Genomic DNA, 83,786 nt, shown 5'->3' with positions numbered 1-83,786 from the left:
TTTTTTTTTTTTAATAGGGCTTTCCCCCCTTTTCTTTTTTTTCCAAAACAAGGGGAAAAAAATGCTTTTTTTTTTAAATTTAGTTTAATTTGGTTTTGTTTTAAAAATAACATTAAAATTTCCTTAGCTTTTTTAGTATCTGCATAAAATTCATCAATATCCCCATCTCGTCTATCACAAATTTTTACATTTATCTTTTTACCACTAACTTTTTCAAAGGTATCAACTAATTGAAGAACACTAGTTCCAGTACCAGTTCCCAAGTTTATTGCAACTTCTCCATTATTATCTAAAACATATTTCATAGCTTCAACATGTCCTTTAGCTAAATCAACAACATGTACATAATCTCTAACACCTGTTCCATCAATAGTATTATAATCATTTCCAAAAACACTCAAATACTCACGTTTTCCAATAGCAACATCACATATATAAGGCATTAAATTATTTGGTATTCCTTTAGGGTTTTCTCCTATTAACCCACTTTTATGAGCTCCTATTGGGTTAAAATATCTTAACATTACACATCCAAATTCTTTATCTGCCTTACATACATCACATAATATTTGTTCAATCATAACTTTTGAATAACCATATGGATTTGTTGCTGATTTTTTAAAATGCTCTAAATAAGGAATAGAATTATCTTTACCATAAACAGTTGCTGACGAGGAAAATATAAATTTCTTGCATTCATATTGTTTCATTACATTTAAAAGCTCTAGCGTTCCACCTAAATTATTATAATAATATTCTATTGGCTTTAAAACCGATTCACCAACAGCTTTAAAAGCTGCAAAATGTATAACACAATCAATTTTATTTTCATCAAATATTTTTTTTAGTATCTCTGAATCAAGTAAATCTCCTTGATAGAATTTAATACTTTTTCCTGTAATTTTTGTAATATTATCTAAAACATCAATTTCTGAATTATATAAATTATCTATCCCAATTACCTTATATCCATTTTCTAATAATTCAACACTCGTATGACTTCCAATAAATCCTGTAACACCAGTTACCAATATATTTTTCATACATAATACTCCAAATTTTTAAAAATGTATTATAACTATATTTTTAAATATTTCAACCTATAAATCAATACTTTTTTAAAATTAATATTCAAAAATTAAAAACAAAAAAAGAGTAGCAAAATTACTACTCTTTAAAACACTGGAATATCTACTCCTGAAATTATTTTCACATTATAATAATACGAATATATTTATTTTTCATTTTCCACCAACTATTATTATTCAAAAACAAAAAGCTTTCTAATTCAAAAATTAAAAAGCTTTAAATATGGTACCGCTGATGGGACTCGAACCCATATGGTTTCCCGTACGATTTTGAGTCGTATGCGTCTGCCAGTTCCGCCACAGCGGCATAAATAATTTCTATGCTATTCTATCATATACATAATTTTTTTTCAATTACTTTTTTATAATTACCATCATAATTATTTATACAAAATCATAATTTTAAAATAAAAGAAATAATTAACATAATAAAAAATATTTAGAGGTACACACATGTTTAAAAAGTTAAAATTATTACTAATATTCTTAATACTACCAATTTTTATTATTAGTTGTAGTAGAAATTTTTCAGAAAATATAAAAGCACCACTTAGAATTTCCAAACCATCATTAAATTTTTATACAGAAAACTTAATACGTGCAATTAAAAATTCTAAAAATGTGCAAGTATCAATTTTCTATTCTAAAACTGGAAAAAATAAAATTATTCCAAATGATTACATGGAAAAATTCAATTTATTTATGGATTCTATTAAGCCAAGCTATTTCGTAAATGCAAACACAGCAGATCTTAATTTAAGAGACCCTGAATATAGATTAACAATATTTATAGAAAATAAAAGCTCATTTATAATAAACATCTTTAGCGACAAATTTATAACAATTCATCCTTGGGACGGTTCATATAAACCTGATATAATTGACATATCTTATCTCCATGAAGGTATAAATATTTACAACATTGTTGATTTCATCATTAAAAATAATACTGAAAAATAAAAGAGTTATCGCTAATGGGATTTCAATCCATTAAATGCGATAACTCTTTTTTATTTCAACCATTTTTCTTAAAAATATTTTTTATTCCTCGCTTAACTACATCAAAAAAACTTAATGAACGTACCATCTTACTAGAATCTACATATTTATTTATAGCTCTTAATAAAGCTTTATTATCACGAGATGAAAAAATAAAATTACCATTTTTCTTAGTTACCACCGCAAAACGTGGTATCCATTTTCCTTTAAACATAACAGAAGCTACTACACTATCAACTTCTTCCCATGGAATTTGAATATAATTTTTAATATTAGATTCATTATAAAATTCAAAAGCCTTATCTCCTACCATAATATTTCCATAATTACTGAGTTTTAAATATGATATTGCTTTAATTGTGAAATCTACCTTTGTATTTAGCGATTTAACCATAAGCCTCTCTCCTCAAGATTAATATAAACTGAAAAAGCCCAGTTTAAACTAGGCTTTTTAAAATTTTATATTACATAATTCCACCTAAATGAGCAAGAATACCCACAACAAACAATGCAATAATAATCACAATTGGTGAAACTTTCTTTTTCAATAACCAACAACATAATAATGTTAACAATAACGCAGCAAGTCCTGGAATAAGCTGATCTAAGTTTTGTTGAAGTGTAGTAACTTTTTCAATATTTAAACCAGCAGCTCCCAAATCGCTGTACTGTTCAAGAGCTGATTTAATTCCTTCTGCTCCAGCTTGTATCTTACTCCAATCAATATAAGCTCCCTCTGATTGTACAACCCTAGAAACTACAGGAGTAAACCTAATACTTACCCAACGCTGAACTAACGAACCAATAATAAACATACCAAGAATAGAAGCACCTTGAGTAATTTTTCTAAGTATACCACCTGATAAATCTTTTACAATAGAACTACCAACCTTATAACCAAATTCTTGAGTATACCATAAAAATCCCATACGAATTATATTCCATGCAAAGAAAAACAATAACGGACCAATAATATTACCACTTAAAGCTAAAGAAGCTCCTAAAGCTCCCAAAATTGGACGAAGAGTAAACCAAAACACCGGATCACCAACACCAGCTAATGGACCCATCATACCAATTTTAACCCCTTGAATAGATTGGTCATTAATTTCAGCACTGTTAGCTCTCTCTTCTTCCAGTGCTAATGTAACTCCCATAACTGGAGCAGATACATAAGGATGAGTATTATAAAACTCCATATGTCTTTTTAATGCAGCAATTCTATCTTCTTCATTTGGATACAATTTTTTTATAGCTGGAATAATCGAATAACACCATCCACCATTTTGCATACGCTCATAGTTCCAAGAACCTTGAAGAAATTGATGACGCCAAGCAACTGACATACGATCTTTTTTCGATAATTTAATTTTTTCCGCCATTATTTCATTCCTCCCCTAATACTAATAATCATTTAAAATATCTCCCAGTGGGTCTCCAGAGCCTATACCCCCTACCCCATTATTACCACCATTTCCTTTTAATCCTAAATAAATAATAGCTAAAGAAATACCTATTATACCTAAAGCAATCAATGTTAATTGACCAATAGCTGCTAAAACAAAACCTAAAGCAAAAAACGGCCAAGTTTCTTTAGTAGACATCATATTAATTACCATAGCATAACCAACAGCAGCTACCATTCCTCCACCAATAGCCATACCATTAGCTAACCATGCTGGCATTTGATTTAATGCATTAGTTACAACTGACGCTGGAACTATGCATAGTGCTGCTGCTGGAATTGCTATACGAACTCCTTGTAATAATATAGCTAAAATTTGCCATCTTTCTATAGAACGTATGTTTCCTTTTTCAGCTGCTCTATCCATAAAATGAACCATCGGAATAGTAATAGTACGACAAATCATAGTTAAAAATAAACCTGCAACTGATAAAGGAATTGCGACAGCTATAGATGTAGAAATTGCAGTTTGAACATCTGTGGTACCACCTTTTAAACCAAGTACCATTATAATAGCCGAAGCTACAGAAGCTAACGCAGCATCTGGTGCAACAGCTGCACCAATGTTAGCCCATCCAAGAGCTATCATTTGAAGTGAACCTCCCAAAATAATTCCCTCAGTTAAATGACCAGTAACTAAACCTATTAAAGTACATGCCACTAATGGTTGGTGAAATTGGAATTCATCTAAAATACCTTCCATACCAGCAAATAAAGCAATTATAATAATTAAAATTATTGAAGCAATAGACATTATAATTCCTCCTATTATCTAAATTTTAAACCTTTGCTAATTCATCTTTTGCCTTTTTAAGAAGAGAATCTATATTTTCATTTGAATCACTAGGTACCTTTCTTACATTAAAAGTAATTCCCCTATCTTTCAATTTTTCAATAGTTTCTACATCTTCTTTTCCCATTGCAATAGCTTTATTAACAACAACCTTTCCAATTGAATGTGCCATAGAACCAATATTTAATTCCTTAATTTCAACCCCACCCTCAATTGCTTTAAGAGCGTCTTGAGGTGTCTCAAATAATAACATTGCCTTTGTATTACCAAACCGTGGATCTTTGGCAACCTTAATCATTTTATCTATAGGAACAACATTAGCTTTTACCCCTGGAGGTGCGGCTTGTTCAATCATTTTCTTACGCAAATCATCACGAGCTACAGAATCTGACACAACTATAATACGATTTGGTTTAGTCATTTTTGTCCAAGTTGTTGCAACTTGTCCATGTAACAAACGAGTATCCACACGCGCCAACACATATTTAATACGTCCATCTCCTATAACTGTACCTTCTGGAATACTTCCTTGCGATGAACATTCCTTAACTGTATTTGATTTTTTCTCAGGCTCTAATTTTTCTGGATGAACTTTAACTCCCTCTCTTGAAACTTCAATAATATGAGTTGCAATTTCATGAGCTGACTCCATAGATAGACGTGAAGCATATGTTTCAATTAACATGGGAAGATTTAACCCTGTAACAATTGCCCATTTATCTTCATGTCCATCAATTAAAGCACTAATTTGATTAAATGGTGTTCCACCCCAAAGGTCAACCAAAAATAGTACCTCATCTTTATTTTCAAAAGTATCAATTGCTTTTTCTACTTTCAACCTAAACTCATCAGGCCTTTCACTTGGTTGAAGTGCAATAGATTTTACATTAGACTGTTCACCAAAAATCATTGATACAGATTGTAAAATACCACTAGCAAAATCACCATGACTCGCAAGAATAAGTCCTACCATTTTTATTCCTCCTTTTTCATATTAAAATTGGGTAAGTGCTACATTATTCTAAATTTTCACACTTAACTTAACATTGTATAATTAAACGTTTTCTTTCGAAAACACACCAACTATACACAAAAACTACAATATTTTATACACTATATTTAAATTATAATCATTTGTTTTTATTTTTTCAATATTATTACATTGATTTAATACATTTCTTTAAATTCATCCACTATACAATGAAGGATATCCATATTAAATAAATTTATACCCATACATTAATAAAATATTTTATTATCTTTTAAAAAATAAAAAAGTTATTTACACTTAACATAAATAACTCTTTTTTTATATATCTATTTCATTTTTAATTCATCTAACAACTCAAATGAAAATTTTCTCAAACGCGGATGATATGAAAACTTATTTATTTCACATAAGGACTCTAAAACAAACTCTCTATTATGCATATCATAATGTGGAATTATAACATTATCTTCATTTATTATTTCATTATCATAAAGCAAAATATCTAAATCAATTATTCTAGGCCCCCACCTAATAACCCTCTCTCTTTTTAATTTCTTTTCAATGTCAAGTAATGTATTCATAAGTTCAACTGGATTTAATAGTGTACTTACTTCAATAACTGAATTTAAAAAGTTATCCTGAGGAACTCCTCCATAAGGCTTAGTTTCAATAATTTCAGATTTTTTTGTTATTTTTATGTTATTTTCCTCTAGTAAACTATAAGCGTTATTTAAATTTTCTTCTTTATTTCCTAAATTAGACCCTAAAGCAATATAAACTTTGTGAATTTTCCTGTTTACACAAACACTCATACCTTCAAAACCTATACTAACATGATGCGCTGGTTTAAAAATTTCACAATTAACCTCAATAACATTTGAAAACTCCTTAAATATTTCAAAAACCACATCATTTGTAATACTCTCTAACAAATCACGTTTATTATTTTGAAAATACTCTCTAACAAATAATATTAATTTTGAATAATCAACAGTTTTATTAATATCATTACACACATCTCTAAAAGAATCTTTAATTTTAACATCTATATTAACATAATACTTTTGTCCTAGCTTCTTTTCTTCCTCAAAAGTTCCATTATAACCAAAAACCTCAAGAGACTTTATTTTTATAACATCATTCAATACAATTTCCTCCAAATATAATAGAATTTATAACATCAATAACTTGTTTATTTTCTTTAACGTCATGAACTCTTAAAATATTTATGCCTTTCGCCCCTAAATACGCTGTAACTGAAAGTGTAGATAAATTATCTTCAAGTGGATCTACTCCGTTTAAATTTTTCAAAAACTTTTTTCTAGATGCACCAACTAAAATTGGTAAATTAAATTCTTTAAATTTAGAGATATTTTTTAAAATTAAAATATTATTATATCCATATTTTGAAAAACCAAGTCCAGGGTCTAATATTATTTTATTTGAGTCTATTCCTACATTTATGGCTTCATTATATCTAATTTTAAGTTCATTATAAGTTTCATCTACAACATTTGAAAAACAATTTATAGAATTCATTCTATTATGAGTTATACAAACATAAGAATCATATTTCTTCACAACTTCAAACATTTTTTCATCATAAAGTCCACCATAAACATCATTTATAATATCAGCTCCAGTTTTTAAAGCCTCTTCTGCAACTTCGCTTTTATAAGTATCAACTGAAATTAAAACATTCTTATATTTTTTAATCTCACTTATAATATCTATTATCCTATTTATTTCATCATAAGAAGACACTTTTAACGAATTTGGTTTAGTTGATTCCCCTCCAATATCAATTATATCTGCACCATCTTCAATAATTTTCAAAGCATGTTCAATAGCTTTATTTTTCTCAAAATATTTATTCCCATCAAAAAATGAATCAACTGTTATGTTCAAAATTCCCATAATATAAATTTTATCTCTAAAATTCAAACTACTCACCTAAAATATGTTTTTCAATACATTCAGAAACAGAATCTACAATAAAATTCACATGCTCTTTTAACTTTTCCTCAACATTTGGAAAAGAAAAAGAATTTTTAGTTATGTTAAACATACTTACATCATTAAAAGAATCCCCTATTGTATAAACATTGTCCATACTAATATTCATCATTTCACAAACCTGCTTTACTCCATTTCCTTTTGAACACCCTTTAGGAACAACGTCTACAAATTGAGCATTTCTATAAGCTACAACATCTTGTGAAAATTCTCTATTAATTTCATTACAAATTTCATCTATCTCTTCTATCTTATTATTTGCAAAATGAATAGAAAGAAGTAAACACTCCTTATCTTCAAGTTCATCTATTGTTCTTCTATAAATATCATCCCAACAAAATACAGTTTCTCCATATAAAAGAGAAGTTTGCATACCTTCTTCAACACCAAAAAGAGTATAGTTATCATATTTTTCAAAAATAGTTTTAATAATATGATAAGGAATAAGCTCCCTCTTTAAAACATTTAAATCCTTGTCAAGTATATATGCACCGTTTAATAGTACATAAAAATCTATATCTATTCCATGTTCATTTATAAGAGAAGTTATTCCCTTATAAGGTCTTCCAGTAGATACTCCAAAAATATTATTAGATTTTTTAAGTTTCAAAATACTTTCCTTATCACACTGTTTAATTTCACCATTGTGAATAAGTGTACCATCTAAATCAGATGCTAATAATTTTTTCATAAATTATCTCCTAACAATTCCATAAAAAATAAAGATAGAGAAAAATCCCTATCTTTATAATAAATTAATATACAATAGCTTTCAAGAAATTAATATTTCTTAAGGGTTAACACCTATCTTTTGAGCAAGATTCGAAAACTCATTACTTGTAGTCATATCAGATAAAATTTTCATTGTCGCTTCCATATGAGAAACTCCATTACTTACTAGTTCATTATAAACAGCTGTCCAGAATTGAAGTCCCTGAGGCTCTGGATCTCTTAAAACTAAAACTTGATAAAGTCTAGTTATAAGATCTTGAGGTGAATTAATTAAATTCATAAATTCAGGAACATACGCAAGGTTTCTTATGAAATAACCTAAAGTTATATTCTTACTAATAAGACCATTTTTCCAATAATTATATCCATCCTCATCTATATTTTGAGTCTCACGACTTATTGCCTTATTATAAGCATTAACCAAAAACGAATCTAAAGAACTTCCAATTTTTATAGTCAAGTTAGGTATATTAATTGTTTTACTTTCCCCACTTTTGCTTACATAACTTAAACTAATATTTCTGTAAGCTTTTGTAGGAATCAACCCTGTTACGTTTATAGCGTTACTTTCTGGCACATAAACAGCTGAAACACTTGAAATTTTCTGACCATTTACAAGTATTCCAATAGGAGAATTTGGAGAAACATCATATAAACCTTCATCTAACAACAAAGTTAAAATTCCAGGATTTATAGTATATCTTCCTATTATTCCAGTAACACCATCTATTAAAACATCAGTTGATTCTGATGTACCCTGAGTTTGTATTGAAGTAACATTTCCTTTATAAACTTTTCCATTACTATCTAATAAATACAAACTTACATCATACTTATTACCCTTTGTAAATCCTCCAACTGTTAAAGTATTTGTACTATTTAAAGTAGCTAACTCTGAGGATGATAAAAAAACAACTTTATCGTTAACCTTAAGTATACCAGCAGCAACATCAGTATTTATAGCATTCCAACTAAACTCAACAACATTATCAGTTTTATAAACTCCTTTAAAGTTTGAAAGTTGTCCTTCAGTATCTCCAACCATAACAACATCAACATTTTGTGTAATTATTCTTCCTTGCTGATCATAAGTTTTCAAAATCAAATACACTTTTTGTGAAGTAGTTAAATTTGTATTAAAAGTAATACCATATTTTCCAGATTCAACATCTATAGTACTATAATTTGTAAAATCAGGAGAAGTACTCCAAATAAGTTCATATGATGCAGCTCCTTCGATTGAATCCCAAGTAGAAACTACTTCACCAGTTGAAAGACCAACTGATACAAAATTTGGCAGAGCAAAAATTTCATGAGTATACTCATAAGTATACACATCTCCAGTATTTAAATCTGTAATAGTAACTATGTAGTCTGCATCAATAAATGCTTTGCCTGTATCTGGATATATAGTAAATGATCCTTTATCTTTATTAAGTGTAATTTGAGTACCACTTACTATTACATCATTGTCATCTTTCTGAACAACTTTTACTAAAAATCTATTTCCTTGCTTAAAACCTGTTTGAGATAAATCTACATTTATTCCAACACCATCTTGACTCAAACCTAAATTAATTTTTTGTACTGATTGAAGACTTCCCTTGTCCACAAAAACAACTCCATTATACTCAAGTCCATTTCCATTTATTATCCTTATCTTTATCTCCGATCCTTCAGAAACATTTTGTACAACAACAGAATTATTTTTAATATCTGATGCTGATAAATTTCCATATAATTGTCCATTTACAAAAACCTGACCAGAACTTATACCACTTGTAAAATTATTCCAACTTATTTTTACACCTGTACCCGAAACTTGCTGAGTTAATCCTTTTATTTCTCTTGTCTCTGAAGAATTTCTTATAACTTTTCTAATACTTTCATGAGTCACATTACCAGATGAATCAAAAAACCTAACTCTCAAATAAAAGTCACCAGTTATATTTGGTACAAATTCCGCTCCTTTAGGCTTTACTTGTATATAGCTTGGATTAGAAAAATCAGCACTACTATCTATTACTGCTTCAATTTTAGTAGGTCTATTTGCAACATGTCCATAATCCCAACTTAAATAAACAGTATCACCACTAGTCCAATAATAAAAATACGGAATATCCGGTTTATTGGAATTTATTTTAATAACAGTATCATTTGTATTACTCTCCTGAATTCCCTCCGTTTGACTATCAGATATAACAGTAGTAGCTCCAACTCCTCCACCAGGCATAACAACAGCAGCTACAGCCGTGGTAGCAACTGCTCCTTTTAAAATTTTAAATTTCTTATTGCTAGCCAACTACACCCCTCCTAAACCAACTTAATTTATTAATACATTTTTAAATATGTTTTATTATTGTTTACATTTTACCATATCTTTAAATAGTTATCAAGATTTTAATATTTGTTACAAAATAGTAATTTTAACTAAAAAAATCTAATAAAATATTTTTAAAATTTTACAAATTATAAAAATTTAAATAAAATTTTTACTCACTCAAGACAATAAAAAAAGTCCCCTATTTAAAAGAGGACTTTCTCATTTATAAAATTTTAATTTAATTTTTTATAGAATGTACAATAAGATTTATATGCTTCAAAAATATCTGCTTTAGATGCAACCTCAAATGGAGCGTGCATATTTTGAAGTGGAACACCAATATCAACAACTTCCATTCCATATTTCGCTAAAAAATATGCAATTGTTCCCCCTCCACCTTGGTCAACCTTACCTAATTCTCCTAATTGATAACTTACATTATCTTCATCAAATATATTTCTTAATTTTGCTAAAAACTCAGGGTTAGCATCATTACACCCACTTTTACCCCTAGAACCTGTATATTTAGAAATTGCTACTCCATTACTAAAAAAAGCCGTACTTTGCTTAGGAGTTTCAGAAGGAAAATTAGGATCATAAGCACAAGTAACATCAGCTGATAACATATAGGAATTTTGAAGAGCTCTTTTTAATATTAAATCTGAATAATCTCTACAAGAATTTATAAGTTCAGCAGAAAAATTTTCAAATAATCTTGACTCCATACCAGTAGCTCCAACACTTCCAATTTCTTCTTTATCTGCCAAAATACATACACAAGTTCTTTTTGGAACCTTCTTCAAATTTAACATAGCCATAAAAGAAGTAAAGGCACAAACTCTATCATCTTGACCATATCCTATTATCATACTTCTATCTAATCCATAATCTTTAGCAGGTCCTGCTGGTACAACTTGTAATTCTGCAGAAATTAAATCATCTTCACATATACCATACTTTTCTTCCAAAATATTAATAATATTTTGTTTTACTTTATTTTTAGAATCTTTTTCACTTGGTTTATTTCCAACTAATAAATTTAATTGTTCACCTTCTATAACATCCATAGCTTTTTTAACTGCTTGGTCTTTCCAAAGGTGAGGTAATAAATCTGAAAATCCAACATATGGATCATTTTCATTATCACCTAAATTTATATTAATTTTTTCTCCATCTTTCTTAATAACTACACCTTTTAAACACATTGGTCTAGCTACCCAATGGTACTTTTTTATACCTCCATAATAATGTGTATCAAAAAAACATAATCCATCAGATTCATATACAGGCGTTTGCTTTAAATCAACTCTTGGTGCATCAACATGGGATCCTATTATATTAAATCCTTTTTCTAAATCTTCTTCCCCAATTATAGCTAAAATTAAAGTTTTATCCATTTTAGAATAATAAACTTTATCACCTTTTTTTAATTTTTCACCATTTTTAATAATTTGTTTTAAATCTTTAAAATTATTTTTATTAGCAACATCTATAAAATAAGCTACACATTCTCTTTCAGTCTTACAATCACTTAAAAATTTCTTATATGAAGTACATAAATCCTCAAGCTCTATTAAGTCATTTTTTCCATACTTATTCCAAGCACTTTTAGTAGAAAATTTTTCTCTCATAATAAACCCCTCCTTTCTCTCTATGATATCTCTAAATTATATTTATATCAATAAGCTCCTTTTGAATAAGTAAGTTCATAACTATGAGTATAAATTTCAAATACAATTCCAAATGGATCTTCAACATAACACATTTTATAAGGTTTCTCCCCAGGATAATATTCTCGAATTGGCATTCTTTGCCTTCCACCATGCAACTTTATTTTTTCAATTAAACCTTCAATATCTGGATCTTGAACACAAAAATGAAATAATCCAGTGCTAACATAATTAAACTCTTGTTTTTTCCCAGTATTTCCCTCAAATTCAAATAATTCAATTCCAATTCCATCCGAAGTTACCATATGTGCAATTTTAAAATTTCCATGTCCTTTACCAAATACTCCTTGACACATAACTCCTATGGCCGAACTATTTTCTTCCTTAATTTCACAAGGCTCCATAATAACATACCAACCCATAACATTTTTATAGAAATCAACAGCTTTTTTAACATCAGGTACAGACAAACCTATGTGAGAAAAACTTCTTGGATAACTCATAAATAACCTCTCATAAAATAATTTTTTTAAGAGTCTAACACAAATATTTATATAACAAAATAACGTACTTTTTTGTACCTATATAAAAACTTTAATTAATCAATTTTAATTTTATTTTTTAGAGCATATTTTTTCGTAAAATTACACAAATCATCTATAATATAAATTATCCCTTTATACTCATCTAAAATACTATATTCAATTCTCAATGGAACTTCTTTAAAATCCTTTCTAACTAAAATTCCACTTTCCTCAAGTTCTTTAAGTTGAGTTATAAGCATCTTATTTGTTATATCTGGTATTGATTTTCTAAGAAGAGAAAACCTATTGTCTCCATTTATAATGTGCCATAAAATTCTAAGTTTCCACTTCCCTCCTAGTAAATCCATTGTAAGAAGTAATGCACAAGAATAATCATCTTTTATTTTTCCCATATTTTCAAACCTCAAAAACTTTATAACCAGTCTTTCTTTTTAAAAAGTATCACAAGTATAAACACAATTACAACCATAACTCCACTAACTATGTAAACAGAATAACAAGAATGTTTAAAAGGCATAATCTCAAAACTCATACCAAAAAAACTTGTAAGAAGATCCAAAGGAAGAAAAATAGAAGCAACAAGAGTAAATACTTTCATAAGCTGATTTGTTTTATTTGAAATCTCAGATTCATAAGCTTCTCTTACAAGTGATAACTGCTGATTTAAATTTTCTACAGAAACCATAAGTTTTTGAAACTTATCATTTATTTTTTCAAATAAAATAATATCTTCCTTATCAAGAATTTTATTTTCATTTAATATAAGAGAATCTCCAATATATCTTAGTGGATTCAAATGTTTTTTTACTCTATAAACCTGAGCTCTTAATTTTATTAACTCTCCAAAAGTTTTACGTGAATCATCCTTTAAAATACTAATTTCAATTTTATCTCCCTTTGAACTCAAAGAATTTATAACAGAATAATTGTTAAGAATTATTCTATCTAAAATCATATATAATAAGGTTGAAATTTTTGGATTATTTTTAGCAACAAAACAATTTTTATTTTCCTTCAAATCATTTATAAGATTAATTAAAATATCAGAATTACCCTTATAAATTGTAATTAAATAATTTTTACCAAAAAATATATCAATATCTTTAAATATTAAATTTACCTCATCAAATTCCAAAACACTTAAAATCATAAAAGTATATTCATTGTAAAAATTTATCTGAGAAAATCTATTTAAAAAATTGCATTCTTTAATACATTCATCATCTATATCAAATGGCATAGACATAATTTCATCTTCATCTAAAATAAACCAGTATAAATATTTACTTAAATCATATGTACTTTCTTCTTTAAACAATTTTGATATATTATATATGATCAATTCAAAATCACCAACTTATTAAAAATAAAGTTCAAAAGCACTTTCTAATAAAGTTATATTTATACTATTATTTCTTATATAATCTATATCCATTCGTATTTTCTTATTTTAATTTACTCATTCTCTCTCCTATTATATCAACTGCATCTGGTCTTCCTGTTAATTTATACCTATAATTAGCTGCAGCAGCTTCAACAAGTACAGACACATTCCTTCCAGGACGTATTGGAAGACGTATTAATTTTATTTTCACGCCTAAAACGTCTTTATATAAATCATCAATTCCTAATCTATCATAAGATTCACTATCATCCCAATGCTCAAGTTCAATTATTAAATCAAGTTTTTTACTTTCAAGTACGGAAGATAATCCATATATTGATGTAATATCTATTATTCCAACTCCCCGAACCTCAAGCATTCCAAAAGTTATATGTGGACAATATCCTATTATTTCTCTATCAATTTCTTTAAAATCAACTGCATCATCTGAAATTATTCTATGACCTCTTTTTATAAGTTCAAGAGCTGTTTCACTTTTTCCAATTCCACTATCACCTGTAATTAAAATTCCACATCCATATATATCAACTAAAACTCCATGAACTCTAGTTTCAGGAGCAAGCCTTGTATCTAAATATCTCTTAAGTCTACTTATAACTCTAGTTGTTTCTTGTTCCGTCCTTAAAATCGTTCTATTATACACTTTTGCGTATTTAACTAAAGCTTCTGGTATTTCTAAACCACGAGTTACTATTATACACGGGGTAAATTTTTTTAAATACTCCTTAAATCTTTTATCACAAATATCTTTAGGTAAAGATTTCATATAGGACCATTCAGTCATTCCAATTAGCTGTATTCTTTCATTTGAAAAATGAGAATAATATCCTGCAAATTGAAGTCCTGGACGATTTAATTCTGTACTACTTATTTCAATTGCTGAATTTCCATACACAATTACCTCAAAACCAAATTTATCTATTAACTCATCTACTCTTACAGACATCTATTCAACTCCCTTTTTCTTATAATTCATAAGTTGTTTTTCAAAATTACCTTTAATTATTTTTACATACTGCTTTCTTAAACGTTCTTGTTCAAGCTTCTCCTGTTCAGTTAAACCATTTTCTTTAGATTTGTGATACAAAAAATTTATTCTATCTATCATTTTTTTCATATATAAACTGACCCTTTCAGATTAAATTTAATCATATTCTTTATTAAAGTATATAAAATTAAAATTTTTTCTTCAATGAAATGTTAAATTCAAAGCTATTTAGATAACTTTCTAAATAATTATTGACATCATACGAAATAAAAATATATAATCTATTTAGATAATTTTCTAAATACTGAGGTGAATATTTTGTGAGTTTAAAAGAAACCTTTAAAGCTCTTTCAGATCCAATTAGACGTGATATATTAATGCTTTTAAAAAAAGAAAAACTATCTGCAGGAGAAATTTGTGAAAATTTTAATTTAACCGGAGCTACAATATCATATCACTTATCAATTTTAAAAAAATCTAAATTAATTTTTGAATCAAAACATAAAAATTTTATTTATTATGAAATAAACACTTCTGTTTTTGAAGAAGTAATGTTATGGTTCTCTCAATTTGGAGGTAAAAATGAAAATAAATAAAACACTAGTAATATCGACAATTTTATGTATTATTCCAATGATTTTATCAATCTTCTTGTATAATAAACTTCCTGAAAAAATACCAACACACTTTAACATAAATGGTGAAGTAGATTCTTACGGCAGTAAACTTTTCGTTTATATTTTACTTCCTATAATACTTTGTATGGTAAACATACTTTTAAACATAATTTTAAACAATGACCCTAAAAAACAAAATCATAACGAAACACTTCTTACCATATGTAAATTTATAATTCCTTTAATGTCTTTAATATTTATTCCATCTTCTATTTTAATATCTTTAGGATTTAACATTAATATAGCCATCATAGCACCAATATTTATTTCAATCATATTTATTTTAATTGGTAATTACCTTCCAAAATGTAGACCAAATTACACAATGGGAATAAGACTTCCTTGGACTTTAAATAACGAAAATAATTGGATAAAAACACACAGACTTTCTGGTTTTTTATGGGTTATAAGTGGATTAATTCTTTTATTAACAACTTTAATAAACAAAAATTTATCATTTTATGTTTTAATAATCTCAATTATTTTAACCGTTATAATTCCTTGCATATATTCCTTTATTCTATACAAAAAATATAAAAGAACCTAGAAAAATATTTTTCTAGGTTCTTTTTTATCCGCAGAGACGCTAGCTTATAAACTTAAGACCTGTTCTCCAACAGGTGGGCAATCCGCATAATATATATTTGCCTACTCCGCTTACGAAAACTGGAAGCATGACAGCACTATTAATGTTGGAAATCCCTATTTAAAAATGTAGGTTAAGCATAAAAGCCCCACGTTTACTGCAGACAACTTCTTATCCGTATATAATTTTTTTATACTGTTTCTTTACTCTAAGAAATTCTTCCTCATCTTCTAAAAAATTATACTCAACATTTCCATCAACTAAATCTTCACGCACAACATAAGAATCTTCCGTTGAATCCTTATCGTCTCCAAGAATCAAATATTTTTTATCATCAATAAATATTTCCGCAATAACCTCAAAAGTTACTTTGTTTCCATCTTCATCTTTAAAATCCATATAGTATTTATCATTTTCACTATAATAACTCATTATAAATTTTATTCCTTCTAAAATATTTTCTTAATTACAAATTGCCTCAGCAATAAGTTTCTGTATTTCATTTAAATTTTTATCCCCTGAAAACTCTTTTATAATAGGTTCACTCATTCCACTAATCCAAAACTTAATTTCAGAATCATCATCAAAATGCCCACTAGTTTCAATAGAAAATCTACTTATACTTTTATAAGGAATCGAAAGAAATTCTTTTTTCTTGCCAGTTACTCCCTGCTTGTCTATAAAAATAACTCTTCCTGTAGTAAACAGAATCATATCCCTTACATAAGAAAACGCATATACAATTTCTTCACCTTCAAAAAGAATATCTTTTAATTTATCAGACACACCATCTACATCAACATTTGTTGCGTTTCCTATTAAAGTATTAAATATTCCCATTTTAAAAAGTCCTCTCAAAAAATTTAAAAAGCTTATCCAAGAATATCTTAGACAAGCTCTATTATATCAATTATTTGATTTATCTTCTAGGAGAAAATTACATATATTTTCTCCAATTTTTTGTTTTTGAAGACTTTTTAAAAGAGTTTCTCCATCTAAATCTAAATTTAAACTTTTTAAAAATTCATTAAAATCATTAAAAGTAGGCTTTCTATCATTTAAAATAATATCAAATCTACTATCATTTTTAAATTCATTTATATACTCATTTAAAATATTAAATCTTTTATAATTCATAATAGTAAGAGCTTTTATAATTAAAACAACTTGAGTTGAAGTTAAATTATTATCTATAACAAATTTATTAAAATCAAAGTTCAAATTCATTTCTCTATGAATTTCTTCTGTAATTGCCATTAAAAAATTGACTTTATTATCTAAAACTTCAATACTTGATACCATTTTAATAAGCCTCCATATATTTAAAATCCCAAATATAGTTTGTCTACAAAATCTAATTTTTATGTAAAAAAAATGGAACTAAATAGTTCCATTCTTATATTTGAGACAATATAATCTCATAATTTTTTATATCATTATTTAAAACACTTAATTCTTTACTAATTGCATCAATTAAATAATATTTTGTATCATCTCCACTTTTAGCTTCAAATTCAGACTTACGCATCTCTAGTTTAGTTATACTTTCTTTTGACTTAGAAATATTTTCTTCAACTACTTTCTTCAAAGTAATTTTCTGTTCACTTGTTAACACATCAAGTGTTACATTTTCTACACCTGCTAATTTTATATTATCAATTAAAACTTTATTGTTTTCATCTAAAGAAACTTTTACTCCAAAACCATTTTCATCTTGTAGAACATATCCAAAATAACTTGGAGTTTTACCAAGATCAGAATTTTTTACAACATACTCTGGATTATTTTCAAAATTTAATTTAAAATCTTTCAAACTTTCTACTTTTTCATTGATCTTCTTATCTATTTCCTTAATTCTTTCTTCCATTAATTCAAGACTAATTCTTGTATTTTTAACAGCTTGTTTTTCTAAATTTAGTAAAATAATTTCTTGGCTTAAACCATAAGCCTTAACTGATTCAATTTCTCTTTTTAATTGTTTAATTTGTTTCTCTTGCTCAACCTTAGCAATTTTTGAATTTTCTACAGCCTTAATTTCTTCTAATAAATTTCTAACTTTTAAGTTTTCAAACTCTAAATTCTTTTCAATAATTTCTGATAATTCACCTACAGAAACCTCAACATTTCCATCTACACTATAAGTCCCATCAGAATTAACACTGACTTTAAAAATTTTATTATAAGAATTTGTTGCATAAACTGCTGTTATTAAACTCTCAACTTCTTTAACATCTTGATTTGTACTATTTTCTTCTATTAATTCCATATCACAAAACATTTGCTTATAACTATCTTCACTAAAATTAGCTACACTATAATTTATCCATCCACCTAATTTATCTATCTTATCTTGTAATTCTTTTACCCTTTTATTTATTTCCTCTTCAGCCATCTTAGTTTTCTTTAAAGTTTCTTGCTCTTGTTTTAAATCTGAAATTTTAGTTTGAACATAATAAATATCTTGTCTCAATAATGTTGCTGGTCCATACTCAAGAGTTTCAGGATAATTTTCATATTTCTTAGGATCCTTCTCATAATCATCTAAAATATTTTTAATATCTGTTAAAGCTCTTGTTTTATCACTTTCACTTAAATTTCCTGAATTTATCCTACTAATCTCTTTTGCAACAACTTTAAGAACTGATGGATTCACATTAGATAAATCATATTTCTTACCTAAAATTTCAATACCATCACTTACTTTTAAATTATTTATTTCTTCATCGCTAATAACACATTCATATCCATCATTACTTTTTACATTCATAGCTTTAACTGGAGCTATAACAGCTAATCCCAACAACGTTCCTGCTAAAATTGAAGATAATATTTTCTTTCTGCTCATAAAAACCTCGCATCCAAATTTTAATTATTTTGTAATAAAGACTACATTTATTTCTAAAAAGTTTCAAAATTTAAATTTTAATATTATTTTCCCTTACATAATAAAACAGATATTGTTGAGCAAATCCACTTAAATCCTTAAATAAATTTCTTCCAAAATCACGAATTTTTTTCAAAGAAGTATCAGGGGCAACGTAAAATTTCATCATAGCACGTTTAACCCATACATCAACTGGAAAAGCTGAATATTTCTTCATTGAAAAAAGCATTATACAATCTGAAACTTTTGAACCAATTCCAGGAAATTTTTGTAATTCCTTATGACATTCATCATCTGACAAAGACATTATTTGTTCAATATCATTACATTCATTGAGCATTTTTATAGTATTGAATAAATATTTATCTCTAAATCCTACAGAACAAGCCTTAAATTCTTCTTGAGTAACAGAAGATAAATTCTCTAATGTAGGGAAAAAATAATATTTATCTCCTTTATAAGATGTACATTCTCCAAACTTTTCACTAATATTATTAATAGCTTTTTTTATCATTGGAATTCTATTATTTGATGAAATAATAAAAGAAATAATCATTTCAAAAGGATCTTGATTAAGCATTCTAAGACCATCTCCAAACTCTATAGCCTTTACTAAATACTCATCTTTTTTAAGAGACATTTTTAAAGAGTTATAATCTCTTTCTAAATCAAAATATTCTATCCAAATATTTTCAAAATCCTCTATATTAGAATTATGTATTATTAAATCTTCACCTTGTAGTTCAAGCTCTATAACTCTATTTTTTGCAACAATTATATAAGTACCTATATCTGTTTTCTGCCATCTAAAACATTGACCATTTTCAAAAATATGTGGAAGTACAAAATTTTTTATCTTTTTTACAACAACCTTATTATCAACATAACTATAATTTTTAAAATCCATATAAACTCCTAATCTTTATCATTTATAAAATAAACCAAAGTAAATAAACTATCATTTAAATTAACATTTTCTACCGAAGTTTCTTCAGTTGAACTTAAATCAACAGTGGCAAAATTCCATATTCCTTTAACTCTATCTTTCAAAATATTATACACAGAATTAGTTTGAATTTCCGGAACACATAATATAGCAATATCAACGCTATGAGTTTCTACATAATTATCTAAACTATCAACATCTAAAACTTCAATACCACGAAAAGAAACTCCAATAAGTTTAGGATTAATATCAAATATAGCTTCTATATCAAATCCAATATCTAAAAACTTCGAGTAATTCATTATTGCTTGTCCTATATTACCCGCACCAACAATAATACAAGAATATTTTTTATTTAAACCTAAAATTTCTTTAATTTTTGCATAAAGATCTTTAACTTTATATCCATATCCATGTTGTCCAAAATCACCAAAACAATTAAAATCTTGTCTAACCTGAGAAGCTGTAGAACCTAGCTTAACAGCTAACTCTTTTGATGAAACTCTCTCGACTTCACGTTTCATAAAAGATTCTAAAACCCTTAAATATCTTGGTAACCTTTTTATTACAACTTTAGAGATACTGCTAGACATTAACGTAATCCCCCTTAAGTAATTAAGCTAACTAATTTTTTAACAAACTTTTTAAAAAGCAGTTATTTAATTTTACTCTATTTTAACAAAAAAATAAAATACATAATTAAAAATATACTTACATATTGTAAAATTTACAAACAAATTCTTTATAATTTACGTTTAAATCATTGCCATAAATATACTTAACATCATAAGTTTCACCAATACTTTTAAAAAAATCTATAACATCATTACTTAAAATTTTTGTAGTAAAAATAAATACATCTTTAACTCCTTTACTTTCACATATTCCTATAACTTTACGTGCATCATTAATGGTAAATTTTTCACAACTTTTATTATCACAATACAATAACCTATAAATATTCCCATCCTTTAAATAGATATCATCATTTTTAAAATCAAACTCATATTTATAACTTCTTTCAAAAAATTCTAAAATAAAATCAACAAATTCTCTTTTAGAAAACTCCACAATTTTATCTGAAATACAATTTTTATATTTTAATACATTAAATATTTTAATAGCATTATCTACAATATTCACTATCAATGGTAACAATATTATTATACACATAAATACAACAAATTTTGAAAAACTAGGCATAATTAATAACCTCCTCTTCAAATTTTTCATTTCTCTTACGTGCAAATTTAATTATTTCATAGCCATCAATTAATTCTATTTCATATTTATCAGAATTCTTATTTAAATTTTCTATAAATTCAAGTGCTTCTTTCTCAATAAAAGAATTAGTAAATATTATTCCTTTTCTGATATTATCTTTTATCATAAAATTTAACAAATCTAATACTTCATCATATGTTACATCTTCAAATTCACCTGATTCTAAAATTTCCTTCAATATACAAGATACATAAACTTGATTACCTTCATTTATAAACTTTATATCAACAATTTCTCTTCCTGTAATATCTTGTATGTAAACCTCTTTTGAAAGTTTTTTTTCAATTATGATATATCTACAAAGAGTCAAATAATAGTCCATACCAAATTCTAACAAATCTTTTCTACTTATAATAGAATTTGACATGCTATTTAATTTAAGTTTAATTTCTAAATGCTTTTTAACTGCTAATAAAATCTTATTTAATACAATAAGGAAAATTATTGATAAAAAAATTTTGAATATATACATTAAATTTTCCCCCAACAATATTTTTAGTTTTTAAAATTGTTTCTAAAATTTAAATTTTTATACAAAATAAGGTAGAGATTTAATATCTCTACCTTATTTTATTTATTAAATTTTTTATACTAATTTCTATAGACTCTCCTTCAAAAATATAAGAGCCAACAACTATATCCCTTACTCCAATATTATATACTTTATCTATAGTATCTATATTTATTCCACCATCTACTTGTATAATTTTATTTTTAATATTCTTCTTATAAAGTAATTCATTCAAATCTTCTATTTTACTAACCATAGAATGTATGAATTTTTGACCTCCAAATCCAGGATTTACTGTCATTACTAATATTTTATCAACTATATCCAAAACATTTTCAGTGTCTTTTATAGATGTTCCTGGATTTAATGCAACTCCACAATCTATATTCTTAGATTTTATATATTCAATAGTTCTATGAATATGAGTGCAAGCCTCAACATGAACTGTTAAACAATCAACACCTGAATTTACAAAACTATCTATGAGCCTAATAGGTTCATTCACCATTAAATGACAATCAAAATAAAATTTGCTAATTTTCCTTAAACAACCTATTTGTCCTGGTCCAAATGTTATATTAGGAACAAAATTACCATCCATAACATCAATATGAATTTTTTTTATATTATTTCTCTCAAGCTCTAAAAAATCACTTTCTAAATTTGCAAAATTAGCAGATAAAATAGACGGATTTAATATGTTTTCCATTTTTTCCTCCATTAAATGTTTTAAAATTTATTTATTATTTTCCAATTAAATATTCAAATTGTTTATATTGTATCATTTGTTCTATAATGTAATCTCTAACTTCATCATCTGTATCTTCTAAAATTCTCTCACTATATTTATTTTTCCAGTAATTCAAAGTATCTTCATCAATTGATCTTCTAAATACTACTTTGTGTAGAACCTCTATAAAAGAATCTAGACCTTTATTAACTTCTGAAAATTCATCACTCATAACTATATTTCTTATGAAATCATTAATAACATCAGCTTCTCTTTGTAACTTAAAATACCACTCATTAAACTCCTCTTCTTCAACATCTCTTTTAAGAGCTAATTTGTACGTAGTGCATATATATTCAGAAATAACATCTCCAGCTTCAACAACAAAATCTTCCAATAAATAAAGTTTATTTCCACTTATATATTCTAGATTCAACACAAGACCGGAATATAATTTTCCCACTATAAGACCTGTTATTTCAACAAAACGATCATTAATTATAACATCTATTATAGGAAACTCTAATATATTTCCTCTAAATAAATTATCTGTAGAAACTCTAACACATGTTCTCAATTTAGAATCAACTTTTATATTTTCAACTTTTAAAGTTGGTAATTTTTTTGTATCTATCTTTAATTTTTCTTGCTCCTGGGAATCCTTATATGCTTTATTAGAAAATACATATATATGATCAGACATTATATCTCTCCTAAATATTAATAATTATTTAAATAAAATCACTAAATTGTTCCTTATTTTTTAATAATTCAAACAAATATTTAACTTCTTGTTCTTTTGTCTTATTCATTATTAATATTACATCTCCAGTATTAACAACAATTAAATCTTTAACTCCAAAAGTTATAACTAAATTGTCATTGCCAAAAACTAAACAATTTTCACTATCTTCAGATAAAACGTTTCCTTTAATAAAATTCTTACCATCTTTCTTTAAAGTTCTAATAAGAGAAGTAAAACTTCCTATATCATCCCAATAAAAATCTCCAGAAATAACATATGCTTTTCTAGTCTTTTGCATAATTCCAAAATCTATAGATATTCCTTCTAATTGATTATAAATTTTATTTATAACAATTTCCTCATCTTTTTCACCTATACTTTTATAAATATCAATCATGCCCTTATATATTTTAGGCAAATATTTTTCTAATTCTCTTAAATAAACATCTGCTCTAAAACAAAAAATTCCACTATTCCAAAAATAACTACCATTTAAAATAAAATCCTTAGCAATTTCATAACTTGGTTTTTCAATAAATCTTTCAACTTTATATACACATAAATCTGAAAATTCAATTCCACAATTTATTAATTTTCCAGTTTGTATATATCCATACCCAGTTTGTGGATTTTTAGGTTTAATCCCTATTGTTATAAGACCCCTTTTTTTATTTGAAATATCTATGGCACAATTCAAAATATTATAAAAAAGGTTTGATACCTCTATATAATGATCAGATGGGAAAATCAAAATAATTGCATCTTTATCTTTTTTTAAAAGCTTTATTGCAGCAAGTGCAATGCACACAGCGGTTTCTTTATTTGATGGTTCCACTATTATATTACTTTCAGATATAAATTTTTTTGATTCTACAGCTACTTGACTTTTATATTCTTTATTTGTTATGATATATAAATTTTCATTATCAATAATATTAGAAATTCTACAAAGCGTATTATGCAAAAGAGTTTTATTATTTATTATATCAAGAAATTGTTTAGGTCTATTTACTCTGGATAAAGGATATAACCTTGATCCTTTACCACCTGCTAAAACCAAACCATAAGTCATATAGATCAACCTTAATAAATTATAATCACATTATAATATGATAATTTTATTTACTAATTGATTAAAATACAGAAAATTTTTCAAGTGGACTTATTAAAACAAACGCTTTTCCTATTATTGATTCTTTTGAAACAAACTTGTCCTTCCAAAATCTAGAATCAAAAGAATTATCAATATTATCTCCTATAACGAAATATGCTTCATTTGGCACAACAATTTCTTCATTTAGTTCTATAACATCATATTTATATTCAATATCTAAGTTAAGATTACTATTTTCTACAACATATTCATCATTAACCATTACATTAAAATCCTCATCTAAATGTATAACATCACCTGGAACTCCTACAACTCTTTTAACAAGCACCTTTCCTAGTTCTTCAGAATAAAAAACAATTATATCATCTCTCTTTATATTATAATTATCATCTATTTTTGAAACTATAACTTTATCTCCCTTTTCAATAGTAGGAGCCATTGAATTAGAACTCACAGATACATAAAACATAGAGTTTATAAAATTAAATGCTAAAAAAATAGGTAACACTATAAAAAACAATATCCAAACAAATGTATAAATTAAAGTTTTAGTTTTTAAAATTTTTTTAGTATATTTTCTATTATTTTTCACTCTTGAATTTACGTTAATTTTTGTATATGCCACTACATTACAATCCCTTCTTTCTCTAAGTAATTTTAATTATACATTTTAATTTGTAAAATTCCTATTTAAATTTTATAAACAAAAAAATTAAAGCCACTTAACAAAGTGGCTTTAATTTTTAGCTATTTCTTTCGGCAATCATATTTTTAACTTTCATAAGTCTCGTTAATGCTCCTCTTTCATTTTCGTCAAGTTTCATTCTTATATATTTGATAGTTTCTTTCAAATCTGGAATTGTCCTATATTCTAAAGCATTAACCCTTCTTCTAGTTTTTTCAATTTCATCTGCCATAAGTTGTGTAGATTTTTCAACTTCCGCAAGCTCTAAAAGTTCAGAAAAAACCATTCTAAAATTTGTAATAGCTAAATCTAATTCTGAATTAGTATTAAAAAAACCATAAGAAAACTTATCATTTTCCTCTGAGATTCCACTAAATTTAAACACAGGAACTTTAACACTCATAACATTTTTAATACTAACATCAAGAGCTATTTTATTTGTAGGATAAAATATTGCTTCTTCAAGAAATTCACTACCTAAAACAGCTTTTGCCATAACAAAATCTTTAAAAGATTTAGAAAGCTTTTCTTCAACTTTTTTTCTAAGCTCATTATTATATTTAACAAGTGTTATAAATTGTCTCATAAGTTCATCTTGCTTATCTTTTAAAAGCTTATGTCCTCTAGTAGCAACAACTAATCTTTTCTTTAATTTACTGAGCTCCATTCGTGTTGGGTTAACATTTAATTTTCCCATAATAACTCATCCCCAAGCCTAATCTATTTTAAAATATTTTTCTAAATATTCATCTCTAATTCTCTTAAGCTCAGTTTTAGGAAGAATTCTTAAAAGTTCCCAACCAAGTTCTAAAGTTTCTTCAATACTTCTGTTAGTATTAAATCCTTGATTTAAATATCTTTCTTCAAAAGCTTCAGCAAATTTTGAATATTTTAAATCTGTTTCAGATAACGCAGACTCTCCAAGAATAGATGATAATTCTTTTGCTTGTTTACCTTGAGAATAAGCTGCAAATAACTGATTCATAGTATCCGCATGATCTTCCCTAGTCTTGTTTTTACCAATACCCTTATCTTTAAGTCTAGAAAGTGATGGTAAAACATCTATTGGTGGCAACACACCTTTTTTAAATAATTCTCTAGACAAAATTATTTGACCTTCTGTAATATATCCTGTCAAATCTGGAATTGGATGAGTTTTATCATCTTCAGGCATTGTTAAAATTGGAATTTGAGTAATTGAACCTTCTTTACCTTTTAATCTTCCTGCTCTTTCATACAAAGTAGATAAATCAGTATACAAATATCCTGGATATCCTCGTCTACCAGGAACCTCTTTTCTTGCTGCAGATACTTCTCTTAACGCTTCAGCATAATTAGTCATATCAGTCATTATAACTAATACATGCATTCCTTTGTCATAAGCTAAATATTCAGCACATGTCAGAACCATCCTTGGAGTTGCAATTCTTTCAATCGCAGGATCATTAGCAAGATTCATAAATAAAACTGATTTATCAATTGCTCCAGTTCTAGTAAAATCATCTATAAAAAATTGCGCTTCCTCAAATGTTATTCCCATAGCTCCAAATACTACGGCAAACTTTGAATCAGAGTTTAAAACCTTAGCCTGACGTGCAATTTGAGCTGCAAGCTCAGCATGTGGAAGTCCTGATGCAGAAAATACAGGTAATTTTTGCCCTCTAACAAGAGTATTTAAATGATCAATCGCAGATATACCTGTTTGAATAAACTCTGATGGATAGTCTCTTGCAACCGGATTTATAGCTATACCATTTATATCTCGCTTGAATTCAGGTATTATTTGAGGACCATTATCTTTGGGTCTACCCATACCATCAAAAATTCTTCCAACCATATCTTCAGAAACACCTAATTGGAGAGGTTTTGCTAAAAATTTACATTTAGTAGTTACTGGTGATATTCCACTTGACCCTTCAAATATTTGAACCATTGCTTTTGATCCATTAACTTCTAAAACTTTACCTCTACGATTTTCTCCATTTCCAAGCTCAATATCAACTAACTCATCATATTTAACACCCGATACACCTTCAACCATCATAAGAGGTCCAACAACTTCTTTTACCGTTTGATACTCTTTAATCACCTGTTACACCCTCCTCTTGTATTAATTTTTCAATATCAGATTGTAATTCTTTTAATATATCATCCATCTTACTTAATTCTTTTTCTGGAATATACTTGGATCTAGCTATTTTATCCCTAATTGGAAGATTTAAAATTTTTTCTAAATAAACCCCTGCATTTAATGCTCTTTCTGCTTCAGACTTAAACTTTAAAATTAAAAATATCATCTTATATTGCTTTTCCATAGAAGAAAATGTATCAATTTCATGAAATCCATTTTGCTGAAGATAATCTTCCCTAATAGATTTAGAAACTTCTAACTTTAATCTATCTTTATCTGATAAAGCGTCAATACCAACAAGTCTAACAACTTCTTCAAGATGTGATTCTTCTTGCAAAAGACTTATAGCTTCCAATCTCATGTTGTTCCAATTACTATAATTCCCAGATTTTTCTAGAGAGTTACCAACAGTATCTGCATATAAAGAATATGAATTTAACCAATTTATTGAAGGAAAATGCCTTTTATAAGCAAGTTGTGCATCCAATCCCCAAAACACTTTAACAATTCTTAATGTAGCCTGTGTTACTGGTTCAGATAAATCTCCTCCTGGAGGTGAAACTGCTCCAATAGCTGTAATAGCTCCTATTCTTTCTTCTTTACCAAAACATACAACTTTACCAGCTCTTTCATAAAATTCCGCAAGTCTAGAACCTAAATAAGCTGGATATCCCTCATCACCAGGCATTTCTTCTAAACGCCCTGACATTTCTCTTAAAGCTTCTGCCCATCTTGAAGTTGAATCAGCCATTATAGAAACCGAATATCCCATATCTCTAAAATACTCAGCTATAGTTATACCCGTATATATACATGATTCTCTAGCTGCAACAGGCATATTAGATGTGTTAGCTATCAAAACCGTTCTCTTCATAAGACTTTGACCTGTTTTAGGATCAATAAGCTCAGGAAATTCCATTAAAACATCCGTCATTTCATTTCCTCTCTCACCACATCCAACATATACAACGATTTCTGAATCTCCCCACTTAGCTATCTGATGTTGTACAACAGTTTTCCCTGCACCAAAAGGACCAGGAACAGACGCAGTTCCTCCTTTACTAACTGGAAAAAAAGTATCTATAACTCTTTGACCTGTTATCATTGGTTCTTCAGGTCTCAATTTTCTTAGATATGGTCTACCTTTTCTTACAGGCCACTTTTGCATCATTGAAATAGATTTATCTCCATCTGGAGTTTGGATCACACAAACTATTTCAACAACATTAAAACTTCCTGTTTTTATTTCTTTTACAATACCCTCTATACCATAAGGAACCATTATTTTATGTAAAACAACTGGTGTTTCCTGAACAGTACCTATAACATCACCAAAAGAAACCTTATCTCCAACATTTACTAATTGTTTAAATTCCCAAATCTTATCTCTATCTAAAGAGTATACCTCTACTCCTCTCTCTAAAAAACTAGAATTAGAAGCTTTCATGTATCTCTCTAAAGGCCTTTGTATACCATCAAACATTGATTCAATTAATCCAGGTCCAAGCTCAACACTCAAAGGTTCTCCTGTAGAAATCACCTCATCTCCAGGTCCAATACCTGAAGTTTCCTCATAAACTTGAATAGAAACATGTTCACCTCTAATTTCAATTACTTCACCAATTAATTTTTTTTCTCCAACCTTTACAACATCATATACTTTAACTTTATCAAGACCTTCAGCAACAACCAAAGGTCCTGCAACTTTAACTATCCTACCAGTTTTCAAATATTTCTACTCCTTTCTTATAAAATATTAACTCCAACGGCTTTCTCAACATTATCATTTACTTTTTTAATACCAATTCCTAAACTTCCTTTACTACTAGGTATTAAAACTACTGATGGAATATATTTTTTTTGATATTTATCAATTACATCCATTATTTGTTGAACTATATTCTCAGTAACAAATATAACTGCATAATTTTTCAATGCTAATTTATCAATTATTTTCTTTGCATCTTCTCCACGTTCACATGGAAAAATTTCCAATCCTAATGATTTAAAAATAAATATAGAATCTTTATCTCCCACAATTCCAACTTTATACATAATTTTTTCTCAGCCTCCTCTTTATAGAGTCTGAATCAACATTATTAATTTTGCCAACCAAAACAATTCTAATATTCTTGATTTCATTTTCTTTAGCGTTAATATATCCAATGATAGGTGCCAACCCTGTAGTTATTATTTTAGCATTTTTCAAATATTCCATTAAATAATCATCCAATTCTTTATCTAAAATATTTAAATCATCATTATTCACATAATTTTCAAGTCCTTCTTTAACGTATTTGTACATGTTTGTCATTGAAAATCTATTTAATATATTTTCTTTAGGTTCTGAAAAAATCATTTTCAAATTACTTAATGCTATATTCCCACCTGAAACAATAACATCATCAAATAACGCTCTATTTAAATTCAAATTTTTAATTCTAAATAAAGTTTTTACATTAAACACATCAATTAAAATCTGGATATATTTTGTTAAAAAATCACTACTTATATTTTTAGATTCTTTTAACAACTCTCCAAACATTATTTTATCAATTAAAATATCTATCCTTTGAGGATCTTTATTTTCTTCAAAATCCTTCAAAGTTTTCTTTACTAAATCTCCTATTTCATCAGGAAGAGAAGAATAATTTTCTGTTTCGATAGCAGTATATATAAATTCATTATCAAAATCTTCTATATTAAAGAGAATATCACCTAAATCAACATTTAATAATTTAGCTTTTAACATTAACTTAATATTGTTATACTTATATTTCTTTAAAAATATATTAATTAGCTCTTTATTATCAAATATATCTTTTAAACTCTTAAATAATCTCCCAAATTCTAAAGACAAAACCTGTTCATAATTATAAATGTTTATATCATCTGATATATTTTCTCCATAAACAGTTTCTGATAAAAATTTAAGTACTTCATCTATGTTTTCTAAATCTAACATTCTATTGAATTTTACATTATCTATCAATCGTTTTTCATAAACACGAATCTTAGGTATAATATCCAAATATAACTTTTCAACCATAAAATACCTCCTAATTAAAAAGAAGGTTTGATACTTCAAATTCAATTTCATCTCTAATAGAATCAACTAAGACTTCAAATGAATAATTTATAAAAACTCCATCTTTTTCTAAAATAAAACCACCTTTTAAATTATCAGATGGTTTTACTTCTAAAATTTTTAAATCATCACTAACTTTGCTATTTAAGTCAACCAATAGTTCTGGAATAATATCTGAATAATCACTAGATATCAACAATCCATATTCTCCATTTAACTTTAAATTATTTAAAGTACGCACCAAATAACTTTTAAATTCATCTTTATCTAAATTTAAAAGCTGACTTAACGATTTATCAAAAATTTCATCCAAAACTTTTCTTTTAGCATCAAGTCTATTATTTCTAATTTTAAGCTCACATTTAGAGATCATCTTTTCCCTTAACTCTTTACCTTCTACACGAGCTCTATTAAGAATTTTTTCTTTATAATCATTTGCCTCTTCAATTTTATTTAGAACTATTTTTTCTGATTCCTCTTTAGCTTTATCAACAATATCTCGTTTTTTTAACTCAGCATCACTTATAATTTTATCTACTAAATTTTTAAAATCTGACACTCTTAAATCACTCCAAACTATTTAAAGAATAGAACCATGAACAATGAAGCAACAAAACCTAAAACAGCATATGTTTCAACAAGTGTTGCATAAATTACACCTTTAGTAGTATGTTTTGGATTCTTTGCTAAAATTTGTATTGCTGCAGCTGAAACCTTTCCTTGTGCTATTCCTGAAAACAATCCTGTTAAAGCTATTGGTAATCCTGCCATAAAAAATTGAAACCCTTGCATTACTTGTGGAAATTGACCATCAAAAACACCTGAATCTAAAAATATTAAAAGCCCAATAACAAAACCAAATAAACCTTGAGTTCCAGGTAAAGCTGTTAATAAAATTGTTTGACCAAATTTTTCTGGTTCCTCTGATAAAAGTCCTGCTGAAGCCTGACCTGCTATAGATACTCCCTTAGCTGATCCTACTCCTGATAATCCAACTGCTAAAGCCGCTCCTAATAATGCTAACATTAAACCACCATATTGTACTAAAAATTCTGAAAAAGTCATTTTAAAAATTCCTCCTAAAATCTTTTTATTTTTTTATTCTTATATACTTATCTGTATATTTTAAAGGCATAAATTTACGCCCTCCTCCAGTATAGAATTTTCCAAAAAACTCTAAATACTGTAATCTTGCTGAATGAACATAAGTTCCCAAGGCGTTTATACCTAAATTAAACAAATGTAATGGTATAAGCATAAGTGGGGTTATAACTAAATTAAATGGAAATGGTATTAATCCTCCCATTATATTAAAGGCATTTGCTATAAATCCTGATGCAAGACCTAAAGCTAACAAACGAGAATAAGAAATTATATCTCCGATATAACCAGTAACTCCATAAACTCCATAAACTCCTCCACCAATTTTACCAACAATACTTTCAGATTCACGACCTTGAGTAAATAGAAGTATTAGTACTCCTATAACAATTAACCAAGTAGCAATAGAAGAATTAAACACCGTTATAATTCCTTGAAGTGCAAATACTAATACACCAGACAATATAAGCAACCAAGAAACAACGTCATATATTACATCAATCTTCTTGCCATTTTTAAAATAAACAACCGCTTTCATAATTAAACCTAAAATTAAGTGAACAAATCCAAAAGCTATTGAAATAATAAAAATTGTCATAATATCAGTGTTAACATCAAGTACTACTGGAACATCTATTTTGAAATATCTTTGAATTAAATCTCCAAAATACGCCCCATATAATATTCCCCAAATTATAGTAGAAATACCCGTAAATATAAACAATCTATACGAATTTTTCTTCTCAACAGTTTTAGACTTAACATATAAAAAAGCCGATAATATTGTTATTACAAGCCCATATCCCGCATCTGCCAACATCATACCAAAAAATATTATAAAAAATATTGATATAATTGGCGTTGGATCTATCTCTTTATAAGTCGGGTAACTATACATTTCAAGAACACTCTCAAATGGAGAAGCTATTGAGCCATTTGAAAGTTTTATTGGTACATCATTAGAATTTTCCAATTCAATATCCTTAAATTCCAAATAAAAATTCGAATTAACAACCTTAGTTAAACATTTTTTAAAATCATCAACATTATTTTCTTCAACATAACCTTCACAAATAAGGAAAGAATCACTCTCTAAAAACTTTTGAGAAGCTTTCCCCTTAGCTACATTAGAATTAAAATATTCATAAGCAAATTGTAAATCAACATATTTAGATTCATAACTTTTAATCTTATCTATTAATTTATCTTTTTCTCTTAAAATAAAGCTTTTTTTATTCTCTAAAGTCTTCAAATAATCTGAAACCTTTTCCTCATAAGAAAATACTTGAAAATTAAATCCCTTAAATCTTAAAAACTCAAAAACCTCTTGTTTTATATCATTGTGAACAATTATAACAAAAAAGGATTCTTGCTGCGTAGAATTAAACATTTGCACACTAGACAATTTAAATTCATTATCAAACTTATTAACTATTTCTTGCTCAAACTGTTTAGAAATACTTCCAAAAATACAAGTAGTATATCTTAAATTGTTATAATCTTTAATTTCACCTTCTAAATTTTCCCAATTTTTATTCGATTCTATATCAGAAATACATTTTAAATATTCTGAATCAAGAGATGAGATTTTTGAATTTATATTTTTAAATTCATCATATATATTTTCCCACGAATTTGAATTAATACTTTTTTTAAGGTCCTCATAGTTTATCTCTATTTTATCATCAGTCAAAGACTTAATTATAGGTTGTTTAGTCACATAGGGTCTTAATACTTCCAAACAATATTTTAATTTATTTAAACTTTGTTCATTAAAAATATCTTTCTCATCTAATTCTAAATATTTAAACTTTTCTAAAGCTTTAACGATATTTTCATTTTTACTATCAATTTCATCATTTACATATCTTTCAAAATTTCTAAATTCTAGTCCACCAAAAGCTTGAAGTTCATCTAAAATTTTTAATTTATCCTTTTTCAAAAAATACAAGGAAAACTCTTTCATTTTAACTATTGCCATACATTAACAATCCCCTCAACCACCTTTTTAATAGCTAAATTTTTTCTTTCATTAGAAATATCAAAAATTTCAGAAATACTTGTCTCAGATTTTTTTTCTAAAGAACTTACATACTCATTTGCTTCTTTTTCACAATCTAAAATTATTTTTTTATATTGTTCATCTGCTAAATTGACTATATTTTCATACTCTGCATTAGCCTTAATAAGTGCTTCGTTAAAAATTTTTTTACTCTCTTCTTTTGAACTATCTAAAATAATTTTTGCTTTTTCTTCTGCTTTTTTTATTTCTTCTATTATACTAACATTCATTAAACTATCACCCCAATTTTATAAATTAATATTTAATTTTAAATAAAAATATACAATAATTTTAGTTATTTTTTTATACAATACGCTATTAAAAATTAGATTATTTTTTTTAAAAATTAACTAAAATAATTCCATATAATTAAGTAATTATACAATACACAAAATAAAAACACAAATCTAATTCAACATTTATTATAACCTATAAAATAAAAGATATCCTAAATTCAAGTTAAATTTAGGATATCTTTTATAACAATTTATAACAATCAAAAATTTATATAGTTCCAAGTATTTTTTCATATATATCTACTAAAAAACCAGCGCTTGTTTCATGAGCTTGTCGTATTATTTTAGATGCTATATTCATATACCTCTCTTCTCTATCAAAAACTTGTTGATTTTCTTTATTAACCTTTTGGGAAAACTTAATATTTTTTATGATATAATCCTCTACATTTTCAAACCTTTTAATTCCAGTTTCAACTTGAAAATTACCCTCATCATATATTTTTGATATAATCCAAAGTTCAAAACTTCTATGCTCTTTAAATAAATCACCACTACCATGTTGAGGAACCGTTGAATCCTGAATAAGATGTAGACAAACACCTATATAAAACATACATTTGTCAATACAACCTTTTTCTAAATAAAACATAGCTGTTCTATAATATTTTTTAAATTCATTTAAAAGATTAGAAAATCCATAAAGTCCTTTTAGGGTCTCTATATTATAAAAGTGATTGCTACTCTTACAATCTAAATCTGCCCAAACAACTCCATCATTTATATGATCTATATATTTTTTCATAAATATACTAACATCATACAAACTTTCATTATTTAAAATTTTTATAACATTCCCATTTATAAATTTATGTGTCACACAATGTGTCTTCATCAATAATTTTTTAATAGGATTTATTATTACCATTATCTTTTTTACAGCTTTTCCATATGTTAACTCTACTCTTCCCATTTATCTCTCCTCTTTTTAAATTTATAACATAAAATCTAAACAATATATTTTCATAGTATCTATACTTCAAATGTATAAATAATTTCAATAAACTTTATTGATAATAATTATTAAAATTATAACAAATAATACCAAATATCTCAATTCTATATTATATATTGAATCTCCATATTAAAATAATTTTTAAAAAATAAATCATTAAATACCAAACAAAAATTTACTATACCCCTATATGCTTTCCCTAAAATATGTTTTATATTTAATTTATTTTTATATTATTTATTACGAATCGTAACACTAAAACATTAATAAAAATTATTAGGAATAAAATTTTTTATTTCGGAATAACTTTAAATATAAAATTCAAGAAGGAGGGAAAATTTTGGAAAAAGAAAATTTTTATAAGAAATCTTTTATACTGAGTTCATCAAATATATTAACAGGAATACTTGGATTTACTTTTTCAATAATTCTTTCAAAAGAATTAGGGGCTGAGGCTCTAGGATTATATGGATTACTTATGCCTATATATAATCTTTTTATTTGCCTAATGTGTGGTGGAATATTGACATCTATTTCAAAACTTACAGCAATTTATTTCGATAACAAATATTTTAATAAAGTAAATTTAACCATAAAAACATCTATGATTTTTACTTTAATTTGGTCTCTAATAATCGCAATAATTGTATATACACTAGCTCCTATAATAGCGCAAATAATAATAAAAGATACTCGTATAATAACTGCAATTAAAATAATTTGTCCCGCTATGATATTTATATCAATATCGAATATTTTAAAAGGATATTTCTATGGTACATCTCAAATAAATGTACCTTCTATAATTGACATATTAGAAAAATTTATTAGAATTATAGTTCTAATAATGGTAATAAAGTTTTTTAACTTTAAAACAGTAGAATCAACAGTTACTGCTGCATACATATCTATCTGCCTAGGTGAATTCTTAAGCTATGTTTTCTTGTACTCTTACTACAAAAAAGTTAAATGCAAATATAACGATAAAACACCTGTTAACGTAAGTAAAAGAAGTCTTTTAGCGGATATGTTAAAAATAGCATTTCCTCTTTGCATAAATGGTCTAATAACAACATTTTTATCAACTCTTACAACTCTTATAATTCCAAGAAGACTTTTAAAAGCAGGATTTAATTACTCTCAAGCTCTTTCAATAATGGGAAAATTTAATGGAATGGCTTTAAACATAGTATTATTTCCTATAATTATTATAAGTTCAATCTCAACCTTACTAATTCCTGATCTATCAAAATCTATGAGCAAAAACAAATTAAATACAGCTGAAAAAAGGATACGTGAGGTTATAAAAATTTCATTCATTCTTGGTCTTGCAACCATGGTAATATGTTTTGTAATACCAAATGAATTATCATATATGTTTTTTAAAAGAACAGATTTAGGCTCATATATATGGTTTGCTAGTTTAATAACACCAATGTTTTTCATATCACTTACAACATATAGTATTTTAAATGGATTAGGTAAACAAAATAAAATTTTAATTAATTCATTAATCTGCTCATTTGTAGAAATAATAATTATATATGTTCTTGCTGGATTTTCTCAAATAAATATATTAAGCTATGCAATTGCTATAATGGTAGATTCTTCTCTATCTGTAATACTAAATTTAAGAGAAATAAAAAAATGTGTAAAAATTCAATCTGAAATTCCAAAATATATAATTTACATACTCTTAAGTATTTTAATGGTTCTTGTTCTATTTTTAATTAAATCATATATACCACCTAAATTCGAATTATTTAAAAACATATTAATAATTTTTTCAGGCTTTAGTGTATTTGGAATAACAATTATACGAGACATTCGAAGAAGACCATTTTCATTTAGATAAAAAAATGAGTAAATTCTATTACTTAAAGAATTTACTCATTATTTTTTTTGGTATCCTATTTACAATTGCATTTGGCATAAAATCCAAATCACTTTTCTTAATATATTTTAAAACTACAATTAATAAAAAATACGCAGAACATCCTAAAACTACTGAGAATATAAAAGATATATATATTCCAATAGATAAACTATTAAATACAGCATTAAAAAAATTATACGAGAATAAAACAATAATACCCATAAAAACAGACGCTAATATTGGTTTTAACATACTTGAAAACATTTTACTTCGAAATCCAGTATATTTTTTTATAAGGATATCATTTATAATCATAGGAATAAAAAATCCCAAAATACTTCCAATAACTGCTCCATTTATATTTATAAAATTAATTCCTACAAAAAAATAATTACTCAAAAGTTTTATTATAACTCCCAAAAATAAGCTTAAAAACACTGAATAAAATTTGTTTACACCTTGCAAAATAGTTGTTTGTATTTGAACAACAGACATAAATATAACAAGAGTAGAACCATAAAGCATTAATCTATATCCATCACTATACTCTTGTGAAAATAAAATAGAATATATTGGTTTACTTAAAATAGATAATCCTACACATGCTGGTATTGATATTAAAAAACTTATTTTAAGAGCAAATCTAATTTTATTAAATAACTCTTCATTATCTTTTAACACCACTGATTTAACAATACTTGGAATAACAGCTGCAGATAAAGCAGCAATAAATGCAAGGGGAACATATATTAAAGTTTTATATTTTCCTAAAAGTCCATATAAAATATCGCTTGCATTAGAATCAAATCCCGCTACTAAAAGTCTATTTTTTACAAGAGCTAGATCAATAACTGCTCCAACGTATTGTATACCTGATGTTAAAATAACAGGCATTCCATATTTCAAAAAAGTTTTCACTATTTGTTTTGTAGAAACTCTATCTCGTCGTTCTAATTCACAATTTAAATACGGTATAGAATTACTCATATTATAAATTATCTTATCTTTTCTTAAAACATAGCATAAAAAAACTATTGCAAAAAATGCTCCTACCGTAGTTCCAATAGTACCACCAGCAGCTCCTAACTCTAAACTTTTATTAACTAAAGTAAAAGCAAAAAACACACTTATAAAAATATTACATACTTGCTCTAAAACTTGAGAAAAAGCTACAGGAGTCATATTTGATATCCCTTGAAAAAAACCTCTATATGCCGCCAAAACAGATGTAAAAAATATAGTTGGAGATAAAAATACAATACCAAGATAAGAACGCTGACTACTAACTAATTCAGCCATAATTTTAGAAGTTAACAATAATATCAAAGAACTTATTAATCCTATAAAAAATAAAATTCTTTTACCTACATAAAATGTTTTTACAACATTTTGTTGTTGATTAAGAGCAACAAATTCTGCTATTTGTTTAGCAATTGCTATTTGCATTCCAGAATTTGTTACAACATAAATCAAACTAAATATATCATACGATGCCAAATATATACCATATCCTTCATCCCCAAGTATTCTTATAATAATTGGCACATAAAGAAGTGACATAACTTTTACAAGAATACCTGCAAAAGATAATGCTATAAAACTTTTACCTGTCGATTGTTCTTTCATTTCTTTTCCTCTAAACTGTAATTTTAAATTCCTGTTTCATAATTCTTTTAAATCGTGATGGAAAAGGCATCACAATAACTTTATTATTTAAATAATTAATACTCATATTTTCATCTATTCCATTAAATACAAGTTTATATGCAAATAATAACTGATTTTCTACCCCATATTTATTAAAAAAATAATTCCTTAATTCTTTATTACCATATTTTAAATCCCCTATTATAGGATTTCCCAAAAACTTAAAATGACTTCTTATTTGATGACTTCTTCCAGTTATTAATTTTATCTCTACTAAACTTACAACCCCATTTGTGTCAAGCATATTAATTTCCATTTGTATCTCTTTTGATTCATCATCTTTTTTATTGGATACAACAGATTTATTTAGCTTGTGATCCTTTTTTATATATGCCTTATATACTCCATTTTTAATTTTACCTTCAACTAATGCTCTATAATACTTTGAAACTTTTCTTTCTCTAATTACAGAATTCAACTCATTTAAAGATATATTATTTTTACCAAACATAACAAGTCCATATGTATTTCTATCTAACCTATTAACAGGAGATGGAGAAAATGTAAGATTTTTCTCTGGTACATAATCTCCCTTTTTTGATAAATAGATTCTCACATTTTTCGTTAAATCAATTACTTCTTCATCACCATTGGAATGAACAAGTGTATCTATATCTTTAATTGCAACTAAAATATTAGAATCTTCAAAACAAATTTTAGGTTTTAAATAATTATAATTTTTGTCAATTTCATATTTTTCTTGATTTTTACCCTTTAAATCATAATGATATCCAAAAATTCTTAATACATCATTTTCTTTTAACTTATAATCAACACTAGATTTTTTACCATTTACTTTAATATTTCCTTTTCTTATATCTCTAAAAATCAAACTAAGCTCAACATCTTTAAATACTTTTCTAAGAAATTTATCTAACCTTTGATCCTTTTCATTAAATCCAATTATAATCTCTTGTTTCATGATTTCTCCCAATCTAATTACTATTTAAATAATTAAATGCAATAGCACTTTGAAGTGCAGCTCCAAATATTAAACCTTCTTCATCTAAATCAAATAAACTTCCATGAGCAGGATGAACAATCCCTTTTAAAATATTTCTCGTTCCAAGAAAATAAAAAAGCGATGGTACAGCCTCAGAAAAATACGCAAAACTTTCAACCCCCATAGAAGGACATATATCCATAATAACATTGTCTTTTCCTAAAACTTTTTTAAACACTTCTTCCCCAAAAGACACCATTTTATCATTATTATATAAACATGGATATCCATCTACAATTTCAATTTCAACTTTAACCCTCATAGCTAAAGCAATTCCTTCACAAATTTCTTTTAATCTATTTATAGCATACTTTCTATCTTCTTTGGTTATAGTTCTAATAACTCCTTCAAGTACTACCTCTTCTGGAATGATATTAGGTGCAGTTCCACCTAAAAACTGTCCAATTGTAATAACAGATGGATTATGAGGACTTATTTCTCTACTTACAATTGTTTGAAGAGAAGTTACCATATTACAAGCTGCAACTATAGGGTCAACACAGTCTTCAGGGTGTGCTCCATGTCCTCCTCTTCCTTTTACAATTATTTTAAAAGGATTAGATGCAGCATTAACAACACCATATTTTAAACCAATTGTACCTGAATCAAGGAGTTCAGAAACATGAAGTCCAACTATTGCATCAACTTTTGGATTTTGTAAAACTCCTTCTTCAATCATAAATTTAGCGCCACCAACAGTTTCTTCTGCTGGTTCAAAAATTAATTTAACAGTTCCTTTAAACTCATCTTTATGTTTATTTAATATTTTAGCTGCTCCCATAAGTATAGACATGTGTCCATCATGTCCACATGCATGCATTTTCCCTTTTATTTTAGAAGCATATTCGACATTTTTTCTATCTTCAAGTGGTAATGCATCTAAATCTGATCTTAAAGCTATAACAGGTCCATCTCCATTTCCCTTTATTAAAGCAACAATACCTGTTCCACATACAACTTTATTTTCAATTCCCAAAGAATTTAAAAATTCCACAATTTTCTTTGAAGTATTAAATTCTTCAAACCCAACTTCTGGATATTCATGAAAATATCTTCTATTGTTAATTATTTCATCTCTTATTAATTTTGCTTCTTCTAAAAAATCTATATTAAACAAAATCATCAACTCCAAAATATTTTTTATAAATAAATATTACAATATTAAATTAATTTTATCTACAAAAAAAAATCTAAGCATTTTAAATTTAAAATACTTAGATTTCAAAATATGTACACCATTAAATTAATTATTTACAGCCTCTCTTTTAATGTTAGTATAACTCTTTCCTTTAAATATTTGAGCAAATGGACAATCCTCTGCTGGATTTTCTTTATCCTTATTGTAATAGGCACACTCTTTAAAACATTCAACTATTTCAGATGAAGTTGATAAAAAATAACATTCCATAAATAAACCTCCAAAACCTTAATAAAAATTTTTATATGATTTTTAACTTAACAAATATGTTTTTATGCTATACTCTTAAATAAAAATTATTAAGAGGTAATATAAAAATGTTTGGATACGTATATCCCTTCAAACCGGATTTAAAAATAAGATACTATAACACATTTAAAAGTTACTACTGTAGTTTGTGTCATGAAATAAAAAAAAATTATGGAAATATTCCAAGAGTAAGTATAAATTTTGATACAACATTTATGGCAATTCTACTTGATAGTTTTTCTACAGTTAAACATAACATAGAAAAAAAAACATGTTTAATACATCCTGTTGAAAAAAAATTTATAATTAAAAATAATCCTAGCATAAATTACGCTAGTCATATAACCATAATTTTAGCACATAATAAAATAATTGACGATATTAATGATGAAAATAATTTATTTTCAAAAATTATTTTTCCAATTTCTAACAAATATATGCAAAAATTACCTAGGGAATTTGATGAAATAAAAGAGATTATCTTTAAAAACTTAAATAATTTAAAAAATTTAGAAATGTCAAATAAAAAACTTTCAATTGATGAATTTTCTCATCCATTTGGTACCATTACAAAAAATATTTTTAATTTTTACGCAAAAATAAATAATTTTAATGAAAAATATTTACATTATCTAGAAAATATAGGATATAATTTAGGTAAATGGATTTATATAATAGATGCTTTTAATGATATAGAAAAAGATTTTAAAAATAAATCATTCAATCCAATTTTTAATTTAGATAATAGCACGGTTTTATCAAAAAATATGGATATTATAAAATTTAAGAAAAATATTAAAGATAAATTTTCATCACTTCTTACATACATAAATAGTAAATGTTTAGAAAATTTTGAAAAGTTATCAATAGATAAAAATTATGATTTAATTGAAAATATTTTACAATTAGGTATGCCTTTTAAAATAGATAAAATTGTAAATCATTTTCAATGTTCAAAACAAAAAGGAAGTGTTATAAATGAATAAAAAATATTTTGATATTTTAAAATTAAACGAAAATGCAAGCATTGAAGAAGTTAAATTATCTTATAAAAATTTAATTAATACTTATAATTCACAATTAAATAATGATAACTCAAATTTCAATGAAATAAATCAAAAAATTCTTGAAGTAAATAGTGCTTATGATTATTTAATGAACAATGTTTTTAACTCCTCAAATAATGAAAAAGTTTTAATGTCTCAAATAAGAAATCTGATAAATTCAAATTTATTAGATGAAGCTCGTGAAAAATTATGGAAAATAGAAAATAGAAATGCAGAATGGAATTATTTAATTGGTCAAGTTTATTATAAAGAAGGTTGGTATGATAAAAGTCAAAGCCACTTTGAAATAGCATATAACCTTGAACCTAATAATTTTGAATATAGTCAAGCTTATAATTCTTTTAAAAATTCAAATAATCAATTTAGACAAACATATTCTAAAAGAGCAACAATTGGGGATAATTCTGGATGTTGTTGTGATACTTGTTGTACTCTCTTATGTATTGATTCATGTTGTGAATGTTGTGGTTGTGACTTTATTTCTTGTTGCTAATGATACGTGCTAGTAAAATAACTAAAGGTTCAATTTTAGTCTCTATAACTATAATTCTTTTTTTATTATCCAAAATAATAAACATCGCAGACCTAACATTACTAACTTTTTCTTCACTTATTATATGTTTATCAATAATAAAATTTGGTACAAAATATTCTTTTTTAATTTTAATATCTTCAACAATTACTTCAATCACTTTTGGACTCATAGAATATTCTCTAATTTATGTTTTATTTTTTGGTTCATATCCTATATTAAAATTTTATATAGAAAATTTTAATAATGTTGTGATTGAAATATTTCTTAAACTAGTGTATTTCAATATTTTATTTTTATTAATATTTTTTACATATTTAAAATTATTTTTTCCTATAAAAATAAATTTTATTATAATTATGTTTTCATGTATAATCTCATCTTTTATATTTTTAATGTACGATTTAATGCTAACAAGAATTATTAATTATATTTATAATAATAATTTTATCAACAATCTATAATGTTACATTTTTTTGACATTTAATAATAATTATTATATAATTATTATAATTATTATTTGTAGAAGGATAGTTGTATGTTTAATAATAAAAATATAGATGATATTATACAAATATTTAAAGAAAATAATTTGAAATTGACGCTACAAAGAGTAAACATATACTCTTATTTAAGATCTACATGTGAACATCCTACAGTAGATACAATTTATAAAAATATTAAAAAGATAATCCCAACTATAAGTTTAGCAACCGTATACAAAACCTTAAATACTCTTGTTGATTACGGTCTTATAAAAATGATTAATGTATGCGAAGAAAATTTTAGATATGATGCTAACATAGATTTACATGGTCATATTAAATGTACAAATTGCAATAAAGTAGAAGATTTATATTTAGATACTAATTTAATAAATTCTCTATCGATAGAAAATTACGATGTGCAAAATTTTGATTTATTTTTATATGGCACATGTAAAAGTTGTTCTAGAGAATTAACTACTGTTTAAATTTAATGTTTTATCATTTTATATATAAAAATATAAGGCTATCTATATTATAGATAGCCTTACTTAAGGGGGATTTGTGGAGAAAAAATTTTTCTCCATTTATCCATATTATTTCACTAAATAGATTTATTATACATATTTAAAAATATTTTACACTTAAATATATTATTTCTCTTTATTTATCTCATCCATATAAAATTGTATAAAGTTATCAATAATATCTATAAACTCACTTCTTAAAATTGGTTTTAATGAATTAAAAAAATTAATCACCATCTCATTATTGTAAGTACTTTGGTTTGTATAATTTTTATAAGTCTCTTCATTATTATTAAAATTTCCAAAATTAATATTGTTTATATCAAGACCATCTGACATTAAACCTATAATGGCATTTAAATTTCTAAAATCTATACTATTTAAAAATTCGAATATATTATTTAAATTAAATCCATTTTTAAAAACATCTTGAACATTATTTATAGCCATATTAGGATAATTATTAAAATATTGATTATTTAAATCTAACATTCTATTATTATAATAATTATTATCATCATTAATTTTATCATAAGACTTTTTACGTTTTGACATTTTTAAAACCTCCAATATCCAATATTTTAGGAGGGTAAAATTTTTACCCTCCTAATTTTTCAATCTATAAAATTGAATAATATATTTAAATTATACATTTACAAATCTATAATTCTGATGAAACATTATTACATCCTCTAGGCTGTGGTTGACAACACATATTCCTATTATTTCTATTTAATAAAGATAACAATAATAAAATTGTCCACAAATCTGTTCCATTTCCATTTCTATATCCACCTACAGGCATTATATTCATAGTTGTAGGTTGTTGATTAATTCCACAAAATGGTTGAGCAACTTGATAAGTTGATACAGGAACCTCCATATACGCTTGTCTAACTCTTCTTGTTTTATATTTTAAATTGGATCCACAATATGGAACAGAAGTAGGAGTTATAAATTGTTGACACTGATTATTTGGATAACAAGTCATATTACCACCACCTGATAAATTATTATTACCAAATCCTTGACCTAGTCCTGCCAAAAGTAGTAATGGCAATAATCCTGACCCACACCCAAAATTACCAAAATTATTATTACTATTACCACATCCTTGATTCAAATCACATCCGCAATTTCCACATCCTGAATCATTAAGTTGATTCATAAAATTCATAAAATCCATATTACTCTCCTATAATTTATTTCTACGTAATAATCTTATGTACAAAAATAAAACATGCTACAATAAAAAAAGTATATTATTATAAAAAATAATATACTTTTTAAATATCAGAAAATATAAAGTTTAAAAGCTCATTTCTATTTTCATTTTTTAACGCAGAGTAAAATAAAATCTTAGATACATCAAAATTTTTCCTAAATTTTAAATCATTTTTTTTTATCTCTGCAAATTTAAGTTTATCTGATTTCGTAGCAACTATAGATAAATTATACTTCATATCTTTTATCCAATTGCACATAATAAGATCACTTTCAAATGGATCATGTCTTGAATCAATCAAAAGAATTACTTTTTTAAGTACATCTCTATTATAAAAATACGATTCCACCATAGATTTCCAAGAATTTCTTTCATATTTAGACACCTTCGCGTAACCATATCCTGGAAAATCAACCAAATATAAACTATTATTTATTAAAAAGAAATTTATAGTACGTGTTTTTCCTGGTGTAGAACTAACTTTAGCTATCCTTTTTCTATTTAACAACGAGTTTATAATACTAGATTTTCCAACATTAGATCTACCTACAATTGCAATTTCTTTCAATCCTTCATTTGGAAAATCACAAACATTACTCGTAGACTTTATAAATTCACTACTCTTCACAATAAACATTTCTTAATAATATCATAAAATTATCAAAATTTTATGCACTTTCTATATCATTTTTTTTTTCATCTGTCTTATATATAACTTTCACTTTCTTATCATCTACACTACTCTCTGTAACTACAACCTTATCAACATTCTTTTTAGATGGTATATCATACATAACATCAATAAGTAAATCTTCTACAATAGTTCTCAATCCCCGAGCACCTGTATCACGACTAATTGCTTTATTCGCTATTTTGTATAATGCCTCCTCATCGAATTCTAAGTTTACTTCATCATACTCAAACAATTTTTTATATTGTTTCACAATTGCATTTTTAGGTTCTTTAAGTATACGTACCAACGCATCTACCGTTAATGCATTTAAAGAAACTATTATAGGCAATCTTCCTATAAATTCTGGTATCAAACCAAATTTTAATAAATCTTCTGGTAATATTTCCTTAAATAACTCACCTAAATCCTTTTCTTGTTTTGACTTTATATCCGCACCGAATCCCATAGATCTTACATTTATTCTTTGTTCGATTATCTTTTCCATACCATCGAATGCTCCACCACAAATAAATAATATATTTGAAGTATTTATTTGTATAAACTCCTGATGCGGATGTTTTCTTCCACCTTGTGGAGGAACTGATGCTGTGGTACCTTCTAATATTTTTAATAAAGCTTGTTGTACTCCTTCTCCTGATACATCTCTAGTTATAGAAGGGTTTTCAGACTTTCTAGCTATTTTATCTATTTCATCTATGTATATTATACCTTTCTCTGCTCTTTCTATATCATAATCTGCATTTTGAATTAATTTCAAAAGAATATTTTCAACATCTTCTCCAACATATCCAGCTTCAGTCAAAGTCGTTGCATCAGCTATTGCAAATGGAACATTTAAAAACTTTGCCAAAGTCTGAGCTATTAATGTTTTACCAGAACCTGTAGGTCCTAACAATAAAATATTACTCTTCTGAATCTCAACATTCTCATCCTTAACCGCTGAATTAATCCTTTTATAATGATTATATATCGCTACAGATACAGATCTTTTAGCTTGATCCTGTCCTATCACATACTGATCTAAATATTCTTTTATTTCCATAGGCTTTGGTATCTTCGAAACCTCTACCTTTTGCTCATCTTCACAATCATCTGTTATTATTTCTGAACATAAATTAATACATTCATCACATATATAAACTCCTGGGCCTGCTATTAGCCTTTTTACCTGTTCCTGACTTTTACCACAAAAAGAACATTTTAATTGTTTCTTTTCATCTAACTTTGCCATAACTACACCTCACAAACAGATTACATTAAATTCCCTTAACTTTCTTAGTTATAACGCTATCTATAAGCCCATATTCTTTTGCCTCATCAGAACTTAAAAAATAATCTCTCTCAACATCTGCTTCTATTTGCGCTAGTGGTTTTCCAGTATTTTCGCTTAATATTTTATTCAAATTACTTTTCATTTTAAGTATTCTTTTAGCATGTATGTCTATATCAGTAGCCTGACCTCTAAATCCACCTAATGGTTGATGTATCATTATCTCACTATTAGGCAAAGCATATCTCTTACCTTTAGCTCCAGAAGATAATAAAAACGCTCCCATAGATGCTGCCATCCCTATACATATAGTAGAAACATCTGGTTTTATATATTGCATAGTATCATAAATAGCCATACCCGCCGTTATAGAACCACCTGGACTATTTATATATAAATGTATATCTTTATCCATATCTTCACTTTCAAGAAATAATAACTGGGCTACCACCAAGCTAGCAGTTACATCATTGACCTCATCACCTAAAAAAATTATACGTTCCTTTAATAATCTAGAATAAATATCATAAGAACGCTCACCTTTACTAGTTTGTTCAACAACTATAGGTACTAAAGCCATAATTTTCCTCCTTAAAAATAATTATTATTTACTATGCTTTTTCTTACTTTCATTAACTAAAAACTCAATGGTCTTAGAAAATATCATATCTTTTTCCAATAGACTTCTATTAGTCTTCAAAAGCGTATCTTTTATAGAATTTATCTTTTCTTCATCTTGTGAATACATTTTCGATAATTCCAAAGCCTTACCTTCTAACTCATCATCACTAACTTCTATATTCTCCTTCTTAGAAATTTCTTCTAAAACCAAATTTGATAAAACCTGTTTATTAGCTCTATCTCTAAAATTATTTCTTATATCTTCCAAACTTATACCATAATACTCACAGTATTTATCTAAATTTATCCCTTGATATTTAAGCTTATTCTCAAAATCCCCGACAAGTCTATCTATCTCACTTTCAATCATTGGTTCTGGAATATATACTTCTGCATTTTCGCACACTTTCTCAATCAAAGAATTTTCAAAATCATATTTTTGTTTATTATCATTACTAGTCTTTAACCTATCCTTAATGCTATTTTTTAAATCTTCCATATTATCAAACTCAGAAAAATTCTTAGCAAAACTATCATCTAACTCTGGTAACTCTTTTAATTTTATATCCTTTATTTTAACCTCAAACTTAGCAGGCTTACCCTTTAATTCTTCAACATTGTAATCCTCAGGAAATTTTACATTTACAACAACTTCTTCTCCCTTTGATTTGCCAATGAGTTGATCTTCAAAATTATCGATAAAAGTCTTAGAACCAATAACTAAACTATAATCTTTACCTTCTCCACCATCAAACGGTTCTTCATCAATAAAACCTTTAAAGTCTATTATAGCAATATTATCTTTCTCAACTAAACCGTTCTCCTTAGATATCAAACGTGAATTCTTCTCTCTTAAACTTTCTAACTCACGATTAATATCTTCATCAAGAACCTCATACTTAACTTCTTCAACTTCAATCCCCTTATATAAACCAAGTTTAACTTGAGGTTTTACATAAACAACAGCCTTATATTCAAAATCTTCATTTTCACTACAAGTAACAATTTCTATATTAGGATAATCTACAACCTCAACATTATTTTCATCTATAGCTTTTCTATATGTTCTATCTATAACTAAATTAGCTGCATCATTATAAAGCACCTCAGATCCAAACATTTGTTTGAAAATTTTAAAAGGAACTTTACCCCTTCTAAACCCAGGAACATTATATTTAGAAACATTCTTCTTAAAAGACTTCTGCACAGCTTCACAAAATTCATCTCTATCAACTTTAACAATAAACTCAACTCTACTATTTTCAAGGTTATTCAATTTAACGTTCATCACAAAACTCCTCCTAATAAAATCATATTCTCTTTAAATATACAAACTATAATACCTTAAACCTATTAAAAATAGTTAATTAAGAACAAAAGAAAATGTTAATAACTTCATTTCATTATTTATATTAACTTTAATGCCTTCTTCTGTCAACTCTCCAAAATCAATATTTTCACCACCTACAGAAGTCATAAAATGTGTAATATTATTAACATCCTGAATATCTGTTCTCCATATGTACTGTTCATTTTTTCCAAACCAAGGTAAATTACTAATATAAACTATCGTATTATCATTTAAAAATCTTGCATTTTTATACCAACTATAATTTTCATATGAAGATACTACATCATTCTTATAAAACCTAGTTCTTGCTGAATTAGAATAAAAAAATTCTGGATCTAATTTAAATAAATTTAAATTCTCATCTAACATGTATGTATCTTGTGTATTTAATTCTTCAATTAAAATTCTACTTCTGCTAGGAGATATATCAAACCTATAATTTTTAGGCAACTCATCCTGTGAAGCTATATATTCTATTTGATTACCTTCTTCATAAAAAATATTTATTTTTTCACCATTATTTAATGAAATTTCATGTTTTAAATAATCTAAAGACACTTCATCAATACTTTCATTATTATTGTTTTCTTGATGTTCTTGCTCCTTAGTTTCTCCTATAAGATCAACACTTTCATTCAATTTATTATTTAAATCTACATTCTCATCATTTTCTTTAGTTATCATAGAATAATAAACATTTTTCACATAATTATTAAACTCAGAAAAATTAACTATATAATATACAAGTACAAGGAAAAAAAATAATATAATAAATAAAATAGCAAACCGTTTTCTTCGTATTTTTCTTTCATACTCTCTACTGAAAATACTAGCCTTTTTCATCTATACCTCCACCATTACCATAAAATTTAAGTATATATGTTTTCCCCAAAATTAAACCATATTTAAATTATAACCATTTTTTTATTCTTATACATATTTTTTCATTTTTTATTATATATAAACAAAAAGGATGCTACAAAATTCAGCATCCCATCAACTACAAAATTATACTCTCTTTTCGAATTATACTCAATATACATTATCTTGTCAAAAAATTAAATGGATTTAAACTAGAACCATCTTTTCTTACCTCAAAATGCAAATGAGAACCAGTGCTAAGACCAGTAGATCCCATGAATCCAACTCTTTGACCTTGATCTACAACTTGCCCCTTAGAAACAGAAACTCTTGACATATGTGCGTAAAATGTTTGATATCCTCCACCATGATTTAAAATTACAACATTGCCATAAACATTGTTATACCATCCAGCAAAAGCAACTTCACCTGCCCTACTTGCAATTATAGTATCCCCTGTTTTACCTCCAAAATCTACACCAGTATGCATAGATTTTGATCCTCTAACAGGATGAGTACGCCATCCATAATTAGAAGTAATCGGTCCTGTTGATGGTCGTAAATATCCACTAGGACTAACACCATTACTTCCTCCAACAATTCCAGAATTATTTATTGAATTTAAATATTCTGATAATTGCCTTTCAAGTTGTTCATTATCTTGCTGTATTCTAATTAATTCTTCACGTTTTTGCTTAACACTTTCATCCAACGCATCATATTTTGTTTGATATTCATATTCTAAGTCCTTAACTTTCTGAAGTTCAGCTTCAAGCTCTTCCTTTTTTGAAACTAACTCTGCTTTAAGAACCTCAACTTCTTGTATTTGATTTTCTAAGTCTTTCCTATATAAATCTAAACTTTGAATTTCTCTTTCTAAATTTTCTCTATCTCGTTTTATATCATCTCTTTTCTGCTTAACTTCTTCTATCAGCCTTCTATCATTTTCTGTTATTTTAGATACGCTATGTAAAGTATCCATTACCTCTTGCAAATCTTTATTCATATCAAATACCATCGTAAATAATAAATCTAATCCCAAAGAATTATTATTAGCATATTTATAAATTTCTCTAATTCTTTCAGCTAATAACTTTTCTAATCTATCTAATTCTTCCTCATTTTGCTGAATTTTTGTATTAAGGTCTTGTATTTTTAATTCAGTATTTTCTATTTCCTTCGAAACACTATAAATTAAAGAATTTTTTTCATCTATATTTTTTTGATGCTCATCTATATTTCTTTGATACTCATCTATAACACCATTTCTTTGATCTATTTCTCTTTTTAATTTTGACAACTCATCATCTAAAATATCTTTTTCTCCCTCTATTTCTGCAATACTATCCTCAACGCCACTTATTTTCCTATTATTTTCCTCTATCTGCTTTTCTAACGCATCTTTTACATTAGCACTTACATCATGTATTAATACAACACTAAATATCATTACCAAAGATAAAAATAAACTTACAATCTTATTTTTATTCACAAAAAAATTATCCTCCTAATTTTAAAAACACAATACTAAAATAATCCTACATATATAATCACACTCATGTATTATAACATAACTTTCATTAACAATCAATGTAGCGATTAAATAACAAAAATACCTATATTTAACTTAAATTCTATTATATTTCAGGGTTATAAATTATATATAAGTTCATACTAATATTAACTTGTTAATTAACTGTTAACAGGTTATTAAATAATACTTTTTAAAACTCAGGAGGATTATATTATGGGTAAGTTAGTTCCAGATGCTAAAAACGGTTTAGAACAATTTAAAAGCCAAGTTGCTAACGAAATGGGAGTTCCTTTTACAGATTACAACGGTAACTTAACATCTAAACAATGTGGATCTGTTGGTGGCGAAATGGTAAAAAGAATGGTAGAACAATATGAAAATGGTCTAAAATAATTTAAAAAGAGGTGTGAATATCACATCTCTTTTTTAAAATTACTTTTTTAAAATTTTTAATCGCCTCATAAATATTACCTAATTTATAAAACACAAATCCAATACTCAAAAACCTATCACTATTTCTATTAAACTCTAATTGATTTAAAAAATAAACTGATAAATCTATATATGTATCTAACTTATCAAAATCATTATTTTTACCACATACAATAGCTTTATTAAAATATGATTCACATATAAATTCAGGACACCCAATATATATAGATAAATTTAATGAGTCCTCTACAATTTTATCCAATTTATCAAAAACAGAATTTTCAATATAAATTTTAGAAATATAAATTAAACTTCTACACAATATGTCTTCACAATTTTCAAAATTATTTTTAAAAATTATACCATATAATTCTTTACAAAAATAAATACATTCACTTACATATCCAAATTCATATAAAATATTGCATATTTTATATAAGTAATTCAATTTATCTTTCAACAAACACTTCTCTATAAATTTTAAAACAATACTTTTATCAAACTTTTCAAAATTATACCTTATAACCAATATAATTTTAAAATATCTAAATTCATTCAAATACTCTTCTTCTAAAGAACTCTTCAAATTACAATTTATTATTTCTTCCAAATCATGTATTTTATCATATTGCTTTGAACTTATATAACAATTAATTTCATTTATAAAAATCAATTCCTTATATAATCTTAAAATTTCAAATTTTAAAGACATTTCTCTTAAAAATTTAAAATAATAAGAAGCTATTTTATATTCCTGCTTTATAAAAAAATAACAAGCTAAATCCAAATTATATATTATTTCATTTTCAACATTTTTAATTTCTAACAACGCATCAAAATAAATAGGAATTATTTCTGATATCTCCTGTATATTTAAATCATGGTATTTATCAAATATAAATTTTTTAAATATTTGATTACATATATAAAAAACTAAATCATAAATTTTATATTTAACTGCAATACACAAATTAAATTTATAATTGTCAAAATTATTTGTTTTTAAATCTTTATTAAGATTTTCTATATTTTCATATATTTGACTAAATACATCTTTACTTAAATATTCATAGGTTGTTCCTAATTTACTAGCTAAAATTTCTAAAGAATATTTATCTGGTTTAATTTTATTATTTTCTATACAACTTATCTTCGAAATAGATAAATTTTCATTACAAATATCCTTAAGTTTAATCCCTTTGTAAGTTCTTAATCTCTTAATTTTTTCCCCTACAGAAAGTATCTCCATTTTATCTATAATAATTCCTCCATTAAAAACTAAGTTTATACCCACCTCTTCTATATTGTACCAATGCTTCTTCTATCATATTTTCTGCTTCTTTAATTTTTTTAATATCAATATAAAATTTAGATAAAACCAAACAAAAGTCTCCAGCCTTCCTATATTCTCCAAAATCTTTAGCAAAATTGTAACCTAAGATTAGTACAATTTCAGCATCTGAATAATTCTCTTCAATCATATGTATCTTATATTTTAACATATAAAAATCCATCACATTATCAATTTTTTTCGTATCAAGTGATTCTTCAAGCTTAAGCAAATAAGTTTTAGCTTTATCAATATTATCTTCCTTTACATATAAAATTACAAAATTTTTATATATTTCAAACAAATTATCAAAACCATAATCTAAATGAATACTTTTAGCTCTTCTTAAATGTTTCTTACCATCATATAATTCATTTTTTTCAATTAAATATTCAGATATTCTATTTTCTACAAATTGTCTATCATTTAAAATATTTAATTCTTCAAAATATCTTCTAGAAGCATATGAAAACTTAACTGCATTATCTAAATCTTCTAATTTCATATACTCCATAGATTTTTCCATAAATGTTACTGCATTTTCCTTAGGCTTGTACAATTTATCTAAAATATCTATACATTTTTTTAAGTAATAACTACTCTTTTCTATATTTCCAAGTTCAACATAATTTTTTGAAGCCAAATAATATACCTTAAAAAACATTAAATCATAATTCGAAAAATATTTATCTATAATCTTAATAACACATTCTAAATGTACTGATGCACTCACATAATTTTTTTGTTCAATAGCTATATATCCAAGATATAAAAACGATTGTATGAGTTCTTCATTCATGGAAAATTTTAAAAAACCAAGATTGGAAATTAAAAAATTTTCAACAGCTTTATCATAGTTCTTAAGTTTATATAAACAAACACCTTTTATAAAATAAATTTTATATCTAATTTGTTCTAAATTATATTTATCAGATATTACAACCATTTCAGATAAACATAATTCAACTTCTGAAATATTTTTTTCAAACAAATAACAAAATGCAATATTTTCATAATATTCACAAATTTTTATAGCTTGTCTTTGCTCAGATTCAAGTAAATATTCTACAGAAGTTTCTAAATTTTTCGCTAAATATTCTAAAAGATCCATACTAGGATTAGATTTACCTGACTCTATAAGACTAATTTGACCTGTTGTTACCCTATTACCTGCTAAATCCTTTAAAGTCATACCTAACTTTTTACGTTTCTTCTTAATTTTTTCTCCAATAGAGAGTATGTTCATATATTTTTACTTCCTCTTTTTTAAATTTAATTTAAAACATCACATTAACTAGAATAACTGAAAAATTCAAACACAATATTATCCAAAAAAAGACTCTTTACACAGAGCCTTTTACATAATTTTATACATAATACCTGCAACTTTTTTAATAATTCTTGATCTAACTTTCTTCCCTTTTTTTAAAATTTTATTTCTAAACCTATTATCACTACAAGGAATAACCATTGATATAGCCGCACCAACTATAGCACCTGTTGTTGTACCAACAATAAAATTTTTCATAATTAAACCCCCATACATAAAATATAATCTTATAAAAATATTATCTGTTTAATTATGAATTTTATTCTTATATACTAAAATATAAATTGTTTACTTAACAAATTTTTCAAATACAGTATATAATCTATTTATTCTATCTACACCTAGAAACTGATTCAAAAGATCAAAGGTATCTATTAAAAAATCAAGCGTATCTTCACTACCATCAAAATGATATTCAATTATTCTCCTATCAACAGAAGTAAAAATTTTATTTAAAGTAAATATCAATAATAAACTATCATCTATTTTATTAAGAATCGAAAATTTCTCATTAATTATATCAACAGGATTAATTAAATATATTAAAGTAAATGCTAAAAGAATTTTCACACCTTTTTTTACTCTTTTATCTCTTAAAAGCCTATATGATAAAACTCCTATATCTGGTAATATGAATATAATTTTACCTAAAAGCTCCTTACCTACCTTTTTAAATTTTTCCCTATACAAATTATCTCTTATTCTCGAATACTCACTAAAATATGTTTTACTTTCTTTACTAAATAAATTTTCCTCAGTAAATTCATCCTCTACTTCAGATTCTTCCGAAAATTCTTGATGATTACTACTCTCATATATTAAATTATTATTTTTAAAATTATTTACATCATTAGAGGTTAATTGTTTAATCTCATTGTCATTTTGATTTGGTGCCTTCTTACTCTTATTCATAAGTTCTACCATATTAAGATCCACATTATTAATCACTACACTTATGTCTTCTTTAGTAATTTGTATATCTTTTATATCAAGAGCTAAAAAATTCACATCAAATTCTTCTAACAAAACTGACAAATCAACTTTTATTTGCTTACCATCACATAAAACCCCAGAAATATTAACTTTATTTAAAACCATTTTAAGTATAAAATTCACTGGAACGACACTTATAGGAATACTTATTGCTTTTATCTTTTTTATAGTTATGGATAATACACCATCTTCTATTCTCTCAAGCTTAAGCCCAACACTTATAGTCCCAAAAGATTTATATTTGATTCTATTTATTAAAATCATATCATCGTGTAACTGAATATCTGAAATAACTACTCCATCTACTTTTAAAAAATCATCTATAAATGATTGAATATTTTCAGCTTTTAATTTTACACCAACTTGTAAAAGATTCAAAATATCACTCCTTAAAACTTTAAATATTTTAAGTAAAATTAACCAAACATTTTAAACAAATTACTATATCAACAAACATACAATAAGAATAATATCATAAAAATATATTTTATTAAAGATACTTAGAATAATAATAGATTTCAAAAATATAAATGAAAAATACTTTTATTTTTTAACTTTTTCTACTTTTTCTTAAAGCCTTTGTATCTAAAATAAACACCACAAAAACTCCAACTAAATATGATAACACAAACTGAAATATATTATAAAAATTAACCATGTAGCTTATAAAAAATCCAATAAATGTCAATGCTACATAAATGTATATATCTATGGTCATAACAAATCTCTTAAACCTATAAGAAAAATATATACACATCCCAATTAAAAACGAAACAATTGTAAAAGAACCTAAATAAGTGTAATTTGGATATAAAAATAACGATACCAAATTAAACATTATAATGCTTATAACATACACACTTAGAATTACACTTCTTTTTATATATCTTTCAACAAAAAAACCACAAAAAACTATGATAAATATAGTATTTATCAAATCCCAAATACTTCTGTGAACAAAAATATTTGTTATAAGTGATATAAAACTCCCATTTAAAATTTCACTTCCATTTGAGACTTTTAAAAATTGTAATGAACTTAAATCTACATCAACTATATTTTCTTTCCCATAAACACAAAACCCATATACAAAAACATATAAAAGTACTAAACATATACTTAACCATGGAAAAGCTTCATTATCTGTGAATACCTTTCTTTTAGATAAATTTTTGATTATTTTATCCTTATCAACTTCAATAGTATCAGAATTGATATTCAAATTTTCATTGTCACTTACATTAATCTTGTCATTCATAATATTTTTTCCTTTTTATATTTTAACTTTAAAGTCTACTTTTTAAATAAATCCAATGTTTTCATAGATATTATACCTGATATAAAAGACGCTAAACTTCCAAAATTATCTATATTAGTTGAAAACATACTATTCAATAAATTTATACCTATAAAAGAAAATATAAATATAAAAAACAACCTATTAACTTTATCTCTATGCTTAAATGCTAAAATAAACAACGCACCTATTATTGCATAATTTATTACATAAAGACCAACCCCAAAAACATTTGAAAAATTAACTAAATAACTAGCAAAATTTCCAAAAAATATTCCCAAAATTATAAGAATTATATAATTCATTTTTCCAATATTTTTTTCAACAATACTTCCTGTAAAAAACAAAGTTATAATTCCTACAATCAATTGAACAAAATTTTTATGTAAAAATGGAGACATAAAAATTCTATTATATTCTCCTGCTTCTATTAAAAAATCCATCTTAGCTCCAGCCCATAATAAAACCTCATCTCGAATTGAAACAATATCTCCACTAATTGTTCCTAGTATAAAATAAATGATTATACTTAAAGATACTAAAAATATTGTCAAATGATTATTTTTTACTTTGCTTCTTCTTTTATTTGAAGTACCTTCTACTACATTTTTTATAACATTTAAAAAACCAACATTATGTATATTGAAACTTTTTATATTACCTGTTGATTCTTCAATAAAAATTGCCTCTTCATAAAACTCAGTTTGAAAATATGTATTTTCAATATCTTTGATAGTAGGAACAAAAAATATATTTACCAAATTATATTTGATTCCTTTTAAACTAAAAAAACTATGTATTTCCCTATTTAGATTAATATAAGAATTTAAATTTGTAAAATTTATACATAAAACAAAGTTTGAAGTTTCTTTGGTGTAAATTTCTATATTTCTTTTATATGTATCTGAATAAATTACACTTTTTGAAAATTTAAATTCTTTTTCAAGATCATTTATAATTTTCGATCTTATGTCTCTTAACACTTTCATAATAATCCCCTAAAACAAAACTACCTATTAAACTAAGTTAAAAATTAAACTTAACTTTAATAGGTAGCTATAATTGCTAATTGTATACTATTTTATATATCATTACAATAAATTTTAACTACTTTTTCCATAAATAATTCTAATATATTATTTATTTTTTCTTGGAGCACATCCTTACAATTATTTTTCATCTCAACTATAAATGTAGGGTAATATTCATTATCTTTTGGATAAATTTTAACATCTAATTTGTCGAAATCGTCATAACAAAACTTTTCGAATATTTCATCAAACTTTTCATCTGTAAATTCTTCTTCCAAATTTAAAACTAAAAAAACTAAGCCATTTTCTTCATAAAAGGATTTTATATTTTCAAAACACGTTTCTACCTTTATTCTATATCCTTCTTCTAAAAATCTTCCTTCTTTTCTATGTATTAAAACAATGCTTTCAAATTCCATAAAAATATACTCCTACTTTAAACCATCATAAATCGAACTTAATAATTTTTCATATTCAGTAAAGAAATCTCCTTTACTCTCCAAATTATTAACAACTTTATAATTAACTCCTGTTTCATTTGAAATAGTCTCTAACTCCTTATTAGAATCAAACTCATCTCCAATAATTAATTTTATATTTTTCTCTCTAATTACATCAACTATAGTTTGAATATCTTGTGGATTAGCCTCTCCATGGTTATTTATATCATATAAACTACTATTTATCAAACCAAAATCCCTTGCTAAATATCCGTAAGAAGCATGATTGCTAACAAATTCTTTATTAGTTAAAGTATCAAAATCCCTTTTATATGTTTCGTATATAGAGTCTGCTCTAACAACAAAATCATTATAATTTTTAACATAAAATTCCTCATTTACAGGATCTAATTCTACAAGTTTATCTAAAACATTTTTAGCCATAATTTTATATTCTTTCAAGCTAAGCCAAACATGTGGATCATAATAAGTCTCTTCTGTATGATTATCTGCTGCATTTTCATTATTCTCGTGATTATTCTCTTCCTCATCATGATTATGGCTATGTTCTTCTTGTAATTCAATTAGTGTAACACCATCTGTTGTTTTAATAAATTTACTTTTATCATTAGAAAATTCTAAAACTTTATCATCAAGTCCTAATCCATTATAAAAAACAACATCTGCTTCCTCTATTCTTCTAATGTCTTCCGGTTTAACTTCAAAATCATGAGAAGATGAATTAAAAACCAAAGAATATAAATCTGCTTTATCTTGGGCTATGTATTTAATAAGATTTTGATTTGGATTAGAAGTTACAACAACACTCAAAGTACCCTGTTTTTGAGAGCTTGTACAAGAAGTTAAAAATAAAAACCCAAAAACAAAACAAATAATGTTATAAATTTTCTTCATTAATTAAACTCCTCTTAATTTTTATATTATTATTGCAAATGAATTGCATTAAGTTTATAATACATATAAAAATATTAGGTGTCAATAACGAGGTTTTTTATGTTAAAAGCTATGAATATAGATGAAATAATCACAAAAGAAACTTATTTTTCGGACAAAATCATAAATATAGAAAATTTATCTTTTAGTTTTGATAACAATAAACAAATTTTCAAAAATGTAAACTTCTCAATTAATGCTGGAGATTTTGCTTGTATAATTGGAAAAAATGGATGTGGAAAAAGTACTTTATTGAAACTAATTTTAAATCTAATTAAAAATGATGAATCAAAAATACAAATAAATACAAAATATATCTCTTACATTCCTCAATCAATCAATTTTAATAAAGACTTTCCAATAACTGTAAAAGAATTTTTAAAGTATAACTCAAAAGAACTAAAAGTTCCCTTTTCTCACGCAAAAAATTTAATTGAAAAATATAATTTAACTGATTGTTTAAACTCACTTATTGGGAAATTATCGGGAGGACAACTTCAAAAATTAATGTTAGTTCGTTCACTTTTAAAAAGGACAGATTTACTAATTGTTGATGAACCAACTAATAATTTAGATGAAGAAAGTAAAGTCATGATATATGATAATTTAAAAGAATTGAATAATCAAAATATAACAATACTTGTAGTTGAACATAATAAAAATTTTTCAATGAGTTACGCTAACAAAATATTTTTAATTAACGAGGGCAGTATTTATCTTGTTTAAATACGAATTTATAAGAAATGCTTTCATTGCAGGCTTTTTTATATCAATAATTTGTCCATTTATGGGAACTTTTATTGTCTTAAAGCGTTACTCATATATAAGTGATACACTTTCTCACGCTTCTTTTGCTGGAGTTGCACTTTCATATGTTTTAGGATTAAATTCTCTTTTAGTGTCAATTGGATACACAATAGTTTGTGCTATTTTAATTGAATATCTAAGAAATTATTATAAAAATTTTTCCGAAATTTCTCTTTCAATAATTTTAACCTTAAGTCTTGGAATTGCAATTATAATATCAAGTAGTGGGATTGTTAATATAAACATAGAAAGTATTATTTTTGGAAGTATTTTAACTCTTAGTAGATATGATCTTATATTTATAATTTGTACAAGCGTAATAATCTTAGCATTATTAATTAAATATCATAAAAAATTTGCTTTAGTAATCTTAGATGAAGACTTTGCAAATATATCTAAATTCAACAATCATTTCTTTAACATACTTTTTTCAGTATTATTAAGTGCAACTATATCTGCATCTATAAAAGTTGTCGGTCTTTTAGTTGTATCATCGATTATGATTATACCAGTTGCAGCTTCTTTTAGATTTAAACAAGGTCTTATCAAAACAATAATTTTATCTATAATATTTGGAATATTATCTGTATTACTTGGTTTATTTTTATCATATCATTTAAATACTGCACCTGGAGGAACTATCGCCTTAACAACAATTTCTATACTTTTATTTTGTCTCATAATAACAAAAAACAAGAACTAAAGATTTTTAGTTCTTGTTTTTGCATTCATTACAAATACCTGATATATCTATATCATGTTTTGTTAATGTAAATCCCGTATTTGTTTCTATATATTGACTTAAAATATTAAAAGGACAATTTATTTCTATTGTTTTTTTACAAAGATTACAACTTAACTTATGAACATGAGATGTTATAGAAATTTTATATCCATTTACTCTATTACTATTAATCACTTTATCTAAAATTTTCTTAGAAGAAAATATTTCACAAATCCTATAAACCGTAGATAAATTAATGTCAAAACCTTCATTTTTGCAAATTTCATAAACTTCTGACGCATTCAAAATCTTATCTGTATTTTTAAATATATTAAGAACAATGTTTCTTGGTTTTGTTATTTTTAGACCAGCCTTACTTAAAATATCTGTATTTTCCATAACAACTACCTCTAAATAACTAAATATAATAAAAAATTAACAAGCCTAAAAGCTTGTTAATACTTAAAATAATTATACTATAATTTTATGAAAAAATCATCTTAAGTCCAAAAAGTATTAACATTATTCCCCCTAAAAAATCTGCATATCTTGCAATAAATTTTACTTTTCTTAAATACATAGATAATAATACTGCAAAAACACAAAGTAATAATGTAACAACTCCAACTAACAAAGTATTTAAAAATATTAATTTAAAATTGTATACATTATATGCCGTAAACCCTACAACTAAAGCGTCTATACTAACTGAAATTCCAAGGGTTATGTATAAATTATTAAATAACTTTTTTTCTAATTCTTCCTCATCTTCATTATTTGAAAAAGCTTCTTTAAACATCATAATCCCAACAATTAAAATTACAATTCCACCAACAACTTTAGGAATTGCCAATATATAAGAATTAACCAAATCTCCAAAAATTCCACCAAAAAAAGAAAATAAAAATTGAAAGAAACCAAAACTTAAACAAAACATCATAAGTTGTTTAAATCTATACTTGTTTGAAAAACCAAGGCTAAGTGATACACCAAAAGCATCTAAAGCAAGAGCAATAGGAATCAATAAAACAGCCAATTTTATACCTCCAAAATATAATAAATTTAAATTTTATATTATTTTCGCAGATGAAAATGCATTAAATGCCGCACCAATTACACCTGCATCATTTAAAAGACTAGCTTGTTTTATGACTGTATTTTTACAATAAGTTTCATTAACATACTTTTTAAATCTAGAATTTATTTCATCAAAAAATGGTTTTCCCTGAGCTGATATACCACCGCCTATTATAATTGTTCCTGGATCTAGTATATGAGTTAAGTTTGCAATACCATAAGATATGTAATCTAAAAACTTCTCATAAACTTTCTTAGAAATTTTATCTCCCTTATAATACAAATCAACAATATACTCTCCAGTATAATTATCATTAACTTGTAAACCACTATTAATAAGTTCTTCTTTATACATTCTTATAAGTGCAGAAGTAGAAGCATATCTTTCATAACATCCATATTTCCCACAAGTACATTTATCTCCTTCTGGAACAATAATGAAATGTCCGATTTCTCCTGCTGAAAAATTAGCTCCTCTATGAATTTCTCCATTTATAACAATTGCTCCTCCAACTCCTGTTCCAAGAGTTACACATAAAAAATTTTTAGTTTCTTTCGCACTTCCAACCCACATTTCACCAGCAGCTGCAGAATTAACATCATTATCAACAAATACAGGTAAGTTAAATTTCTTACCAATAGTCTCTACAAAATCAGTTCCAGAATAACCAGGTAAATTATCCGTAGCATATTCAACAAAACCTTTGTCTACATTTATTTGACCTGCAGTTGAAATTCCAAAACAACTTATATCAAATTTATTTCTTAAATTATCAAAAATATTCCCCATTGTTCTAGGAATTGTTTCTTTTGCTGGAAATCCTGGAGTCTCTACTTTATCTTTTAAATGAATTTTTCCAGAATTATCAACAATAGCATATTTTATAAAAGTTCCCCCAACATCAAAAGCTAAGCAAAATTTTAAATCCAAAACAAACCACTCCATTCTCTAAAGTATCTTTAATTAGTATATATTTTTAATTTTTTAAAGTAAAGTTATATAAAAAAGGATATTTTAAATAAATAAAATATCCTAAAAAATTTTTATGTTATTTTAACTTTAAAAATAGCTTTTTTTACATAATCATTATCTTTGATTTTAATTGCAGTCATATGCACATCATGAGGATAACAAACTAAAAAATCTCCATCACCTAAATCAACATATGAATTTTCTTTTCCACCTTCAAAAGATACAAAATCATCTTCCTCTTTATAATCTTTTACCTTTGAATTCTCCAAAAAATTCATTTTTATTCTCTCTGAACCACTAATCATAAAATGCACATCTAAATATTTTCTATGTGCTTCCCAAAAACCACAATCCTCATCCTTCAAATTATATTCCACTATATTTACAAAAAAATCTTTTCCTTCAATTTCATGAATTCCTTTTGAAAAATTAGAAAGATCAGTACTCTTAATAAAATCAATAACTTTTTTAACTTCCCCACTCATAGAAGAATACATATCTGAATACTTAATATTTCCAAAAATCATTTAATCACTCCTAATTAGTATTATACTCATTTTTTTCTTTACTAAATAAACTAACAATAATTCCAACAACAACTGTAACAACTATTGTTATTAAAGAATATGCCCAAATTGAAACATCTACATTTAATAATTTATATTTTAAAGCAAGTACAACTATAGTAGCAACAATAAATCCAACATAAGCTCCAAGTTTTGTAGCTTTTTTATACACAACTCCTAAAACAAATATTCCAGCAAGAACTCCAAGTACTGCTCCAATAAATCCATTAAACCACTCATAAGCTGATTTAATTTCACTACTTGCAAGAATTATTGAAACTACAATGGAAATTATTCCAACTAATAATGAAATTAATTGTGCAATTTTTGTTTGTTTCTTAAAACTTAAATCTTTTGTTATAAAATTTTGTATATCAAGTGTCCAACTTGTAGCAACTGAGTTTAATCCTGTTGATAAAGTTGATTGTGACGCTGCATATATAGCTGCTAATAATATTCCTGTTACTCCAGCAGGAAGTTGATATGCTATGAAAGAAGCATAAATTTGATCTTGTTGAGCTGTCATTAATAACTCTGGATTTTGCCTGTAAAATACAAAAAGCGCTGTACCAATTAAATAAAAAAGCGTTGCAACAACTATTGATAAAATTCCATTAGTATAAGTCATTCTATTTAATTGTTTTATATCTGTTGTAGTTGTAAATCTTTGTACAACATCTTGACTTGATATATATGAAGAAAATGTATTAAGTCCTCCTCCAACTAAAATCATAAATATACTTGTTTTTAAAATATTTGGATCAAATATTACCTCATTACTTGATAAGAATTTTCCCTGTTCAAACAAAGTGTTAAATATTTCTGGAAATCCACCATTAACCTTTAAACCTATAAATACTAGTGTACCTACAACACCTACAATTAAAACAACACCTTGTATAAAATCAGTCCATAAAACGGATTTAATTCCTCCTGTGTAAGAATATATAATAGCAATAATTCCCATAAGAATTATGAAAATATTTACATGTATGTTAGATAATCTAGCTAAAACAATTGATGGCAAATACATAATTATAGACATACGTCCAATTTGATATATTATAAAAATTATAGCTCCTATAACTCTTAAACCTTTACTTTTATATCTTATCTCTAAATAATGATAAGCCGTATCAATCTTTAATTTACTAAATACTGGTAAGAAAAATCTTATAGTAAGAGGAATGGCTATAAATATACCAAGCTGTGCAAACCATAAAGCCCAAGTACCACTATAAGAATTTCCCGCTAAAGATAAAAATGAAATGGGACTTAATAACGTTGCAAAAATGGAAACTGATGTAACCCACCAAGGTATAGTTCCATCACCTTTGAAATATTCTTTACCTTCCATATCTTTTTTGGAAAAATATAGTCCTATAAGAAGAACTCCTATTAAATATACAATCAAAACTATAAAGTCAATTGAAGAAAATCCTTTCATTTTACAAAATTCCTTTCAATATAAGAATCATAAATTATTTCATTTAGCTGAAATATTTTAAGAATATATCTTTTGCTCTTTTCTTCATTTCTTGTGTAGCTTCTTTAAAAGGTCTTTTACACTCTCCAGCCTCAACTCCAAATTCCTCTAAAATAAGCTTTATAGTTTGATATAATCCATTGTTTAAAATATCTGTTATTAAATCATTTGTTATATGTTGAACTTCTCTTGCTTCTTTTATTTTATTATCTTTTACTAACTCAAATATTTCTCTAGTTCTTATACCATTTACATTAAATGTTGACCCAATTGCTCCATCAACTCCAAGTACAAGTGCAGATAATAACATTTCATCAAATCCAGAAAAAATTAATTTATCAGAAAACTCTTTTCTTATTCTCTCAAGTAAATAAAAATCTGGTGCAGTAAATTTAACTCCAATTATATCTTCATTTTTAAATAACTCTTTAAAATTTTCTATACTCATATTAACTCCTGTTAAAGCTGGTATAGAATAAATTATCATTTTATTTTTACATTCTCTAATTATTGTGTCGTAATAATCCTTTATCTCATCAAAACTAAACTTATAATAAAAAGGAGTAACTGCACTTAGTGAATCATATCCAAGCTCTGTTGAAAATTTCCCAAGTTCAATACTTTCTTTTAAATTTATAGATCCAACTTGTGCAATTAATTTTACCTTATCTTTTGCCTCATCTTTTACAATTCTAAAAATTTCTTTCTTCTCATCAGTTGAAAGCATAAAATTTTCTCCAGTGCTTCCTCCAACATAAAGTCCATCAACTTTCATTTTATCAATATTGTACCTTACAATTTCTCTTATACCTTTTTCGTTTATATTACCCTCTCTATCAAAAGAAGTTAAAAGTGCTGAATAAATTCCTTTCATTTTTTATACCTCCCAAAATTAACTTTTATCTAAAATTTCATTTATATTATTTTTTATTAAATCCGCTTTAGCTCCAAAAACTGCTTGCACACCACCATTAACATCAAACACTGCTGTAGCTCCTAAATCTTTTATTTTTTGTTTATCAACCTTATCCACATTCTTAACAGAAACTCTAAGTCTTGTTATACAAGCATCACAATCTTCTATATTTTCTTTACCTCCAAGTGATTCAAGTACTAATACTGATAAATCATATATTGAATTTTTAGTTTCAACCTTTATATCTTGAAAATCATCTTCGCTACTTTCTTCTCTTCCAGGCGTTTGAACATTAAATTTAGTTATGAAAAATCTAAATACAAAGTAATAGATAAAAAACCAAATTATCCCTATGAATATTACATATATCCAATTAGTTTTGTCATTCCCTTGAAAAACTCCAAAAAGTAAGAAATCTATTAAACCTCCAGAAAATGTATTTCCTATTCTTATAGAAAAAACATCTGCTAATAAAAATGAAACTCCATCAAAAAAAGCATGAATAACATAAAGCCAAAGTGCAACAAATAAAAACATAAACTCAATAGGTTCTGTTATTCCAGTTAAAAATGATGTTAATGCTGCACTAAAAAGTAGACCTAAAACCAATTTTTTCCTAGATTTCTTAGCACAATGATATATTGCTAAACAAGCACCAGGCAATCCAAACATCATAGTTGCAAATCTTCCAGCAAAAAACCTAGTCCCATGTGTATATAAACCTGTATGCGTAGCATCAGCAAGCTCCGCAAAAAATATATTTTGAGCTCCAACAACCTCCATTCCTGATACAATTGCAGTTCCTCCTAATTCGGTATACCAAAATAGAGGATATATAGTATTATGTAGTCCAACTGCACCCGTTAATCTCAATAAAAAACCATAAAAAAACGTACCAATTGGTCCTAAACTTGCAATTTTACCTCCAATAATAACCAAAATATTTTGAAATGATGGCCATATTAAGAAAAATATACCTGCTATAAAAATAGAACACAAAGCAGAAATAATAGGGATAAATCTAGAACCTCCAAAAAAACCTAAAAACTGTGGTAACTGTATATTTCCATACTTACTGTGTAAAAAAACTACAATACATCCTATAACAATAGAGCCTATAACTCCTGTATCTATAGCTTCTACTCCTTCAGGTTTAAATATATCTAACATTGCTCCTAAAGAGGCATTCATAACTATAAATCCTACTAAAGCAGCTAACCCTACTGTACCTTTATCTTTTTTAACTAATCCTATGGCAAGACCCACACACATAATAAGTGCTATATTTGTAAATTTTTAAACAAAACCCCACCTCCTGAAAATTAATTAATTATCAAACTTATTTAATAACATCTATAAACTTTTTAGCAATTAGCTGTGGTCTTGTAATTGCTGAGCCTACAACTGCTGAATAAACTCCTAGATCATATACTTTCTTCAAATCTTCTGGCGTATTTATTCTTCCTTCAGCTATTACAGGAATATTTAAATCTTTAACAAGTCTTTCTATTAATTCAAAATCTGGAGAATCTAATTTTTTCGTATAATCTGTATATCCCGATAAAGTTGTTGAAACACAATCTACTCCTAACTCTTGTGCTTTCAAAGCTTCCTCATAATTTGATATATCTGCCATAACAAGCACACCACTATTTTTAATGTATTTAATTAAATCTTCCAATTTTTCACCATTAGGTCTAACTCTATTTGTTGAATCTAAAGCAATCATTTCACATTTAGTTTTCAATAATTCATCAGCTTCAAACTTCGTTGCCGTTATATAAATTTGTGAATCATCATAATTTCTTTTTATAATTCCAACAACTGGCAAATTAGTAACTGATTTAATTTCAATTATATCTTCAACTCCTTGAGCTCTAATTCCAACTGCTCCTGCTTGTTCTGCAGCTTTAGCCATTCTTCCCATTATAAAAGGACTACAAAGAGGTTCGTCTTCAAGTGCTTGACAAGATATAATAAGTCCACCTCTAACTTTATTTAACATAAAAATACCTCCGTTTTATGAAATTCTTTCTGTAACTTAATTTTAATCTTTTTTCCAAACGTTTACATTACATAATAATTACAATTATAAATATTTTTTACAATTCACCCCTAATTAAATTTTAATTTTATAATTGAATTATGATAAAATGGTAAATAATTTTTATTGTAACCAATAAATAAAAAATTTATATATACAGGTGAAATAATGCTTATCATTAGTCTTAAAAACATTTATAAAAGCTTTGGTATAAATACAATCTTAAATGATATTTCTTTTAACATAAATGATGGAGATAAAATTGGATTAATTGGTCAAAATGGAGGTGGAAAATCAACACTTTTAAAAATAATAACAAATCAAATACCTCAAGATTCTGGAGAAATTTTTATAAACAAATCCAAAACTCTTGGATATTTAACTCAAAATTCTAACTTCAATGAAGATATGACTATTTATGAAAATGCTCTTTTAGTCTTTGAAAATTTAATAAAAATGGAAAATAGAATAAATGAATTGGAAAAAATTCTTGAAGCTAATCAAAATCAAGAATTTATAAATGAATATACGGAATTAATAAATAAATTTAAAATAAACGAAGGATATACATATAAAAGCGAAACTCTAAAAGTTTTAAAATATTTAAATTTTAGTGATGAAAAAATAAATAGAAAAGCTAAAAATTTAAGTGGTGGTGAAAAAAAACGATTAGATCTAGCAAAACTTTTACTTAAAAAGCCTGATATTTTATTACTTGATGAACCAACAAACCACTTAGATTTAGAATCTATTGAATGGCTAGAAAATTATTTAAAAAGTTATAAAGGAACTTTAATTGTAATATCTCACGATAGATATTTTTTAGATAAAATTGTAACTCATATATTTGAACTTGAAAATTCAAAAATTTTAACTTTCAATTCTAATTACACAAAATTTTTAGAACTTAAACAAAATTATGAAAATGAACTTCTACATAAATATAACGTTCAACAAAAATTTTTAAAACGTGAAAGAGAAATTATTAAAAATTATAGAACAAAACACAGTGAAAAACGTATAAAGGCAGCTGAAAGTAGGGAAAAACGATTAAGCAAAATTCAGCTTATTGAAAAACCTAAATCATCTTCTAAAATCAATAACATTAATTTTGAATTTATTGAAAAAACGGGAAATGACATTTTAGAAGTTAAAAATCTTTCAAAATACTATGGTGATAAAAAAATATTTGAAAATATAAATCTTTCTGTTACAAATAATGAAAAAATTGCAATAATAGGACATAACGGTATTGGAAAAAGTACTCTTTTTAAAATTTTATGTGGAAAAGATAATCAAACAAATGGAACCGTAACATATGGTACAGGTTTAAATATTAGTTATTATGATCAAGAACAATCTGACTTAAACAATGAAAAAACAATATTTGAAGAAATTCACGATTCATTTCCTCACGTTACAACTCAAACTATAAGAAGACATTTATCAAATTTTTTATTTAAAAATGATGATATCTACAAAAAAATATCCTTATTAAGTGGAGGAGAAAAATGTAGATTAAATCTAATTAAAATAATACTTTCAAATTCAAATGTTTTATTTATGGATGAACCTACAAACCACTTAGATATTTACACAAGAGAAATATTGGAAAATGCCATAATTAATTTTGAAGGAACTTGCTTAATAATATCTCACGATAGATATTTTTTAAATAAAGTTGTAGACAAAATCTATGAATTTAAAAAAGACGGTTTAATTGAATATATTGGAAATTATGATTATTACATAAATAAACAACAAAACCCTCATAGATTTGATACTTCTATAACGATAGACAGTGTAATAAATGGTGAAAAATCTTCAAAGCCAAAAACTCAAAATAAACCAAAAGTTCACGAGAAAAGCAAAATAGGAAAAGAAATTTCTAGAAAAATTTCAAAAATAGAAAATGATATTACAAATACAGAAAATGAAATTTCAAATCTTCAAGAACAATTAACACTTAAAGAAATTTACTCTAATTATGAAAAATTAAACGAAATTAACAATAAAATAAATGAACTAAAACAAACCCTTTCAACACTATACGAAGAATGGGAAAAATTAATCTAAGGAGTACTTAGTATGAAAACTTTATCAAAATTTTTATTTATTCCTATTGTAATTTTAATCATATTTATATCTTTACGCTTCTTATTTAATGACACAAAAAATATTTCATTTAAAAATCTTGCTGAAGCTTCTTCATATATAGAAAATGGATGGATTCCAAATAATCTTCCTGAAAATTCTAAAAACATATACGTTACATACAATATAGATACTAATATTATAAATGGAGAATTTGAATTAAATAATACTACAGAAATTGAAAATTTTAAAAACTCTTTGTTAGAAATACAAAATTTTAATATTAATAAACTATATTTTTTAAATAATAATCTTAAAGATAAAATTTCAAAAATATTATCAAAAAATTTAAATAATATTTTTCAATATGAAAATTTCATATTTATCTTCGATAATAATAAAATTTATTTCTTTTCAAATCATTAAAAAAGCATAGTACTAATTTCAAAGTACTATGCTTTTAATTTATTAATCCCTATTCATTTAAAACAAGATCTAAGGTCTTTTCACTACCTTCTCTATAAACTACAACCTTAATTGTATCTCCTAAATTATGTTGAGCTTTTATTTCATTAACATCATCAAAAGTTTTAACATCTCTTCCACCAAACTTAACTACAACATCTCCTGGTCTTATACCTGCACGCTCAGCGTTTGAAAATGCCTCAACTTCAACAACATAAATTCCTTCTGGTAAATTCAAATTCTTTGAAATCTCTGCATCAATAACTCTTCCTTTAATTCCAATTCTAAGTATAGGTTTAGATAATTCATCTAATTTTTGTTTAGCTTGATTTATTGGTATTGCAAATCCTATACCTTCAATACTTGTTACACCACTACTTCCACCAAATTTAGCTGTATTTATTCCAATAACCTCTCCCCTAGAATTTATAAGAGGTCCTCCGCTATTACCAGGATTTATTGCTGTATCTGTTTGAAGAAGCTTCAAAGTTTTACCCTCTATAGTTATATCTCTATCAAGTGCACTCACAACTCCTGTTGTGGTTGTTCCTAAAAACTCTTTTCCAAGAGGAGAACCGATAGCGACAACAGATTCACCAACTAATAATTCATCTGAATTACCTAAAACAACTGTAGCTGGAACAGTAACTGTTGAATCCGTAATTTTTAGTAATGCTATATCATTTGCCTCATCATAATTTATAACTTTTGCATCTGTTTCTACACCATCATAAAATATAACTTTAACAGTTTGAGCTCCCTCAATTACGTGATAATTAGTTAAAATATGCCCTTCTTCATTTATTATAAACCCAGATCCTATACCTTCTTGTTGTTGTAGTCCAAAGAAACCTCTATCTACAATTGATTGAGTACTAACACCAACAACAGCTGGCCCAACTCTTTTAACTATTTCCGTAACTGTAAGTGCCTCTTCAGTCTCATTAAAATATGTAGGTCCCACATACTCAACTCCAGTAGATGATGAAATTTTAGAATATAATGGGGTTTTTTCAAAAAAACCTAATTTAGGTGCTACATATATTGTAAATAAACTTCCTAAAATAGAACTTATTAAAATTAATAACACCAATAACAAAATACTTAAACTCTTTCTAGAACCATTATTACTATTTTTTATAACTGGCTTAACACTATTATTTGATACACTACTATATTCTTTTTCATTTTCAAAATTATTTTCCATATATACAACTCCTTCCAAGTTAATAATTATTTTCATTCTATTCTAGAATTCATATTTGAAATTAAATTTATTAAATATTCAGAATTTGTATATGTAAATTCGCTTGTGTCTTCAAAATAAATTATTTCTAAGTTTTTAAAATGCTTCTTAAGCATATTCTCATATTCATCACTTCTATTTTTCTCTGATTCTATAATTATAATAGGTATATCATAAGTTCCAAAATTATTTAAATCTAAATTTTCTAAATATTTTTTCATACTACTTTTTTCTTTAAGTATTGTACTATAATAATCTTTACTCATCATCCTACTTAAATAATTATCTTTATTTCTAGAACTGGCCTTTTCCTTATACAAATTAATATAAGGATTATTTAAAATAGAAAATTTTTCTAAAATTCTAGGAATACTTAAACTTGATAATAATTTCATAACACTAATATTTAAATTCTCATATAAATTCTCAAAATAACTTTTATTATCTCCATTTTCTTGAAAAATAAAAGGATTAATTAATATCATTCCCCGAACTTTATCTGTATATTTTTTCAAATATTCTAAATGTATAAGAGAACCATATCCTTCACTAACCAACATATATTTTCCACTATATCCAGTATTAGTTGCAAGATTATTTAATATTTCACTCTGTAACTCAACAGTGGTTTCTTTCTTAAAAAAATCACTTCCTCCATATCCTAATCTATCGTAATATATCATTCTAGTACCACTAATTGAATTTAATATTATAGGATTCCACTGTAAAAGAGTTTCTCCTATATCAGACTCAAATAATACAATTGTAGATCCGCTTCCTGAAACCCCATAAGCAATCTTATGTTCTCCATAACTTCCAAGTCTATGTGAACTTCTTAAAGCCATAATTGAATTATTATTCTGGACGGCTTCACTTAAAACACCTGCTAATATAGTTAAAACAAAAATAAAAATAATAGATTCAATAATTATCTTTCTTATTTTTTTTGATTTAGGACTTACATATTTCCTATTGCTTTTATATACTGAATTTGAATGTTCTATAAATTTCATAATTTTGTACCACAATTCCTAAAATTTTATATTTGGTGAAACATTCAAGGTATAATCACTACTCCCATTTTTTATATAAGAGTAATATGCTGCAGATGCAATCATAGCACCATTATCTGTACATAAAATTTTACTAGGGATATAAATTTCAACATCTCTAAAATAACTTTTAAATCTATTTTTCAAATACTCGTTTGATGAAACCCCTCCAACAATACAAAGCTTACTTCCCCCATATATATTAAACGCTTTTTCAATATTCTGTATTAACATATCTACAGCAGTTTTTTGAAATGAAGCACATACATTTTCTTTATTTATGTCAATCTTGTTTAAATTATTTTGATTTATGTAATTGAGCACTGATGACTTTAAACCACTATATGAAAAATCTAGTGTATCATCTTCAAATTTACTTTTAGGAAACTTAATTGAATTTTCATCTCCATCTTTAGCAAATCTCTCTATATTAGGCCCTCCAGGATACGAAAGATTTAACTTTCTAGCAATCTTATCAAAAACTTCACCTATAGCGTCATCTCTAGTTTCAGCGATTTTTTCATAAACTCCATAATCTACCACGTTTAAAAGAATAGTGTGACCACCAGAAATAACAAGACTCATAAAAGGAGGAGATAATTCTTTATACTCTAAAAAACAAGAGCTAATATGCCCTTCTATATGATTTACACCTATAAACTCTTTATTTAATGCATAACTTAATCCTTTTGCATATTGAAGCCCAACTAAAAGCGCTCCAACAAGTCCTGGACCATAAGTTGCTGCTATAAGATCAACATCATTTAATTTAATTTCTGCTTCCTTAAGTGCCTCATCAACAACCAAATTAATTACTTCTAAATGTTTTCTAGAAGCAACTTCAGGAACAACCCCACCAAATTCATTATGTATATCTATTTGAGATAATATTTTATTAGATAATATTTCTCTTCCATTTTTTACTATTGCAACAGATGTTTCATCACAACTTGTTTCTATTGACAATACAATCATGTCTTTCATAAGTTAAACCACTTCCTAAACCATAAATTTGAAAATTTTCAAATTTTGTTATATCTTATATTATAATTAAAAAATTTTTTATTATCAAATTAAATATTTCATTTTTAAGGAGAATTTATGGAAAATATAGTAAAAATAATCGTTTCTGGAACTCCAATCTCTAAATCGAATTTCAAGCTTCATTCAAGAAATGGTAGATATATTCTTCCTTATAATTCTGGAAAATATTATGATAGATATGGTGTATATGAAGAACATATTGCTTATGAAATAAAGCGTCAATATCCAAATATAACATTTAATACATCTCTTACTGCTATTTTAAAGGTATTTTATAAATATGAAAAAAAACATCCTGATACAAATAATATAACTAAAAGTATATTCGATGGAGTTGAAAAAAGCGGAATAATTTTAAATGACTCTCAAATAACAAAAATATTTATTGAAGAATTCTATGATAAAGAAAATCCTCGTTTTGAATTACTATTATTTGAAAATCATTTATTTGATATTAATATTTCAATTAAAAAAAGAGAAGTTCCTACTGAAAAAACTTTATATTCTAAATCTTTAAATAGTAAAAAAAATTCTGAAATACCAATAAAATCTAGTGAAAAAACATTAAAGAAAGAAGATTTAATCTGTTATGTATGTGAAAATAAAATTAAAGATGGAGACTACATAAAAATTTCAAAATCAAATTCAATATTATGTAAAAAATGTCTCAAAAAAACAATTTAAGCAAAGAACTTTAAAATCTTTGCTTTAATTAAGTAAAATATTAACCTTATTTATTTCATTTAAATACAATTCTAAATTAAGTAAAATCTCTATGTAATTTTCAAATCTTAAAACTCTAAAATCAAAAAATTCCTCATTATTTATCATAACTTTTATATTTTTAGATATATTTTTTTGACTTAATAAAATAATCAAATGTTTTTGATCTTTTTTATTTGTTATATACTTAGGAGTTATAAGCTTAATCTCTTTTTTATCATAACAAATCTCTATGTTATCAAGTTCATTATTTTTTCCATTTACGAAATCTAAAACACTCTGTGCCAAATAATCAGAATCTACATAAATAGAATCGGTATTTGTATATAAATTACAAGAATTACCTATAGAAAATATTCCTTTTTTACTTGTCATAAATTTATCATTTATAGTTATTTCATTTAAATCTCCAGTTTCAACGTAATTATTTAAAAATTTAGTTTCAGGTAAATATTTAAATGGACATATTATTTTACCGCATAATATATTTTTATGGTTTTTACTGTTAATATTAATTAAAACATCTAAATAATTTTGAAATCCTAAATGGGTTTTAGTTATTTTTTCAATGACAGAATTTAGGTATATATTAACTTTATTTACTTTCATAAAATTTATTAAACCAAGGTCATTGCTTACTATTTTGTCCCCTTTTTCAATTATCCCTTTAACACTTCCACCTTCAAGAATAGTTCTTTTAGCTAAAAATAATTCTCTAGAACTAGTTCCTGTAATTAAAATATCTTTTGATAACAATAATCCGTTTATTGATATGTTTTTTTGGAAAAACACCCCTGTACTTAAAGATTTTAAAATATTATCATCGTATATGTAAGAATGTAAATTTAAAATTTGTTTACTTCCAGTTGCAATTATTAAAATCTCAAATTCTATATCAATTTTTCCCAAATCTTTAGATATAACACTTACTTTTTTATCATTAATTGAAGTTACACAAGTATTTAATAAATATTCTACTTTTAAGCTTTCTAAATCTTCAATTAAAAAATTCAAAAACTCATAAGAAGTTACAAAACTATCAAAAGTAATTAACCCATAGTTTCCATCTAAATTATATTTTAATGTTCCTCCAAGTTCTGCTTCTCTTTCTAAAATAAAAATATCATTAGAAGAAAATCCTTTTTTACATAAAGAGATTGCAGAGCTAAGCCCTGCAATTCCACCACCAATTATTAAAATCTTTTTAAATATAAAAAACCCCACCTTTAAAGTATAACCCTTATATTCTAATAACACTATCGCTATTATTTAAAATTTCAATTATAGAATACATATTTGTAATTTCCGCCACTTTTATATGATCTTTAAGTTTATAATAATCCGTACAAATACCACAAGCTAAAATAGAAACTCCTCTATTTTTTAAAGATTCAATATGCTTTATAACATCATAATTTTCAGTTAAAAGTTTAACCCCAGAATTTATAAATATAATATTGCTAGGAAGAGTAATACTTTCATCTAAAGCATAGAAATAAGACTTCATTAACACTCTTGAAAGCTCCTCATCTCCTTCTCCAAATAAATCACTCATAATTAAAATAGAAAAATTATTAACCTCAAATTTTTCATGTGATAACTTTTCATTTCCATCGAATATTACTTCAAATATATAAAGTTCATCACTTTTATTTGAAGAATAATTAATTTTATTATTTTCAAGATACTTCTTAATATTTAAAAAAGATACTTCATTATCAAGTATAATCTTAAAATCCGTATTCTTATTATTATTTATAAATTTTCGAGTTTCAACTAAAGGAATAGGACAACTTTTATTTCTTAAATCTAACTCTTTCATAAAAACACCCCAAACTATTATTTAACTTCTTCTAATAACTCATTTATTTTCTCTGCTTCTTCTGACACATACCATTCACTTAAAATTACAATGTCATCCTTTTTTATTGAAAATTCTCCAATAGTATTATTACTTACCTTATCTCCTATAATTTTATACACATACATATTTTCTTTAGTCAAAGTAACCATAATATCTCTATTAGGAGAAATAAAAGCATCTAAAACATCTGGTTGTTTTAATTTTATTTGACCTAAATTAATTGATAAATCATTATTTTTAACAAGTGTATCATTAGGCAAAACTTCTATGTCAAAATCAATTGGAGAAACATCATATCCAGTTTTAGGATTTATTCTTCCTCTTAAAAACCAACTACCTGCATATCTTAATAGCTTAAAACTATCTTCCCTAACTTCACTATCATACATTTCTAAAATTTGTTTATCTACAAAATCCAAAAATTTCTTTCTACTAGTATAAAAATCTTTTTTGTTATACTTAAAAATATCAGAAAATTTCAATCTCTTTTCAATATAAGGTTCATCAATAGATAACATAGCTAATTTATCCGTATCAATTTTACCTAAATACTCAGTATTTTGATCATAATTAATTCCAATATAATTTTCATTTACATATGTAAGATCTATAAATTGATTTATAAATTCTTCGTTTGTATTATCAGATTTTATAATATTTTCAACTCCATCACCATTTAATATTTTTCTATTTATAACTATCTTTTCATACAAACTATTTTTTTCACTAGACTCAACCTTAATTGTTAGTATATCTCCATTTTTAGGAATAATTATATCATCAAAAATTTTATAAGAGTAACTACCTTCATCACTTTGAAAAAACCATATTGTTTTATAATCACTTTTAGGAATAGATGAATCAACTACTTCTCTTTCTGATTTAAAACCTATCAAAAATCCAGTATTAACAATATCTCCACTTTGTTTATTAAAAATATTATTTTTATAATTATCTTTTACGTAATCTTCAAGATTCTTATCAATTTTATCGCTAATTTTTTTAAGTACATACATTATGTTATCATCATAATAAAACAAAAGAGTATCATCATCATATTTTAAAAATTCATACACGTTTTTATTTTCATCTTGAATACTAAATACATTAATTTCCTTATCATCAAGATTTAAAAAAGAAAAATCACTTATCTTAAACTTAACCCTCATATAATCACTTAAGGTTGTGGTTTTAACTTTATAATTTTCATACTCAAATACTATATCATTAATTCTTAAATAATCATTTGATAAAAACAAATAACTATCTAAAGGAATTTTAGGACCCATTTTAGAATTTGTTTCATACATATAATAAAAATTTTCTACAGTCCAAGTTCCCCCAACTAAAATATTATCAACCTTAGGAGATACAAGAAGAGTGTCTAAACTTGCATTAAAAGTTGAACATGAAGTAAAAAACATTAATAAAATAAATGAACAAATAATCTTAATAAAATATTTAAATCTCATCTACACCTCTTAAAAATTAATGGGTAATTTTAATGTTACTTTAGTCCATTGTCCATAAACACTATCAATTTCAAGACTTCCACCATGAAGCTTCATAATCTCATCACTTATTGATAAACCTAATCCGTTTTTAGATTTACTCGTTTTACCTTTGAAAAACTTTTCTTTAACCTTAGAAAGCTCATCTTTAGGAATTCCTATTCCATTATCAAGTATATCAATTAAAACAAAATTATCTTCTTTATTTATATAATACTTAAGAGTTATTTTACCATCATCTTTTAAAAACTTTATAGAATTATCCAAAACATTTACAATTACTTGCTTTAATCTATTAAAATCCACTGTTAAATCTATATCTTCCTCTATATCATCATATATAAACTTAAATCCTTCTCTTTCTTCTCTAGGCTTTATATAGCTAAATATATAACTATAAATATCCGAAATAGATATTTTATCAAATTTAAGTGTAACTTTATGAGAAATAAACTTTGAAAAATCTAAAAGCTCTTCAACCATTGCAGATAGCCTATCTGTTTCACTTTCTATTATTTTAAGTCCTTCTAAAACTCCAGGATTATCAAATTTTTCATATTGAAGTGTTATAGCCCATCCCTTAATAGACGTTAATGGAGTTCTAAGCTCATGGGATACAGTAGATATAAAATCATTTTTAAGTTCATCTTTTTTAGATATCTCATCTGCCATATAATTTAAGGTATCTCCTAAAGTTCCAACTTCATTTTTAGGAAGATTGGTACATCTAACATCTAATTGACCTAAAGCCATTTTTTTAGCAATATTTATAAGAGACTTTATAGGTTCAACTATTGTATTTGTTACTATTCCAATTATGATTATATAAAATATAAGAGCAACTAAAGCTGCCAGTACAAAAGTAAAAATTATTTTCCTTATATTTTGATTAGCAGACTCAAGTGAAACTATAAAACGCACAACCCCAACAACTTGATTATAATTTTTAATTGGATATGCTACGGATATTACCTTAGATTTACTATAAAAAACATCTCCAATCCACTTACCTAATTCTCCCTCAGAAGCAACTTTAAAATCATAGGTATCAATAGGAAGTTCATGTACAATGCCTATAGTATCCATTAAAACTTTTCCATCTAAATTTATTATTTGAACTTGTGCATTTGTAGTGGAAGAAAAATTATCTAAATCTAGCAAAACAGCCGTTTCTAAAGAAACATTAGAACTATTATTTTGATAATTTTCTACAGCAGCTAAAATTTGATTTGATAAATTATCAGAAATTGTATTATAATAAGCCTCCCTAACGTAATAAGATAAACTTATAGATAAAGCGAGTATTATAAAAATGAATATACTTATAGAACTTTTTATAATGCTAGATCTTATACTACCTCTATTTAAAAATATATTAGAAATAAAATTACTTTTCATTATTCCATCTATATCCTGTTCCCCATACAGTTTCTATATACTTAGGTTTAGAAGATTCATCTTCAATTTTTGATCTAAGCCTTCTTATATTAACATCTACTATTTTTAAATCTCCAAAATAATTATATCCCCAAATCATATTCATAAGCTCATCACGACTTAAGGCCTTCCCAGGATTTTCAACAAATATTTTAAACAGCATGTACTCTTTAGGAGTAACATCAATTTCTTTATCATTTTTATATATTTTCTGAGAATACAAATCTAGTCTAAAAGGACCATTTAAAATCATATCACTATTGAATTTTTCATCTATTCTACGTATTAAAGCTTTAACCCTTAACATAACCTCAAGAGGGTTAAATGGTTTTACAACATAATCATCAGCTCCAAATTCAAGTCCCATAACTCTCTCCATTTCTTGAGAGCGAGCTGTTAACATTATTATACCAATTTTAGGAAAATGCTTTCTCAAATTTGAACAAACTTGAAACCCGTCCATATCACCTTCAAGTCCAATGTCTAAAAGTACAACTTGAGGTTTTTCAAGTAAAGCAATTTCAATTGCCTTATCTCCACGATCAGCTTCAAGAACATGAAATCCTTCTCTATCAAAATTTATTTTTAAAAATTGTCTTATACTCAATTCATTCTCAACTAACAAAATTTTCTTTTCCATACCAAAAACCTCTTACGACACTAATAGTTAATTAATATTATAATACAAAAAGGTGATAAGTACAATTTTGACTTATCACTTGAACTTTTTAATTACACTATTTTAAATCACCATACATTTTATTTATTTTTTTACAACTCTTTGTAAAATTCTAAATAAAATGATAAAATGTTAGCGTATTTTTATTTTTAGAAGGTGGTTTGTCTATGAATGATTTTAAAGAAATCTTAACTTTAGCTGAGGAAATTTATTACAATCCTGAATTAGGTTTTAAAGAATTTAAAACTTCTAAATTAATAGAAAATTTTATTAAAAAATATTTTCCTCAAGGAGAAATTATTAAATTTGCTGAAACTGGAATTAAATTTAATTTTGGAGAAAGAAAAAAGATTCATATAGCACTTATTGCTGAAATGGATGCAGTTTTTACACCTTCACATATTCACTCTAACAAAGATACAGGAGCAGCTCATAACTGTGGTCATTACTCTCAAGTTGCAATAATGCTTAATCTATTAAAAACCCTCTCAACTAGTGAAGAATATAAATCTTTTGATTTTTCTGTTGGTTTCGTTTTTACTCCAGCTGAGGAGTATTTAGATTTAAAGTACAGAAAAACCTTACGAAAAAATAATAAAATTAGTTTTTTAGGTGGAAAACCTGAAGCTATAAAATTAGGTATTTTTGATGAGTTTGACCTAGCTATTGCTATTCACGCTATGGGAGGAGAGTCAGAGAAAAGAAGTATTGAACTTAATTGCAACTTAGCTGGATTTCTCTATAAATACTACACTTTCAAAGGAAAACCTTCCCATGCAGGACTTGCACCACAAATAGGAGTAAATGCATATAGCATCTCCACACTTTTCAACACTGCTCTTGGTTTATTTAGACAACAAATTGATGAAAAATATATGGTTAGAATAAATCCAGTTATTATGGATGCTCCTATGGACACTAATGTAATTCCTGACAAAATAAAAATAGGAACAGATATTAGAGCTCATTCTATAGAGTATATGTTAGAATTATCTAAGAGATTAGATACTATAGCAAAATGTTCAGCCAAGTCTCTAGGTGGAAATGTAGAAATTGAAACAGAAATGGGATACCTACCATTTTTACAATCTACATATCTATCTGATTTTGTTAGAAAAAGTTTTGAAGAATTTGAAGAAATAGAGTATTGTAAAGAAAACTTTCCAATTAGTGCTGCTGGTGATATTGGTGATTTATCTTTTATACTACCTTGTATACAAATTGGATATAACGGTTTTACTGGAACTTTTCATGGAACAGATTTTATACATAAAGATACTGAGTATATATTTTCAATTTTTCCAAAATTTTTAATGAAAGTTTTGAAAGATATGAATGGAAAAATTGATAAATCTAAACTATATAAAAGAAGTTATAAAGAGTATAAAAAAATAACAGAAAAATTTGGAGGAGAAAATGAAAAATAAGAATTTACCCTATCTAATTATTTTTTCTGTAATAGTTATTTTAATTGCTGAAATTATTGGCTTTAGAACTCTTAATTTAGGAAAATTTAAAATAGGATTATTACCCTTACTTTTTGCACTAATTATTACAATGATTTTAGCCTTCAATGTTTTTAGAAAAGGATTATTCAAAAAAATATATAGTGAAGAAAATGTTAGCTTTGCTGGAAAATATCTTATTATTATTATGCTACCACTTATGGCTAAGTATGGAGCTGATGTTGCACCTAGATTAAAGGAGATTCTATCTATTGGTTGGATATTTTTAATTCAAGAACTAGGAAATGTTGGAACTGTACTAATTGGCTTACCAATAGCTATACTTATTGGACTTAAAAGAGAGGCTATTGGTTCTACTCTTGGAATTGGTAGAGAAGGGGAACTTGCATATATTTCAGAAAAATATACTTTAAACTCTGATGAAGGACGTGGAGTTCTATCAATGTATATATTCGGAACTCTCTTTGGAGCAATCTTTTTTAGTATTATGGCTCCTATCTTCCTAGAAATTGGTTTCAAAGTTGAATCGTTAGCTATCGCTTCTGGTGTAGGATCTGCTAGTATGATGACAGCAGCTAGTTCTGCTCTTGTTGCTATCCACCCTGAAAAAGCTGAAACAATAAGAGCTTACGCTGCAGCTAGTCAGTTATTAACTAGTTTTGTTGGAACTTTCACTATGGTATTTATAGCTGTTCCTCTACAAAGATTTATGTATAATAAATTAACTGGAGGTAAAAAAAATGCCTAAAAAATTCTTAGAAAATTATTTTATAAAAAATATACTTATAATATTCCTTGGTCTATCTTTAATTCTATTTACTCAATGGATTAAAGTTTTAAAATATGGTGAAGAAGGCCCTCAAATTACTAGTTATACATTTTTAGGACTTTTATGTTTAGGAGCATTTGCTACTATTGGACTAGCCTTACAATATCTTATGCAAAAAGTTTCTATCAAATTTATAAGGGACTTTCCTATACTAGGATGGGTTTCTATTACCTCTTTAATATTTTGTATGTTGAGTAATGAAGTTATTAAAGCTATAAACTCTGTAGATTTTCTATCAATTACAACACCAATACTCACTTATGCTGGAATATCTGTTGCTAATAAATTAAAAACTTTAAGAAATCTTTCATGGAAAATTGCTATAGTAGGAATTTTCGTATTTATAGGTACATATTTAGGATCTGCAATTTTAGCAGAATTAGGACTATTTATTTCAAATAAATAATATATCAAAATAAAAAAAGTGATAAGTACAATTTGACTTATCACTTAATTTTTAATACATAGTTCTAAATTGATATCCTCTGTTTCTAAAATATTCAATAATCTGTGGTAAAGCCTGCGCTGAAATTGAACCAGCTTTCCCCGCAAAATCATGCATTAATAAAACGACACAATTACTATTACCTGCAGTTTTAATTGCATATTCAAAAAGAGCATTTGGATCATTAACTACTCTTCCATCGGCATCCCCACTTAAAGCATTCCACTCAATAACTGAATATCCTGCATTGTTTAATCTTTCAAGATTTTCACTTTGTCCTTTCCAAGACCTAAGTCCACCAGGAAGCCTTAAAACTCTAGTATTAAAATCATCACCCAAAATCTTTTTCATAAGTTCATGAGACTTATTCATATCAGCAATTAAATTATTATAATTTATAACCCTTCCAGGATACAAATAAGAGTAATTATGACTATATCCATGATTAGCTATAGCATGCCCTTCTTCTAAAGTTCTTTTTAAAAGGTTTTCATATTCAACACCATTATCTAAATTAGTTCCCAAAACAAAGAAAGTAGCTTTTACACCATATTCCTTTAAAATATCTAGAACTTTAGGTGTATTATCAAGAGATGGTCCATCATCAAAAGTTAAAAAAACCATTTTTTCTCCATCAGATGGATAAGTATTTTTAAACAAATGATCCTGAATTTTAAAAGAATCGTAAGAATATCTCCCACCTTCAATAATAGTATTTCCATTTTCCATAATATCTTTTGGATTATACAAATTCATATTAGTTTCCATGGCATCTACCATAAAAATAAAACTAAACACTGTAAAAAATAAAACATAACAGCAAAACCTTAAAGACAATTTTTTTATAATCATAAAATCACCTAATTAATTTAAAATATATTTTGAATAAACTCATTTATTTTATATTGAGGAGTACAAAATTTAGAACTAATTATTACATTATTAAAACCCATATTAAAAATATTATTACAATCTAAAACTTTTTTATATGTATAATTAAATATTAAAGGAATATCTAAAGATTTAAGTTCCTCAAAATTAATCAAATCAAAATCACCTTTAATCGAAATAGCGTCAAAATTCAAATCACGAATATTTTTAATATCTTCAAGACTAGAAACCTCACCAATAAAACGAAGTTCTGGAAAAACAGATTTAATTTTATAGTAAAATTCATGAATTATTTGATTATTAGGACGAATTTTCATAGAAGCATCTAAATAAATAATTTCTGCACCCGCCTTAGCAAGCTCATGAATTTCGTTAATAGTTGGAGTAATATTTACAAAACTATTTGGATAAATCCTATTAATATATCCAATAACAGGAATATTTGTAGAATGTTTTATATCTAAAATTAAATTATAAGAATTAATTTTTACAGCTACAACTCTATCAAGTAAACCATTCAAAGACAAAACAAACTTATTTACAATATAAGCATTAACACTATTATTATCTGATAAATAATCCAGTGATAAAATAAAACCTCTATTTAAAAAATTCGACATAAAATCCTCA

92 protein-coding genes and 1 tRNA gene are annotated in these 83,786 nt (G+C 25.8%); 16 read left to right on the top strand and 77 right to left on the bottom strand.

The features are described 5' to 3' along the window. Both galE and A6P36_RS06660 read right to left on the bottom strand, forming a co-directional pair. A partial coding sequence (galE, locus tag A6P36_RS06665; RefSeq protein WP_082917654.1) for a UDP-glucose 4-epimerase GalE occupies nucleotides 1-1,043 on the bottom strand: 1,043 nt, incomplete at its 3' end. 269 nt (nucleotides 1,044-1,312) lie between these two features. Further along, a tRNA-Leu gene (locus A6P36_RS06660) sits at nucleotides 1,313-1,395 on the bottom strand. Nucleotides 1,396-1,541: 146 nt separating this feature from the next. Between A6P36_RS06660 and A6P36_RS06655 the strand changes: the two genes are divergently transcribed. Further along, complete coding sequence (locus tag A6P36_RS06655) at nucleotides 1,542-2,048, top strand: DUF4883 family protein (RefSeq protein WP_066762331.1); 507 nt, start codon at nucleotides 1,542-1,544, stop codon at nucleotides 2,046-2,048. A 55-nt stretch (nucleotides 2,049-2,103) separates the two neighbouring features. Here A6P36_RS06655 and A6P36_RS06650 read toward each other — a convergent pair whose 3' ends face one another. From A6P36_RS06650 to A6P36_RS07985, 14 genes are all read right to left on the bottom strand, one after another. Continuing rightward, nucleotides 2,104-2,481, bottom strand: coding sequence for a DUF956 family protein (locus A6P36_RS06650; RefSeq protein WP_066762329.1), 378 nt, complete (start codon nucleotides 2,479-2,481; stop codon nucleotides 2,104-2,106). 70 nt (nucleotides 2,482-2,551) lie between these two features. Then, the gene (locus A6P36_RS06645) at nucleotides 2,552-3,469 is read right to left on the bottom strand and encodes a PTS system mannose/fructose/sorbose family transporter subunit IID (RefSeq protein WP_066762326.1); all 918 of its coding nucleotides are present in this window, start codon (nucleotides 3,467-3,469) and stop codon (nucleotides 2,552-2,554) included. Nucleotides 3,470-3,490: 21 nt separating this feature from the next. Further along, nucleotides 3,491-4,306 carry a PTS mannose/fructose/sorbose transporter subunit IIC gene (locus tag A6P36_RS06640; protein ID WP_066762323.1) on the bottom strand — a complete coding sequence of 272 codons (816 nt, stop codon included), beginning with the start codon at nucleotides 4,304-4,306 and terminating at the stop codon, nucleotides 3,491-3,493. Between the two features lie 25 nt (nucleotides 4,307-4,331). Further along, nucleotides 4,332-5,318: a PTS sugar transporter subunit IIB gene (locus A6P36_RS06635; RefSeq protein WP_066762322.1), complete on the bottom strand. Its 987-nt coding sequence runs from the start codon at nucleotides 5,316-5,318 to the stop codon at nucleotides 4,332-4,334. Nucleotides 5,319-5,662: 344 nt separating this feature from the next. Beyond that, on the bottom strand, nucleotides 5,663-6,481 hold the full coding sequence (gene folK, locus A6P36_RS06630) for a 2-amino-4-hydroxy-6-hydroxymethyldihydropteridine diphosphokinase (RefSeq protein WP_066762320.1): 819 nt from the start codon (nucleotides 6,479-6,481) through the stop codon (nucleotides 5,663-5,665). Then, complete coding sequence (gene folP, locus A6P36_RS06625) at nucleotides 6,474-7,280, bottom strand: dihydropteroate synthase (RefSeq protein WP_082917652.1); 807 nt, start codon at nucleotides 7,278-7,280, stop codon at nucleotides 6,474-6,476. The genes folK and folP overlap by 8 nt, the downstream gene beginning before the upstream one ends. Before the next feature lies 1 nt (nucleotide 7,281). Then, nucleotides 7,282-8,043 carry an HAD-IIB family hydrolase gene (locus tag A6P36_RS06620; protein WP_066762318.1) on the bottom strand — a complete coding sequence of 254 codons (762 nt, stop codon included), beginning with the start codon at nucleotides 8,041-8,043 and terminating at the stop codon, nucleotides 7,282-7,284. A gap of 99 nt (nucleotides 8,044-8,142) precedes the next feature. Next, nucleotides 8,143-10,386, bottom strand: coding sequence for a DUF4214 domain-containing protein (locus tag A6P36_RS06615; protein ID WP_066762313.1), 2,244 nt, complete (start codon nucleotides 10,384-10,386; stop codon nucleotides 8,143-8,145). 254 nt (nucleotides 10,387-10,640) lie between these two features. Beyond that, the gene (locus A6P36_RS06610; RefSeq protein ID WP_066762310.1) at nucleotides 10,641-12,038 is read right to left on the bottom strand and encodes an aminopeptidase; all 1,398 of its coding nucleotides are present in this window, start codon (nucleotides 12,036-12,038) and stop codon (nucleotides 10,641-10,643) included. 47 nt (nucleotides 12,039-12,085) lie between these two features. Further along, nucleotides 12,086-12,580, bottom strand: coding sequence for a lactoylglutathione lyase family protein (locus tag A6P36_RS06605; RefSeq protein WP_066762308.1), 495 nt, complete (start codon nucleotides 12,578-12,580; stop codon nucleotides 12,086-12,088). 95 nt (nucleotides 12,581-12,675) lie between these two features. Next, the gene (locus tag A6P36_RS06600) at nucleotides 12,676-13,014 is read right to left on the bottom strand and encodes a winged helix-turn-helix transcriptional regulator (protein ID WP_066762294.1); all 339 of its coding nucleotides are present in this window, start codon (nucleotides 13,012-13,014) and stop codon (nucleotides 12,676-12,678) included. Between the two features lie 20 nt (nucleotides 13,015-13,034). Continuing rightward, entirely contained in the window at nucleotides 13,035-13,964 is a 930-nt protein-coding gene (locus tag A6P36_RS06595; protein ID WP_066762292.1) for a magnesium transporter CorA family protein, read from the bottom strand. Between the two features lie 103 nt (nucleotides 13,965-14,067). After that, complete coding sequence (gene hprK, locus A6P36_RS06590; RefSeq protein ID WP_066762289.1) at nucleotides 14,068-14,973, bottom strand: HPr(Ser) kinase/phosphatase; 906 nt, start codon at nucleotides 14,971-14,973, stop codon at nucleotides 14,068-14,070. After that, entirely contained in the window at nucleotides 14,974-15,144 is a 171-nt protein-coding gene (locus A6P36_RS07985) for a DUF896 domain-containing protein (protein WP_082917651.1), read from the bottom strand. It abuts the gene before it with no gap. A 191-nt stretch (nucleotides 15,145-15,335) separates the two neighbouring features. Here A6P36_RS07985 and A6P36_RS06585 point away from each other — a divergent pair, with 191 nt between their 5' ends. Together A6P36_RS06585 and A6P36_RS06580 are read left to right on the top strand one after the other, a co-directional pair. After that, complete coding sequence (locus tag A6P36_RS06585; RefSeq protein ID WP_082917650.1) at nucleotides 15,336-15,611, top strand: autorepressor SdpR family transcription factor; 276 nt, start codon at nucleotides 15,336-15,338, stop codon at nucleotides 15,609-15,611. After that, entirely contained in the window at nucleotides 15,598-16,239 is a 642-nt protein-coding gene (locus tag A6P36_RS06580; RefSeq protein ID WP_066762286.1) for an SdpI family protein, read from the top strand. Before A6P36_RS06585 ends, A6P36_RS06580 begins: the two co-directional genes overlap by 14 nt. A gap of 210 nt (nucleotides 16,240-16,449) precedes the next feature. On the opposite strand, the gene A6P36_RS06575 is transcribed toward A6P36_RS06580, so the two are convergent. The 22 genes from A6P36_RS06575 to A6P36_RS06470 form a co-directional block, all read right to left on the bottom strand. Further along, nucleotides 16,450-16,710 (bottom strand): DUF1292 domain-containing protein, encoded by a 261-nt coding sequence (locus A6P36_RS06575; RefSeq protein ID WP_066762284.1) that lies wholly within the window; start codon nucleotides 16,708-16,710, stop codon nucleotides 16,450-16,452. A 30-nt stretch (nucleotides 16,711-16,740) separates the two neighbouring features. Then, nucleotides 16,741-17,118, bottom strand: coding sequence for a PH domain-containing protein (locus tag A6P36_RS06570; RefSeq protein ID WP_066762282.1), 378 nt, complete (start codon nucleotides 17,116-17,118; stop codon nucleotides 16,741-16,743). Nucleotides 17,119-17,184: 66 nt separating this feature from the next. Next, nucleotides 17,185-17,580 (bottom strand): hypothetical protein, encoded by a 396-nt coding sequence (locus A6P36_RS06565; protein ID WP_066762279.1) that lies wholly within the window; start codon nucleotides 17,578-17,580, stop codon nucleotides 17,185-17,187. Between the two features lie 94 nt (nucleotides 17,581-17,674). Next, nucleotides 17,675-19,123 (bottom strand): hypothetical protein, encoded by a 1,449-nt coding sequence (locus A6P36_RS06560; protein WP_066762277.1) that lies wholly within the window; start codon nucleotides 19,121-19,123, stop codon nucleotides 17,675-17,677. 70 nt (nucleotides 19,124-19,193) lie between these two features. Continuing rightward, entirely contained in the window at nucleotides 19,194-20,069 is an 876-nt protein-coding gene (locus tag A6P36_RS06555) for a DNA-3-methyladenine glycosylase family protein (RefSeq protein WP_066762275.1), read from the bottom strand. A gap of 8 nt (nucleotides 20,070-20,077) precedes the next feature. Next, complete coding sequence (locus tag A6P36_RS06550; protein WP_066762273.1) at nucleotides 20,078-20,701, bottom strand: redox-sensing transcriptional repressor Rex; 624 nt, start codon at nucleotides 20,699-20,701, stop codon at nucleotides 20,078-20,080. A gap of 118 nt (nucleotides 20,702-20,819) precedes the next feature. Next, the gene (locus A6P36_RS06545) at nucleotides 20,820-21,311 is read right to left on the bottom strand and encodes a hypothetical protein (protein WP_066762270.1); all 492 of its coding nucleotides are present in this window, start codon (nucleotides 21,309-21,311) and stop codon (nucleotides 20,820-20,822) included. After that, nucleotides 21,304-21,864 (bottom strand): restriction endonuclease, encoded by a 561-nt coding sequence (locus tag A6P36_RS06540; RefSeq protein ID WP_156507996.1) that lies wholly within the window; start codon nucleotides 21,862-21,864, stop codon nucleotides 21,304-21,306. The genes A6P36_RS06545 and A6P36_RS06540 overlap by 8 nt, the downstream gene beginning before the upstream one ends. Nucleotides 21,865-21,952: 88 nt before the next feature. Then, nucleotides 21,953-22,612: a ribulose-phosphate 3-epimerase gene (gene rpe, locus A6P36_RS06535; protein ID WP_066762266.1), complete on the bottom strand. Its 660-nt coding sequence runs from the start codon at nucleotides 22,610-22,612 to the stop codon at nucleotides 21,953-21,955. Between the two features lie 34 nt (nucleotides 22,613-22,646). Next, a complete protein-coding gene (locus A6P36_RS06530; RefSeq protein WP_066762264.1) occupies nucleotides 22,647-23,336 on the bottom strand; it encodes a DUF4214 domain-containing protein in 690 nt (229 codons plus the stop codon). A gap of 28 nt (nucleotides 23,337-23,364) precedes the next feature. Beyond that, the gene (locus tag A6P36_RS06525; RefSeq protein WP_066762261.1) at nucleotides 23,365-24,450 is read right to left on the bottom strand and encodes a mannose-1-phosphate guanylyltransferase; all 1,086 of its coding nucleotides are present in this window, start codon (nucleotides 24,448-24,450) and stop codon (nucleotides 23,365-23,367) included. A gap of 61 nt (nucleotides 24,451-24,511) precedes the next feature. Further along, the gene (lepB, locus tag A6P36_RS06520) at nucleotides 24,512-25,117 is read right to left on the bottom strand and encodes a signal peptidase I (protein WP_242861681.1); all 606 of its coding nucleotides are present in this window, start codon (nucleotides 25,115-25,117) and stop codon (nucleotides 24,512-24,514) included. A gap of 118 nt (nucleotides 25,118-25,235) precedes the next feature. Further along, on the bottom strand, nucleotides 25,236-25,874 hold the full coding sequence (locus tag A6P36_RS06515) for a V-type ATP synthase subunit D (RefSeq protein WP_066762259.1): 639 nt from the start codon (nucleotides 25,872-25,874) through the stop codon (nucleotides 25,236-25,238). An 18-nt stretch (nucleotides 25,875-25,892) separates the two neighbouring features. Further along, nucleotides 25,893-27,266 (bottom strand): V-type ATP synthase subunit B, encoded by a 1,374-nt coding sequence (locus tag A6P36_RS06510; RefSeq protein ID WP_066762246.1) that lies wholly within the window; start codon nucleotides 27,264-27,266, stop codon nucleotides 25,893-25,895. Further along, nucleotides 27,259-29,037 (bottom strand): V-type ATP synthase subunit A, encoded by a 1,779-nt coding sequence (locus tag A6P36_RS06505; protein ID WP_066762243.1) that lies wholly within the window; start codon nucleotides 29,035-29,037, stop codon nucleotides 27,259-27,261. The genes A6P36_RS06510 and A6P36_RS06505 overlap by 8 nt, the downstream gene beginning before the upstream one ends. 17 nt (nucleotides 29,038-29,054) lie before the next feature. Beyond that, nucleotides 29,055-29,363, bottom strand: a complete 309-nt coding sequence (locus A6P36_RS06500; protein ID WP_066762240.1) for a V-type ATP synthase subunit F — start codon at nucleotides 29,361-29,363, stop codon at nucleotides 29,055-29,057. Continuing rightward, nucleotides 29,356-30,357 carry a V-type ATP synthase subunit C gene (locus A6P36_RS06495; RefSeq protein WP_066762237.1) on the bottom strand — a complete coding sequence of 334 codons (1,002 nt, stop codon included), beginning with the start codon at nucleotides 30,355-30,357 and terminating at the stop codon, nucleotides 29,356-29,358. The genes A6P36_RS06500 and A6P36_RS06495 overlap by 8 nt, the downstream gene beginning before the upstream one ends. Nucleotides 30,358-30,367: 10 nt before the next feature. Further along, nucleotides 30,368-30,955, bottom strand: a complete 588-nt coding sequence (locus A6P36_RS06490; protein WP_066762234.1) for a V-type ATP synthase subunit E — start codon at nucleotides 30,953-30,955, stop codon at nucleotides 30,368-30,370. Between the two features lie 17 nt (nucleotides 30,956-30,972). Then, complete coding sequence (locus tag A6P36_RS06485) at nucleotides 30,973-31,461, bottom strand: V-type ATP synthase subunit K (RefSeq protein WP_066762232.1); 489 nt, start codon at nucleotides 31,459-31,461, stop codon at nucleotides 30,973-30,975. A 25-nt stretch (nucleotides 31,462-31,486) separates the two neighbouring features. Then, entirely contained in the window at nucleotides 31,487-33,478 is a 1,992-nt protein-coding gene (locus tag A6P36_RS06480) for a V-type ATP synthase subunit I (protein WP_066762230.1), read from the bottom strand. After that, on the bottom strand, nucleotides 33,469-33,789 hold the full coding sequence (locus A6P36_RS06475) for a hypothetical protein (protein ID WP_066762228.1): 321 nt from the start codon (nucleotides 33,787-33,789) through the stop codon (nucleotides 33,469-33,471). Before A6P36_RS06475 ends, A6P36_RS06480 begins: the two co-directional genes overlap by 10 nt. Nucleotides 33,790-34,063: 274 nt before the next feature. Beyond that, the gene (locus tag A6P36_RS06470) at nucleotides 34,064-34,768 is read right to left on the bottom strand and encodes a zinc dependent phospholipase C family protein (protein WP_066762226.1); all 705 of its coding nucleotides are present in this window, start codon (nucleotides 34,766-34,768) and stop codon (nucleotides 34,064-34,066) included. Between the two features lie 382 nt (nucleotides 34,769-35,150). On the opposite strand from A6P36_RS06470, the gene spoVB reads away from it, so the two are divergent. Continuing rightward, complete coding sequence (spoVB, locus tag A6P36_RS06465; RefSeq protein WP_066762224.1) at nucleotides 35,151-36,665, top strand: stage V sporulation protein B; 1,515 nt, start codon at nucleotides 35,151-35,153, stop codon at nucleotides 36,663-36,665. An 18-nt stretch (nucleotides 36,666-36,683) separates the two neighbouring features. Here spoVB and A6P36_RS06460 read toward each other — a convergent pair whose 3' ends face one another. The 4 genes from A6P36_RS06460 to A6P36_RS08235 all read right to left on the bottom strand — a co-directional run bounded on the left by A6P36_RS06460 (nucleotide 36,684) and on the right by A6P36_RS08235 (nucleotide 40,804). After that, nucleotides 36,684-38,312, bottom strand: coding sequence for a putative polysaccharide biosynthesis protein (locus A6P36_RS06460; protein WP_066762220.1), 1,629 nt, complete (start codon nucleotides 38,310-38,312; stop codon nucleotides 36,684-36,686). Between the two features lie 10 nt (nucleotides 38,313-38,322). Continuing rightward, nucleotides 38,323-39,315 (bottom strand): pseudouridine synthase, encoded by a 993-nt coding sequence (locus tag A6P36_RS06455; RefSeq protein WP_066762218.1) that lies wholly within the window; start codon nucleotides 39,313-39,315, stop codon nucleotides 38,323-38,325. 13 nt (nucleotides 39,316-39,328) lie between these two features. Beyond that, nucleotides 39,329-40,519 carry a M20 metallopeptidase family protein gene (locus A6P36_RS06450; RefSeq protein WP_191336286.1) on the bottom strand — a complete coding sequence of 397 codons (1,191 nt, stop codon included), beginning with the start codon at nucleotides 40,517-40,519 and terminating at the stop codon, nucleotides 39,329-39,331. A gap of 120 nt (nucleotides 40,520-40,639) precedes the next feature. Then, nucleotides 40,640-40,804, bottom strand: coding sequence for a hypothetical protein (locus tag A6P36_RS08235; RefSeq protein WP_191336287.1), 165 nt, complete (start codon nucleotides 40,802-40,804; stop codon nucleotides 40,640-40,642). A 107-nt stretch (nucleotides 40,805-40,911) separates the two neighbouring features. On the opposite strand from A6P36_RS08235, the gene A6P36_RS06445 reads away from it, so the two are divergent. Together A6P36_RS06445 and A6P36_RS06440 are read left to right on the top strand one after the other, a co-directional pair. Further along, on the top strand, nucleotides 40,912-41,829 hold the full coding sequence (locus A6P36_RS06445) for a DUF5685 family protein (protein WP_066762216.1): 918 nt from the start codon (nucleotides 40,912-40,914) through the stop codon (nucleotides 41,827-41,829). Next, the gene (locus tag A6P36_RS06440) at nucleotides 41,822-42,403 is read left to right on the top strand and encodes a tetratricopeptide repeat protein (RefSeq protein WP_066762213.1); all 582 of its coding nucleotides are present in this window, start codon (nucleotides 41,822-41,824) and stop codon (nucleotides 42,401-42,403) included. Before A6P36_RS06445 ends, A6P36_RS06440 begins: the two co-directional genes overlap by 8 nt. On the opposite strand, the gene A6P36_RS08145 is transcribed toward A6P36_RS06440, so the two are convergent. Further along, nucleotides 42,387-42,614 (bottom strand): hypothetical protein, encoded by a 228-nt coding sequence (locus A6P36_RS08145; RefSeq protein ID WP_066762210.1) that lies wholly within the window; start codon nucleotides 42,612-42,614, stop codon nucleotides 42,387-42,389. The genes A6P36_RS06440 and A6P36_RS08145 overlap by 17 nt on opposite strands. Before the next feature lie 384 nt (nucleotides 42,615-42,998). Here A6P36_RS08145 and A6P36_RS06430 point away from each other — a divergent pair, with 384 nt between their 5' ends. After that, nucleotides 42,999-43,415, top strand: coding sequence for a Fur family transcriptional regulator (locus A6P36_RS06430; RefSeq protein WP_066762336.1), 417 nt, complete (start codon nucleotides 42,999-43,001; stop codon nucleotides 43,413-43,415). Nucleotides 43,416-43,580: 165 nt separating this feature from the next. Here the strand turns inward: A6P36_RS06430 and A6P36_RS06425 are convergent, their stop codons facing one another. The 8 genes from A6P36_RS06425 to A6P36_RS06390 all read right to left on the bottom strand — a co-directional run bounded on the left by A6P36_RS06425 (nucleotide 43,581) and on the right by A6P36_RS06390 (nucleotide 50,968). Further along, nucleotides 43,581-44,009: a hypothetical protein gene (locus A6P36_RS06425; RefSeq protein WP_066762206.1), complete on the bottom strand. Its 429-nt coding sequence runs from the start codon at nucleotides 44,007-44,009 to the stop codon at nucleotides 43,581-43,583. 106 nt (nucleotides 44,010-44,115) lie between these two features. Further along, on the bottom strand, nucleotides 44,116-44,640 hold the full coding sequence (locus tag A6P36_RS06420) for a hypothetical protein (RefSeq protein WP_066762199.1): 525 nt from the start codon (nucleotides 44,638-44,640) through the stop codon (nucleotides 44,116-44,118). Between the two features lie 100 nt (nucleotides 44,641-44,740). After that, nucleotides 44,741-45,316, bottom strand: coding sequence for a ribosome biogenesis GTP-binding protein YihA/YsxC (gene yihA / locus A6P36_RS06415; RefSeq protein WP_066762193.1), 576 nt, complete (start codon nucleotides 45,314-45,316; stop codon nucleotides 44,741-44,743). A 31-nt stretch (nucleotides 45,317-45,347) separates the two neighbouring features. Beyond that, complete coding sequence (gene clpX, locus A6P36_RS06410) at nucleotides 45,348-46,604, bottom strand: ATP-dependent Clp protease ATP-binding subunit ClpX (RefSeq protein WP_066762191.1); 1,257 nt, start codon at nucleotides 46,602-46,604, stop codon at nucleotides 45,348-45,350. A 25-nt stretch (nucleotides 46,605-46,629) separates the two neighbouring features. Continuing rightward, nucleotides 46,630-47,223 (bottom strand): ATP-dependent Clp endopeptidase proteolytic subunit ClpP, encoded by a 594-nt coding sequence (clpP, locus tag A6P36_RS06405; RefSeq protein ID WP_066762188.1) that lies wholly within the window; start codon nucleotides 47,221-47,223, stop codon nucleotides 46,630-46,632. A gap of 24 nt (nucleotides 47,224-47,247) precedes the next feature. After that, nucleotides 47,248-48,552, bottom strand: a complete 1,305-nt coding sequence (tig, locus tag A6P36_RS06400; protein WP_066762186.1) for a trigger factor — start codon at nucleotides 48,550-48,552, stop codon at nucleotides 47,248-47,250. Nucleotides 48,553-48,627: 75 nt separating this feature from the next. Further along, a complete protein-coding gene (locus A6P36_RS06395; RefSeq protein WP_066762184.1) occupies nucleotides 48,628-49,458 on the bottom strand; it encodes a hypothetical protein in 831 nt (276 codons plus the stop codon). A gap of 199 nt (nucleotides 49,459-49,657) precedes the next feature. Then, nucleotides 49,658-50,968 (bottom strand): murein hydrolase activator EnvC family protein, encoded by a 1,311-nt coding sequence (locus A6P36_RS06390; RefSeq protein ID WP_066762181.1) that lies wholly within the window; start codon nucleotides 50,966-50,968, stop codon nucleotides 49,658-49,660. A gap of 255 nt (nucleotides 50,969-51,223) precedes the next feature. Here A6P36_RS06390 and A6P36_RS06385 point away from each other — a divergent pair, with 255 nt between their 5' ends. After that, complete coding sequence (locus tag A6P36_RS06385; protein ID WP_005807127.1) at nucleotides 51,224-51,403, top strand: alpha/beta-type small acid-soluble spore protein; 180 nt, start codon at nucleotides 51,224-51,226, stop codon at nucleotides 51,401-51,403. Between the two features lies 1 nt (nucleotide 51,404). Here A6P36_RS06385 and A6P36_RS06380 read toward each other — a convergent pair whose 3' ends face one another. The 8 genes from A6P36_RS06380 to A6P36_RS06345 form a co-directional block, all read right to left on the bottom strand. Next, nucleotides 51,405-52,736, bottom strand: a complete 1,332-nt coding sequence (locus A6P36_RS06380) for a helix-turn-helix domain-containing protein (protein ID WP_066762173.1) — start codon at nucleotides 52,734-52,736, stop codon at nucleotides 51,405-51,407. Continuing rightward, nucleotides 52,714-54,018 (bottom strand): helix-turn-helix domain-containing protein, encoded by a 1,305-nt coding sequence (locus A6P36_RS06375; protein ID WP_066762170.1) that lies wholly within the window; start codon nucleotides 54,016-54,018, stop codon nucleotides 52,714-52,716. Before A6P36_RS06375 ends, A6P36_RS06380 begins: the two co-directional genes overlap by 23 nt. A 111-nt stretch (nucleotides 54,019-54,129) precedes the next feature. Then, nucleotides 54,130-54,300, bottom strand: coding sequence for a YtxH domain-containing protein (locus A6P36_RS06370; protein WP_242861680.1), 171 nt, complete (start codon nucleotides 54,298-54,300; stop codon nucleotides 54,130-54,132). 90 nt (nucleotides 54,301-54,390) lie between these two features. Continuing rightward, a complete protein-coding gene (locus tag A6P36_RS06365; RefSeq protein WP_066762164.1) occupies nucleotides 54,391-55,473 on the bottom strand; it encodes a YkvA family protein in 1,083 nt (360 codons plus the stop codon). Nucleotides 55,474-55,645: 172 nt separating this feature from the next. Next, on the bottom strand, nucleotides 55,646-56,353 hold the full coding sequence (locus A6P36_RS06360; protein WP_066762159.1) for a rhomboid family intramembrane serine protease: 708 nt from the start codon (nucleotides 56,351-56,353) through the stop codon (nucleotides 55,646-55,648). A gap of 35 nt (nucleotides 56,354-56,388) precedes the next feature. Continuing rightward, the gene (locus tag A6P36_RS06355) at nucleotides 56,389-57,381 is read right to left on the bottom strand and encodes a rhomboid family intramembrane serine protease (protein WP_066762156.1); all 993 of its coding nucleotides are present in this window, start codon (nucleotides 57,379-57,381) and stop codon (nucleotides 56,389-56,391) included. A gap of 92 nt (nucleotides 57,382-57,473) precedes the next feature. Continuing rightward, entirely contained in the window at nucleotides 57,474-57,842 is a 369-nt protein-coding gene (locus A6P36_RS06350; RefSeq protein ID WP_066762153.1) for a DUF6762 family protein, read from the bottom strand. Between the two features lie 12 nt (nucleotides 57,843-57,854). Continuing rightward, a complete protein-coding gene (locus tag A6P36_RS06345) occupies nucleotides 57,855-58,778 on the bottom strand; it encodes a metal ABC transporter substrate-binding protein (RefSeq protein ID WP_066762151.1) in 924 nt (307 codons plus the stop codon). Nucleotides 58,779-58,877: 99 nt separating this feature from the next. On the opposite strand from A6P36_RS06345, the gene A6P36_RS06340 reads away from it, so the two are divergent. Then, nucleotides 58,878-59,543, top strand: a complete 666-nt coding sequence (locus A6P36_RS06340; RefSeq protein WP_066762149.1) for a metal ABC transporter ATP-binding protein — start codon at nucleotides 58,878-58,880, stop codon at nucleotides 59,541-59,543. Continuing rightward, nucleotides 59,536-60,327 (top strand): metal ABC transporter permease, encoded by a 792-nt coding sequence (locus tag A6P36_RS06335; RefSeq protein ID WP_066762147.1) that lies wholly within the window; start codon nucleotides 59,536-59,538, stop codon nucleotides 60,325-60,327. Before A6P36_RS06340 ends, A6P36_RS06335 begins: the two co-directional genes overlap by 8 nt. A gap of 6 nt (nucleotides 60,328-60,333) precedes the next feature. On the opposite strand, the gene A6P36_RS06330 is transcribed toward A6P36_RS06335, so the two are convergent. From A6P36_RS06330 to A6P36_RS06295, 8 genes are all read right to left on the bottom strand, one after another. Next, on the bottom strand, nucleotides 60,334-60,747 hold the full coding sequence (locus A6P36_RS06330) for a Fur family transcriptional regulator (RefSeq protein WP_066762146.1): 414 nt from the start codon (nucleotides 60,745-60,747) through the stop codon (nucleotides 60,334-60,336). Between the two features lie 85 nt (nucleotides 60,748-60,832). Further along, nucleotides 60,833-61,384, bottom strand: a complete 552-nt coding sequence (locus A6P36_RS06325) for a manganese efflux pump MntP (RefSeq protein WP_066762142.1) — start codon at nucleotides 61,382-61,384, stop codon at nucleotides 60,833-60,835. A 33-nt stretch (nucleotides 61,385-61,417) separates the two neighbouring features. Next, nucleotides 61,418-62,356, bottom strand: coding sequence for an ROK family protein (locus tag A6P36_RS06320; protein WP_066762140.1), 939 nt, complete (start codon nucleotides 62,354-62,356; stop codon nucleotides 61,418-61,420). Between the two features lie 113 nt (nucleotides 62,357-62,469). Then, on the bottom strand, nucleotides 62,470-62,925 hold the full coding sequence (locus A6P36_RS06315) for a YhcH/YjgK/YiaL family protein (RefSeq protein WP_066762139.1): 456 nt from the start codon (nucleotides 62,923-62,925) through the stop codon (nucleotides 62,470-62,472). 10 nt (nucleotides 62,926-62,935) lie between these two features. Further along, nucleotides 62,936-64,411 carry a sodium:solute symporter gene (locus A6P36_RS06310; protein ID WP_066762136.1) on the bottom strand — a complete coding sequence of 492 codons (1,476 nt, stop codon included), beginning with the start codon at nucleotides 64,409-64,411 and terminating at the stop codon, nucleotides 62,936-62,938. Between the two features lie 43 nt (nucleotides 64,412-64,454). After that, nucleotides 64,455-65,324, bottom strand: coding sequence for an N-acetylneuraminate lyase (locus A6P36_RS06305; protein WP_066762133.1), 870 nt, complete (start codon nucleotides 65,322-65,324; stop codon nucleotides 64,455-64,457). An 18-nt stretch (nucleotides 65,325-65,342) separates the two neighbouring features. Further along, nucleotides 65,343-66,650 carry a PTS transporter subunit EIIC gene (locus A6P36_RS06300; RefSeq protein ID WP_255363899.1) on the bottom strand — a complete coding sequence of 436 codons (1,308 nt, stop codon included), beginning with the start codon at nucleotides 66,648-66,650 and terminating at the stop codon, nucleotides 65,343-65,345. A gap of 55 nt (nucleotides 66,651-66,705) precedes the next feature. Then, complete coding sequence (locus A6P36_RS06295) at nucleotides 66,706-67,371, bottom strand: N-acetylmannosamine-6-phosphate 2-epimerase (protein WP_066762119.1); 666 nt, start codon at nucleotides 67,369-67,371, stop codon at nucleotides 66,706-66,708. Nucleotides 67,372-67,578: 207 nt separating this feature from the next. Here A6P36_RS06295 and A6P36_RS06290 point away from each other — a divergent pair, with 207 nt between their 5' ends. Together A6P36_RS06290 and A6P36_RS06285 are read left to right on the top strand one after the other, a co-directional pair. After that, nucleotides 67,579-69,486, top strand: a complete 1,908-nt coding sequence (locus tag A6P36_RS06290; protein WP_066762116.1) for an ABC-F family ATP-binding cassette domain-containing protein — start codon at nucleotides 67,579-67,581, stop codon at nucleotides 69,484-69,486. 12 nt (nucleotides 69,487-69,498) lie between these two features. Further along, entirely contained in the window at nucleotides 69,499-69,930 is a 432-nt protein-coding gene (locus A6P36_RS06285; protein WP_066762114.1) for a hypothetical protein, read from the top strand. Between the two features lie 49 nt (nucleotides 69,931-69,979). Here A6P36_RS06285 and A6P36_RS06280 read toward each other — a convergent pair whose 3' ends face one another. From A6P36_RS06280 to tsaD, 3 genes are read right to left on the bottom strand one after another with little or no spacing between them, the layout of a single operon-like run. Beyond that, on the bottom strand, nucleotides 69,980-71,176 hold the full coding sequence (locus A6P36_RS06280) for a S1C family serine protease (RefSeq protein ID WP_066762112.1): 1,197 nt from the start codon (nucleotides 71,174-71,176) through the stop codon (nucleotides 69,980-69,982). 32 nt (nucleotides 71,177-71,208) lie between these two features. After that, nucleotides 71,209-72,228: an alpha/beta fold hydrolase gene (locus A6P36_RS06275; protein WP_066762110.1), complete on the bottom strand. Its 1,020-nt coding sequence runs from the start codon at nucleotides 72,226-72,228 to the stop codon at nucleotides 71,209-71,211. Nucleotides 72,229-72,246: 18 nt separating this feature from the next. After that, on the bottom strand, nucleotides 72,247-73,251 hold the full coding sequence (gene tsaD / locus A6P36_RS06270) for a tRNA (adenosine(37)-N6)-threonylcarbamoyltransferase complex transferase subunit TsaD (RefSeq protein ID WP_066762109.1): 1,005 nt from the start codon (nucleotides 73,249-73,251) through the stop codon (nucleotides 72,247-72,249). Nucleotides 73,252-73,368: 117 nt separating this feature from the next. Between tsaD and A6P36_RS06265 the strand changes: the two genes are divergently transcribed. Further along, on the top strand, nucleotides 73,369-73,995 hold the full coding sequence (locus tag A6P36_RS06265) for a RusA family crossover junction endodeoxyribonuclease (RefSeq protein ID WP_066762107.1): 627 nt from the start codon (nucleotides 73,369-73,371) through the stop codon (nucleotides 73,993-73,995). 24 nt (nucleotides 73,996-74,019) lie between these two features. On the opposite strand, the gene A6P36_RS06260 is transcribed toward A6P36_RS06265, so the two are convergent. Genes A6P36_RS06260 through A6P36_RS06240 form a run of 5 tightly spaced genes read right to left on the bottom strand, consistent with a single transcriptional unit; the run spans nucleotide 74,020 to nucleotide 79,486 of the window. Beyond that, nucleotides 74,020-75,258 (bottom strand): FAD-dependent oxidoreductase, encoded by a 1,239-nt coding sequence (locus A6P36_RS06260; RefSeq protein WP_066762103.1) that lies wholly within the window; start codon nucleotides 75,256-75,258, stop codon nucleotides 74,020-74,022. A 16-nt stretch (nucleotides 75,259-75,274) separates the two neighbouring features. After that, nucleotides 75,275-75,856 carry a sulfurtransferase-like selenium metabolism protein YedF gene (yedF, locus tag A6P36_RS06255; RefSeq protein ID WP_066762099.1) on the bottom strand — a complete coding sequence of 194 codons (582 nt, stop codon included), beginning with the start codon at nucleotides 75,854-75,856 and terminating at the stop codon, nucleotides 75,275-75,277. Between the two features lie 17 nt (nucleotides 75,857-75,873). Further along, nucleotides 75,874-77,370 carry a hypothetical protein gene (locus tag A6P36_RS06250; protein ID WP_066762096.1) on the bottom strand — a complete coding sequence of 499 codons (1,497 nt, stop codon included), beginning with the start codon at nucleotides 77,368-77,370 and terminating at the stop codon, nucleotides 75,874-75,876. A 9-nt stretch (nucleotides 77,371-77,379) separates the two neighbouring features. Next, complete coding sequence (locus tag A6P36_RS06245; protein ID WP_066762093.1) at nucleotides 77,380-78,807, bottom strand: sensor histidine kinase; 1,428 nt, start codon at nucleotides 78,805-78,807, stop codon at nucleotides 77,380-77,382. After that, nucleotides 78,797-79,486, bottom strand: coding sequence for a response regulator transcription factor (locus A6P36_RS06240; RefSeq protein WP_066762083.1), 690 nt, complete (start codon nucleotides 79,484-79,486; stop codon nucleotides 78,797-78,799). The genes A6P36_RS06245 and A6P36_RS06240 overlap by 11 nt, the downstream gene beginning before the upstream one ends. A gap of 206 nt (nucleotides 79,487-79,692) precedes the next feature. On the opposite strand from A6P36_RS06240, the gene A6P36_RS06235 reads away from it, so the two are divergent. From A6P36_RS06235 to A6P36_RS06225, 3 genes are read left to right on the top strand one after another with little or no spacing between them, the layout of a single operon-like run. Further along, on the top strand, nucleotides 79,693-80,952 hold the full coding sequence (locus A6P36_RS06235; RefSeq protein WP_066762079.1) for a M20/M25/M40 family metallo-hydrolase: 1,260 nt from the start codon (nucleotides 79,693-79,695) through the stop codon (nucleotides 80,950-80,952). Further along, nucleotides 80,942-81,739: a DUF3100 domain-containing protein gene (locus A6P36_RS06230; protein ID WP_066762069.1), complete on the top strand. Its 798-nt coding sequence runs from the start codon at nucleotides 80,942-80,944 to the stop codon at nucleotides 81,737-81,739. The genes A6P36_RS06235 and A6P36_RS06230 overlap by 11 nt, the downstream gene beginning before the upstream one ends. Further along, the gene (locus tag A6P36_RS06225; protein ID WP_066762067.1) at nucleotides 81,732-82,226 is read left to right on the top strand and encodes a hypothetical protein; all 495 of its coding nucleotides are present in this window, start codon (nucleotides 81,732-81,734) and stop codon (nucleotides 82,224-82,226) included. Before A6P36_RS06230 ends, A6P36_RS06225 begins: the two co-directional genes overlap by 8 nt. A 51-nt stretch (nucleotides 82,227-82,277) precedes the next feature. On the opposite strand, the gene A6P36_RS06220 is transcribed toward A6P36_RS06225, so the two are convergent. Together A6P36_RS06220 and A6P36_RS06215 are read right to left on the bottom strand one after the other, a co-directional pair. After that, complete coding sequence (locus A6P36_RS06220; RefSeq protein ID WP_066762065.1) at nucleotides 82,278-83,117, bottom strand: polysaccharide deacetylase family protein; 840 nt, start codon at nucleotides 83,115-83,117, stop codon at nucleotides 82,278-82,280. A gap of 17 nt (nucleotides 83,118-83,134) precedes the next feature. Then, nucleotides 83,135-83,786, bottom strand: a 652-nt coding sequence (locus A6P36_RS06215; RefSeq protein ID WP_242861678.1) for an N-acetylmannosamine-6-phosphate 2-epimerase, incomplete at its 5' end; no start/stop codon positions are given.

Source organism: Candidatus Arthromitus sp. SFB-turkey (genome assembly GCF_001655775.1).
In the GTDB taxonomy this organism is placed as follows: Bacteria; Bacillota; Clostridia; order Clostridiales; family Clostridiaceae; genus Dwaynesavagella; species Dwaynesavagella gallinarum.
Note: the sequence above shows the minus strand (reverse complement) of the source record. Positions and strands in the feature narration are given on the sequence as shown.

What these genes read in the sequence shown, in the direction of transcription:
- A6P36_RS06600 (WP_066762294.1), bottom strand. Translation starts at nt 13,014, where the DNA reads ATGGGAAAAATAAAAGATGATTATTCTTGTGCATTACTTCTTACAATG.
- A6P36_RS06470 (WP_066762226.1), bottom strand. Translation starts at nt 34,768, where the DNA reads ATGGGAAGAGTAGAGTTAACATATGGAAAAGCTGTAAAAAAGATAATG.
- A6P36_RS06575 (WP_066762284.1), bottom strand. Translation starts at nt 16,710, where the DNA reads ATGAGTTATTATAGTGAAAATGATAAATACTATATGGATTTTAAAGAT.
- A6P36_RS06230 (WP_066762069.1), top strand. Translation starts at nt 80,942, where the DNA reads ATGAAAAATAAGAATTTACCCTATCTAATTATTTTTTCTGTAATAGTT.
- A6P36_RS06560 (WP_066762277.1), bottom strand. Translation starts at nt 19,123, where the DNA reads ATGAGCAGAAAGAAAATATTATCTTCAATTTTAGCAGGAACGTTGTTG.
- A6P36_RS06275 (WP_066762110.1), bottom strand. Translation starts at nt 72,228, where the DNA reads ATGAAATTTATAGAACATTCAAATTCAGTATATAAAAGCAATAGGAAA.
- A6P36_RS06445 (WP_066762216.1), top strand. Translation starts at nt 40,912, where the DNA reads ATGTTTGGATACGTATATCCCTTCAAACCGGATTTAAAAATAAGATAC.
- A6P36_RS06565 (WP_066762279.1), bottom strand. Translation starts at nt 17,580, where the DNA reads ATGGTATCAAGTATTGAAGTTTTAGATAATAAAGTCAATTTTTTAATG.
- clpX (WP_066762191.1), bottom strand. Translation starts at nt 46,604, where the DNA reads ATGGCAAAGTTAGATGAAAAGAAACAATTAAAATGTTCTTTTTGTGGT.
- A6P36_RS06460 (WP_066762220.1), bottom strand. Translation starts at nt 38,312, where the DNA reads ATGAAAGAACAATCGACAGGTAAAAGTTTTATAGCATTATCTTTTGCA.
- A6P36_RS06340 (WP_066762149.1), top strand. Translation starts at nt 58,878, where the DNA reads ATGTTAAAAGCTATGAATATAGATGAAATAATCACAAAAGAAACTTAT.
- A6P36_RS06285 (WP_066762114.1), top strand. Translation starts at nt 69,499, where the DNA reads ATGAAAACTTTATCAAAATTTTTATTTATTCCTATTGTAATTTTAATC.
- A6P36_RS06640 (WP_066762323.1), bottom strand. Translation starts at nt 4,306, where the DNA reads ATGTCTATTGCTTCAATAATTTTAATTATTATAATTGCTTTATTTGCT.
- A6P36_RS06290 (WP_066762116.1), top strand. Translation starts at nt 67,579, where the DNA reads ATGCTTATCATTAGTCTTAAAAACATTTATAAAAGCTTTGGTATAAAT.
- A6P36_RS06475 (WP_066762228.1), bottom strand. Translation starts at nt 33,789, where the DNA reads ATGAATGTTAGTATAATAGAAGAAATAAAAAAAGCAGAAGAAAAAGCA.
- A6P36_RS06265 (WP_066762107.1), top strand. Translation starts at nt 73,369, where the DNA reads ATGGAAAATATAGTAAAAATAATCGTTTCTGGAACTCCAATCTCTAAA.
- A6P36_RS06655 (WP_066762331.1), top strand. Translation starts at nt 1,542, where the DNA reads ATGTTTAAAAAGTTAAAATTATTACTAATATTCTTAATACTACCAATT.
- A6P36_RS06480 (WP_066762230.1), bottom strand. Translation starts at nt 33,478, where the DNA reads ATGGCAATAGTTAAAATGAAAGAGTTTTCCTTGTATTTTTTGAAAAAG.
- A6P36_RS06295 (WP_066762119.1), bottom strand. Translation starts at nt 67,371, where the DNA reads ATGTTAAATAAAGTTAGAGGTGGACTTATTATATCTTGTCAAGCACTT.
- A6P36_RS06500 (WP_066762240.1), bottom strand. Translation starts at nt 29,363, where the DNA reads ATGTATAAAGTTGGAATTGTGGGAGATAAAGATTCTATATTTATTTTT.
- A6P36_RS06250 (WP_066762096.1), bottom strand. Translation starts at nt 77,370, where the DNA reads ATGAGATTTAAATATTTTATTAAGATTATTTGTTCATTTATTTTATTA.
- A6P36_RS06570 (WP_066762282.1), bottom strand. Translation starts at nt 17,118, where the DNA reads ATGGGAATATTTAATACTTTAATAGGAAACGCAACAAATGTTGATGTA.
- A6P36_RS06545 (WP_066762270.1), bottom strand. Translation starts at nt 21,311, where the DNA reads ATGCCTAGTTTTTCAAAATTTGTTGTATTTATGTGTATAATAATATTG.
- A6P36_RS07985 (WP_082917651.1), bottom strand. Translation starts at nt 15,144, where the DNA reads ATGAAAAAAATGATAGATAGAATAAATTTTTTGTATCACAAATCTAAA.
- A6P36_RS06555 (WP_066762275.1), bottom strand. Translation starts at nt 20,069, where the DNA reads ATGGATTTTAAAAATTATAGTTATGTTGATAATAAGGTTGTTGTAAAA.
- A6P36_RS06650 (WP_066762329.1), bottom strand. Translation starts at nt 2,481, where the DNA reads ATGGTTAAATCGCTAAATACAAAGGTAGATTTCACAATTAAAGCAATA.
- A6P36_RS06240 (WP_066762083.1), bottom strand. Translation starts at nt 79,486, where the DNA reads ATGGAAAAGAAAATTTTGTTAGTTGAGAATGAATTGAGTATAAGACAA.
- A6P36_RS06345 (WP_066762151.1), bottom strand. Translation starts at nt 58,778, where the DNA reads ATGAAGAAAATTTATAACATTATTTGTTTTGTTTTTGGGTTTTTATTT.
- A6P36_RS06425 (WP_066762206.1), bottom strand. Translation starts at nt 44,009, where the DNA reads ATGTCAAAACGTAAAAAGTCTTATGATAAAATTAATGATGATAATAAT.
- A6P36_RS08145 (WP_066762210.1), bottom strand. Translation starts at nt 42,614, where the DNA reads ATGAGTCCAAAAGTGATTGAAGTAATTGTTGAAGATATTAAAATTAAA.
- rpe (WP_066762266.1), bottom strand. Translation starts at nt 22,612, where the DNA reads ATGGAAAACATATTAAATCCGTCTATTTTATCTGCTAATTTTGCAAAT.
- A6P36_RS06580 (WP_066762286.1), top strand. Translation starts at nt 15,598, where the DNA reads ATGAAAATAAATAAAACACTAGTAATATCGACAATTTTATGTATTATT.
- A6P36_RS06360 (WP_066762159.1), bottom strand. Translation starts at nt 56,353, where the DNA reads ATGAATGACAAGATTAATGTAAGTGACAATGAAAATTTGAATATCAAT.
- A6P36_RS06450 (WP_191336286.1), bottom strand. Translation starts at nt 40,519, where the DNA reads ATGATTTTGTTTAATATAGATTTTTTAGAAGAAGCAAAATTAATAAGA.
- A6P36_RS06375 (WP_066762170.1), bottom strand. Translation starts at nt 54,018, where the DNA reads ATGAACATACTCTCTATTGGAGAAAAAATTAAGAAGAAACGTAAAAAG.
- A6P36_RS06280 (WP_066762112.1), bottom strand. Translation starts at nt 71,176, where the DNA reads ATGGAAAATAATTTTGAAAATGAAAAAGAATATAGTAGTGTATCAAAT.
- clpP (WP_066762188.1), bottom strand. Translation starts at nt 47,223, where the DNA reads ATGGCTTTAGTACCTATAGTTGTTGAACAAACTAGTAAAGGTGAGCGT.
- A6P36_RS06395 (WP_066762184.1), bottom strand. Translation starts at nt 49,458, where the DNA reads ATGAAAAAGGCTAGTATTTTCAGTAGAGAGTATGAAAGAAAAATACGA.
- A6P36_RS06440 (WP_066762213.1), top strand. Translation starts at nt 41,822, where the DNA reads ATGAATAAAAAATATTTTGATATTTTAAAATTAAACGAAAATGCAAGC.
- A6P36_RS06225 (WP_066762067.1), top strand. Translation starts at nt 81,732, where the DNA reads ATGCCTAAAAAATTCTTAGAAAATTATTTTATAAAAAATATACTTATA.
- A6P36_RS08235 (WP_191336287.1), bottom strand. Translation starts at nt 40,804, where the DNA reads ATGGAATGTTATTTTTTATCAACTTCATCTGAAATAGTTGAATGTTTT.
- A6P36_RS06350 (WP_066762153.1), bottom strand. Translation starts at nt 57,842, where the DNA reads ATGGAATTTGAAAGCATTGTTTTAATACATAGAAAAGAAGGAAGATTT.
- A6P36_RS06605 (WP_066762308.1), bottom strand. Translation starts at nt 12,580, where the DNA reads ATGAGTTATCCAAGAAGTTTTTCTCACATAGGTTTGTCTGTACCTGAT.
- A6P36_RS06530 (WP_066762264.1), bottom strand. Translation starts at nt 23,336, where the DNA reads ATGTCTGATCATATATATGTATTTTCTAATAAAGCATATAAGGATTCC.
- A6P36_RS06310 (WP_066762136.1), bottom strand. Translation starts at nt 64,411, where the DNA reads ATGAAAGGATTTTCTTCAATTGACTTTATAGTTTTGATTGTATATTTA.
- A6P36_RS06525 (WP_066762261.1), bottom strand. Translation starts at nt 24,450, where the DNA reads ATGACTTATGGTTTGGTTTTAGCAGGTGGTAAAGGATCAAGGTTATAT.
- A6P36_RS06645 (WP_066762326.1), bottom strand. Translation starts at nt 3,469, where the DNA reads ATGGCGGAAAAAATTAAATTATCGAAAAAAGATCGTATGTCAGTTGCT.
- A6P36_RS06305 (WP_066762133.1), bottom strand. Translation starts at nt 65,324, where the DNA reads ATGAAAGGAATTTATTCAGCACTTTTAACTTCTTTTGATAGAGAGGGT.
- A6P36_RS06540 (WP_156507996.1), bottom strand. Translation starts at nt 21,864, where the DNA reads ATGTATATATTCAAAATTTTTTTATCAATAATTTTCCTTATTGTATTA.
- A6P36_RS06245 (WP_066762093.1), bottom strand. Translation starts at nt 78,807, where the DNA reads ATGAAAAGTAATTTTATTTCTAATATATTTTTAAATAGAGGTAGTATA.
- A6P36_RS06455 (WP_066762218.1), bottom strand. Translation starts at nt 39,315, where the DNA reads ATGAAACAAGAGATTATAATTGGATTTAATGAAAAGGATCAAAGGTTA.
- A6P36_RS06610 (WP_066762310.1), bottom strand. Translation starts at nt 12,038, where the DNA reads ATGAGAGAAAAATTTTCTACTAAAAGTGCTTGGAATAAGTATGGAAAA.
- A6P36_RS06495 (WP_066762237.1), bottom strand. Translation starts at nt 30,357, where the DNA reads ATGGTTGAAAAGTTATATTTGGATATTATACCTAAGATTCGTGTTTAT.
- A6P36_RS06370 (WP_242861680.1), bottom strand. Translation starts at nt 54,300, where the DNA reads ATGAAAAATTTTATTGTTGGTACAACAACAGGTGCTATAGTTGGTGCG.
- A6P36_RS06620 (WP_066762318.1), bottom strand. Translation starts at nt 8,043, where the DNA reads ATGAAAAAATTATTAGCATCTGATTTAGATGGTACACTTATTCACAAT.
- A6P36_RS06315 (WP_066762139.1), bottom strand. Translation starts at nt 62,925, where the DNA reads ATGATTTTTGGAAATATTAAGTATTCAGATATGTATTCTTCTATGAGT.
- A6P36_RS06330 (WP_066762146.1), bottom strand. Translation starts at nt 60,747, where the DNA reads ATGGAAAATACAGATATTTTAAGTAAGGCTGGTCTAAAAATAACAAAA.
- yihA (WP_066762193.1), bottom strand. Translation starts at nt 45,316, where the DNA reads ATGTTTATTGTGAAGAGTAGTGAATTTATAAAGTCTACGAGTAATGTT.
- tsaD (WP_066762109.1), bottom strand. Translation starts at nt 73,251, where the DNA reads ATGAAAGACATGATTGTATTGTCAATAGAAACAAGTTGTGATGAAACA.
- A6P36_RS06515 (WP_066762259.1), bottom strand. Translation starts at nt 25,874, where the DNA reads ATGGGAAAATTAAATGTTAACCCAACACGAATGGAGCTCAGTAAATTA.
- A6P36_RS06550 (WP_066762273.1), bottom strand. Translation starts at nt 20,701, where the DNA reads ATGTCTAGCAGTATCTCTAAAGTTGTAATAAAAAGGTTACCAAGATAT.
- A6P36_RS06355 (WP_066762156.1), bottom strand. Translation starts at nt 57,381, where the DNA reads ATGAAAGTGTTAAGAGACATAAGATCGAAAATTATAAATGATCTTGAA.
- A6P36_RS06235 (WP_066762079.1), top strand. Translation starts at nt 79,693, where the DNA reads ATGAATGATTTTAAAGAAATCTTAACTTTAGCTGAGGAAATTTATTAC.
- tig (WP_066762186.1), bottom strand. Translation starts at nt 48,552, where the DNA reads ATGAACGTTAAATTGAATAACCTTGAAAATAGTAGAGTTGAGTTTATT.
- A6P36_RS06485 (WP_066762232.1), bottom strand. Translation starts at nt 31,461, where the DNA reads ATGACTTTTTCAGAATTTTTAGTACAATATGGTGGTTTAATGTTAGCA.
- A6P36_RS06635 (WP_066762322.1), bottom strand. Translation starts at nt 5,318, where the DNA reads ATGGTAGGACTTATTCTTGCGAGTCATGGTGATTTTGCTAGTGGTATT.
- yedF (WP_066762099.1), bottom strand. Translation starts at nt 75,856, where the DNA reads ATGAAAGAGTTAGATTTAAGAAATAAAAGTTGTCCTATTCCTTTAGTT.
- A6P36_RS06420 (WP_066762199.1), bottom strand. Translation starts at nt 44,640, where the DNA reads ATGGATTTTATGAATTTTATGAATCAACTTAATGATTCAGGATGTGGA.
- A6P36_RS06220 (WP_066762065.1), bottom strand. Translation starts at nt 83,117, where the DNA reads ATGATTATAAAAAAATTGTCTTTAAGGTTTTGCTGTTATGTTTTATTT.
- A6P36_RS06385 (WP_005807127.1), top strand. Translation starts at nt 51,224, where the DNA reads ATGGGTAAGTTAGTTCCAGATGCTAAAAACGGTTTAGAACAATTTAAA.
- hprK (WP_066762289.1), bottom strand. Translation starts at nt 14,973, where the DNA reads ATGTCTGTAAGAGTAGATGAGTTAATAGATAAATTTGGTTTTGAGGTA.